Consider the following 115,343-nt stretch of genomic DNA (forward strand, 5'->3'; position numbering starts at 1 on the left):
CCACGACACATGAATTCATCTGTTGTTCTCCCGTTATAAAAATGTGACAACTGTCGCAAAAGCATAAAGGGTTCACCGTGGACGATCTATGACATATAATCTCCACTTATTGATTATTCGTCCGGAGTTGCGCCATGACCGTTCAGTCCCCCGATTTGATCAGCGAACTCTTACGCGGCATGCGCCTGTCGGGCGTGAAATACCGACGGATTGAAGCCAGCGCGCCGTTTGGCGTGGCGTTCCACCAGGCGCCCGGTAAGGCGCAGTTCCATTTTGTGAGCCACGGTAGCGCCCTGCTGCGTATGGAGAGCGGTGCGACCTTCGAACTGAGCGGCGGCGACGCGCTGTTTATTCCTGGCGGGAATGCCCACGCCCTGCTCTCTGACGCGCAGGCAGCCATTACCCCGGTGAACGCTTTTCCGAGCGAACCTATCTGCGGCTCGGTGTGCGCCATTACCTGCGAGCCCTGTCCGGAGAGCGAGAACACCATCATCTTTAGCGGGTGTATGGATTTTGAGCTCGGCGGGATGCAGCCGCTGATCAAAGCAATGCCGGAAGTGATGATGGTCAGCCGGCTGATGTCCACCTGGCCGGAAATTCATCCGCTACTGGCGGCGATGGAGCGAGAATCCATGACCCGTCAGGCCGGGTTCGCCGGGATCCTTGCCCGGCTGGCTGACGTGGTGGCGGCGTTAATTGTGCGCGGCTGGGTTGAGGGCGGCTGCGGTAAAGCCACCGGCTGGGTGCAGGTTTTACGCGACCCGCGCCTGAGCCGGGCCATTTACGCCATGCACCAGCAGCCTGGCCTGAACTGGAGCGTGGCGGATCTGGCGAAAGAAGCGGGCACCTCACGCTCCGTGTTTGCCGAACGGTTTCTGGCCGCGACGGGGACGACCCCGGCAAAGTATCTCAGCGAACTGAGAATGCGGCTGGCGATTCAGTACATTCGTCACGAAAATCAGCCGATTGAAACGGTCGCCCTGCGGCTGGGTTACGGATCGCTGGCGGCGTTTAGCCGGGCCTTTAAGCGCATCATTGGCCATGCGCCGGGCACGCTGCGGGAAGCCGGCCAGGCCCCGGAAGAGGTCTGACCGGCAGGCTGGCATCAGAAAGAGTATTTAAAGCGCACGCGGCCACCGTAGCGATCGTCGTTTTTCTTATCGCCCGCTTTCGGGGAAGCGTTGACCCAGGACGCATACGCGCCCAGATAGATGTTGAAGTTTTTCATCTTCATGACGTTCGGGATCAGGTACGTCGTATGGATGGTATGAATATCATACTCGCCCGTCGCGTCCAGGTAAGCGGTGTTGAGGTTCATGACCACGCCGTTCTCCGGATCGGTTTTAAGCCCGTCCCAGGTCATAGTAAACCCGTAGCCGTCGCTGTAGAGATCGTCCGACTTTAATTTCCCCGTCGTTCACAGAACCGAAGAAGAATACCGCATCATCGAGATACATTTTCCCGCCGAGAGGCTGAACGGAAAATCCGGCAAAATTGCCGTTATCCATTTTCCGATAACCATCAAAACCTCATAAATTATGCCCGTTAATATCCCAGCGTTCTTTATATCCCGGCGCCCGGTCGCTATTAGTGCTTTGCTTAATGGAGGTCAGACTGCCTGTTTTACTGGCGGCATCTATATTAAACTCCACGTCACCATAAAATTTAATATCACCAAACCCTGAAAGCGTCAGCTTTGGCGGTTCGGCTTTGCTCACCGGCTCTTCTGACTGCACAACAACGGCGGGTGCTGCCTGCGCGGCGGCCGCCTGCTGCTGTCTAAGCGCCGGAATAAAATGCACTTATCAGTTTTACCGTTTTTTTTAATTTCATAAAATCCATCCTGATTATAAAAGTGAATACGCAAATAGAGAGCATCGCCATTTCGACTACATAGCCTTTTGGGTTCTATTATTTTTTTTGTTGCACAACAAATCCTTCCGGACAGGGCGTGCGAAGCGGTAAATTGTCTGGTTCTGCGCAAAATGGGATATTCAACACGCGAAGCGGGCAATATTCGTCTAAGGTTTTCAGGTGATTGATAACAGCGGTCACGCTGTTCAGGAATACAGGAGACGAACCGATGATAAGACCTCGTACTTTACGCCCTGCTCTTTTGCACCTCGCGCTGGGAGGCGCGCTGCTCGGTGTGGCAACGATGGGTTATGCTGAAGAACAGCCAGCCTACCAGAAAAATTCACCCGATATTTTGCTTGGCCCTCTGTTTAACGACGTGCAGAGTGCCAAACTGTTTCCCGATCAGAAAACCTTTGCCGATGCCGTTCCCAAAAGCGACCCGCTGATGATACTGGCGGATTACCGGATGCAGCACACCCAGACAAGCTTTGACCTGCGCCACTTTGTGGAGATGAACTTCATGCTGCCTGCGGAAGGTGAAAAATATGTGCCGCCTGCGGGACAAAGCTTACGTGAGCACATTGACGACCTCTGGCCGGTGCTGACGCGCACCACGGATAAAGCCAGTAACAAATGGGATTCCCTGCTGCCGTTACCGAAACCTTACGTTGTGCCCGGCGGGCGCTTCCGCGAGGTCTACTACTGGGATAGCTATTTCACCATGCTGGGCCTGGCGGAGAGCGAGCACTGGGACAAAATCAGCGATATGGTGGATAACTTTGCGTATGAGATTGATACCTTCGGCCATATCCCCAACGGTAACCGCAGCTACTACCTGAGCCGCTCCCAGCCGCCGTTCTTCTCACTGATGGTTGAGCTGCTGGCAACGCATGACAAAGACGCGCTGAAAAAATACCGTCCACAAATGGAGAAAGAGTACACCTACTGGATGAAGGGTGTAGAAAGCCTTCAGCCTGGGCAGGCTAACCAGCGCGTGGTGAAGCTCGATGACGGTTCCGTACTCAACCGCTACTGGGACGATCGCGATACCCCGCGCCCGGAGTCCTGGCTTGACGATATCACCACGGCGAAGAGCAACCCTAACCGGCCTGCGACGGAGATCTACCGCGATTTGCGCTCCGCAGCGGCCTCGGGCTGGGACTTTAGCTCCCGCTGGATGGACGACCCGCAAAAGCTCGGCACCATCCGCACCACCAGCATTGTGCCCGTCGATCTTAACGCCCTGATGTTTAAAATGGAAAAACTGCTCGCGCGAGCAGGCCAGGAGGCGGGCGACAGCGCGGCGGCGAGTAAATACGAGGCATTAGCAACCGCGCGTCAAAAAGCCATTGAGCGCCACCTGTGGAACGATAAAGAGGCTGGTACGCCGATTACGATCTCAAGAGTAAGAAGGTGCGCAACCAGCTCACGGCGGCGGCCCTCTTCCCGCTCTACGTGAAGGCGGCGGCACAGGATCGCGCCGATAAAGTGGCCGCGGCCACTTCCGCGCGCCTGTTGAAGCCGGGCGGTATTACCACCACCACCATCAACAGCGGCCAGCAGTGGGATGCGCCAAACGGCTGGGCACCGCTGCAGTGGGTGGCAACGGAAGGGTTGCAGAACTATGGGCAGGATAAGGTTGCAATGGACGTGACCTGGCGCTTCCTGAAGAACGTTCAGCACACTTACGACCGCGAGAAGAAGCTGGTGGAGAAATATGATGTCTCTTCTACCGGTACCGGCGGTGGCGGCGGTGAATATCCGCTCCAGGATGGGTTCGGCTGGAGTAACGGCGTGACGCTGAAAATGCTGGATCTGGTTTGTCCGAAAGAGAAACCGTGCGACAGCGTGCCGGAAAATCAGCCTGCGGCGAACGATGAGGCTGCGCCGGTGAAAGCTGCGGCGCAGTAAGGGAGTATTGCCGGGTGATGGCTACGCCTTACCCGGCTTACATTTTGAACTCACAGGGATTGACTCAGAAGCTGTAACTCGCCCCTAGCTGATACGTCCTGTCACGCCCAATCCAGCAGTTAGTCGCATCGTAGCAGGTCAGCGTCTCTTTATTGGTGATGTTCTGCATACTTGCCTTAAGCGTCAGCCCCGCCAGCGAAGGCAGAATTTCGCCCATCCGGTACGACGCCGCCAGATCGTACTGCGTGGTGCCCCCCAGCTTACCCGCATCGTTAGACGGTGAAATCTCCATCGGCCCGGTATAGCGCGCCCCGGCGCCCAGCATCAGCCCCTTCAGCGGCGTGCTCTCGAAGGTGTAGTCCCCCCACAGGTTGAACGCATTTTCCGGCACCTGAGTGGGACGCTTGCCCTGGTATTTATCATCTTCGGTATTAATTACGTGGGTGTAGGCATAGTTGGCAATCAGCGTCAGGTTGTCCGTCGGGCGGCTGATGGCGGAGAGCTCCGCGCCTTTGGATTCCACTTCACCAGTCTGACGGTAGTTCAGGAAGCCCGGGTCGGAGGTGACGACGTTTTTCTGCCGGATGTTAAACACCGAGGCGGTAAACGTCGTGGCGTACTCTGCCAGCAGATATTTTACCCCGCCTTCCACCTGCTTGCTGGTGGTTGGCTTGACGTCTTTCGCCGTGAGCGTCCCCTGCGGCGAGACCGGTGCAAAACCCTCTGAATAGCTGATAAACGGCGAAATACCGTTATCGAAGGCGTAAAGCGCCCCCAGGCGTTTGGTAACGCGATCCTGCGATACCCAGGCCTTATCGCCGTTTTGCAGGTAATCGGTGGTGACGGAGCGGTAATCGTCGTAGCGCAGGCTGCCCAACAGACTTAAGCCGCCAAATTCCACCTGATCCTGCAGGTAGTACCCGTTCTGCTGGTAGCTGAGGCGGTTTTTCTGGGCGGTGTAAAGCCCCAGCGCGCTTTCGTGGATTTGCGAATAGTCCGGATTACGCATATCCATGCCCGGCGTAGTCGACGCGTAGCGGTAGCGGAAATGGGAGTTCAGCCTCTGATAGTCAAACCCGGCCAGCAGATGGTGTTTCCAGTCGCCCAGCGCAACGGTTTTAGTCACCTGGTTGTCGATGTTGAAGCTCTTAAGATCTTCATCGGTGGTATAGGCAAAGCGGTTAAGCTGATAGACCTCACTTCCCGTTCCCGTCGCGTAGACGCTGTTCTGGTGGGTATCGACGTCGAAATAGCGCGCTTTCTGATTAAAGCCCCAGCCGCTGTCAAACTCGTGTTCGAAGCTGTAGCCCAGCATCCACTGGCGCTGCTTAAACCCGCTCCACTCATCTCCGGCGTAATCCCGGCGATCGGCATATTTGGACCGCAGATAAGCGAGCGGCAGCGGGTTAGACGGCGTCAGGCTCGGGGAGTTTTGCGCCAGCGCATCCAGGGTGAGGCGGGTTTTACTGTCGGGTTGCCATGTAACGGACGGGGCGACCAGATAATTTTCATAGCGGCTGGTGTGCGGCTGATCGTCATTCTCCGTCGCTTTACCCAGCAGGCGGTAATTCCAGTCGCTGTCGGCAATTTGTCCGGTCGAATCGAGGTAGCCTTCTTTCAGATTACGGTTCCCGGTGTTAAAACCGACCTCGGTTCGGGCTTCCCGCTGCGGCTTTTTGCTTTGAATATTTACCAGCCCGCCCGGCGAACCGCCGCCGTAAAGCACCGATGAAGGCCCTTTCAGGATATCGACGCTCTCTATTAACAGCGGATCGATGCGCGCCTTGGTGTTGCCGGTGACGTTATAGGGTAGCTGCAGCCCGTTGTAAAACTCCTGATCAACGGTAAAGCCACGAATTTTGTATTCGCTCATATAGGAGGTATTCCCCCGCACCTCGGTTGAGACGCCTGGGGCATAGCGCAGGATTTCATTCACGGAGTTCGCGTGACGCTTTTCGATCTCCGGCGCAGAGAGCGTGTTGATAACCTGCGGCGTTTTACTTTCGGCAACGGCCGATTTGGTGGCGCTGTTGGTCCAGGCCGGCAGCGCGCTGCCCTGCTCTGAGCCCGTGACGACAATGGTTGATTCTTCGGCGAAAGCCTGGACCTGCAATGCCAGCGTGACTGCACCCGCCAGGGTGCATAACGTAAAACGTGAGGAGTTCATAATGTCGTCTTGTTATTACATGCAATACGGAACGACAATTATTATCATTTAGATTAGCAAATCAATATGGCGGCAAAAAAAACGGCCCTCCGCAGAGAGCCGTTCTGTCATTTTATGCTCGTCGCAGTAATCTGAATATGCCCAGCACGACAATGGCTCCCACGACAGCGACCAGGAAACTGTGCATGTCGAAACCACTGATGTCACCACCAAAACCAAACATCGTCGCCAGCCAGCCGCCTACAACCGCACCAACGACCCCGAGTACGCAGGTCAAAATAAAGCCGCCGCCATCGTTTCCCGGCATGATCAGTTTTGCGATAGCGCCGGCAATAAGGCCAAAGATAATCCAGGCGATGATACCCATAGCAATGCCCTCTTGCAGATTAAACGCATGTGCAGAAAACCTTCTGCACAGCTAACTTAAGTATAGGTCATCACCGGAAAACCAGTTTCGTCTCACCGACTTATCCTGCGGACAACGGTAAAAAAATCTCACCGGTTTGTATTAAGTTTGAGGGTGGATTGCCGATAACACTAAGACAGTCTGTCATCAATCAAGGAGCCATCCGGCGTGAGTCATTACAGTGAGCAGTTCCTCAAGCAAAATCCGCTGGCTGTATTAGGGGTATTACGCGACCTGCAAAAAGGCGAAGTGCCGCTGCGCATCAGTTGGTCGAATAATCAGTTTATCAGCAAGATCCTTGACGTCTCGCAGGAGAGGCTGGTTATTGACCTGGGCAGCCTGGAGTATGAAAACCGCGCGGCGCTGAAAGCAGAGAATATCGTGGTCATGGCCGAAACCCATGGGGCCAAAGTGGAATTTGTCCTGCCGCGACTGGAATTGAGCGAATACCAGGGACTTCCGGCTTTTGTTACCCTCCTTCCTGGCAACCTCTGGTTTGTCCAGCGCCGTGAATATTTCCGCATCAGCGCCCCGCTTCATCCTGCCTATTTTTGTAAGGCTAAAATGCCGGACAAAAAAGAGATCCGCTTCCGTCTCTTTGACCTGTCGCTGGGCGGAATGGGCGCGCTGATGGATACCCCGAAGCCGGAGGGTCTGGTAGAAGGCATGCGGTTCACGCAAATTGAACTGGATATGGCGGGCTGGGGCCGCTTTTATTTCGATGCACAGCTGATTGCCATCAGCGAGCGCACGGTGGTGGACAGCAAAAATGAAACGATTACCACGCCGCGTCTGAGCTTCCGTTTTCTGAACGTCGGGCCCGCCGCGGAGCGCGAGCTGCAGCGCATTATCTATTCGCTGGAACGGGAAGCACGGGAACGTGCGAATAAGGTTCTGTAGGAAAAGTCGGGCAGCGAGCGCCGCCCGTTTGCGGCATTACATGGCATCCATCGCTTTCTGTACTTTCCAGATATAGCGAGGTGCCTGCGGTGCCGGATGATTTTTCGCCACATGCTCGACGAACTCATCTTTGTCCATGTCGTTGATCTCCTCAATCGCCTCTTTGCGGTCAGAGGAGAAGGTTCTGAGCAGCGCCCCGGCGCCGTTTACGTACGAGACCACCAGCGCGTATTGCATCACTTCCGGATCCTCAATGCCCTTCAGCACGCCGTGTTCCAGAATGCTCAGGTAAGCGGTCCCCATAGAAATGTTGCGTTCCGGGTTCTTCAGCTCGCTGGTCGACGGCTGGCCGCTCCAGCCCATATAGCGGTAGACCTCTCTCCCCGCCGTAGAGGCTTTCAGCTGCATCAGCCCCACCGCGTTGGATTTGCTGACAAGCGTAGGATTGCCACCGGACTCCACCGCAATAATGGCGGTGATCAGCCGCGGGCTGACGCCCCATGCCTTCCCGGCTTTTTCACTGATCGGCATCCACTGCATGGCCCGTTTCACCGGCACTTCCGGATTCCAGGGCGGGTTTTGATAATCATGTTTTGAACTACAGCCAGCCAGCAAAACAATCAAAAAAGCAAACCATCTCAATTTCACGTCATCTATCCTTATAGCCGGTCATCGCGGTGCGCCGCCCTTGAAGCAGGCGGCGTATACGCGGCATGATATAGACAATTAGTTTCTCATTCAGCAAGGAATTGCCATGTCTCAGTTTCATCTCATCGCGCCATCGGGCTACTGTATTAACCAGGACGCGGCGCAGCGGGGCGTTCAGCGCTTACTGGAATCCGGCCATCAGGTAGAAAATCAGACAATCATCCCCCGCCGCCAGCAGCGTTTTGCCGGAACAGAAGCGCAGAGGCTAAATGATATCAATAGCCTGGTGAACCTGAAGGGCGAAAACCGAATAGTCCTTGCGGTGCGCGGCGGCTATGGTGCGAGCAGGCTGCTTGAGAGCATTGACTGGCAGGGCCTGGCGCAGCGCCAGCAGCAGGATCCGCTGCTGATATGCGGACACAGCGATTTCACCGCCATCCAGCTTGGTCTTCTGGCGCTGCATAACGTCATCACGTTTAGCGGCCCGATGCTGGCCGGTAACTTCGGCGCGCCGGAACTGGACGCGTTCACCGTGGAGCATTTCTGGCGCGCGCTGCGCAATCCCACCTACAGCGTTGAATGGCAAGGCAATGGACCGCACTGGGAATGTGAGGGCCAGCTCTGGGGCGGTAACCTGGCGATGCTGGTCTCGCTCATCGGCACGCCGTGGATGCCGCAAATCAAGGACGGCATTCTGGTGCTGGAGGATATTAACGAACATCCGTTCCGCGTCGAGCGCATGTTATTGCAGCTTTATCATGCAGGTATTCTCGATAGCCAGTCCGCGATCGTGCTGGGCAGCTTCAGCGGCTCTGCCCCGAATGACTATGATGCGGGCTACTCCCTGGAAACCATGGTCGATTTCATCCGCTCGCGGCTGGATATTCCGGTTATCACCGGTCTGGATTTCGGCCATGAGCAGCAGACCGTTACCCTTGCGCTGGGCGCGCAGGCGACGCTTACACATGATGTTTCGGGCAGTCGGTTAACGATCGGTGGTCATCCGGTCATAAAAGCATAAAAAACCCCCTTAATAAAACGCTGTTGCCGTTGTTAATATGTTAGGGTTTTAGTAACAGCGTTAACATTGAGGTGGGAGAAAGAGAACATTGGATGCCGCAGCGATAATCAGCCTTTTCATTTTGGGTTCTGTACTTGTAACCAGCAGTATTTTATTAAGTTCATTTTCATCGCGTCTTGGCATACCCATTCTTGTTATTTTCCTTGCCATCGGCATGCTGGCCGGTGTTGACGGCATCGGCGGTATCCCCTTCGATAACTATCCCTTCGCCTACATGGTGAGTAACCTCGCGCTGGCGGTGATCCTGCTCGACGGCGGGATGCGCACTCAGGCGAGCTCCTTCCGCGTGGCCTTAGGGCCTGCGCTGTCGCTGGCGACCGTCGGCGTGTTGATCACCTCCGGCCTCACCGGGATGATGGCCGCATGGCTTTTCAATCTCAATCTGATGGAAGGCTTGCTGATTGGCGCAATCGTTGGCTCTACCGATGCGGCGGCGGTCTTTTCCCTGCTTGGGGGTAAAGGGCTTAACGAACGCGTTGGCTCAACGCTTGAGATTGAATCCGGCAGTAACGATCCGATGGCGGTGTTCCTGACCATCACGCTGATAGAGATGATCCAGCAGCACGAGACGGGCCTGAGCTGGATGTTTGCCCTGCATATTCTGCAGCAGTTCGGGCTGGGGATTGTCATCGGCCTGGCGGGGGGATACCTGTTACAGCAGACGATCAACCGCATTTCTCTGCCCTCGGGGCTTTACCCTCTGCTGGCGCTGAGCGGCGGCATTCTCATTTTTGCCGTTACCACCGCGCTGGACGGCAGCGGTATTCTCGCCGTCTACCTCTGCGGGTTCCTGATGGGCAACCGCCCTATTCGCAACCGTCATGCTATTTTGCAGAACTTTGACGGCCTGGCGTGGCTGGCGCAAATCGGCATGTTCCTGGTGCTGGGCCTGCTGGTGACCCCGTCGGACCTGCTGCCGATCGCCGTTCCGGCGCTGCTGCTGTCGGCGTGGATGATCTTCTTCGCCCGTCCGCTCTCCGTATTTGCAGGCCTGCTGCCGTTTCGCGGCTTTAACCTGCGCGAGCGCGTCTTTATCAGCTGGGTCGGCCTGCGCGGCGCGGTGCCGATTATCCTTGCGGTGTTCCCGATGATGGCCGGTCTCGACAACGCGCGGCTGTTCTTCAACGTGGCGTTCTTCGTGGTGCTGATTTCCCTGCTGTTCCAGGGCACGTCGCTCGGGTGGGCGGCGAAAAAGGCCAAAGTGGTGGTGCCGCCCGTAGGCTGGCCGGTCTCCCGCGTTGGGCTGGATATTCACCCGGAAAACCCGTGGGAGCAGTTCGTCTATCAGCTGAGCGCCGATAAATGGTGCGTGGGAGCCTCGCTGCGCGATTTGCACATGCCGACTGAAACGCGCATTGCCGCCCTGTTCCGCGATAATGTCCTGCTGCACCCGACCGGCAGCACCCGCCTGCGCGAAGGGGATATTCTGTGCGTCATTGGCCGCGAGCGCGACCTGCCCGCGCTGGGCAAGCTGTTCAGCCAGTCGCCTCCCGTGGCGCTGGACCAGCGTTTCTTCGGCGATTTTATTCTGGAAGCCAGCGCCAAATTTGCGGATGTGGCGCTCATTTATGGCCTGGATGAAGGTGCAGAAGACGGTGATAACCCGCAAACGCTGGGCGAAATCATTCAGCAGCGGCTTGGCGCTGCGCCAGTTGTGGGTGACCAGGTGGAGTTTGCCGGGATGATCTGGACGGTGGCAGAAAAAGAGGATAACGCGGTGCGGAAGGTCGGTTTGAGGCCGATGGAAGAGGACGCGGAGTAGTTTTTTTTACCGGGTGACGGCTTCGCGTCACCCGGCAAAGATACAAGTTACACCGTCACAACCGGCACTCTTGGTGCCAGGGCACACATCAGTTCATACCCTACCGTTCCCGCCGCGGCCGCCACGTCATCAATTTTGATTTCGTTGCCCCACAGCTCGACCGGTGAACCGATGCCCGCCTGCGGGCATGGCGTCAGGTCAACGGCCAGCATATCCATTGAGACGGTCCCCACCGTGCCCGTGCGCACCCCATCCACCCAGACCGGCGTGCCGGTCGGCGCGATACGCGGATAGCCGTCGGCATAACCGCCCGCGACGATGCCAATCCGCTGCTCGCCCTTCGCACGGAAGCGGCTGCCGTAGCCTACCGTGTCGCCCGCCTTCAGCGTCTGCACGCCGATGATCTCGCTGCGCAGGGTCATGACCGGCCTCAGGCCGCTGTTGGCAATATCCTGCCACTGGCCTGAGGGTGATGCACCGTACAGAACGATCCCCGGACGCACCCAGTTATAGTGGGCTTCAGGATGCCAAAGCGTCGCCGCCGAATTCGAAAGGGAGCGCGGACAATCGAGCCCTTCAGCCGCCTGCTCAATGCGGACCATAGCATCAGCAATGCCGTCCGGTTTCTCCGCGTCGGCAAAATGCGCCATCAGCGTCATTTCGCCGACGTTTTTCAGGCCACGCAGCTGCTGCCAGACCGTATGCACCCGCTCAGGCTGGAAGCCCAGGCGGTTCATGCCGCTGTTCACCTTGATATAAATATCCAGCGGAGCGTGGAGCTTCGCATCCTGAATGGCTTTAATCTGCCAGTTGCTGTGAACGCTGGTGGTCAGGCGATACTTATCCAGCAGCGGCAGATCGTCCGCGTGGAAGAACCCCTCCAGCAGCAGAATAGGCCCTTTCCAGCCGCGCTCGCGCAGCAGGATGGCCTCCTCGAGATTGAGTAACGCAAAACCGTCGGTCGCGCCGAGCGCGCTCCATATACGGTCAATACCGTGGCCGTAGGCGTTTGCCTTGACGACTGACCAGACGCGCGAACCAGGTGCTGCCCGGCGAACAATTTGCAGGTTTTCCTTCAGGGCCTGCAGATCCAGCTGAGCCAGAACAGGACGGGACATGACAACTCCTTAATTATGCGCGCCGTGCAGGTGCTGAGGACGCGATGGCGTAAATCCTGATTGATAGCGCGCAGCACTTAAATCGTCAAACGGAATTGCCGGCGTGCGCCCGGAAATCAGGTCGCTCAGCAGCTGGCCCGAGCCGCAGGCCATCGTCCAGCCGAGCGTGCCGTGTCCGGTATTGGTCCACAGGTTTTTGTATGGCGTGCGGCCCACGATTGGCGTGCCGTCCGGGGTCATCGGACGCAGGCCGGTCCAGAACGTCGCCTGTTCCACAAACCCGCCGCGCGGGAAGAGATCGCCCACCACCATCTCCAGCGTTTCACGACGCGGCTGCAGCAGCTCGGTGTTGAAGCCGACAATCTCCGCCATGCCGCCGACGCGAATACGGTTATCGAAGCGGGTAATGGCGATTTTGTAGGTTTCATCCAGGATGGTTGACACGGGCGCCCCGCTCTCCTCTTTCACCGGGATAGTCAATGAGTAGCCCTTGAGCGGGTAGACCGGAATATCGAGGATGCCTTTCAGCATGGCGGTGGAGTAGGAACCAAACGCCATCACGTAGGCATCCGCCTTTATCACCTCGTCGCCGCACTTCACGCCGTAAATTTTTTCGCCTTCCGACAGCAGCTTGTCGACGGAGGTATTAAAGCGGAATTTTACCCCTGCCTGCTCGCACATGTGCGCCAGACGCTGGGTAAAGAGCTGACAGTCGCCGGTTTCGTCATTCGGCAGACGCAGACCGCCGGTCAGCTTGTGGGCCACTTCGGCCAGCGCGGGTTCCACCTGCCCCAGTTGGCTGGCTTCCAGCAGTTGATACGGTACACCGGCATCTTCCAGTACGGCGATATCGCGGGTGGCGTTTTCATACTGTTGCTCGGTGCGGAACAGCTGCAGCGTGCCGCCCTGACGGCCTTCGTACTCGATACCCGTCGACGCGCGCAGGGCTTTGAGGCAGTCACGGCTGTATTCCGCCAGACGCACCATGCGGCCTTTGTTTTCCATGTAGTGCCGGGTGTCGCAATTGCGCAGCATCTGCCACATCCACTTCAGCTGGAACTGCGTGCCGTCAAGGCTGATGGCCAGCGGCGCGTGGCGCTGGAACATCCATTTGATTGCCTTCAGCGGCACGCCGGGCGCCGCCCACGGGGCCGCATAGCCAGGAGAGATTTGACCGGCATTTGCCGCACTGGTTTCAAGCGCCGGGCCGGATTCACGATCGATAACGGTAACCTCATGTCCCGCCTGACTTAAATACCAGGCGCTGGTTACGCCAACGACACCACTTCCCAGTATGACAACACGCATAGCCACTCCATTATGAGCAAAAGAACAATCATCTAATTACAGATTGATAACCTAGTTGAAAATATTATTCAACATACGACTTTTTTATGGTGACTTACCTCACACATCCCCCAGCATCAGGGGACAGGGGTAATTTGGGATCTCCTGCTGAGCTTTATTTTTAACCAGCATAAAATTCTGATGGGTGCGCTTTTTTTGCCGTATCAAAAACGGGAAATCGCAAAGAAAAAATTTCTGCGCCAGCACGCTTTTTAACACGTTGATCTATGCTTGAAAGGAGGCTCTCCAGACAGAGAGAGCACCCACAACGAGGGCGCGCTAATGGCTACTATTGATTCCCTGAACAAGGACAACACACGTCTGAGCGATGGACCCGACTGGACCTTCGAGCTGCTGGATGTCTACCTCGCCGAAATCGACCGGGTGGCAAAACTGTATCGCCTGGATACCTATCCCCATCAGATTGAGGTGATTACCTCCGAGCAGATGATGGACGCTTACTCCAGCGTCGGGATGCCGATCAACTATCCGCACTGGTCGTTTGGTAAAAAATTCATTGAAACGGAGCGGCTGTACAAGCACGGCCAGCAGGGGCTGGCGTATGAGATCGTCATTAACTCCAACCCGTGTATCGCCTATCTGATGGAAGAGAACACCATTACCATGCAGGCGCTGGTGATGGCGCACGCCTGCTATGGCCATAACTCCTTCTTTAAAAATAACTATCTGTTCCGCAGCTGGACGGACGCCAGCTCCATCGTCGATTACCTGATCTTCGCGCGTAAATACATTACCGACTGCGAAGAGCGCTACGGCGTGGACGAGGTAGAGAAGCTGCTAGACTCCTGCCACGCGCTGATGAACTACGGCGTGGACCGCTATAAACGCCCGCAGAAAATCTCACTGCAGGAGGAGAAAGCCCGGCAGAAAAGCCGCGAGGAGTATCTGCAGAGCCAGGTGAACATGCTGTGGCGCACCCTGCCGAAGCGTGAGGAGGAAAAAACGATTGCCGAAGCGCGTCGTTATCCGTCCGAGCCGCAGGAAAACCTGCTCTATTTTATGGAGAAGAACGCCCCGCTGCTGGAGCCGTGGCAGCGCGAGATTTTGCGTATCGTGCGTAAGGTGAGCCAGTATTTCTATCCGCAGAAACAGACCCAGGTGATGAACGAAGGCTGGGCAACATTCTGGCACTACACCATTCTCAACCATCTGTATGACGAGGGGAAAGTCACCGAGCGGTTCATGATGGAATTCCTCCACAGCCATACTAACGTGGTGTTCCAGCCGCCCTACAACAGCCCGTGGTACAGTGGGATTAACCCGTATGCGCTGGGCTTTGCGATGTTCCAGGATATTAAGCGCATCTGCCAGTCGCCAACGGAAGAGGACAAGTACTGGTTCCCGGATATCGCCGGTTCTGACTGGCTGGAAACGCTGCATTTTGCGATGCGCGACTTTAAGGATGAGAGCTTTATCAGCCAGTTCATGTCGCCGAAGATCATGCGCGATTTCCGCTTCTTCACCGTGCTGGACGATGACCGCAACAACTATCTGGAGATCTCCGCGATCCACAACGAGGAAGGGTACCGGGAGATCCGCTCGCGCCTCTCCTCCCAGTACAACCTGAGCAACCTTGAACCCAATATTCAGGTGTGGAACGTGGACCTGCGCGGCGACCGCTCCCTGACGCTGCGCTATATCCCGCACAACCGCGCGCCGCTGGATAAAGGACGTAAAGAGGTGCTGAAGCACGTGCACCGCCTGTGGGGCTTTGACGTGCAGCTGGAGCAGCAAAATGAGGACGGTAGCGTGGAGCTGCTGGAACGCTGCCCGGCGCGGTTGAATACGCTGTAGCGCCACCGGGCGAAAAAAAACCTCTCGATTGAGAGGTTTTTTATTTAGCGACTCTGAATCGCTAAATCGCCCGGCAGCGTTTTCTGCATACGGTGCCAGATTTCACCGGAGTCGTGGCCGTAGCGGCGTACGGTTTCATAAACCTGATCGTGCAGGCCTTCGGTGCACAGCTTGCTCAGCTTATGGTAGAAGCCCAGCGCCAGACTGCGGGCTTCAGGGTTAGCGAAGTAGTGACGACCAATGCGGGTATAGAGCCCTTTCATACCGTTGAGGATCAGGCCGTAAACCGGGTTGCCGGAGGCAAACGCCAGGCCGCGAAACACGTTGTAATCGAGGGTGGCAAAGGCGTCGGCGTGATCTTCAACTTCATTCGCGCTGGCCAGCACCGCAAGCGCATCTTCAGGATGCTGACGGAAAGCGGTACGAATAAAAATAGTCGCGATGTTGGTGCGCACGGAGAGCAGATTATCAATCAGCTGCGGCACGCTTTCGTGGTCGAGGCGCGCCAGCGTTTCAAGAATGTTCAGCCCCGAGGTTTCCCAGAAGTTGTTTACCTTTGTTGGCTTGCCGTGCTGGATCGTCAACCATCCATCACGCGCCAGTCGCTGAAGCACTTCACGCAGCGTGGTGCGAGTGACGCCAATCAGTTCAGAGAGTTCGCGTTCAGCCGGAAGAATGGACCCCGCAGGGAAACGATTATTCCAGATGCTTTCAATGATGTACTCTTCCGCGAAACCCGCCGGGCTCTGCGCCTTAATGACCATAGTGAGATTTCCATTACACAGCTTTTTGCAAATTGGACTCATCATACCAGAGGCGTGCAACGGCAGGTAGCGCGGCAAAGTGAGAAAAGAGGGATCGCCGTTTCATTTTTGTGAAATTTACAATGCGGTCTTATCCGCCTCCGGGCCGCGATTTTTGCGTATACTGATGTTTTGTATTACTTAACGGGAAGGACGTCTGTTGTGGAAATTTCTTTTGGGCGCGCGCTGTGGCGCAATTTTTTAGGTCATTCTCCTGACTGGTACAAACTGATACTGCTGGTTTTCCTGGTCGTTAATCCCATCATTTTTTGCGTGGATCCGTTTATCGCCGGGTGGCTGCTGGTGGCGGAATTTATCTTCACCCTGGCCATGGCGCTGAAGTGTTATCCCCTGCTGCCCGGCGGTTTGCTGGCATTTGAAGCCGTTGTCATCGGCATGACGTCCGCAGAGCATGTAAAAGCAGAGCTGGCCTCCAATCTGGAAGTGCTCCTGCTGCTCATTTTTATGGTGGCCGGTATCTACTTTATGAAACAGCTGCTGCTGTTTATCTTTACCCGCCTGCTGCTGAGCATTACGTCAAAAACGCTCCTCTCGCTGGCGTTTTGCCTTGCCGCCGCCTTTCTGTCGGCCTTCCTGGATGCGCTCACCGTTGTCGCGGTGGTGATCAGCGTCGCCGTCGGATTTTACGGCATTTATCACCGCGTGGCCTCCTCTCGCCCAAGTGAGGATTTACAGGACGATAGCCATGTCGAGGCGCATAACCGCGACGTGCTGGAACAGTTCCGCGCGTTTCTGCGCAGCCTGATGATGCACGCAGGGGTCGGTACGGCGCTGGGCGGCGTGATGACCATGGTGGGCGAGCCGCAAAACCTGATCATCGCGAAAGCGGCTGAATGGCATTTTGGCGAGTTTTTCCTGCGCATGGCCCCCGTCAGCGTGCCTGTGCTGGTCTGCGGGTTAGCGACCTGCATTCTGGTCGAAAAATTCAGGCTGTTCGGCTACGGCGCACAGCTGCCTGAACCGGTCCGCAATGAACTGCATAAATTTGACGAGCAGAGCCGCAAACAGCGTACGCGCCAGGAGACGCTGCGTCTGATTGCGCAGGGGATCATCGGCATCTGGCTTATCGCCGCGCTGGCGTTGCATCTTGCCGAAGTCGGGTTGATTGGCCTCTCCGTCATTATTCTTGCCACCACCTTTAGCGGGGTAACGGACGAACATGCTATTGGTAAAGCCTTTACCGAAGCCCTGCCGTTTACCGCGCTGCTGGCGGTCTTTTTTGCGGTCGTGGCGGTGATTATTGACCAACACCTTTTCGCACCGATTATCGCGTTTGTGCTTCAGGCCTCACCGGACTCGCAGCTTACGCTGTTCTATCTATTTAACGGTCTGTTGTCCTCTATTTCCGATAACGTCTTTGTCGGGACGGTGTATATCAATGAGGCCAAAGCGGCGATGGAGCAAGGGATCGTCAGTACCGGGCAGTTCGACCTGCTGGCGGTGGCCATCAACACCGGAACAAACCTGCCCTCCGTTGCAACACCGAACGGCCAGGCGGCATTTCTCTTCCTCCTGACCTCGGCGCTGGCGCCGCTCATACGACTTTCTTATGGAAGAATGGTCTGGATGGCGCTGCCGTACACGCTGGTGCTCACCGTTGTTGGTTTGCTGTGCATCAAAATTACTCTCGTTCCCTGTACGCAATGGCTGCTACAAGCGGGTATACTTGCGGCGCATTAAAATTCGTTTACACTGCGCTTTCTAAGCATGTTCCAGGGAAATGATTATGTTGAGATTTTTAAACCAGTGCTCCCGCGGTCGCGGAGCGTGGTTGTTGATGGCCCTGACCGCCTTTGCGCTGGAAATGGTTGCGCTGTGGTTCCAGCACGTGATGGGACTCAAGCCCTGCGTGCTGTGCATCTATGAGCGCTGCGCGCTGTTCGGCATTATGGGTGCAGGCCTGGTGGGCGCAATTGCCCCAAAAACGCCGTTGCGCTATGTGGGTATTGCCATCTGGCTGTACAGCGCCTGGAAAGGGATTGAGCTTTCCTGGCAGCACACCATGATGCAGTTGCATCCGTCACCGTTTATGACCTGTGATTTCGCCGCCCGCTTCCCGAGCTGGCTGCCGCTGGATAAGTGGCTTCCGCAGGTGTTTGTCGCATCCGGTGACTGCTCCGTACGTCAGTGGGAATTCCTGACGCTGGAGATGCCGCAGTGGCTGGTGGGCATTTTTGTGGCCTACTTCGTCGTGGCGCTGCTGGTGCTGATTGCTCAGCCGTTCAAACCGAAGAAACGCGATTTGTTTGGAAGGTAAAAGCAAAAACCCGCCCCGGCGGGTTTTTTATTATCACCGATTAGGGTGATTCATGATGTGATCTTCCCAGTCCCGTACCTCGGACTCCTTCACCGCAATGTGGCGTACCGAGATACGCTCGCCGTGCATCGCCGCTTTTGAACCGGTCAGCAGAGGATGCCAGGCCGGTAGATCTTTCCCTTCCGCCAGCAGGCGATACGCGCAGGTGTGCGGCAGCCACTCAAAAGTCGGCAGATTTTCACGGGTGAGTTTGATGCAGTCCGGCTCGAACTCGAAGCGGCGTTCGTAGTTGCGGCACTGGCAGGTTTTAATGTTCAGCTGCCTGCAGGCGACGTTGGTGAAATAGATCTCATCGGAGTCTTCATCCATCAGCTTGTGCAGGCAGCACTGCCCGCAGCCGTCGCACAACGATTCCCACTCCGCGTCGGTCATTTGGTCAAGAGTTTTGCTTTGCCAGAAAGGAATGTCGTTCATCAGGATGTCCACACGTCAAAAGAAAGCGCACCTTATAACGAGTCTGGCACGTGGTTGCAAGTTTTGCCGCCCTTTGCAGGCGGCAAGATGCGGTTACAGCACGCGGGTTTTTAGCGACAGGCCGTTAAAACCGACCTCAAGCTCATCGCCGCTGGCGAGCGGGCCCACACCTTCCGGCGTGCCGGTGAGGATCACATCGCCCGGCTTCAGGGTGAAGAAACGGCTCATGTAGGCGATCAGCGGCACAATCTTGTGGATCATATCTGCCGTGGTGCCCTGCTGGCGGATTTCGCCGTTAACCTTCATGCTGAGCGGAGTGTCCTGCGGATCGTTGGTAAATTCATTCACCGGAACAAACCCTGAAATCGGACATGCGTTATCAAAGCCTTTGGCTTTTTCCCACGGCTGCCCTGCCTTCTTCATTTTGCCCTGCACGTCGCGCAGGGTCAGATCCAGCGCCACGCCGTAGCCGGCAATCGCTTTCTCGACATGCTCTTCGGAAGCCTGGCGCAGCGTGGCGCCGATCAGCACGGCAAGCTCTACTTCGTGATGTACCGACCCCAGCCCCTGCGGCAGCGCCAGCGGCTGGCGGATGTCGCATAGCGCCGTCTCGGGCTTAATAAACAGGACCGGCTCTTCTGGGGTTGCGCTGCCCATCTCCTGAATATGCTTCGCATAGTTGCTGCCCACGCAGACCACTTTGCTGACGGGATAATCCAGTAATGCACCTTGCCAGTTATGATGTTGATACATGCTCGACCCCTAATCGGTTGATGTGTTATGCCCGAAAACAGCTGAGGCTATTTTTTCCCGGACGCCTCGAGGTGCTGTTTTAATAAATTCTCAGGCGGCGGTGGAAGCTGTAAATAATAGCCCTGCTCGGCTAATGCCGTTTTCACTTTTTCCAGATCGGCATTCACCAGTTTCTTACGGCCGTCCAGCGGCAGCAGCATCGCCAGCTGTGGTCGGCCAAAGTTCTTCATTAATTCTTCCGGCACGCGTGAAAAATCGTCTTTCTTTTCGACATAAAGATAGGTCTGGTCACGGCTTGTACTTCTGTAGATCACACAAAACATGTTTTTACTCTGAATTAATGGGTGGTTGCTTGCCTCAATATACTCCTGACTATAACATGCCTGATACTCTTCGGAATATCGCAGCGAATGGTTGCGGTTAATAGCAAATTGAGTAAGGCCAGGATGTCAAACACGCCCATCGAGCTTAAAGGCAGTAGCTTCACCTTATCAGTGGTTCATTTGCATGATGCAAAACCCGAGGTTATTCGTCAGGCGTTAGAAGACAAAATCGCCCAGGCTCCCGCCTTTCTGAAGCACGCCCCCGTCGTCATCAACGTCAGCGGTCTTGAGGCACCGGTTAACTGGACACGTCTCCAGCAGGCGGTCTCCTCTACCGGGCTGCGTATTGTCGGCATCAGCGGCTGCAAAGATCCCGAGTTGAAAGCGGAAATCGACCGTGCGGGGCTGCCTCTTCTTAATGAAGGCAAAGAAAAAACCCCACGTGCAGCACCCGCTGCCGTACAAACGCCCCCTCCTGCGGCGCAAAACGTTACCGCTCTCACAAAAACGCGAATGATTGATGTGCCGGTTCGTTCCGGTCAGCGCATTTATGCGCCAAACTGTGATCTAATTGTTACAAGCCACGTCAGCGCTGGCGCAGAGCTTATTGCAGATGGCAATATTCACGTTTACGGTATGATGCGTGGACGTGCGCTCGCGGGCGCAAGTGGCGATCGGGACGCGCAAATATTTTGTACTCACCTGACGGCGGAACTGGTGTCCATCGCAGGTGAATATTGGCTGAGCGACAAGATCCCAGCCGAATTTTATGGCAAAGCGGCTCGCCTGCTTCTGGCAGACGACGCGTTGACCGTTCAACCGTTGAATTAATCCCTTTTTAACAAGGAATTTCTATGGCACGCATTATTGTTGTTACTTCGGGTAAAGGAGGCGTTGGCAAGACCACCTCCAGCGCGGCCATCGCTACTGGTTTGGCCCAGAAGGGAAAGAAAACCGTCGTTATCGACTTCGATATCGGTCTGCGTAACCTCGACCTCATCATGGGATGTGAGCGTCGCGTCGTATATGACTTCGTGAACGTCATTCAGGGCGATGCCACGCTGAACCAGGCGCTGATTAAAGACAAGCGCACCGAGAACCTCTTCATTCTTCCGGCTTCTCAGACGCGTGATAAAGATGCCCTGACCCGTGAAGGCGTGGAAAAGGTGCTCGACGAGCTGAAAAAAATGGAGTTCGACTTCATCGTCTGTGACTCCCCTGCCGGCATCGAAACCGGTGCCCTGATGGCGCTCTACTTTGCTGATGAAGCGATCATCACCACCAACCCGGAAGTCTCCTCCGTGCGTGACTCCGACCGTATTCTCGGTATTCTGGCCTCCAAATCCCGCCGTGCGGAAAATGGCCAGGATCCGATCAAAGAGCACCTGCTGCTGACCCGCTATAACCCGGGTCGCGTAAACAAAGGTGACATGCTGAGCATGGAAGACGTGCTGGAGATCCTGCGCATTAAACTGGTTGGCGTTATCCCGGAAGACCAGTCCGTGTTACGCGCCTCTAACCAGGGCGAGCCCGTGATCCTTGATACAACGGCAGATGCAGGTAAAGCTTACGCCGATACCGTTGACCGTCTGCTGGGAGAAGAACGTCCTTTCCGCTTCATTGAAGAAGAGAAGAAAGGTTTCCTCAAACGCCTGTTCGGAGGATAAGTTATGGCATTACTGGACTTTTTTCTCTCGCGGAAAAAAAGCACCGCCAACATCGCAAAAGAACGCCTGCAAATTATCGTTGCGGAGCGTCGTCGTAGCGACGCCGAGCCTCACTACCTGCCGCAGCTGCGCAAGGACATCCTGGAAGTGATCTGTAAGTATGTGCAGATTGACCCGGAGATGGTCACCGTACAGCTGGAGCAAAAAGACGGGGATATTTCGATTCTGGAGCTGAACGTAACGCTTCCGGAAGCGGAAGAGTCGCGTCCGTAGGTTCCTGGTGTCGTAGCCCCTGTAAGCGCAGCGCTACCGGGGAGAATATGCCGGGTATATCGCCCGGCATATTTTTTATCGCGGATAACCTTCCAGCAAGGTATTCAGGCGATCGGCCATCAATACCCCGCGCCAGCCAGCCATCAGTTCCGGCACGCCATTCTGCGGTTTCAGCTTCCAGTGCCAGTTCAGCAGCTGGTTAATCTGTCTGCGTGACGCCAGCAGTTCAGCGCTCAGCTTGCTTTCCGTTGCGACATCCTGCACCAGCGCTTTGATATCCTTAAATGCTTTACGATAGCCCGGCATATCCATGAGATTCAGCAGCGTCTCAGGCAGTGCATCCTCCGGCAGCGCCTGCGCTTTGGCGACCAGCGCCAGCAGGGTTTTACCATGGAAACGGATCTCGCTGCCGGAAAGGCCAATGCTGTCCAGCTCGCCCAGGCTGCCCGGCATATAGCGCGCGACCGCCCAGAGATGCTCTTCACGCACCACAAAATTCACGGCCAAATCGCGCTCACGCGCTTTACGCAAACGCCAGTCCGCTAACAGCTGCAGGCAGGCCAGCTGACGCGTGCGAAGCTGCCAGGCGTTGGTGATATCACGCCAGGCCTCTTTCGGGTCAACCACTTCCTGGCGACGCTGCTGCGTCATACGGCACTCGTCCAGCGCGGCAGAGAGCCAGCCGGAGGCTTCCGCCTCTTTCATCAGCTGTCCAGCAATCGGCAACAGGTAAAACACGTCTGCCGCCGCATATTCCAGCTGACGCTCGGTAAGCGGACGGGCCAGCCAGTCGGTACGGGATTCACTTTTATCCAGCGTCAGGCCCGTGTACTCCTCCACCATGGCGGCAAAGCCCCACGATAGCGGACGACCGCTGAACGCCGCGAGGATCTGCGTATCAATCAGCGGCTCAGGCATGATGCCAAAGGTGTTAAGAAAGACTTCCAGATCTTCACTGCCCGCGTGCAGATATTTCGTTACCGCAGTATCCAGCAGCAGGTCACGCATCGGCGCCCAGTCGGTAATGCCGAGCGGGTCGATCAGCGAGACGTGCTTACCGTCGTACATCTGTATCAAACCCAGCTGTGGATAATAGGTGCGAGTACGGACAAACTCGGTATCCAGAGCGATGGCAGGAAAGTCGCGCGTCACTTCGCACAGCGAAGCCAGCTCGTCGTTGGTCGTGATCATCTGGTAATTCAAATCGGATTCTCTTTTGTTTGCGCCCATAAAAAACGCCGGCTTAACCGGCGTCTGGGCGATTAACGTGAAGCTCAGGCCTTATTGTCTACTTTGGCACGGGCTTCGTCACGTAATTCTCGTCGTAATATCTTCCCGACGTTGGATTTCGGCAACTCATCGCGGAATTCCACCAGCTTCGGCACTTTATAGCCCGTCAGCTGACGGCGACAAAACGTTATCAGCGCTTCCTCGGTAAGAGAAGGATCTTTCTTGACCACAAATATCTTCACAGCTTCACCGCTGCTGCCGGAAGGAACGCCCACCGCCGCCACTTCCAGCACGCCGCTGTGCTGCATCACCACGTCTTCGATTTCGTTCGGATAGACGTTGAAGCCGGAGACCAGGATCATATCTTTTTTGCGATCGACGATGCGCAGGAAGCCTTCGTCATCCATCACCGCAATATCGCCGGTGTGAAGCCAGCCGTCTTTAATGATTTCGTCGGTCGCATCAGGACGCTGCCAGTAACCCAGCATCACCTGCGGCCCTCTGACGCACAGCTCGCCCGGCTCGCCGTGAGGCACTTCGTTATCCTCATCATCCACCAGCTTTGCTTCCGTCGACGGGACCGGCAGGCCGATGCTGCCGCTGTGGTAGTCGATATCGTGCGGGTTGACGCTCACCAGCGGGGCACATTCCGTCAGGCCGTAGCCTTCCAGCAGATATTGCCCGGTTAGCTTCACCCAGCGCTCGGCCACCGCCTGCTGAACCGGCATGCCGCCGCCCGCGGAGAGATGCAGCGTGGAGAAATCAAGCTGCTGGAACTCTTTGTTGTTGAGCAGCGCGTTAAACAGGGTGTTCACCCCGGTCATGGCGGTAAACGGGTATTTTGCCAGCTCTTTCACCAGACCCGGGATATCGCGCGGGTTGGTGATCAATACGTTTTGCCCGCCCAGCTCGATAAACAGCAGGCAGTTCATGGTCAGCGCGAAGATGTGATACAGCGGCAGCGCGGTGATTACCAGCTCTTTACCCGGATGCAGCAGCGGCCCGTAGGTGGCATTGACCTGCTCAAGGTTCGCCAGCATGTTGCGGTGGGTCAGCATCGCCCCTTTGGCCACGCCGGTGGTGCCGCCCGTGTATTGCAGGAAGGCCAGGTCTTCGGAGACGACTTCAGGCTTGACGTACTGCATGCGATAGCCCGCATGCAGCGCGCGGCGGAAGGAGATAGCATCCGGCAGGTGGTATTTTGGTACCAGACGTTTGACGTATTTAACGACAAAGTTGACCAGCGTCCCTTTGGCGGTGGAAAGCTGATCGCCCATGCGCGTCAGGATGACGTGCTTCACCTGGGTTTTGTCGACCACTTTTTCCAGGGTATGGGCAAAGTTAGAAACAATGACAATCGCCACCGCCCCGCTGTCGTTCAGCTGATGTTCCAGCTCGCGCGGCGTGTAAAGCGGGTTAACGTTGACCACAATCATCCCGGCACGCAGGATGCCAAACAGCGCCACCGGGTATTGCAGCAGGTTCGGCATCATCAGCGCGACGCGATCCCCTTTTTGCAGCCCAAGTCCTTCCTGCAGATAAGCCGCAAACGCCCGGCTACGCTCCTCAAGCTTACGGAACGTCATCACCTCGCCCATATTCACAAAAGCGGGCTGGTCTGCGTAACGTCTTACCGAGTGCTCAAATAATTCCACCAGGGATTGATAACGGTCAGGATTGATCTCCGCAGGCACATCTGCGGGATAACGGTTAAGCCAAACCTTTTGCAATGCATCACCTCTGAAATGAGTGTTCGTCGTCATCACAGCCCCGATAATAAACAGTTTGTTAACATTATATTAACTCAGCGTACCAGTTTATTAATTGTTCAGATTGCAGGTTGCGAAGCGCGTCACTCTTTTTTTTCGTTTTATCCGTAAAAAAACAGAGACAGCGGCTGAGCCGCTGTCTCTTTCTTAACAATAACAGTAAGTTACTCAGTTACGATCGTTTGCACCTGTGCAGGGCCCGGGTTATACCAGCCCCATCCCGGATAACCGTAACGATAAGGATGTGGACCCCACATCCATGGGTCGATTGGCTGAGGCGGCATCACCACCTGCTGGGCGATACGCCAGCGCTTATAGCCGTTCACCTGCATGGTCATAAATTTATACGGCGTGTTGCCGATTTTGCCCTGCACCGAACCGGTAATCGGCCCGACAACGGTTACCAGCTGTCCGCGAAAATCGACCGGGTCGAGGAAACCACTAACGTCGGCATAGATACGCCCGCGAGAGGCTTCACCGAGTACGGGACGCGCGCCGCTGTCGAGCGGTACCGTGGCTATTTCCAGACGGGTTTTCCCCTGCAGGTTCTGCACGTCGATCACTTTCCCACCGAAGCGGGCTTCCTGGCCGACGTAAAGCTCGGGCGCATTCATTACCCGAACCAGATCCTGCTGTGGCGTCGGGCTGCTGCCCTTGATCGCATCAGGTACGGTTACGCAACCGCTCAGTGCTATGGCAACCGCGCCTGCCATAAAAAGGCGTACTACTTTAGTCTGAACCGCCATGATGCGACTCCTTTTTCTCAGTTCCTGTTACTGAGATTCATTCGCGGCCCGGAAGTTTCTTCCACGCGACGGTGTTTCGCAAATAAACCGGCTCCGCATGCTCAACGGCAACGGTTTTTCCTGCTGCAAGCAGTTGACGGGCAATCGGGAGCATATCTTCTGCCGCAGGCAGGAGAATGTTGCCGTCCACCAGCGTCACGCCGGTGCCGCTCGCCATCTCTGGCCACGCCGGCCAGCCCGTGCCGACCGTCGCCCACTCGCCGGACAGCTGCTTCAGGCGCTCAGTAACGGCTTCAGGCTTAAGCACTGCTTCCGTCTCTTCGCCGTGCCAGACGCCGTTTTCATCGCGGGTATATTCCGCCCAGTAAACTTCACCCATGCGAGCGTCAATAGCGGCGAGCACGCGGGTCGCGCCCGTCATGCGCCAGGCTCCCTCCGCCATCGTCGCAAGCGTAGAGACGCCGATCATCGGCAGGTCAGCGCCCAGCGCCAGCCCCTGCGCGATGCCAATCCCAATGCGCACGCCCGTAAAGCTGCCGGGGCCGCGGCCAAAGGCCAGCGCGTCGAGGTCGGTTAAGGTGGTGTTGCCCTGGGTTAAAATGGCTTTTACCAGGGGCAGAATACGCTGGGTGTGTTCCCGAGGGCACTCTTCGAAATGAGCAGAAACAGCACCGTCGTTTAACAGAGCAACAGAGCAAGCCTCTGTCGCGGTATCAATAGCCAGAATTCGCATCAGTCGTCGCGCTCTCGCAAGGGTCAGTCACAAAATGGCGCGCATCTTAGCATACTCCGGAGCGAATTACTCCGCCGTTGGGTTTGCCAGGAAACGCACCGCGCGTTTAATGTCCCGCGTACGCGGGGCGGGCGGCAGGCTGGCGAGGAAGGTTGCGCCGTAAGGACGCATCACCAGGCGGTTATCGCAGATCACCAGCACGCCGCGGTCGGTGACGTCACGGATCAGGCGTCCTACCCCCTGCTTAAGCGTGATGACCGCGTCCGGTAGTTGGACGTCGTCGAACGGATCGCCGCCGCGCAGGCGGCAGTCTTCCATCCGCGCCTTGAGCAGCGGATCGTCCGGCGACGTGAACGGCAGCTTATCGATGATCACCAGCGAGAGCGTGTCGCCGCGCACGTCCACCCCTTCCCAGAAGCTGCTGGTTGCCACCAGCAGGGCGTTACCGGCGCTGACAAACTGCTGGAGCAGCTGGCCTTTACTGGTTTCCCCCTGCAGCAGCACCGGGAGGGTCATGGTGGCGCGAAACTGCTCGGCGAGATCGCGCATCATGGCGTGTGAGGTGCAGAGCATAAAGCAGCGCCCGTTGTTGGCCTCTATCATCGGCTTGAGCATCGCTGCGAGATGCCGCGCCGCCCCCGGCTGGTTCGGCAGCGGGAGATTGCGTGGCACGCAGAGCAGCGCCTGCTTTTCGTAATCAAACGGGCTGGGCAGCAGCAGTGATTCCGCCTGCTCAATACCGAGGCGCTCGGTGAAGTGGTGCAGATCGTCATTTACAGACAGGGTTGCGGAAGTGAAGATCCAGCTTCCCGGCTTCTGCGCCATCACCTCTTTGAATTTATCGGCCACCGTCAGCGGCGTGAGCGCGAGGGTAAAGTGGCGTGAGGTGCATTCATACCAGTAGCTGTACCCCGGCTGGTTGATCTCTTTTAGCCGTTTCAGCCGCCCGCGATAAAGCGTGGCGCGCTCGAAGGCGGCGTCAAGCAGCGCGGAGCGTCCGAGGGACAGCTTCGCCACGTCGTAGCAGAGCTCAAGTGCATCATCGAGCAGCAGCAGCGCGCGCTGGATATTTTTGTCCGCCAGCAGTTCGCGCAGGTTGCCGCGATAGCCCGGCTCGCCAAGCTGTAAGCGGAAATCCTGCGCGCTTTGCGCCAGACGGTCGGCACACTTCTGCAGCTGCTGGGTATCTTTGAGTTCGGTCCGGTAGGCAATGGTAAAATCTTTCGCCAGATCCTGTAGCTGGCGGCTGGAGAGCGACTGGCCGAAATACTGGCTGGCGATATCCGGCAACTGATGGGCTTCATCGAAGATCATCACGTCCGCCTCCGGGATAAGCTCGCCGAAACCGCTGTCCTTAACCACCATGTCCGCGAGGAACAGGTGGTGGTTCACCACCACCACGTCTGCGTCCATCGCTGTTTTGCGCGCTTTCACCACAAAACAGTCTTTATACAGCGGGCAGTCGCTACCGAGGCAGTTATCGTTGGTGCTGGTCACCAGCGGCCAGGCCGGGGAATCTTCCGGCACGCTCGCGCAGGTGCTGATATCGCCCTCTTCGGTCTGGTTCGCCCAGGCGCGCAGGATAATGACGTCGCTCAGGGTTTGTACCGGCAGATCGCCGCCCGCCAGCGCCTGCTGTTCAAGACGTTCCAGGCAGAGATAGTTGGAGCGCCCCTTCAGCAGGGCCAGACGGCCTTTATATTTCAGCGCTTTTGCTACGGTAGGCAGATCGCGGCTGTAGAGCTGATCCTGCAGCGCTTTCGATCCGGTGGAAATTATCACTTTCTTTTTCGCCCGCAGCGCCGGCGCAAGGTAAGCATAGGTCTTACCCGTGCCGGTTCCGGCTTCAACCACCAGCGGCTGGGCCTTATCAATGGCGCGGGCAACGGCGTGCGCCATCTGTCGCTGAGGCTCACGGGGCTTGAAGCCGGGGATCGCCTGCGCTAATTGACCTTCAGGGGAAAAATCGTCTGCCACGTTGCTCTCTCACTGTATTTTTGCACAGGGATTATGTCAGCCCATCTTCTCCTGTGCCACCCCAAATAGTGACGACGGCAGAACAATATGGCAGTCTTGCCGCCTGACGACGAAAAATAACGAGGAAACGTTTATGACAATTGTGCGCATTGATGCCGAAGCCCGCTGGTCTGATGTGGTGATCCATAACCAGACGCTGTATTACACCGGTGTACCGTCAAATCTGGACGCGGATGCGTTCGAACAGACGGCGAATACCCTGGCGCAGATTGACGCGGTGCTGGAAAAACAGGGCAGCGATAAATCCCGCATTCTGGATGCGACCATTTTCCTGGCAAATAAAGACGATTTCGCGGCGATGAACAAAGCCTGGGATGCGTGGGTGGTAGCGGGTCACGCGCCTGTACGCTGCACCGTACAGGCCACGCTGATGAAACCGGAATACAAGGTTGAGATCAAGATTATCGCGGCGGTTTAAGCCCGATTACTCTTCATCTTCATCCTCAAAACGCGCCACGATCCGCTCGCCGGTATGGGTGGCGCGCAGCTCCTCCGCCACCTGGGAAATCGCCTGTCCGCTGCTCATCCCCTGGGACATCAGTTCCTGAATTCGCTCAACCGCTTTCTGCTGCTGTTCATGGCTCAGAGAAGGTAAACCTGCAAACATCGTCAACTCCTGCTAAATTATTCGCGCTAATTATTTCACGCTGCCCGGTAGTATGCCATACATGAACATGCGCTTCCCCACTGTTGTTACCTTACCCTGGCGCGCTGACGCCGCTGAGTTCTGGTTTGCCCGTCTGAGCCATCTTCCTTTTGCTATGCTGCTGCACTCCGGCCATGCGGATCACCCGTACAGCCGCTTCGATATTCTGGTGGCCGATCCCCTGAAAACGCTGACGACCGACGATCTGTCGACGACGGACGATCCGCTGATGCAGCTTCAGCAGGAAATCAACGCGCTGGGCTTATCCGCTACCCCTAACCTGGACCTGCCCTTCCAGGGCGGCGCGCTGGGCCTGTTTGGCTACGATTTGGGTCGCCGCTTCGAGATGCTGCCCGAGCATGCGCAGGCGGATATTGCCCTGCCGGACATGGCCGTGGGGCTGTATGACTGGGCGTTGATTGTGGACCACCAGAAAAAAAGGGTCTCCCTGCTGAGCCATGATGACGTGCAGGCGCGTCTGGCCTGGCTTGAGGCACAGCAGCCTGCTCCAGCTGAGGCGTTCACCCTGACCTCCGGCTGGCGCTCGAACATGACCGCGCCGGAATACGCGGAAAAATTCTCCCGCGTGCAGGCCTATCTGCAAAGCGGCGACTGCTATCAGGTTAACCTTGCCCAGCGTTTCCAGGCAGCATACCAGGGGGACGAGTGGCAGGCGTTTACCCGTCTCAATGCCAGCAACAGGGCTCCGTTCAGCGCGTTCGTACGTCTGGAACAGGGGGCCATCCTCAGCCTGTCGCCGGAGCGTTTTATCCATCTGGCGGAAGGGACGATTCAGACCCGCCCGATTAAAGGCACGCTGCCGCGCCTTGCCGATCCGGACGCCGATCGCCAGCAGGCGGAGAAACTCGCCGGGTCACCGAAGGATCGCGCCGAAAACCTGATGATTGTCGACCTGATGCGTAACGATATTGGCCGGGTCGCCGAACCAGGCAGCGTGCGCGTGCCGGAGCTGTTCGTCGTCGAGCCTTTCCCGGCAGTGCATCATCTGGTCAGCACCATCACCGCGCGTCTGCCCGCCTCTCGCACCGCCTGCGATCTGCTCCGGGCCGCGTTCCCGGGCGGCTCCATCACCGGTGCGCCAAAAATTCGCGCCATGGAAATCATCGACGAACTGGAACCGCACCGCCGCAACGCCTGGTGCGGCAGCATCGGCTATATCAGCCTGTGCGGCACCATGGATACCAGCATTACCATTCGCACGCTGACGGCCTGCGGCGGCAATCTGTACTGTTCTGCGGGCGGCGGCATTGTGGCGGACAGCCAGGTCGAGGCGGAATATCAGGAAACCTTTGATAAGGTGAACCGCATCCTGAAGCAACTGGAGAACTAACGGTGGAGAAAGAGAACCTGACGCTGGATGATTTTCTGTCGCGCTTTCAGCTGCTACGGCCGCAGGTCAACCGCGCCACGCTGAATAAGCGTCAGGCGGCGGTGCTGATCCCAGTGGTGCGCCGGGAACAGCCGGGCCTGCTGCTTACGCAGCGTTCGCCGCATATGCGCAAACACGCCGGTCAGGTGGCCTTTCCGGGAGGGGCGGTGGACAGCACCGATGCGTCGCTGATTGCCGCCGCGCTGCGGGAAGCGCAGGAGGAGGTGGCGATCCCGCCTGACGCGGTGGAAGTCATCGGCGTGCTGCCGCCCGTCGACAGCGTGACCGGCTTTCAGGTCACCCCGGTAGTAGGCATTATCCCCCCCAATCTTCAGTATCATGCCAGCGTCGACGAAGTCTCTGCGGTGTTTGAGATGCCGCTTGAAGAGGCGCTCCGGCTAAGCCGCTACCATCCGCTGGATATCCATCGTCGGGGGCATGACCATCGGGTCTGGTTGTCCTGGTATCAGCATTATTTTGTCTGGGGCATGACGGCGGGCATCATTCGTGAACTGGCGCTACAAATCGGCCTGAAGCCTTGACTATACTTTACATTCCAGCCTTTTTTGCAGGTTTGCGATCCGCGTCGCGCTATTAGCAAAACCCATCGTTAACCATTAGTTTAATTCATGTGAATAGTTAAGCCGAGGTTGGTGTTCCCTCTTACACTATGCGCAGTTATAACATCGTTACTGGAACCCCGGTAACCCTGTCAGGAGTGTGAAAGTGATTAGTATATTCGACATGTTCAAAGTGGGGATTGGTCCTTCTTCTTCCCACACTGTAGGGCCGATGAAGGCCGGTAAACAGTTCGTCGATGATCTGGTCGAAAAAGGATTACTGGAAAGCGTTACCCGTGTCGCCGTAGACGTTTACGGTTCATTGTCATTAACGGGTAAAGGCCACCACACCGATATCGCCATTATTATGGGTCTGGCGGGCAATATGCCGGACACTGTTGATATTGATGCCATCCCGGCATTCATCCGCGACGTGGAAGCGCGCGGTCGCCTGCTGCTGGCTAACGGTCAGCACGAAGTGGATTTCCCGCAGGATGACGGCATGCGTTTTCGCAGCGACAACCTGCCGCTGCATGAAAACGGCATGACTATCCACGCCTGGAGCGGCGAAAAAGAGATCTACAGCAAAACCTACTACTCCATCGGCGGTGGCTTCATCGTTGACGAAGAGCATTTCGGTAAAGAGAGCGCGGGCGACGTGAACGTGCCCTATCCGTTCAAATCGGCCACCGAGATGCTGGGCTACTGCAAAGAGACCGGTTTGTCGCTGTCCGGCATGGTGATGCAGAACGAGCTGGCGCTGCACAGCAAAAAAGAGATCGAAGACTATTTTGCCAACGTGTGGCAAACCATGCGCGCCTGTATCGATCGCGGGATGAACACCGAAGGCGTACTGCCAGGGCCACTGCGCGTGCCGCGTCGTGCCTCTGCCCTGCGCCGTATGCTGGTGACCACGGACAAATTCTCTAACGACCCGATGAACGTAGTTGACTGGGTGAACATGTTTGCTCTGGCGGTGAACGAAGAGAACGCCGCGGGGGGGCGCGTGGTGACCGCGCCAACCAACGGCGCGTGCGGGATCGTTCCGGCGGTGCTGGCCTACTACGATCACTTTATCGAGCCTGTGACGCCGGATATTTATATCCGTTATTTTCTCGCGGCAGGCGCTATCGGTGCGCTGTACAAGATGAACGCGTCCATTTCAGGCGCTGAAGTGGGCTGTCAGGGTGAAGTAGGCGTGGCCTGCTCTATGGCGGCGGCTGGTCTGGCCGAGCTGCTGGGCGCAAGCCCTGAACAGGTTTGCGTGGCGGCTGAAATTGGCATGGAGCATAACCTCGGTCTGACCTGTGACCCGGTCGCAGGCCAGGTGCAGGTGCCGTGCATTGAGCGTAACGCGATTGCCTCCGTCAAAGCGATTAACGCCTCACGCATGGCGATGCGCCGTACCAGCGAACCACGCGTGTCGCTGGATAAGGTTATCGAAACCATGTACGAAACCGGCAAAGACATGAACGCGAAGTACCGTGAAACGTCGCGCGGCGGTCTGGCCATTAAGGTGCAGTGCGACTAATCCTCTCTTTCGCCCATCCGCAACGGATGGGCGAATTTCTCCCTTCATTCTCGTCTCCTTCTTCTTTCCCCACTACACTTTTACGGTCGCGGCTGCTCGCGCTCGGCCTGGCATCAGGCAGCGGCTAAATAGCGAACGGGTTGAGAGAGAAGCAGGCGCGGTAGTAACGCCACAATGGCTGGCGGGAAAATCTTCCCCGCCAGAAGATCGTAACGGGCACATCGTACCCGTTAAGCAGACTTATTCGTCTTCGTCGTGTGCAGACTGTTCTTTAACAATGCGGACCAGATCGACGCGGTAGTCGTTAGCTTCAACGATAGTGATGTGCAATGGAGGAAGCTCGATCACATCCCCGACGCGCGGGATCTGACCGTTTACGGCGATAACCAGCCCCGCCACGGTTGCGATGTCTTCTTCATCGTTAACCACGTTTTCCAACCCCAGCGTATGCGAGAGCGCGTGCAGGTCGGTCGCACCTTTGACCAGCCAGCCTTCGCCGTCGGCCACAATCTCAGGCGTTTCGTCTTCATCCGGGAATTCACCGGCAATCGCTTCAAGCACGTCCAGCGGCGTCACCAGCCCCTGTACCACACCAAACTCGTTGGTGACGATAACAAAGCTACCGCGCGCGCGACGCAATACGCCCAGCAGGTTGATCGGATCCAGCGTTTCCGGTACGACAATCGCCGGCGACGAAGCTGCAATGGCCTCCACGTTGACACCCTCTTCCAGCGCCACCAGCATCTCTTTCGCCCGAACCACGCCGATGATCTCATCCAGCTCACCGCGGCATACCGGGAACAGGCTGTGCGGAGATGAGAGCAATTGCTGACGAATTTCATCAACGCTCAGGTTCGCATCGACCCAGCTAATTTCCCCGCGCGGCGTCATGATGCCGCGCAACGAGCGGGAGGCCAGGGAGAGCACGCCGTTAATCATGTAGCGTTCTTCTTCCACAAACGCCCCTTCCGGAACCGGCACCGGGTTACGGTTTTCAGGGTCAGACTGGACGTTCACCTGACGTCGTCCGCCCATCAGGCGCAGAATGGCGTCCGCCGTACGGGCGCGCAGCGGCTGATTTGACTGCTGCTTAATAAAGTTACGGCGCGCAATCTGGTTGAACAGTTCGATCAGGATCGAGAAGCCAATCGCGGCGTACAGGTAGCCTTTCGGAATATGGAAGCCGAAACCTTCCGCCACCAGGCTCAAACCAATCATCAGCAGGAAGCTCAGACAGAGCACGACCACCGTCGGATGCTGGTTGACGAAGCGCGTCAGCGGTTTCGAGGCCAGCAGCATCACCGCCATCGCAATCACGACGGCCGCCATCATCACCGGCAGGTGGTTCACCATACCGACCGCGGTAATCACCGCATCCAGCGAGAAGACTGCATCCAGCACCACAATTTGCAGCACCACGACCCAGAAGCTGGCGTAGCCCTTACCGTGACCATCATCATGCTGCCGGTTCTCCAGCCGTTCATGCAGCTCTGTTGTCGCTTTGAAGAGCAGGAATATCCCCCCGATTAGCATGATCAAATCACGGCCGGAGAAGGTGTAATCCATGACGGAGAACAGCGGTTTGGTCAGCGTGACCATCCACGAGATCACGGAGAGCAGCCCCAGTCGCATGACCAGCGCCAGCGAGAGTCCAATCAGACGCGCTTTATCACGCTGTTTTGGCGGCAGCTTGTCCGCAAGGATGGCGATAAACACCAGGTTATCAATACCGAGAACGATCTCCAGTACGACCAGCGTGAGCAGTCCCACCCAGATTGACGGGTCCATTAAGAATTCCATGACAAGCTCCTGCTAAAGGAATGACAAAACGGTGCCCCACTCAACGTGGGCAAATAAAAGGCAGACAGAGTTGATACGTGGCGTGGTTCGCCGGTGAAAAAGGCGCGGAATGGCCTGGTAGATGACTGACGTCGGTGACGGTCCATATAGTGGGCTGTAGCCCTATACTCCTGAACAAGTAAACGGAGGCTAAACATATCAGAGAGACTGTGTTTTTAGCAAAGATTTACGTTCCTTTGCAAAGTTCTGTAACACAGCGGCTATACGCTACAGATAATTCTGTAACGCGTGGCTAAATTACGGATCTTCATCACATAAATTATTTTTTCACTATCTAAAATAATTCGCGGAAGTCTTAGTTTTTTGAACTCTAACCCTTATCTGAATCGATTCGGTTCGCCAATACGATTCTCAGTACGTCTGCCCGGCAGGCGTATTAATGATAATAAAAGGAGGTAGCAAGTGACCATTGCTATTGTCATAGGCACACATGGTTGGGCTGCTGAGCAGCTACTCAAAACGGCAGAGATGCTGTTGGGCGAGCAGGAAAACGTCGGCTGGATCGATTTCGTTCCCGGTGAAAATGCCGAGACGCTGATTGAGAAGTACAACGCTCAACTCGCGAAGCTGGATACCAGCAAAGGCGTGCTGTTTCTCGTCGATACATGGGGCGGCAGTCCGTTTAATGCTGCCAGCCGCATTGTCGTCGATAAAGAGCATTATGAAGTCGTCGCCGGGGTAAACATTCCCATGCTGGTGGAAACCTTTATGGCGCGCGACGACAACCCAGGCTTCGATGAGCTGGTCGCGCTGGCCGTTGAAACCGGCCGCGAAGGGGTGAAAGCCCTGAAGGCTCAGCCGGTTGAAAAACCCGCCCCTGCCCCGGCTGCGGCGGCACCGAAAGCAGCGGCACCGGCAAAACCGATGGGACCGAACGATTACATGGTTATCGGCCTGGCGCGTATTGATGACCGTCTGATTCACGGACAGGTTGCGACTCGCTGGACCAAAGAGACCAACGTACAGCGTATCATCGTGGTCAGTGACGAAGTGGCCGCCGACACTGTCCGTAAAACCCTTCTGACTCAGGTTGCACCACCGGGCGTTACCGCGCACGTGGTGGATGTCGCCAAGATGATCCGCGTTTACAACAACCCGAAATATGCGGGTGAACGCGTGATGCTCCTGTTTACTAACCCGACAGACGTTGAGCGCATTGTTGAAGGCGGCGTGAAAATCACCTCCGTGAACATCGGCGGTATGGCTTTCCGTCAGGGCAAAACGCAGGTCAACAACGCGATTTCAGTTGATGCGAAAGATATCGAGGCGTTCAACAAGCTGAATGCCCGCGGTATTGAGCTGGAAGCCCGTAAGGTTTCCACTGACCAGAAACTGAAAATGATGGATTTGATCGGTAAAGTTGGGAAATAAGCCCGCGCCGGTTTTTCACATAAAGCTTATGTTATAGGAGAAGTACAATGGAGATTACCACTCTTCAGATTGTGCTGGTGTTCATCGTCGCGTGTATTGCGGGTATGGAATCCGTACTTGATGAATTTCAGTTCCACCGCCCTCTGGTGGCCTGTACGTTGATCGGTGCCGTTCTGGGTGATATGAAAACCGGTATCATCATCGGTGGTACGCTGGAAATGATCGCCCTGGGCTGGATGAACATCGGTGCCGCCGTTGCGCCTGATGCCGCACTGGCCTCAATCATCTCAACCGTTCTGGTTATTGCCGGTCATCAGAGTATTGGTGCAGGTATTGCCCTTGCCATTCCTCTGGCCGCAGCAGGCCAGGTGCTGACCATCATCGTTCGTACCATCACCGTGGCCTTCCAGCACGCGGCGGATAAGGCGGCGGAGAACGGCAACCTCACGGCACTCTCCTGGATCCACGTGTCGTCCCTGTTCCTGCAGGCGATGCGTATCGCAATCCCGGCGGTTATCGTTGCGATCTCTGTCGGCACCAGTGAAGTTCAGGGCATGCTGAACGCGATTCCTGAAGTGGTCACCAGCGGTCTGAACATCGCGGGCGGTATGATCGTCGTGGTAGGTTACGCGATGGTCATCAACATGATGCGCGCGGGCTACCTGATGCCGTTCTTCTACCTCGGCTTCGTCACCGCAGCATTCACCAACTTCAACCTGGTTGCGCTGGGCGTGATTGGTGCCGTGATGGCGATTCTCTACATCCAGCTCAGCCCGAAATACAACCGTGTTGCGGGTGCCCCAGCGCAGGCTGCTGGTAACAACGATCTCGATAACGAACTGGACTAACAGGTGAGCGAAATGGTTGATATGACAAAAACTACCACCGAGAAAAAACTCACTCCGGGTGATATTCGTGGCGTGTTCATCCGTTCTAACCTGTTTCAGGGTTCATGGAACTTCGAACGTATGCAGGCGCTGGGCTTCTGCTTCTCTATGGTGCCGGCGATAAAACGCCTCTACCCTGAGAACAACGAAGCACGCCGTCAGGCGATTAAGCGTCACCTGGAATTCTTCAACACCCATCCTTACGTCGCGGCTCCGGTTCTGGGCGTGACGCTGGCGATGGAAGAGCAGCGTGCGAACGGCGCGGAGATTGACGATGGTGCCATCAACGGTATCAAAGTCGGTCTGATGGGTCCACTGGCCGGCGTGGGCGACCCTATCTTCTGGGGTACTGTTCGTCCGGTCTTCGCGGCGCTGGGTGCCGGGATCGCGATGAGCGGCAGCCTGCTCGGTCCTCTGCTGTTCTTTATCCTGTTCAACGCGGTACGTCTGCTGACCCGTTACTACGGCGTGGCCTACGGCTACCGTAAGGGCGTGGACATCGTTAAGGATATGGGCGGCGGCTTCCTGCAGAAACTGACCGAGGGGGCGTCAATTCTCGGCCTGTTTGTGATGGGGGCGCTGGTTAACAAGTGGACGCACGTGAACATCCCGCTGGTGGTTTCGACCATCACCGGTCAGGATGGTCAAACCCGCGTCACCACCGTGCAGACGATTCTGGACCAGCTGATGCCTGGCCTGGTGCCGCTGCTGTTGACCTTCGCCTGTATGTGGCTGCTGCGTAAGAAAGTGAACCCGCTGTGGATCATCGTTGGCTTCTTCGTCATCGGTATCGCGGGCTACGCTGTCGGCCTGCTGGGCCTGTAAAACATTGCGTTATCGACCGGGGGCTTGCCCCCGGTCTTTTTATCTGGAGGATGAATGACTGTTACGGACATCGTACTGGTGTTGTTTATTGTTGCCCTTCTGGCTTACGCGATCTATGACGAATTCATTATGCCTCGCCGTAACGGCGAGACGCTGCTGACCCTTCCCCTCTTACGCCGTGGACGCATTGATGCATTTATCTTCGCCGGCCTGGTGGTCATTCTGATTTACAATAACGTGACCAGCCACGGTGCAATATTAACCACATGGTTATTATGTGCGCTGGCATTAATGGCGATTTACCTGTTCTGGATCCGCTCGCCGAAACTCATTTTTAAAAAACAGGGATTCTTCTTCGCCAACGTATGGATAGAATATAACCGCATTAAAGAGATGAATTTATCCGAAGACGGCGTGTTAGTGATGCAATTAGAACAGCGCCGCCTGCTCATTCGGGTCAAAAATATTGATGACCTTGAGAAAATCTACACATTACTCGTTAAAACTCAATAAGTTAACATTATAACCTCGGCTATATATTGTGATATTCTTTCGCAAACAATATAGCCGTTGCTATATCTTCTCTCGTCTTTGACTTATATTTATTAACGATATTTTCACGCATAAACCTAAATGAAAATCGTTATCAAAGACGCAGATAAATTAAGCCTTGCTCGTTGTTGTTTTATATTCTCAAAATATGTTAAGGTTGCGCCCGTCGTTGGGGAGTAGCCGATTTCCTGCACGCAGGAAATGTACGCGTCAACATACTCGTTGAAAAACGTGGCGCGTACGGATCGCTTTCAGCACGCTTACAGTGCAAAAGAGATCAGGCGAGACCATAGATACATCAACTGCTGTTTACTGGGGGCAGTGATGTGTCATATGGATATCCCCGGTCTGGACGCTCTTATGAACATCTCCGCTACGATCCTTCTCGCTTTTGGCATGTCTATGGATGCATTTGCCGCCTCCATCGGCAAAGGCGCCACGCTCCACAAACCTAAATTCACAGAAGCTCTGCGCACCGGTCTGATCTTTGGTGCCATCGAAACGCTGACGCCGCTCATCGGCTGGGGTTTGGGCATGCTCGCCAGCCAGTTCGTGCTGGAGTGGAACCACTGGATTGCGTTCGTCCTGCTGGTGTTTCTCGGAGGCCGAATGATGATTGAAGGTTTTCGCGGGAATGATGATGAAGATGAAGCACCGCTGCACCGCCACGGTTTCTGGCTGCTGGTCACCACGGCAATTGCCACCAGCCTGGACGCCATGGCCGTCGGGGTGGGTCTGGCATTCCTGCAGGTCAATATTATCGCCACCGCGCTGGCCATTGGCTGTGCAACGCTGATTATGTCCACGCTGGGCATGATGGTCGGGCGGTTTATCGGCCCGCTGCTGGGTAAACGCGCCGAGATCTTAGGCGGTATTGTGCTGATCGGCATTGGTGCCCAGATCCTCTGGGCACACTTCGCGCCTTAAGCGTCGCGCTGCCAGACGTGGATACTGAAATCCGTCTGGCAGCCAAACGTCGTCCGAGCCGCTAACGCATCCCATACTTCCGGCTTTGCCCGCCACGCGAACGGCGTCATCTGCAGCAGGGCTACCGCTTCTTCCCCGTTCAAATTCATTTCATACGCCACTGAATGCTCCTGCTTCAGCGTAAAGCCTGTCAGCTGTTCAGAGTGTGGGGCATGCAGACGCACCTCGTCGTAAATGAGTCCCTTCAGCTCCATCAGGTGACGCGGACCCGGCGTGACGGTTATCACCCAGCCTCCGGGCTTCACCACGCGCGCCAGCTCATCTGCTTTACACGGCGCGTAGATGCGGATAATGGCATCCATACTGGCATTATCAAACGGCAGCCGGTGGCTGGATGCCACGCAAAACGTCACGCCAGCGTAACGTTTAGCCGCCGCGCGGATCGCCACTTTCGACACGTCGAGACCGAATGTCACGGCCCCCTTCTCCCGCACCACATCCGCAAACCGTGCGGTGTAGTACCCTTCCCCGCAGCCGATATCAAGCATGGCGGACGCCGAATCAGGCAATAAGTCACCCAACATCTGCGCCACCGTCTCCCGCAGCGGCAGATAGTGCCCGGCATCGAGAAACGCCCTGCGCGCCTGCATCATCTCTGCGCTATCGCCCGGATCGCGGGAGCGCTTGTGCTGCACCGGAAGAAGATTCACATACCCTTCTTTCGCCATATCAAACTGATGTCCCTGCGGACAGGCATAACTTTTATCTGAGCGCGTCAGTGGCGCGTGGCAAAGGGGACAGCTGAAGGACATGGAAACTCCGGGAGATAAACCAAAGGGCGAAGTGTACCGCTATTCGCCCTGCTATAAAACGGCTGGATTACCGCATGACGATAAGGTGGTCTGAACCGGCCGGCAGGCCATCGGGTTTGATATTCTCCAGGCGCAGCACGTTGCCCATGATTTCGCTGAAGACCGGCGCGGAAACCGCCCCGCCATAGTAGGCCCCGTTTTGTGGATCGTTAATCACCACCACCAGGGCGAAACGCGGGTCGCTGGCAGGCGCAACGCCTGCGGTATAGGCGACGTATTTATCGACATATTTGCCGCTATCATCAATTTTCTTCGCCGTCCCGGTCTTAACCGCCACGCGATAATCGCGAACGGCGGCCTTAACGCCCCCGCCGCCGGGCAGCGCGACGCTTTCCATCATGTGCTCCACTTCATGCGCGATCTCCTCCGGCATGACGCGGTGGCCGATAACCGGGGGATCGATGCGGGTGATGGAGAGTGGACGCTCAAGTCCGAAGCCGCCAATCGTCGCGTAGACGTGGGCAAGCTGGAGCGGTGTGACCATCAGGCCGTAGCCAAAGGCAAAAGTCGCGCGGTCTAGCTGACTCCAGTATTTACGCTGTGGCAACAGCCCGGCGCTTTCGCCCGTTAACCCCAGCCCCGTGTTGGTGCCAAACCCAAAGTTTCGATAGGTATCAATAAGATGCTGGACAGGCATCGCCAGCGAGAGCCGGGATACGCCGGTGTCGCTCGATTTTTGCAGGATCCCGGTCATGGTCAGCTCAGGATAATAACCCACGTCGCGGATACGATGCCCGTCAAGGGTATACGGGTGGGTATCAATGACACTGTCCGGCTGGACCAGCCCCTGCTGCAGAGCCGTCATCAACACCAGCGGCTTAACGGTCGAACCGGGCTCGAACGTATCGCTGATTGCCCGGTTGCGAAAATCGTTTATCGTCGCGCCTTCACGGTTATTGGGATTGAAATCCGGATAGCTCGCCATGGCGAGTATTTCCCCGGTGGGGATATTAATGAGCACCGACGCCCCTGACTCGGCCTTATTCCAGGCGACGGCATTGTCCAGCGCGTCTTCGGTAATGGTTTGCAGCCGCTCGTCAATACTCAACTGGATGTTATGTGCCGGCGTGGGCGCCACTTCCGTCAGGTTTTCAACCACGCGCCCGTAGCGATCCTCCCGGACCTGTCGGACACCCGCTTTACCGGTCAGCTGAGTGTTAAAGCTTTTCTCCACCCCTTCAATGCCCTGCCCGTCAATATTGGTGAAGCCAATCAGGTTCGCCGCCACGTGGCCTGCCGGGTAAAAGCGGCGGGATTCATCGCGCAAATTAATGCCGGGTAAATTGAGCTTATCAATCCACTTCGCCTGAGCAGGATCGACCTGACGCGCCAGGTAGATGAAGCGTCCCTGGGGGTTGGCGTTAATTCGTGATGAAAGGGTGCTCAACGAGAGGTGCAGCGCGCTCGCCAGCGCCTGCCAGCGTTCATCAAACCCAACGCCACCTTTTGCCAGCACCGTTTTAGGATCGGCCCATACGGCCCTGACGGGCACGCTGACCGCCAGAGGACGTCCTTCACGATCCATAATCATCCCACGCGGCGCATCAATCGCCAGCTGACGGAGGGATCGCATATCTTCTTGCTTCACCAGATTGTCAGGTTTGATGATTTGTAGCCAGGCAACGCGGCCAAGTAAAAAGGCCAGACTGCAGAAAATAGCGAAACAGAGCAGCGCAAAACGCGCCGGCGTGAAATTGCCAGCGGTTAATATCATTTTTTTCTTCACCTGAACCCCAGAGCTGTTAAACAACGCTCTGATTTAACGAGAAAAGATGCGCTTAGGGAGGCGAAACTGTGATACTAACCTCGCAGCTTTGCAACAAGTTGCTAACAAGACCGTAGATAGTAATATTTTGAAAGATAGGGAATAAAAAAGCCCCGCATGATGCGAGGCTTTATGTCTGAGAGTGAAGCGCTATGCGCCCCAGTCAGCAGCGGTTCGATCAGATAGCAGTTACGTTAACTGCAGCTGGGCCTTTCTGGCCGTCCTGAATTTCGAACTCAACGTTCTGGCCTTCGGCCAGAGTTTTGAAGCCGTTACCCTGGATTGCAGAGAAGTGTACGAACACGTCTTTGCTGCCATCAGCAGGAGTAATGAAACCAAAACCTTTAGACTCGTTGAACCACTTAACTTGACCTTTAATCTTTGCCATTTTGCAAAATTCCTTAGAGTGTTTTCTTAGCCCGCAGGCATTAACTGAGATAAAACTGAGACATTACTGCATGAGGCACTAATATAAGGTTCGGCAGAGAAGCGGTATTCAACGACAACGTGTTTACTCAGGACTTCTTTACTGAAAATGCCACACATAAACAGAACTGTACCTCGTTTGACCCAAAACGTGTTATCACACACTATGTTTAATATGGCAAGCCATTTTTAAACATGTCTCGATCCGCCGCACAAATTCGAACTCTGTCTGTAAGGAATTGCACAATTATGCGCTTCTCAAACAGACGGCTATACTCCCTTACACAGACTCAACGCTGCTTGCACAACCGCTGTAATCTAAGACTTTTTTAACATAGCTCAATCATTACAATGCGTCCAGCAGTCGGGAAAAGAAATCTTTGGCGTTGATTGAGTTAGAACAAATTGTGAAAACTTATGCTTAAATCATTGTAACGTGACCGTATTGTTTCAGCCAAAAACGATGTTAATAATCCGCACCCTTCTGTATTAAAATCCATCAGGTAATTAGCAGTGTTATGCACCAAAATAATGAAATTTTTATGACTCTGCATCAAAACAAGGCAAGCAAAACGTTTCGATAAAATTAAAATTTTCCTGACGACGAATACATACACAATATACGCAACAATTCATCGCTTCGTTTATAAGGGTAAATACTCGCCAACTTTCAGTATCCTGAAAGTACTATTAACTGGTGCTACATTATCCAGCGCGTCAGTTAATTCTTTTATGGGGTCATCCAGCGCTTCATCCGCCAGCTCAAACACGCCCCAGTGAACAGGGAACGCCAGCGGGCAACCTAACTGTTGCCACAGCGCAACGGCAGACTGGGGATCCATATGGTGTACGGCCATAAACCATCGTGGAGCATAGGCTCCAACGGGCAATGCTGCAGCATCAATTTTCCCCAAACGTTCCGGTATCATCAGCAGCTCAGGCGAATAGCCGGTATCGCCACTAAACCAGAACCGGTGATGCCGCCCTTCAAAGACCCAGCCGCACCACAATGAGCGATTGCGGTTCCAGAGCGTGCGCATACTCCAGTGCTGCGCCGGTACGGCGGATAATGTTATCCCCTGCCAGGTAAAACTCTGCCACCAGTCGAGCTCAACCACCTGTTTTGCGCCCCGGCGGCGAAACCAGCCGCCCAGGCCTAAAGGAACAAACACACTGACGTCGGGAAAGCGTTTGAGAATGTGGCGAACAGTGAGTTCATCAAGATGATCGTAATGGTTATGCGAGATAACGACCGCGTCAAGCTGGTGCAGTTGATCGACAGAGAGTGCCGGAGGCGTTCTACGCTGCGGCCCTAAGAAAGGAAGTGGAGAAGCGCGCCTTGAAAAAACGGGATCGGTAAGAAGGATATTGCCGTCCAGCTGCAGCAGTATGCTCGCATGTCCGAGCCACCACGCCCCATCCTGCTGCGGCTGCTGAAGATCGGCCGGTTGCCACCACCGCCGGATAAAATCATCGTAGCCGAACGCGGGCGGCTTCGGTAAGCCAGCTGCTTTGCGTTCTTTGCGCCAGCGGTCAAGGTCGCCAGGCTGGTGTCCTGCAGAAGTAGTATTACGAAAACCGTTTGGGGTGTGATGTTTCAGGGAGGGGTCATACCAGGGATTTTTCCAGACCACTGCCACCTCCCGGAATAATACGATTAACGCTCAGCCACCAGGCGGATAAAATCGTCTTGATCGTTGTTCTCGTCAGCGACCGCTTCTTTTTGTGCTTCTTTCTCTTCCGGCTCGTTAGCCTCGCACAGACGACGCAACAGTGCATTCTGCCGTTTTTGCTGCTCAAGCAGCGCTTCCAGCAGTTCGATCTGCTCATTGGTACGTGAACTGGCACGGTTTACGAAAAACCAAATGACCAGCCCCACCAGCAGAACAACCAAAGAGATCGTCAGGGATGCCATATTTAGCAGCCCTGAATTCAGTAACTCACCCATTTCACCACCTCAATAAAAACGTCTATTTTACCACTGGCGCGAAGGAAGGAAATCACCTGAAGAAAAAATGCGTGCTACCACGGAATAAACTTATTGATTGCGCAAACGCCGCTAAAAAACTGTACATCCTGATCGCACATCACGTTGATAGTCTGCGTCCACAACACCACGCACGCTATCAGCACGATAATCAGAATCACCCAGCGTATTTTTTTCACTCCACACTCCGTTTACAGACCTGATATGACCAGGTTATCACGGTTATCTTAAACAAGGACTAACTGTAGCGCCATCAGGCTCTTTTCAGAATCCTGCACTTGTTTCATTACGTAAACCGGTTAGGCTAGCATCATGATAACAATGATAAAGAGGTAATAATGCGCTTAATTATTCGTACAATTGTTGCACTGGCGATACTCTGGATTGGCCTTCTTTTAACGGGTTATGGCGTGCTGGTGGGAAGCACCGAAAACGCCGCAGGGTTAGGCATTCAATGTAAGTATTTAACAGCACAGGGAGTCAGCACGGCGCAGTATCTCCATTCTGATAGCGGGATCATTGGGTTAACCAACTGCCCGGTACTGCGTAAGACCTCCGTCGTGATTGATAATGGCTGAGTCACAGCGTTAACGACGAATAAAAAACGCCGCAAAGATGCGGCGTTTTTTTATGCTAACCGGGGTTAGAACGGATAGTCGTGGTAACCCATCTGTTCAGAAATCTTACGCGCGGCGGTATGCAGAATAGCCACGTACTCGTGCAGGCGCTCTTCCGAGAAGCGAAGCGTTGGGAAAGAGATGCTCAACCCCGCGATCACGACGCCAAAACGGTCAAACACCGGAACGCCAATACAGCGCAGTCCTTCTTCCTGCTCTTCGTTATCTTCGCCGTACCCTTGCTCACGCACCTTGTCGAGCACCGTTAATAACTCATCGGTGTTAGTAATGGTGCGTTCTGTGCTGCGTTTGTACTCCACGCCATCGAGGATCTGTTTAACTTCTTCACGATCGCGCCACGCCAGCAGAACCTTACCGATTGCCGTGCTGTAAAGCGGGTTGCGGCGACCAATGCGCGAATACATACGCAGGTTATACATGGAGTCTATTTTATGGATGTAAACAATACTGTCTTCATCCAGCGCGCCCAGGTGGATAGTCTCTTTGGTCAGGCGGGAGATCTCGCGCATCTGAATATCCGCGCTACGGATCAGATCCACATTTTGCAAGGCCCGGGCACCCAGTTCAAACAGTTTCAGCGTCAGAGAATATTTTTCAGATTCGCCTTCCTGAGCAACGTAACCCAGTGATTTCATGGTTTGCAAAAAGCGGTAAACGGTGCTTTTCGACATCATCACGCGCTGTGACAACTCTGTGATACCAATTTCACGCTCTTCCCCGAGCGCCTGTAAGATGCCAAACACCTTCAGCACGGAAGAAACTGAATCTGGCTGTTTATCCAAATCCGCAATTGCCATTTACCACCTCATAGAGAGTGTTTTATAAAAATCAGAACCGGTTTTTATTATAAATTCCCGTCATGTTACCTGCAATCAATCCGCGTTTACTTCGTTACAAATCTGCGACATAAAACGGTGTTAACGATGCTAAAATAGTTACCCTGAGAATAATTTCACTCTGAGCTATTTATCCCCAATGGAAAAGAACCTTTCCGATGGCCTGCCTTTGCCCCAGCGGTATGGCGCTATCGCTACGATTATTATTGGTATCTCAATGGCCGTTCTTGACGGCGCGATTGCGAACGTTGCCCTTCCCACCATTGCCACCGATCTGCATGCTTCCCCGGCCAGTTCGATATGGATTGTTAACGCCTATCAGATTGCGATTGTGGTTTCCCTGCTCTCTTTTTCTTTTCTGGGCGATATGTTCGGCTACCGTCGGGTATATCAGTGCGGGCTGGTGGTATTTACCTTTACATCACTGCTGTGCGCCCTTTCGGACTCCCTGCATACGCTGACGCTGGCGCGCATCGCGCAAGGTTTTGGCGGCGCGGCGCTGATGAGCGTCAATACGGCGCTAATCCGCTTAATCTATCCGCACCGCCATCTGGGCCGCGGCATGGGGATAAATTCGTTTATTGTCGCGGTCTCTTCTGCCGCCGGGCCAACGATTGCAGCGGCCATTCTTTCTGTCGCCTCGTGGCAGTGGCTGTTCGCCATAAACGTGCCGCTGGGTATCGTGGCCATCTTCTTTGCCCTGCGATTTCTCCCCGCTAACGGCCCGAAAAGCACCATGCCGCGCTTTGACGTAGCAAGCGCGGTGATGAATGCGCTCACCTTTGGTCTGCTGATTACCGCCCTGAGCGGTTTTGCGCAGGGTCAATCCCTGATGCTAACCACCGTGGAGCTTGTTGCCCTGCTGGTGACGGGCTTCTTCTTTGTTCGCCGCCAGCTTTCCCTGCCGGTGCCCTTACTGCCGATCGATCTGCTGCGTATTCCCCTCTTTTCGCTTTCCATCTGCACCTCCGTCTGCTCATTCTGCGCCCAGATGCTGGCTCTGGTTTCTCTGCCCTTCTTCCTGCAAAGCGTGATAGGACGTTCCGAAGTGGAGACCGGGCTGCTGTTAACCCCCTGGCCGCTGGCGACGATGGTGATGGCCCCCCTGGCAGGTTATTTAATAGAACGTGTACATGCCGGTTTGTTGGGCGCGGTGGGGCTGGCCGTGATGGCAACAGGTCTTTTCGCGCTGGCGCTGCTTCCATCATCGCCAGGGGATCTGGACATCATCTGGCGCATGATTCTGTGCGGAGCCGGGTTTGGCCTGTTTCAGTCCCCCAACAACCACACCATTATTACCTCTGCGCCGCGCCACCGCAGCGGAGGGGCCAGCGGCATGTTGGGGACCGCGCGTCTGCTGGGGCAAAGCACCGGTGCGGCGCTGGTTGCCCTGATGTTTAACCTTGCCGGGCAAAACGGCAACCACGTTGCGCTTCTCACCGCAGGCGCCCTTGCCACCCTTGCAGCCATCGTCAGCGGGTTGCGCGTGACCCAATCCGGCGTTCAGGCATAAAAAAAGCCGGGCGGAGTCTTCTCCTGCCCGGCTTATTTAAGCACTTAGCGTTACTTCAGGTATTCCCCACTGCGCAGCGCTTCAATACGTTTATCCAGCGGCGGGTGAGACATAAACAGCTCGCTCAGCGACTTTGATTTGCCGTTGATGCAGAAGGCCATCATGCTGTTCGCTTCCTGCGGCTCATAGCTGGTTTTCAGACGCTGCAGGGCGGCAATCATCTTCTCACGCCCTACCAGCTTCGCTGAACCGGCATCCGCATTGAACTCACGGTGACGGGAGAACCACATGGTGATAATGCTCGCCAGAATACCGAACACCAGTTCCAGCACCATCGATACGGCGAAGTAGATCAGCGGATTACCGTTGCTCTCTTCACCTTCATCACGGTTGCCGCCCATGAAGCCAGCCGCAATCTGCGCCAGGATACGGGAGATGAAGATAACGAAGGTGTTCACCACGCCCTGAATCAGGGTCATGGTCACCATGTCACCGTTGGCGATATGGCTGATTTCGTGCGCGATAACCGCTTCGGCTTCGTCACGGCTCATGTTCTGCAACAACCCGGTGCTCACGGCAACCAGCGACGCATCACGACGGGCACCCGTAGCAAACGCGTTAATATCCGGGGCATGGTAAATAGCAACCTGCGGCATCGCAATGCCTGCCTGCTTAGACTGCTGTGCCACCGTATTCATCAGCCACTGTTCCATGTCGTTACGCGGCTGTTCAATCACTTCACCGCCTACGGATTTCAGCGCCATCCACTTTGACATCAGCAGGGAAATGAAAGAGCCACCAAAACCAAACAGCAGCGCCATAATCAACAGACCCTGAACGCTGCTCGACTGAATTCCCGTCAGGCTTAGCACTAGCCCGAAAACCACCATCACCGCCAGGTTGGTGAGCAGGAAGAGCGCGATTCGCATCATAATTTTCTTTTAACCTCAGTTTAACAAAACGCACTATGCGATTACCCACATCGTATGGGTATTACGGCTATTTTCAAGCATCCGGTGGGCGTAAGTCACCAGAAAGACACAACTTTACACAATTGGAAATCAGCCTGACGGAAGGATGCAGAACAAAAAGAAACAGGCACAATTTCTTGTGCCTGTTGGGAGATTATTTTGCCGGAGCGGGCTGTACGGCAGGCTTCTCTTTTTCCAGATTCGCCAGGTCGAGCGCGATATGCACCGTCTCGTCCAGGTACGGATCCGGCTCCTGGTAATCTTTTGGCAGATCGTCCAGTTTCTTGAGCAGAGGCTTACCTTCTCGCTTGAAGCGATCGTTGATACGCGCCAGACGCGTTGCGTCGTCCTCGTTGTTCTCTTTTTCACGCTGAGCGTAGTTCAGAGAAACAATATTCCGCTTATCTTTCAGGGCATTGAAACGCGCAATGTCCTTCATGATGTACTGGAATTCCGGGTCTTTCGCGATGCGTTCATTATGCGCTTTCAGCAGCTCAGGGCCAAACTGCGTCATATCACCTGCCTTCACGAATGTCGCAGCATTGATGCTGTCCCACGGCAACGCGTTATCTTCAAACTTCTCGCCGGTTTCGGTCTCTTCCGTGCCGGTCGGCATCATGATATCCGGCGTTACGCCTTTACGCTGCGTACTGCCGCCGTTAACGCGGTAGAACTTCTGAATGGTGTACTGAACGGAGCCCAGCGCAGGCCATTCCGGACGCAGCATCTGATCGTAAATACGGTTCAGCGAGCGATACTGCTGAACAGTACCTTTGCCGAAGGTGGGCTCACCCACGATTAGCGCGCGGCCATAGTCCTGCATTGCAGCGGCAAAGATTTCAGATGCGGACGCGCTGAAGCGGTCAACCAGGACCACCAGCGGGCCTTTGTAATAGACCACACCGTCGTTATCAGCATCTTCACGAACTTTACCGTTGTTATCACGCACCTGTACAACCGGGCCAGACGGGATAAACAAGCCTGAGAGCGACACCGCTTCGGTCAGCGCACCGCCACCGTTCGTGCGCAGGTCGATAATGACGCTGCTCACGTTCTGCTTCTCAAGTTTCTGCAGCTGAACTTTTACATCGTCTGTCAGCCCCACGTAGAAGCCAGGGATATCCAGGACACCCACCTTCTCTTTACCCACGGTTTTCACCGACATTTTCACCGCGCGGTCTTCCAGACGGATACGCTCGCGGGTCAGGGTCACGATACGGGTTTTGGTGCCTTTACCGGCAGGCAGAATCTCCAGACGAACTTTGCTGCCTTTCGGACCTTTGATCAGCGCAACCACATCGTCCAGACGCCAGCCAATGACATCAACCATGCTCTGACCGGTTTGTCCTACCCCCACAATGCGATCGCCTACGCTTATCGCTTTGCTTTTGGATGCCGGGCCGCCCGCGACCATGGAGTTGATCACCGTGTAGTCATCATCCATTTGCAGTACCGCGCCAATACCTTCCAGAGACAGGCTCATCTCAGTATTGAACTGTTCGGTATTGCGTGGAGAGAGATAGTTGGTGTGCGGATCGATTTCGTGCGCAAAGGCGGTCATCGCCAGTGAGAAAACATCTTCACTGTTGGTCTGCGCCAGACGGCGAATGGCAAATTTGTAACGACGCGTCAGCGTGTCGCGGATCTCTTTTTCATCTTTGCCGGTCAGCTTGAGGCTTAGCTCGTCGTATTTGACCTTTCCATCCCACAGCGCGTTCAGCTCGGCTTCGTCTTTCGGCCAGGGCGCTTTGCTGCGATCGAGATTAAAGGTGTCGTTGCCGGTGAAGTCCATTGGACGTTCCAGCACTTTCAGCGCGTACTGATAGCGTTCAAAGCGGCGCTTCTGCGACAGGTTGTAGAGATCGTAGAACAGATCCAGCTTGCCTGACCGCAGCTCATCACCCACCTCGGATTTGCGCTTAGCGAACTGCTCGACATCGCTGGCGAGCAAAACGTTATGGCTGTAATCCAGCAAGTTCAGATAGCGGTCAAAGATTTTGGCCGAAAAGGCCTGATCGAGATCGAACTGACGATAGTGCGAGCGGGTAAAGCGAGAGGTTACACGCTCGCTTACCGTCGCGTGCTGCGTCTCTTCCTTGAGTACCGGAATTTGATCAACACGCGTGATATCGTCCACTGCGAAAGCGTGACCTGTTATGGCAAACAGGCCCGCCAGCGCGGTGAGCTTAAAAAAAGTGTTCATGCCAGGCTTGGCCTCCGTTTCAGAACAACAAGTGTTCTGCGCGTACAATCATTGACATACCAGAAGTCAGCTGTACACGAACGCCATCTTTGGTGATTTCCAGTACTGTGGCGTCCATTGCGTTGTTGCCCGCTTTTACCTTCAGAGCCTGACCCACGCTCAGGGCGTTAATGTCAGAAACCGGAGTATGGCGCTGCTCTTCACGAGGCGCACGAGGGGCTTTCGCTGCTGGTTTGTCTGCACGCGGTTTGCGATCGTTATTGTCGTGACGACGAGGCGCAGGACGTGGTTTACGCTCACGACGAGGCGCTTCTTCCTGGCCGTTTGCCGCTGCGGCTTCGCGTTTTTTCGCCTGCTGTTCTGCACGTTGTGCCTGAACGCGTGCTTTGGCTTCTTCCAGCTGCTTGCGCGCGTGTTCTACGTGCTGCTCGTCCAGCTCGCCGCAAGGGTTGCCGTCGAGATCCACGCGGGTCGCGCCCGGTTTGATACCGTACAGGTAACGCCAGCTCGAAGTATAAAGACGTAAGGCAGAACGCAGCTGAGTTTTGCTGAGGTTCATTTCCCCTTCAACACGCGCTACCAGATCCTGAAAAATACCGACTTTCAGGGGACGTGCTTCACCTTCCGCGCTGAAGCACTGCGGGAAACGCTCGGCCAGAAATGCGATAACTTCTTTACTGCTATTCAACTTAGGTTGATTTTCCATGAAATTTCCTGATTACAACGGACGTTGCCAACAAGCGCAGGCATGAACAGGCGTCATTATAATGACGCTATCAGTAAATGCTACGTTATCCGTTGATTATCCTGCGACGCTCGCAAAGAATTTTTGATAATCGGTTGCAGCGAGGACGTTTTCCAGATTCGCCACCAGCTCGCGCAGCCCCTGTTCGTCCTCGGTTGTAAAGCGACTGAAGACCGTACTGTCGATATCCAGAACGCCAATAATCTGATTTTTTACCACCAGCGGCAGAACGATCTCTGAATTGCTGGCAGCATCACAGGCGATATGCCCGTCAAACGCATGAACATCTTCCACGCGCTGAACCTGATTCTCGGCCACCGCGGTACCGCATACGCCGCGTCCTACCGGAATACGCACGCAGGCCAGTTTGCCCTGAAACGGACCCAGCACCAGCGTTTCACCTTCCAGAAGATAAAAGCCAGCCCAGTTCACATCGGATAGCCGTTCGAACAGCAATGCGCTAGTATTTGCCAGAGTGGCTAAGAAGCTGGTTTCACCTGCCATCAATGCCTTAAAATCGCGGTTCAGATCCGCGTAGAATTCTGTTTTGTTCATTATTCAATCACTTAGTTGTCTTACAAAATTACCGCATAGCCTATTAAAATAAGCAATAAATGCGCTCATGCTCAAGATGAATCCGTTCATGAGTTAATATAACGTTCAACAATACTTATTTGCGCGCAGCTGATGGCCTTAAAAACAACCAAAATTACGCCGACAAAAAAGATAACTGTCCATACGGTAAGCGACGCTTTGCCTCGTGCACATTATCAGCGTTGCCCCCAGTGCGATACGCTTTTTATGTTGCCGAAGATGAAATCGCACCAAAGCGCCTTTTGTCCCCGCTGCGACGCTAAAATTCGTGACGGCCGCGACTGGTCGTTAACCCGTCTTGCCGCTATGGCCGTTACCATGCTGCTGCTGATGCCTTTCGCCTGGACCGAACCGCTTCTGAAGCTTTACCTGCTTGGTGTGCGCATTGACGCTAACGTGCTGCAGGGTATCTGGCAGATGACGAGCCAGGGCGATCCTCTCACCGCCGCCATGGTACTGTTCTGCGTTGTCGGCGCGCCGCTGGTGCTGGTTGCAGCCATTGCCTACCTGTGGTTTGGTAACATCCTGGGAATGAACCTGCGTCCGGTATTGCTGATGCTGGAAAAGCTTAAAGAGTGGGTCATGCTGGATATCTATCTGGTGGGCGTGGGCGTGGCATCAATCAAGGTGCAGGACTATGCCTTTCTGCAGCCGGGCGTCGGGCTTTTTGCCTTTATCTGCCTGGTATTGCTCAGCATCCTGACACTGATCCACCTGAACGTTGAGCAGCTTTGGGAGCGTTTTTACCCGCAGCGCCCTGCCACCCGCCCGGATGAAAACCTCCGCGTCTGTCTGGGATGCCATTACACCGGGTTGCCCGACAAGCGTGGACGCTGCCCGCGCTGCCACATACCGTTGAGGTTACGACGCAACAACAGCCTGCAAAAATGCTGGGCGGCGCTGATTGCCTCCCTGGTGTTTCTGTTCCCAGCCAATATGCTGCCGATATCCATTATTTACGTGAACGGTGGCCGTCAGGAGGATACTATCCTCTCCGGTATTATCTCTCTTGCACACAGTAACGTTGGGGTGGCGGCCATCGTCTTTATTGCCAGTATCCTGGTTCCCTTTACCAAAGTGGTGGTGATGTTTACCCTGCTCGTCAGCATTCACTTTAAGTGTGAACAAGGTTTACGTACCCGTATTCTGCTTCTGCGATTCGTCACCTGGATTGGCCGCTGGTCAATGCTGGATCTGTTTGTGATTTCGCTGATGATGTCGCTGATCAATCGCGACCAGCTTCTTGCTTTTACTATGGGACCCGCGGCTTTTTATTTCGGCTCTGCGGTGATATTGACTATTCTTGCTGTGGAATGGCTGGATAGCCGCTTACTTTGGGATGCACATGAGTCAGGAAACCCCCGCTTCGCCGACTGAAGCGAGAATTAAAACTAAACGCCGCATTTCGCCATTCTGGTTGCTGCCCGTCATCGCCCTGATGATTGCAGGCTGGCTTATCTGGACGAGCTATGAAGATCGCGGCAGTACCGTCACCATTGATTTTCAGACCGCCGACGGCATCGTCGCCGGACGAACCCCCGTTCGTTTTCAGGGGGTCGAAGTCGGTACGGTTCAGGACATCTCCCTTGGAAAAGGGCTTAACAAGATTCAGGTGCGGGTCAGTATTAAATCTGACATGCAGGATGCTCTTCGCAGCGAAACGCAGTTCTGGCTGGTGACGCCGAAAGCCTCCCTGGCCGGCGTGTCCGGGCTGGATGCGCTGGTTGGCGGCAACTACATCGGCATGATGCCGGGCAAGGGTGAACCGCAGGATCACTTTGTTGCGCTGGATACGCAGCCGAAATACCGCCTCAATAACGGCGATCTGATGATCCATCTTCAGGCACCGGATTTGGGCTCGCTGAACAGCGGCTCGCTGGTCTACTTCCGCAAGATTCCGGTTGGCCGCGTGTACGATTACAGCATCAACCCGAATAAACAGGGCGTCACCATTGATGTGCTGATCGAGCGTCGCTTCACCAATCTGGTGAAAAAAGGCAGCCGCTTCTGGAACGTGTCCGGCGTCGATGCCGACCTCAGTCTGAGCGGTGCAAAAGTGAAGCTTGAGAGTCTGGCCGCCCTGGTTAACGGTGCCATTGCCTTTGACTCCCCGGAAAACTCAAGCCCTGCCACGGCCGATGACACGTTCGGTTTATACCCGGATCTGGCGCACAGCCAGCGTGGCGTGATCGTTAAGCTCGTTCTGCCTGATGCCAAAGGGCTGAAAGCGGGGTCAACGCCGCTGATGTACCAGGGACTGCAGGTCGGCCAGCTCACCAAAATGACGCTCAATCCGGGCGGCTCGGTCACAGGCGAAATGACGGTCGATCCGAGCGTGGTCGATCTCCTGCGCGAGAAAACGCGCATCGAGATGCGCAGCCCTAAACTCTCTCTGAACGATGCCAGCCTCAGCACGCTGCTGACCGGAAATACCTTTGAACTGATCCCCGGTGAAGGTCAGCCCAGCAATAGCTTCGTCATTGCCCCGGCGGATAAAGCGCTGCTGCAAAAACCGGGCGTCGTGACGGTTACGCTCAATGCGCCTGAAAGTTACGGCATTGAGGCCGGTCAGCCGCTGATTCTGCACGGCGTACAGGTGGGTCAGGTGCTGGAGCGAAAGCTCTCCGAAAATGGCGTGAGCTTCTCGGTAGCTATCGATCCGCAATACAGCAACCTCGTCCATGGCGACAGTAAGTTCGTGGTGAACAGCCGCGTCGACGTGAAGGTGGGTCTGGACGGCGTGGAGTTCCTCGGCGCCAGCGCCAGCGAATGGGTTAACGGCGGCATTCGCATTTTGCCGGGCAATAAAGGCCCCGTTCGCGACAGCTACCCGCTGTACGCCAACCTGGACAAAGCGATTGAAAACAGCCTGAGCGATATGCCAACCACGACCCTGACCTTAAGCGCCGAGACGCTGCCTGACGTTCAGGCGGGCTCCGTGGTGCTCTACCGCAAGTTTGAGGTTGGGGAGGTGATCGCCGTTCGCCCGCGTGCGGACGCGTTTGATATCGAACTGCATATCAAGCCCGAGTACCGCAAGCTGCTGACCCCAAACAGCGTCTTCTGGGCCGAGGGCGGCGCGAAGGTGCAGCTTAACGGCAACGGCCTGACCGTGCAGGCCTCCCCGCTCTCGCGTGCGCTGCGCGGGGCGATCAGCTTTGATAACCTCAGCGGCGCGGGCGCGAACCTGCGTAAAGGCGATAAGCGAATTCTCTTCCCATCCGAAACCGCCGCGCGTGCCGTGGGTGGGCAGATTACCCTGCATGCGTTCGATGCTGGCAAGCTGGCGGAAGGCATGCCAATTCGCTACCTGGGCATTGATATCGGGCAGATCCAGAAGCTGACGCTCATCACCTCGCGCAACGAGGTGCAGGCCACCGCCGTGCTTTATCCGGAATATGTGCAGACCTTCGCCCGCTCGGGTTCCCGCTTCTCGGTGGTAACGCCGCAGATTTCGGCCGCGGGCGTTGAGCATCTCGACACCATTCTGCAGCCTTACATCAACGTCGAACCCGGTCAGGGCAAAGCCCGTCGTGATTTCGAGCTGCAGGAAGCTACCATTACCGACTCGCGCTACCTTGGCGGCCTGAGCATTGTAGTGGAAGTGCCGGAAGCGGGCTCGCTTGGCATCGGTACGCCGGTGCTGTTCCGCGGCATTGAGGTGGGTACGGTAACGGGCCTCACGCTCGGCACACTCTCCGACCGCGTGATGGTGGCGCTACGCATCAGCGAGCGTTACCAGCATCTGGTGCGTAATAACTCGGTGTTCTGGCTGGCATCCGGCTATTCGCTGGACTTCGGCCTGACGGGTGGCGTGGTGAAAACCGGTACCTTCAACCAGTTCATCCGCGGCGGTATTGCCTTTGCCACCCCGCCGGGAACGCCGCTGGCGCCGAAAGCGCAGCCGGGTAAACACTTCCTGCTGCTGGAAAGCGAACCGAAAGAGTGGCGCGAATGGGGAACGGCCCTGCCGCGTTAATCTGACAGGCTCCGGTGTCAACGCACCGGAGCCTTTATGTTACACTGCGCACCTGAACTTTTCCCTGTGGTGTGCTCGTGGCTCAAAACTCCGTATTTCTTCCCGATCAATTCCTGGCGCAGATGCGCGAGGCGCTTCCCTCTCATCTGTCGCTGGACGATTTTATCGCCGCCTGTCAGCGTCCGTTACGCCGGAGCATCCGCGTTAATACGCTGAAAATCAGCGTCGAGGATTTTCTGGCGCTGGTTTCTCCGTACGGCTGGCAACTTACGCCGGTTCCGTGGTGTGAAGAGGGATTCTGGATCGACCGCGATGACGAAGACGCGGTGCCGCTGGGAAGTACCGCAGAACATCTGAGCGGTCTGTTTTATATTCAGGAAGCGAGCTCGATGCTACCGGTTGCCGCCCTGTTCGCCGACGGCAACGCGCCTGAACGCGTGATGGATGTCGCCGCCGCGCCCGGTTCGAAAACCACGCAGATTGCCGCGCGCATGGGCAATCGCGGAGCAATCCTCGCCAACGAATTTTCCGCCAGCCGCGTGAAGGTGTTGCATGCCAATATCAGCCGCTGCGGTATTCATAATGTCGCTCTTACGCACTTCGACGGTCGCGTCTTTGGCGCCGCCCTGCCGGAAATGTTTGATGCCATCCTGCTGGATGCCCCCTGCTCCGGTGAAGGGGTAGTGCGTAAAGATCCCGATGCGTTAAAGAACTGGTCCGTGGAGAGCAATCTTGAGATCGCCGCCACGCAGCGCGAGCTGATCGACAGCGCTTTCCACGCCCTGCGCCCCGGCGGCACGCTGGTCTATTCAACATGCACCTTAAACCGCGATGAAAACGAAGACGTCTGTCTGTGGCTGAAAGCGCAATACCCTGATGCGGTCGAGTTCCTGCCGCTTAACGATCTGTTTTCCTCGGCACAGGAGGCGGTCACGCCGGAAGGTTTCCTCCACGTGTTCCCGCAGATTTACGACTGCGAAGGGTTCTTTGTGGCGCGCCTGCGTAAAACGCAGGCGGTTGCTCCCCTGCCCGCCCCCAAATTTAAGGTCGGCAATTTCCCGTTTGCGCCCCTCAAAGGGCGCGATGCAGCACAGCTTGTCGCCGCCGCCGAAAAGGTTGGCCTGGTCTGGGATGAGAGCCTGCGACTCTGGGTGCGTGATAAAGAGGTATGGTTGTTCCCGGCAGAGATCGCACCGCTCATCGGAAAGGTCCGTTTTTCCCGAATCGGGATCCGCCTGGCGGAAGTGCATAATAAAGGCTATCGCTGGCAGCATGAGGCCGTCATCGCGCTTGCCGGACACGAGAATACCTTTGCCCTGACGCATCAGGAAGCCGAAGAGTGGTACCGTGGCCGCGATGTTTATCCTGACAGCTCGCCTTCCGCAGATGAAGTGGTGGTGACCTATCAGGGATTCCCGCTGGGGCTGGCCAAAAAGGTCGGTTCAAGGCTTAAAAACAGCTATCCACGCGAACTGGTCCGGGATGGCCGACTGTTTACCGGTAACGATCGCACCGCCTGAAAAAATCGCATTTTTTTACTGGCGATTTTGCTCTCCTTGTCTACGATCAAAAATGGATGCCCATACTGGTCATACCAGATTTTGACAACCGACCCGGAGAGCACTATGACGAAAACCAGCGTGCGTATTGGCGCTTTTGAGATCGACGACGCAGAACTGCGCGGCGAAGCACAAGGCGATCGAACGTTAAGTATTCCCTGCAAATCCGACCCGGATTTGTGCATGCAGCTCGATGCATGGGATGCAGACACCAGCGTCCCGGCAATACTTGATGGCGAACACTCTGTCCTTTACCGTGAGCATTACGATAGTAAAACCGATGCCTGGGTCATGCGTCTTGCCTGACCTAAAGAGAACCCGCCCGAAGGCGGGTTATTTATTACTGCAGTTGAGCCAGCGTAAAGTAACCGTCAAATACGGCCCCCGTATCAATGTAGTGCAGATTGTCAAAATCATACCTTCTGTCGACGGGCGTATGTCCGAACCAGAAGTGATCCGCCCCGCTAATTCCCTGCCCTTTGCCCACCATAAACCCCATCAGGCGGTCGCGATCCCATAACACGCGCTGGGCGCTTACCGGTTTTTCCCAGCGGTATTCCTCCGCCGGGTAATCAGCATGAGCAATAACGTTCAACCCGTTCGCGCAGGTAATTTCGATAATATGCGGTAACGCACGACATGCGTTAAGTAACGAGCGCGCCCGCTGCTGCTCTTCATGCTCAAGCCGCGAAAACCACATTCCGCCATTCATTGTCCAGAGCGCAAAATCATTATTATCCAGGCTATCTATTGCCATTTGCTCATGATTGCCCCGCACTGCTCGAAACCATTTCTCATTGATGAGCTGCAATGATTTCACGCTGTCCGGACCACGATCGATCAGATCGCCAACGGAAATAAGTAAATCCTCATAAGGATTGAAATGACGGCGTTTCAGTTCCTCCATGAGCCTCTGGTAACAGCCGTGTATGTCGCTGACAACCCATACGTGACGCCACTCTCCACCTTCTATTCGCTGATACATAAGGCCTCCCTTTAACAGTATAGCCGCCGTCAAAAGCGCAAGAAGATCAGCGCAGCCCTTACAAAGTAAAACAAACGGTAAACCAAAGAGAAATAAAGATCCGCGCGCTCTTAATCCCTTTTTACTGGCTCCTTAGAATAAGGGGAGATAAAAACGAGAGGTCTTCACGTGTCTAATACACAGCTACATAACGATGTTTTCTATCCGCATCGCACGAATATTATTTCCGAGCTGGTGAACGGCAAACGCGTCCCGGGGCCAATCTGGCGGAAACGCGACTACCGACTGAAGTTCCTTTTACGTTCCCTGCTCTTTTGGTCTTCCACCCACCGTATGCTGGAAGCCCTCTCTGGCCGTGACGATTTCGACAAACTGCTGACATCGCAAATTACGTTGCCCAGCAAGACCCATCGGCAGTACCTGATGCGCGGCTTAACGGCTAACGATCGCGCCGACGCTATCGTTAACCATTACTACTGGATCGATCGCCTGAAGGAGAGCCGTCTTGCCCAGGCTATGACCGGCGCGCAGGAACAACCTATTGCGGAGTTCCACGTCAAAGACGGCGTGACCTACACGGTTAATGCGTCTTCAGCTGGCAAAGCCGAGCGTGAAGGTGAGAGTACGCTCTGGCTGCGCGACAACGAGGATACGCTTCTTGCCAGCCTGACCTTTAGCGTCGCCCGCAGCAATGGCCAGCCCGTTGTGGTCATTGGCGGACTTCAGGGCCCCCGTCGCTGCGTGTCACGAGATGCCATTAAACTGGCAACTCGCGCCTGCCATGGCCTGTTTCCCAAGCGCGTGCTGATGGAGGTACTTTTCCAGCTGGCAGCGCAGTCATCTGTTCGGGCCATTTTTGCCGTCAGCGATGAGGGACACGTTTTCCGCGCGCTGCGCTATCGCCTCAGCAAAGGCCGTCATTTCCACGCCAGCTATGACGAATTCTGGGATTCTTTGGGTGGGAAAAAACTTTCCGCCTTCTGCTGGCAGCTGCCGCTGCAGATGGAGCGCAAATCCCTCGACGAGATAGCCAGTAAAAAACGCGCTGAATACCGTCGTCGCTTTGAACTGCTTGATGAAATTGAGGCGTCAGTTAAGTCCCATTTCTAATCGCGACAAGCGTTTTCGCTCTCAGCACAGAGAATGCGCTCGGTTTGAAAAAGGAATGATAAAGCAGAGCACTCTTGCATATGCCAGGGGTGCTCAGTTAGCATTGCGCGAAATGAAAATAGCGAATGCGTTGGAAAAGCGCAGTGTAGACGCAAATTTAAGGACTTTAATGATGATTTACGACTGCTTCTTGTATTACGATGAAGATATGCTTCTTGATATCAGGCTGAATACGCTAGCAGGCGTTGTTGATCGCTTCGTTATTGTTGAGTCAACGCATACCTTTACCGGCAAAAAGCGGCAGCTTCACTTTGACATAAATAAATACGGTCCTTTTAAAGATAAAATTATTTATGTTGTGCATGATGAAACACCTATCATGAAAGCCTCTGACGGCGGCGATCAGCATCAGGACGGTCTGGTGGTGGATGCATGGGCGAATGAAGCCGCGCAGAGAAATGCCATCATGCAGGGCCTCAAAAGTGCTAAAGATGATGATTTGATTTTAATTTCCGATGTGGACGAGATTTTTTCACCACAGGTTATCGGCTCTATCAACGCGAATAAACTCTGCACAACGCTTTATCAGAATTTTTATAATTATCAGTTTAATCTGCAGGTTTTTAATACAGATAACACCCCACGAAAATGTAAACTGCCGAGAGCGACAAAATATAAAAACCTCGTTCATTTTTTTGGCGGCGAGCCTGAGTCGTTCAGAAATCTTAAACGCACCAGAAGCGTCAAAAACTGGTCCTGGCTTAAATGGAACTGGTTCAAACTTAACAATCGCATCATTGAAAATAGTGGCTGGCATTTCTCATGGGTTATGACCCCTGAACGCATATCAGAAAAAATGTCCACCATCTCCCACACGGAATACGATCTGCCTGAGTTCAACAACCCGGAACATATCATGAAGGTGATAAAAAACGCCGAAGATATCTGGGGACGAGACAGGAAGTTAATCAGGCAAGAGCTGTCGGCAGACAGTTTCCCCGAGTATATCGTTAACAACAAAGATAAATTCAGGGAATTCATTATTTAACTATCAGGCCGGGCCTTTACTTCACCGACGAAGATTCCACAGCGATCGCCAGGACACAATTTTTTAACAAAGATGCCAAAAAACCCTGGACGTACGCGGTCCTGAGTATGTTATGGTTTAGTCAGGATAGGGAACTGTCCAGCCATTCTCGGGGTTTTCGGTCCATAACCGAAGAAACCTTTTGAGAAACATAGAGATAAAAAGAGACCGAATACGATTCCTGTATTCGGTCCAGGGAAATGGCTCTTGGGAGAGAGCCGTGCGCTAAAAGTTGGCATTAATGCAGGCTAAGTCGCCTTGCCTTTTAAGAATAGATGACGACGCCAGGTTTTCCAGTCCACAGCAAAAGTGGCCTGAAAAAAAGCGTCAGAGCATCATTAAAAGTGAAAAACCGCAGTGCTTTGGCGAGCATCTGCGGTTTTTTTATTGGAAATCTGAACGTCAGCAGAGCTTATCAGCGCGCTCGATAAACGGTGCCAGGCTCATCTTCTGCCCCGGGTTGGCCGGGTCATCAATCTGAATCACACTGACTGGCTGACCGCTGCTCTTGCCGCTGGCGACCTGCTGCTCAGCGGTATCGTTGAGCGGGTACTGGACCAGCGTGCTCGGGTTGATCGCATACAGCGCATGGCCCGGGCGGCAGGTCAGCATCACCTCTTCGCGATTAAAGGCCCATTTGTCTTTGCCCACTTCAAAGCGGCTTACGGTGATTACCTGCGGTGCCGCCAGAGCGCTTCCCGCGCAGGCCAGCAGTAAGAGAGAAAGTACTGTCTTTTTCATTTAATAGTTAACCTTGTCAGAAGGGTTCCCAGGTAGCAAACAGACTGACCGTTGCCAGAACCAGCGCGCCCAGCACCACCTCTGCCTGTGTCATCCTGATAAACATCTGTTGTGCGCGCCCGGAATCCGGACGGAACCGTGGCACCAGAAAATACCGATTTGCCAGCGCAATTGCCACCATCAACGCCACGAGAGCACATTTGAACAACAAAAACTGCACGTAGCCAGCCTGCCAGGGAATATGGATGCCCAGAATCAACAGCGCATTCACTGCGCCGGTAAGCAGCACGCCTGCGACGGCATAATGCCCCACGCGCGAGAAACGCATCATGGTATAGATGGCCGCGTTCTGCCAGCGTCCTTTCGCCAGGCGCATGCAAAACAGCAGCGGCAGCAATCCACCCACCCAGGTTGCGGCACACAGCAGGTGAATAGCATGATTGAGTCGCTGTATCGCCCCCATCGGGCCGTCGCTCATCGCCGCGTGCCCTACCCCTGCCAGCAGGATAAGCTGGCCCATGGCGAGCAGCAGCAGGCGCGAGCCTTTCAGCGGCGCGAGCCACGCGACGACAACGGTGATGGCAGCGAGGATAATTTGCCACAACCAGACGCCACCAAAACGCGTTCCCAGTACGCTGTACCAGATTTGCGGGTTAAACACATCGCCCCAGCCGTTGCCCATTAAGCCGCCCTGAAGCATAAACATCAGGATCGCAGCGGCCAGGCTGACGATGGACGCCACTCTCTGCTGGAGCTGGAAACGCCGGGCCATCAGGCGGTGCAGCCCGGAAGGCGCAAACCAGACGCTGTAAAGCGCGTTGCCAAAAACGAGCATTAGCGCCGCAAAATGGATAAAGCGCAATCCTACGTATAACAGTCCCAGCATGCTATTTCACGCTGAAGCGATAACTGCCTTTGGTTTTATGGCCGTCGACGGAAACCACGTGCCAGTCCACCCGGTAAGCCCCCGGGGCCAGCGTCTGTTCCAGCGGAACGGTCAGCTGTGCTTTGTTCTTTTCGTCTCGCGTGGCGGTACCGGTTTTGATCACCTGCTTTTGCGCATCCGTCACCACGACGCCGCTAAATCCGGGCTCGATACCTTCGGAGAAATTCAGCGTCAGCACCTGCGGTGACGCCACCTGGCTGTCCGCTGCCGGGCTCTGCTGCTCAAGATGCGCATGCGCCAGCACGGAGGGTGAGATTACCGTTGAGGCCAAAAAAACCAGTGCGCATACCGCGCGGGAAGCGGATAAACCCATCACAATCATTCCTTTTTGTTATGTCTGTATGCTAAAGAATAACGCTGTATAATAAACGAGTCGAGGATCATCCCGCTCTGCTTGTCATCGTCGCGCAATCGCGGTAACGTTGCCGCCGCAAAATAAGGAGAAGGTAATGAAGATCAATCTGGCCGCCCTTCCTCAGGACGAGATGGATAAAGTGAATGTCGATCTCGCTGCCGCTGGCGTCGCCTTTAAAGAGCGTTACAACATGCCCGTCGTGGCTGAAGTGGTGGAGCGAGAACAGCCCGCCCATCTTCGTGACTGGTTTCGCGAAAGGTTAATTGCCCACCGTCTCGCCTCGGTCAACCTCTCCCGCTTGCCGTACGAGCCGAAAGTTAAATAAGCTTAACGACTCGTTACACTTCCTTACGCGGAATCTGGCAGGATAAGAAAACCCTGATTAAATTAGGTGTACTCTTTAATCCCTGCGACTCTGTGTATAAGGAAGTCACGATGTCACATTGGAATATTGCGGCAGCCCAGTATGGCGGGCAGCATCACAGCGTAGATGACCATATTGCGCACCATCTCCACTTTATTGCCGAAGCAGCACAGCATCAGTGCGATTTGCTGGTTTTCCCGGAACTCTCATTAACCGGCCCGGGCGCGACGGCATTACCGCTTCCGCCCGAAGACGATCGACTACAGCCATTGCTTGATGCCGCGCATTTTTACCGCATTACCCTCATTGCAGGGCTTCCCGTTGAACGAAACGGTCAACGCCAGAAAGGCCTTGCGCTTTTTATCCCCTCCCGCGATCGTATTCTGCGTTACCCTCAGGGGAGCGGCGCCAGCCTGGTGCCGGGTGATAAACAACTCACGATTATCGATGGGCAAAGCGATTCACCGAATCTTGATCCGCAGGCAACACTTTTCACCAGCTGCCAGTCGGTGAGGGATTACCGCTGGCGACAGTCCATCAATACCCTGCAGCGCTTTGCGCACAGGTATGCCATCGCGGTGTTAATGGCAAATGCCGGCGCGGGCAGCGCGTTATGGGATGAAAAAGGCCAGCTGATCGTTCGGGCAGATAAGGGTGAGCTCCTGTTGACCGGCACGCGCAACGGACAGGGTTGGCAAGGCGATATCATTCCTTTAGGCTAAGCGTTTTAAGCTCAGGAGATTTTCATGCTGCGCGTCATTGATACCGAAACTTGCGATCTTCAGGGCGGAATTGTGGAAGTGGCCTCGGTCGACGTGGTTGATGGAAAAATCGTCAACCCGATGAGCCATCTGGTGCGTCCCGATCGTCCTATTAGCCCACAGGCCATGGCTATCCATCGCATTACAGAATCAATGGTGGCGGATAAACCCTGGATAGAAGACGTTATCCCGCACTACTACGGCAGCCCATGGTACGTTGCCCACAACGCCAGCTTTGACCGTCGGGTACTCCCCGAAATGCCCGGGGAGTGGATTTGTACCATGAAGCTGGCGCGTCGCCTCTGGCCAGGGATCAAATACAGCAATATGGCGCTGTATAAATCCCGCAAGCTCAGCGTCAGAACCCCTGAAGGGCTGCACCATCACCGCGCCCTGTATGACTGCTATATCACCGCTGCGCTACTCATAGATATTATGAACACATCGGGCTGGACGCCGGATGATATGGCAACGATCACCGGACGCCCTGCGCTGCTGACGACGTTCACCTTCGGCAAATACCGCGGGAGAGCGGTATCGGATATTGCGGATAAAGATCCGGGCTATCTGCGCTGGCTGTATAACAACCTCGACAAAATGAGCCCGGAGCTGCGCTTAACCCTGAAACATTATCTGGGTGAAGCTTAACGCTGCACACGGCCTGGCAACGTATCCTGCGCCAGGCCTATCAAAAAGGCATACTCCAGGGCCACCCCTTCGTAGGATTTGAATCGACCCGATTTCCCCCCGTGCCCGGAGTCCATATCAGTACAGAGCAGCAGCAGGTTGTCATCGGTTTTCAGCTCCCGCAGCTTTGCTACCCATTTTGCCGGTTCCCAGTATTGCACCTGTGAATCGTGCAAACCGGTCGTCACCAGCATGTGCGGGTACGCTTTCGCTTCTACGTTGTCATACGGGCTGTACTCTTTCATATAGCGATAATAGGTTTCATCCTGCGGGTTGCCCCACTCCTCAAACTCCCCGGTCGTCAAAGGGATGGACTCATCGAGCATGGTGGTAACCACATCGACAAACGGGACCTGCGCAACAATGCCCTTAAAGCGTTCGGGCCGCTGATTGATGACCGCCCCCATCAGCATCCCCCCCGCGCTGCCGCCCATGCCGAAGCAAAGCTGAGGATCGCCATAGCCTTGCTCAATCAGCGCATCGCAGACGTCGAGATAGTCGTTGAAGGTGTTTTTCTTTTTCAGGAATTTCCCGTCTTCATACCAGTGCTGCCCCAGCTCGCCGCCGCCGCGAATATGGGCAATGGCGAAAACAAAGCCGCGGTCGAGCAGGCTTAATCTGCTGCTGCTGAAGTCGGCATCCATGCTGGAGCCATAAGAGCCGTAGCCGTAGACCAGGATCGGATTTTTACCCTTCTGGAAATGCGCCTTGTGATAAACGAGCGAAACCGGCACCTCCACGCCATCGCGCGCGGTGACCCACAGGTGTTCGCTGCGGTAATTGTCGGAATCAAAGCCCTTCACTTCGGTTTGCTTAAGTACCTGGCGCTGTCCGGTATCCATATCCAGCTCGAAGAGCGTATCCGGCGTGGTCATGGACGAGTAGCCGTAGCGCAGCCGGGACGATTCAGGTTCCGGGTTAAAGCCGATCCACGTGACGTAGGCCGGATCGTCGAACGCAATCCCTATCACCTCACGCGTTTTACGGTTGATCTGCCGGATACTGGTCAGCCCACGCTGGCGCTCCTCCACCACCAGCCAGTCGGTAAACAGCGTGAACCCTTCCAGCATCACCTGATCCCGCGCGGGAATGAGCACCTCCCACTTGCGCTCGTCGCGCACCTTGGTTTTGTACAGACCAAAGTTCTTGCCTTCACGATTCGAACGCAGATAAAAGCTGTGCTGGAAGTGATCCAGGCTGTACTCGTGGTCCTTGCGGCGCGGCAGGAAACAGAGCGGCTGGGCGTCAGGCAGTTCGGCATCCAGGAGCAGCACTTCCGAGGTGGTGGCGCTGGCGAGGAAGATAATCACATAGTGGCGCGAGGAGGTTTTATGCAGGCTGACATAAAACGTTTCGTCTTTCTCTTCATAGACCAGCTCGTCATCGGCTGAGTCCGTGCCTACGGTATGGCGCCACACCTGATAAGGCAGCAGCGTGGAGGCGTGCTTTTTAACGTAGTAGACCGTCTCGGAATCGTTCGCCCAGACAAAATCCGGGGAGACGTTTTCCAGCATTTCCGGATACCAGTTGCCGGTTTCCAGATTGCGAAAACGCAGGCCGTACTGGCGCCGGGAGAGATAATCCTCCGCCAGCGCCATGATGGTGTTGTCCGGGGAGATGGACATACCGCCCAGGGTATAAAACTCGCTGTGGGCGGCACGCTGGTTCGCATCCAGCAAAATGTCCCATTCATCCCACTCGGCGCTTAATACCGACTGTCGTTGATAGATGGGATACTCGTTGCCCGGCTCATAGATATGGCGATAGCGATAGCCGTTTTTGGTCCAGGGCGCGGAGATGTCGCGCTGGGGAATACGCTGCACCATTTCGTTCAGCAGCTGGTCCTGCAGCGCCTGCTGGCTGGCCATGACCCTGCGGCCATAGTCGTTTTCCTCGTGCAGGTAGTCGAGCACCTCTGGCCGGGAACGCGAATCGTCCCGCAGCCAGTAGTAGTTGTCTATGCGCGTATCGCCATGCGTGACGATCGCATAAGGAGTACGTCGGGCTTTCGGTGGCATGTCATCATTCTTTTAAGTTTTACACCCTATAAGGTTGGCAAAACCCGCGCATGATGCAAGCGAAACATGACCCCGGGAGCGCGAGTTAGCCCTGTAGCGCCTGTTTTTGTTCCCCGATATCTTTTTCTATCCCCTCGCGCACGTCCTGAGGGATCTTCAGCGCGTCGCCGAGGGCGTTAAGGTAGCTACGCTCCATAAAGTGATCGATATCTATGGCGGCACAGCTGAGAAAATAGAGTTCCAGCGCTTCTTCCTCATTTTTCACGCTCAGTGCCAGACGCTGCGGATCGAGCGGCTGTTCAATGGCCTGCGCCACCAGCGTTCTGCCCTGTTCTTCAACACCCGCCTCGCGCAGCTGCTGTTCGATAGCCGCTCTTTCATTATCATCAATATGCCCGTCGCTTTTGGCGGCAAACACCAGCGCAAGGATGAGCCGCTCCGTGCGCAGATCCAGCGGAGAAGTATGCTCCCCATAGTGAGGTTCATCGCGGTGCGCCGCTCGCACCCTGTCCTTATATTTGTTCCACAGCACGGTGCCGGCGATAGCGCCGCCCCCGGCCAGCAGCGCGCCGGTACCGTACTTCGCCAGCAGCTTGCGTGAGGATTTATTGGCAACCAGCAGCCCTGCCAGCCCACCGAGCGCCCCCGGTACCAGCAGTTTGCTTAGCCCCTGTTCGCCGGAACCAGACGTTTTCTGCCCTAACATGGATTGCAGTTGATTTAACCAGCCTGACATGGTTTCCCTCGCTTAACGGTTAACATGTTCTCCAGCGTAAGCGAGCAGGCGTCAGGAAATGTCCATCAAGCCTAAAGAAGCGCAAATTTCTGGTCTGCCCTTTTGCCGTGCGCAAGACAGACGCAAACGTTTTCGTTTATACTGCGCGCATCTTTTTCAGGGGGAATGTTATGACTCGTTTAGGAACCGCGCTGCGACCTGCGGCGACGCGCGTAATGCTGTTGGGATCGGGCGAACTGGGTAAAGAAGTCGCCATTGAGTGTCAGCGTTTAGGGGTGGAGGTGATTGCCGTAGACCGCTACGCCGACGCGCCCGCCATGCACGTCGCCCATCGTTCTTATGTGATTAACATGCTGGACGGTGATGCTCTGCATACGCTCATTGCACGGGAGAAACCGGATTTTGTCGTGCCGGAAATTGAAGCTATCGCAACCGATACGCTGATCGCCCTTGAGCAGGAAGGCCAGCGCGTGGTGCCCTGCGCGAAAGCCGCAAAGCTGACCATGAACCGTGAAGGCATTCGCCGCCTGGCGGCGGAGGAGCTGGGGCTGCCTACTTCAAGCTACCGTTTTGCGGGTGACAAAGCCGCATTCCTGCAGGCCGTTGAAGAGATTGGCTACCCGTGCATCATTAAGCCGGTGATGAGTTCTTCCGGGAAAGGTCAGAGCTTTATTCGCGACAGCAGCGCGCTGGACAGCGCGTGGGATTATGCGCAACAGGGTGGCCGTGCCGGTGCCGGTCGCGTGATCGTCGAAGGCGTGGTGAAGTTTGATTCCGAAATCACTCTGCTCACCGTCAGTGCCGTTGACGGCGTCCATTTCTGCGACCCGATTGGCCACCGCCAGGAAGATGGCGATTATCGAGAATCCTGGCAGCCGCAGCAGATGAGCGACCTGGCGCTGGAGCGTGCCCGGGAGATTGCCCGTAAGACCGTTCTGGCCCTGGGCGGTTATGGCCTGTTCGGCGTGGAGCTGTTCGTCTGCGGTGACGAAGTGATCTTCAGCGAAGTCTCCCCTCGCCCGCACGACACCGGTATGGTCACGCTCATTTCGCAGGATCTCTCGGAGTTCGCCCTGCACGTGCGCGCCTTCCTCGGCCTGCCGGTTGGCGGCATCCGCCAGTACGGCCCGGCGGCGTCGGCGGTGATCCTACCGCAGCTTACCAGCCAGAATGTGACGTTTGATAACGTCGAAGGCGCGGTGGGCGCAGGCCTGCAGGTCCGTCTGTTCGGCAAGCCGGAGATCGACGGTACGCGTCGTCTGGGCGTGGCGTTAGCCACCGGGGATAACGTTGACGAGGCCGTAGTAAGAGCAAAAGCAGCGGCTGCGAACGTTCAGGTAACAGGATAAAAAAAACGGGCCGAAAGGCCCGTTTTTCATGCTGCATATGGCTTACTGCTTCGCGCCTTCAACCGCTTCACGAGCCAGTTTCGTGATGCGATCCCAGTCGCCCGCTTCCAGCGCATCCGCCGGAACCAGCCATGAGCCGCCGATGCACAGCACGCTTTTCAGCGCCAGGTAGTCGCGGTAGTTAGCCGGGGAGATACCGCCCGTCGGGCAGAAGCGTACCTGAGAGAAAGGACCGGCAATCGCCTGCAGCGCTTTGGTGCCGCCGTTCGCTTCCGCCGGGAAGAATTTGAACTCTTTCAGACCGTAGTCCATGCCCAGCATCAGTTCAGAAACGGTGCTGATGCCCGGGATCAAGGGAATCGTGCCTTCGGTCGCGGCCTTCAGCAGCGGCTCGGTCAGGCCCGGGCTGATGGCAAACTGTGCGCCGGCTTCGGTCACTTCCGCCAGCTGCTGCGCGTTGAGAACGGTACCCGCACCGATGATGGCGTCCGGCACTTCTTTAGCGATGGCGCGGATGGCATCCATCGCGCAGGCGGTACGCAGGGTCACTTCCAGAACGCGAACGCCGCCCGCAACCAGCGCTTTCGCCATTGGCACAGCCTGCTCCAGCTTGTTTACCACGATAACCGGCACGACAGGGCCAGTGGTCAGGATTGCTTCTGCACTTGTTTTCCAGTTTTTCATCAGAGTTCTCTCTCGCCAGATCGTTAAAATCAAGTCGTCTTAAAACGTAATACAGGTTGCGCCCTGCTCCGCACCGGAGAGCTTCTCACGCAGCGCGCTGAACATTTCGCGTCCGGTCCCCACGCGCGATGCGCTCAGGTCAGGAATATGAGGCTGACGTGCCGCCAGCTCCGCGTCATCCACCAGCAGGGTTAACTCGCCAGTCTGGCCGTTCACGCGGATCATGTCGCCGTCGCGCACTTTCGCCAGCAAGCCGCCGTCGTAGGCTTCAGGCGTGACGTGGATGGCGGAAGGCACTTTGCCGGATGCGCCTGACAGGCGGCCATCGGTCACTAACGCAATTTTGAAACGGCGGTCCAATAATACACCAAGTGGTGGCATAAGTTTATGTAATTCTGGCATGCCGTTCGCTTTTGGCCCCTGATGACGCACGACCACCACGCAGTCTTTATCCAGCAGACCGGCGTCGAAGGCAGGCAACACGTCGTGCTGGCTTTCAAACACTACCGCCGGGGCCTCGATAACCTGGTTCTCTTCCGGCACGGCAGAGGTTTTCATCACCGCGCGGCCAAGGTTGCCGCTCAGCACTTTGGTACCGCCGTGGTGGGAGAACGGTTTGTCGATAGTGGCAATCACCTGCGGATCAAGAGACGCGGTTGCCCCGTCGCGCCAGTCCAGCTCGCCGTTGTTCAGCCACGGCTCCTGGGTGTAGCGCTGCAGACCAAATCCGGCTACGGTGTTCACGTCTTCATGCAGCAGACCGCCTTTCAGCAGCTCGCGCATCAGCAGCGGCACGCCGCCCGCGGCCTGGAAGTGGTTGATGTCCGCCGGACCGTTCGGGTACAGACGCGCCATCAGCGGTACCACGGAGGAGATGTCGGAGAAGTCATCCCAGTTAATCAGGATACCCGCCGCGCGCGCCATGGCCACCAGGTGCATGGTGTGGTTAGTTGAACCGCCGGTTGCCAGCAGGGCGACGATACCGTTGACGATCACTTTTTCGTCGACCATTTTGCCCATCGGCATCCATTCATTGCCGTTTCCTGTCAGGCGCGTCACCTGACGGGCCGCGGCCTCGGTCAGCGCCTGGCGCAGCGGCGCGTCCGGCTGGATAAAGGACGAGCCCGGAAGCTGCATCCCCATAAACTCCACCACCATCTGGTTGGTGTTGGCCGTGCCGTAGAACGTACAGGTGCCCGGCGCATGGTAGGAGGCGGCTTCGGCTTCCAGCAGCGCCTGACGATCGGCTTTGCCTTCCGCATACAGCTGGCGGATACGCACTTTTTCTTTATTCGGCAGACCGCTGGCCATCGGGCCGGACGGCACGAAAATCGCAGGCAGATGACCAAACGACAGCGCTGCCATCACCAGGCCCGGGACGATTTTGTCGCACACGCCGAGATACAGCGCACCATCAAACATGTTGTGTGACAGGCCCACAGCCGCAGACATCGCAATCACTTCGCGGCTCAGCAGCGACAGCTCCATACCATCCTGCCCCTGCGTCACGCCGTCGCACATGGCCGGGACACCCCCCGCCACCTGCCCGACCGCGTTCACGCTGTGCAGCGCTTTACGAATGATGTTGGGATAGACCTCATACGGCTGGTGCGCGGAGAGCATATCGTTATAAGACGTGATAATAGCGATATTGTTACGCAACATGCTTTTCAGGGAGGCTTTGTCATCGGGCTGGCAGGCGGCGAAGCCGTGGGCCAGGTTACCGCAGGCCAGCTGGGAGCGGTGAACGGTGTTGCTTTTCGCCTGTTCAATGCGGGCGAGGTAGGCCGAACGGGTCTCTTTCGAGCGCTCGATAATGCGCTGTGTTACGCGTAACAATACAGGATTCATAAAAGCTCCTTTAATTTATCTGTCCGGGCTCGGGAGTTTACAAAGTCGCTGGCGGTTGTTAACAACGCTGAAACGCTTGCTGTCCGGAGCTCAGGGGCAAAATCACTTCCGGCAGTGTAATAAAAAAAGCCCCGCGGGTGAATCCACGCGGAGCTTAAAAGTATAAAAATTGTGCCACTAGCTGTGTTAGATCATGTTACCGGTAAAATAACACTTTCGGGCTAGTGGATTATCCTACTCAAACTCGTTCCAGGAGCGGCCATCGCGGGTGATCATCGCCACCGACGCCACAGGCCCCCAGGTACCCGCCTGATACGGTTTTGGCGCATCCTGATCGGCAGCCCAGGCTTCGGTGATGGAATCGACCCATTTCCACGCCTCTTCCACTTCGTCGCGACGCACGAACAGCGCCTGGATACCGCGCATGGTTTCCAGCAGCAGACGCTCGTAAGCATCCGCAAGGTGCGTCTGGTTGAAGGTTTCGGAGTAGCTCAGATCCAGCTTGGTGGTCTGCAGGTTATGCTTATGATCCAGGCCCGGCACTTTGTTGAGGATCTGGATATCCACCCCTTCGTCCGGCTGCAGACGGATGGTCAGTTTGTTCTGCGGCAGCTCCTGCCAGGACTCTTTGAACAGGTTCAGTTCCGGGTTCTTAAAGTAGACAACCACTTCGGAGCACTTCGTCGGCAGACGCTTACCGGTACGCAGGTAGAACGGCACGCCCGCCCAGCGCCAGTCGTCGATATCCACGCGGATCGCCACAAACGTCTCGGTATTGCTGGACTTGTTCGCGCCCTCTTCTTCCAGGTAGCCTGGCACTTTTTTACCTTGCGCAAACCCGGCGGTGTACTGGCCGCGAACGGTTTTCTCGCGCACGTTGGAGCGGTCGATGCGGCGCAGCGACTTCAGCACTTTCACTTTGGCATCGCGGATGCTGTCAGCCGTCAGGTCAGACGGTGGAGACATGGCAATCATGCACAGAATTTGCAGCAGGTGGTTCTGGATCATGTCGCGCATCTGGCCGGCCTGGTCAAAGTAACCCCAGCGACCTTCAATCCCCACCTCTTCCGCCACGGTAATTTCAACGTGGTCAATGGTACGGTTGTCCCAGTTATTCACAAACAGGGAGTTAGCGAAACGCAGCGCCAGCAGGTTCAGTACCGTCTCTTTACCGAGATAGTGGTCGATACGGTAGACCTGGCACTCTTCAAAGAACTCGCCCACCTGGTCGTTAATTTCACGGGAGGTAGCCAGCGACGTCCCCAGCGGTTTTTCCATCACCACGCGCGCCGGCTTGGCGTTCAGTTTGGCTTCGCCCAGGCCTTTGCAGATGGCGCCAAAGGTGCTTGGCGGCATGGCGAAATAGTTAATGGTGACACGGTTTTTCTGATCCAGCATGGCACCCAGACGGGAAAACGCGCTGACGTCATTAACGTCCAGGTTGCAGAAATCGAGACGACCGCTGAGGGTATCCCACAAACTTTCATCAATTTTTTCCTTCATGAAAGTTTCGAGCGCCTCGCGGACAACTTTGGTATAAGCGTCCTTGTCCCAGTCGGCGCGCCCAACCCCCAGGATACGCGTATCCGGATGAATTTGGCCCGCTTTCTCCAGTTGATACAGGGAAGGCAGCAATTTTCGGCGTGCAAGATCGCCTTTCGCGCCGAAAATGACCAGGTCACATGCCTGGGCTGTTTGCGTTACCGCCATGTCATTCTCCTCAGTTGGATCACCTGGTGCTTCTGCCAGGTATCGTTGTAATTTTATTACAATGCACTGTACTGCTTTTACGTCATTCCCGAAACCATTAGCGCTTATCGTCTCGTGCGATACGGCGATTTTTCGCCATTCAGCCGATTATGGCGACGTAATGACGCAACAGCCGTCGATAATTTGCGCAACAGGGTCATAGCAAAACCCGACATCGATCAAGTAATGAAAAAAAACAACAACATTATCTCGTCGACTGTTACCCTTTAGGGAAGCCACAGGGGTAATATCGGCTAATCGAATCAAGATTTCATCAATGAGTGAAATCGTTTCCACCCCCATGAGCGCCTTGTTAACAATGAACATGCTTGAAAAAATCCAGTATCAACTGGAACACCTTAGCAAATCCGAGCGAAAAGTGGCTGAAGTCATTCTGGCCGCGCCCGCTCAGGCGATTCATTCAAGCATCGCCGCTCTGGCTCAGGAAGCGGGCGTCAGTGAACCGACGGTCAACCGCTTCTGCCGCAGCCTGGAAACGCGCGGCTTTCCTGATTTTAAACTGCATCTGGCACAAAGTCTGGCAAACGGCACCCCCTATGTTAATCGTAATGTGGATGAAGACGACAGCGTAGATGCCTATACGGCAAAAATATTTGAGTCGGCCATGGCCACGCTCGATCACGTTCGTCAAAGTCTGGATATGAGTTCAGTAAACCGCGCGGTGGATTTACTCACCCAGGCCAAACGCATTGCGTTCTTCGGTCTTGGCTCGTCAGCCGCCGTGGCGCACGACGCCATGAATAAATTCTTCCGCTTTAACGTGCCGGTTATTTATTCCGATGACATTGTGCTGCAACGCATGAGCTGTATGAATTGCAGTGAGGATGACGTCGTGGTACTGATTTCGCACACTGGCCGCACCAAAAGCCAGGTTGAGCTGGCGCAGCTGGCCCGTGAAAACGATGCCATGGTAATCGCCCTCACCACCGCCGGCACGCCGCTGGCGCGGGAGGCGACTCTCGCCATTACCCTGGACGTGCCTGAGGATACCGACATGTATATGCCAATGGTGTCCCGTCTGGCGCAACTCACGGTAATCGACGTGCTGGCGACCGGATTTACCTTACGCCGGGGCGCAAAATTCCGAGATAACTTGAAGCGAGTCAAGGAAGCGCTGAAGGAATCGCGTTTTGATAAAGAATTGCTTATAAAGAGCGATGTTCCCTGAAAGTAGATAACGAAGACGTAACCCATAATTAGATGTAACGATTTTCGGCATTCGGCCCCCTCTTTGCTGCCTTGCAGTAGATGAAGGCCGATTCAATGTTCACGCAACACCAAAGTTGTTTCAGTCAACGGAGTATTACATGTCCAGAAGGCTTCGCAGAACCAAGATCGTCACCACCTTAGGCCCGGCCACCGATCGCGATAATAACCTCGAAAAGATTATCGCCGCTGGCGCCAACGTGGTGCGTATGAACTTCTCTCACGGTACGCCAGAAGACCATAAATTGCGTGCCGATAAAGTGCGTGAGATCGCCGCTAAGCTGGGCCGCCACGTCGCTATCCTCGGCGACCTGCAGGGTCCAAAAATTCGTGTATCAACCTTTAAAGAAGGTAAAGTTTTCCTCAATATCGGCGACAAATTCCTGCTGGATGCCAACCTCGGCAAAGGCGAAGGCGATAAAGAGAAAGTCGGGATCGACTATAAAGGCCTGCCGGCTGATGTGGTCCCTGGCGATATCCTGCTGCTCGACGACGGTCGCGTCCAGCTGAAGGTGCTGGAAGTTCAGGGGATGAAGGTGTTCACTGAAGTCACCGTCGGCGGTCCGCTCTCCAACAATAAAGGCATCAACAAACTGGGCGGCGGCCTCTCTGCGGAAGCCCTGACCGACAAAGACAAAGCGGATATCGTAACGGCGGCCCAGATCGGTGTTGACTACCTGGCAGTCTCCTTCCCACGCTGTGGCGAAGATCTGAACTATGCGCGCCGTCTGGCCCGTGACGCAGGCTGTGATGCCAAAATCGTCGCTAAGGTTGAACGCGCGGAAGCCGTGTGCGATCAGGATGCGATGGACGATGTGATCCTCGCCTCTGACGTGGTGATGGTTGCCCGTGGCGATCTGGGCGTGGAAATCGGCGACCCTGAACTGGTCGGTATCCAGAAAGCGCTGATTCGTCGCGCACGTCAGCTGAACCGCGCGGTGATCACCGCCACCCAGATGATGGAATCCATGATCACTAACCCAATGCCAACCCGTGCGGAAGTCATGGACGTCGCTAACGCCGTGCTGGACGGTACCGATGCGGTGATGCTGTCAGCGGAAACCGCGGCAGGCCAGTATCCGGCAGAAACCGTGGCCGCAATGGCGCGCGTCTGCCTGGGCGCGGAGAAGATCCCAAGCATTAACGTCTCCAAGCACCGCCTGGATATCCAGTTCGACAATGTGGAAGAAGCGATTGCGATGTCCGCCATGTACGCGGCCAACCATCTGAAAGGCGTTACGGCGATCATCACCATGACCGAATCTGGCCGCACCGCGCTGATGACCTCTCGCATCAGCTCCGGCCTGCCGATTTTCGCCATGTCACGCCACGAGCGTACGCTGAACCTGACGGCGCTGTACCGCGGTGTTACCCCGGTACACTTCGACAGCACCAATGATGGCGTAGCCGCGGCGCACGATGCCGTAAACCTGCTGCGCGATAAAGGTTACCTGGTGTCTGGTGATATCGTCATCGTGACGCAGGGTGACGTGATGAGCACCATCGGCTCAACCAATACCACGCGCGTACTGACTGTAGAGTAAGATCCGATCCCCTCTCCCCTAAGGGGAGAGGGCAAGGTGAAGGTTTTCTATTTCCTCGGGTAAAGCTCTTTACGCTTATAGGGCTCCGTCTCTCCCGGCTTCCGCGTTTTCAGCAGCTTCAGTATCCACGTGTACTGTTCGGTATGCGGCCCCACCAGCAGCTCCACCTCTTCGTTCATGCGGCGCGCGATGGTGCGATCGTCCGCGGTCAGCAGGTCGTCCATCGGCGGACGGACTTCAATGCTCAGACGATGCGTTTTACCGTCGTAAACCGGAAAGAGCGGGATCACGCGGGCGCGGCAAACCTTCATCAGGCGCCCAATGGCGGGGAGCGTGGCTTTGTAGGTTGCAAAGAAGTCGACAAACTCGCTGTGCTCAGGTCCGTGGTCCTGGTCCGGCAGATAGTAGCCCCAGTACCCCTGACGTACCGACTGAATAAACGGCTTGATGCCGTCGTTACGCGCATGCAAGCGTCCGCCAAAACGACGACGTACCGTATTCCAGACGAAATCGTAGATTTTATTGCCCTGGTTATGGAACATCGCCGCCATTTTCTGCCCCTGGGAAGCCATCAGCATTGCCGGGATATCCACGCCCCAGCCGTGCGGCACGAGGAAAATGACCTTCTCATCATTGCGACGCATTTCGTCGATGATTTCCAGCCCTTTCCAGTCAACGCGGTCGATGATTTTTTCCGGTCCTTTCAGCGCCAGCTCCGCCATCATCGCCATGGCCTGCGGTGCGGTGGTATACATCGCGTCGATGATGGCCTCGCGCTCGGCATCGCTTTTTTCAGGAAAACAGTAATAGAGGTTGATCTGCGCACGACGACGCGCGCTTTTACCTAAGCGTCCGGCCAGACGGCCAATTTTTCCCAGTACGGGATCGCGCAGCGCGGCAGGCAGCATAGCGATGCCCGCAAAGGTGTAAACCCCCAGCCAGGCGCCCCAGTTGCGCGGGTGTCGAAAGGATTTTTCAAACTCAGGAATGTATTCAATATTATTTTTTTTTGTTTCCATGCTGGATCCAGGGTCTGGTGACGCAAAAAATTATTCAGATAGTGTAGCGAGGCAGTCGCCCACGCACAAAAGAAAAAGCCGGCGCATGCTGACACCGGCTTTTTTCACTAAACAGAGAGCTTAGTTTAAGCTCAGCTGCGGTATCACCTCTCTCGCCTGCGCCAGGTAATCGGAACGATCTTTACCTGTCAGGCCTTCGGTGCGCGGCAGTTTGGCCGTCAGCGGGTTCACTGCCTGCTGGTTGATCCACACTTCATAGTGCAGGTGCGGGCCAGTAGAGCGTCCGGTGTTGCCGGAGAGCGCGATACGGTCACCGCGTTTCACTTTCTGCCCCGGTTTGACCAACAGCTTACGCAGGTGCATATAGCGGGTGGTATAGGTACGACCGTGACGGATAGCCACGTAATAGCCCGCTGCACCGCTGCGTTTTGCCATCACCACTTCGCCATCGCCAACGGCCAGCACCGGCGTGCCCTGCGGCATCGCGAAGTCTACCCCGCGGTGAGGCGCAACGCGCCCGGTAACCGGGTTCAGACGACGCGGGTTAAAGTTAGAGGATACGCGGAACTGTTTCGCCGTCGGGAAACGCAGGAAGCCTTTCGCAAGGCCCGTACCGCTGCGGTCATAGAACTTGCCGTCTTCAGCGCGAATGGCGTAGTAATCTTTTCCCTCGGAGCGCAGACGCACCCCCAGCAGCTGGCTCTGCTCGCGCTTGCCGTCCAGCATTTCGCGGGACATCAGGACGGAAAACTCATCGCCTTTCTTCAGCTTACGGAAATCCATCTGCCACTGCATGGCTTTGATCACCGCGCTGATTTCACCGCTGGTCAGGCCCGCATCACGGGCGCTGGAAACAAAGCTTCCGCCCACGGTACCTTTCATCACGCTGTTAACCCAGTCGCCTTTCTGCATTTCACTGGTCATTTTGAAACCGTTTGCAGTGCGGTCATAGGTGCGGGTTTCGCGGCGGGACATTTCCCAGGTCAAACGCTGAAGATCGCCATCCGCCGTTAATGTCCAGGAGAGCTGTTGCCCGATTTTCAGGTTACGCAGGTCTTTATCCGCAGCGGCCAGCTGGCTGATATTGCCCATGTCGATACCGTACTGGTTGAGCACGCTGCTCAGCGTGTCACCGGTAGAGACAACGTATTCGTGGATCCCCGCTTCGTTCTCGGTTTTATCGTCCAGTTCATCCTGAGGGATAGCTTCATCTTCCTGAGCGGCCTGGTCGATAGGCTCGCTGGCTTCAGGCAGCAAAGAGCGGATCTCGCTCTTTTCAAGCTCGATGGTTTTAATGATAGGGGCAGAACTCGGGTGGTAAACATAGGGCCGCCAGACGGCGACCGCTAAGGTGAGAACTGTAAGCGACCCCAGCATAACGCGGTGGGGTCGAGGCAGATTGTTAAATGCCAGGGCGACAGAGCGGGCTATCTGTTGCACGTATTCACTTCCTCGTTAATCTCCTTTCAGGCAGCTCGCATACTGGTTCGCCAGTTGGCTGAGGAACTGCGAATAGCTCGCTTTGCTCAACTGGATATTCGTACCTAGCGGGTCAAGGGTTCCCATGCGCACGGATGTTCCCCTGGCCACGGCTTCTACGACCGCTGGCCTGAACTGTGGCTCAGCAAAAACGCATGTCGCTTTCTGCTCAACCAACTGTGTTCTGATTTCATGTAAACGCTGCGCACCAGGTTGAATTTCAGGGTTGACGGTAAAGTGCCCAAGCGGGGTCAGGCCATAGTGTTTTTCGTAGTAGCCGTAGGCGTCATGAAAAACGAAATACCCTTTTCCTTTCAACGGTGCGAGCTCATTACCTACCTGCTTATCGGTTGCGGCTAATTGTGCCTCAAAATCCTTCAGGTTGGCGTCTAGTTTGGCTCGACTTTGCGGCATAAGTTCCACTAATTTGTCATGGATTGCAACCGCTGAAAGCCGCGCTATCTCTGGGGATAGCCAGAGATGCATGTTGTACTCGCCGTGATGGTGATCTCCATCACCTTTTTCACCCTCTGCAGCGTGATGGTCATGTTCGTCACCGTCATCATCCGCCCCTTTCATGAGCAACGGTTTCACGCCGGAAAGCCCGGCAATCGCGACCTGTTTTTCATCAGCAATCTGTTTGGCGGATTTCTGCATGAATGCTTCCATCTCCGGACCAATCCAGACAACTAAGTCTGCGTTTTGTAAGCGTTTTACATCAGACGGACGCAGAGAATAGTCATGCTCTGAGGCCCCGTCAGGGAGCAGAACCTGGGTTTCCGTTACCCCATCGGCAATGGCCGACGCGATGAATCCAAGCGGTTTAAGCGAAGCAACAACGGCAGCGTTAACATCTTGTGCGGTTGTTCCCCAAAGGGCAGCGGATAATGCTGCGAAAAGAAGCGTATTTTTATGTAACATAATGCGACTAATCATCGTAGTGAATGCGTGGAATGTGATATTATAACATTCGTTGACTTCTTCAAGCTTAAATTGACATGACGACTCTGGTTTCTCTCGACAATATTTCGGTCTCCTTTGGCCAGCGCCGCGTCCTCTCTGACGTATCGCTGGATCTCAAGCCCGGAAAAATCCTGACGCTGCTCGGCCCCAATGGCGCAGGTAAATCCACTCTGGTGCGCGTGGTGCTGGGTCTGGTTACACCGGATGAAGGTGTAATCACGCGCGAGGAAAAATTGCGGATCGGCTATGTGCCGCAAAAATTACATCTGGACGCCACCCTGCCGCTGACGGTAAATCGTTTTCTGCGTCTGCGTCCCGGCACGCGAAAAGCCGATATTCTCCCGGCGCTGAAGCGCGTGCAGGCGGGCCACCTTATCGATGCGCCGTTGCAGAAGCTGTCCGGCGGTGAGACGCAGCGCGTTTTGCTGGCCCGTGCGCTGCTGAGCAGCCCGCAGCTGCTGGTGCTGGATGAGCCAACCCAGGGCGTGGACGTCAATGGTCAGGTCGCGCTTTATGATTTGATCGACCAGCTGCGCCGCGAACTGAACTGCGCCGTGCTGATGGTCTCCCATGACCTGCATCTGGTGATGGCGAAAACCGACGAAGTGCTGTGTCTCAACCATCACATTTGCTGTTCCGGCACGCCTGAAGTGGTCTCAATGCACCCGGAATTTATCTCCATGTTCGGCCCTCGCGGCGCTGAACAGCTTGGCATTTATCGCCATCATCATAATCACCGCCATGATTTGCAGGGACGAATCGTTCTGCGTCGGGGAAATGGACACTCATGATTGAACTGTTACTGCCCGGCTGGCTGGCCGGGGTTATGCTTGCCTGCGCCGCAGGCCCACTCGGCTCGTTTGTGGTGTGGCGCAGAATGTCTTACTTCGGTGATACCCTGGCGCATGCGTCGCTGCTGGGCGTTGCCTTTGGTTTGCTGCTGGATGTGAATCCCTTTTACGCGGTGATTGTGGTCACGCTGCTGCTGGCGGCCGGTCTGGTCTGGCTGGAGAAGCGCCCTCACCTCGCGATTGATACGCTGCTTGGCATCATGGCGCACAGCGCGCTGTCGCTGGGTCTGGTCGTTGTTAGCCTGATGTCAAATATCCGCGTTGACCTGATGGCCTACCTGTTTGGCGATCTGCTGGCCGTGACGCCTGACGATCTCATCGCGATCGCCATTGGCGTGGTGGTGGTACTGGGTATTCTGCTGTGGCAGTGGCGGAATTTACTGGCAATGACCGTCAGCCCGGATCTGGCGTTTGTCGACGGCGTGAAGCTGCAGCGCGTCAAGCTGCTGCTGATGCTGGTGACGGCGTTAACGATTGGTGTCGCAATGAAGTTTGTCGGGGCACTGATCATCACATCGCTGCTGATCATCCCTGCCGCCACGGCGCGCCGTTTTGCACGTACGCCAGAGCAAATGGCCGGTATCGCGGTGGTTATCGGGATGATCGCCGTCACGGGCGGGTTAACCTTTTCGGCGTTTTATGACACGCCGGCCGGACCGTCGGTGGTCTTGAGTGCGGCGGTGTTGTTTGTTTTCAGTATGATGAAAAAGACCGCGCAGTAGTGAGCATTTCCCCGGTGGCGTTTCGCTTACCGGGGCTACAATTTATCGCTACTTACGGCATCGCGGGCGGCGTAATACCGAAATGATTCCACGCCCGCACCGTCGCCATACGACCACGTGGGGTACGCTGTAAGAAGCCCTGCTGGATCAGATACGGCTCCAGCACATCTTCAATCGTCTCACGCTCTTCGCCAATTGCCGCCGCCAGGTTATCCAGCCCAACCGGGCCACCGAAGAACTTGTCCAGCACCGCCAGCAGCAGTTTGCGGTCCATGTAGTCAAAGCCTTCAGCATCGACGTTCAGCATATCCAGCGCCTGGGCGGCGATCTCGGCGGAAATCGAACCATCGTGCTTCACTTCAGCAAAGTCACGCACGCGGCGCAGCAGGCGGTTAGCAATACGCGGCGTACCGCGGGAACGTTTCGCCACTTCATATGCCCCCTCTTCGCTCATATCCAGCCCCATGTAGCGCGCGCTGCGCCCCACGATATGCTGAAGATCGGGCACCTGATAAAACTCCAGACGCTGAACGATGCCAAAGCGGTCGCGCAGCGGAGAGGTTAGCGACCCGGCGCGCGTCGTGGCGCCAATCAGGGTAAACGGCGGCAGATCGATTTTGATGGAGCGCGCGGCCGGGCCTTCGCCGATCATGATATCCAGCTGGTAATCTTCCATCGCAGGATAGAGCACTTCCTCCACCACCGGTGACAGGCGGTGGATCTCATCGATAAACAGCACGTCATGCGGTTCAAGGTTGGTCAGCATCGCCGCCAGATCGCCCGCTTTCTCCAGCACCGGGCCGGAGGTGGTACGCAGGTTGACGCCCATTTCATTGGCGACGATATTCGCCAGGGTAGTTTTACCTAACCCCGGCGGGCCAAAAATCAGCAGGTGATCGAGCGCATCGCCGCGCAGCTTTGCCGCCTGGATGAAAATCTCCATCTGGGAACGTACCTGCGGCTGGCCGATGTACTCATCAAGCAGCTTCGGGCGGATCGCACGATCCACCACGTCTTCTGCCTGAAGGGTGCCTGCCGATACCAGGCGGTCTGCTTCAATCATCCTTTACCTCACAATGCAGCGCGCAGCGCTTCACGAATCAGAGTTTCACTGCTGGCGTCCGGTTTGGCAATTTTGCTCACCATCCGGCTGGCCTCCTGAGGTTTATAGCCCAGCGCCACCAGCGCGGCAACCGCTTCCTGCTCGGCGTCATCATCAGAGGCAGGCGCACCCGGAGCAGTCAGAACCAAATCGGCAGCCGGAGTGAACAGATCGCCGTGCAGACCTTTAAAGCGGTCTTTCATCTCAACAATCAGACGCTCTGCGGTTTTCTTACCAATGCCCGGAAGCTTAACCAGCGCCGCGGGATCTTCGCGCTCAACGGCATTCACAAACTGCGGAGCGGACATGCCGGACAAAATCGCCAGCGCCAGCTTAGGCCCCACACCGTTGGTTTTAATCAGCTCGCGGAACAGGGTACGTTCCTGCTTGTTGTTAAAGCCGTACAGCAGCTGGGCATCTTCACGCACCACAAACTGGGTAAAGACAATCGCCTCTTTGCCCGCGTCCGGCAGCTCGTAGAAACAGGTCATCGGCATATGGACTTCATAGCCCACGCCACCCACTTCCAGCAGCACTAACGGGGGTTGTTTTTCAATGATGATGCCTCTGAGTCTGCCTATCACGTGACGCTCCTGCGTTCTGGGAGAAATTAACTGCCGACATAATAAAAAAAGGCTGGATGTTTATCCAGCCTGATTTCTGATTATCGTAACCTGCCTCGCGCCAGATTGAGCCGCGACTCGCTCATTTGCATCGCGTTCTGGCTGACGTGGCAGTGGGTAATCGCAATCGCCAGCGCATCGGCGGCGTCGGCCTGCGGGTTCGCGGGAAGCTTCAGCAGGGTGCGCACCATGTGCTGCACCTGGCTCTTCTCCGCGCTACCGATGCCCACCACCGTCTGCTTGACCTGCCTTGCCGCGTATTCGAATACCGGCAAATCCTGGTTCACCGCAGCCACGATGGCCACCCCACGCGCCTGACCGAGCTTCAGCGCCGAATCCGCGTTCTTCGCCATAAAGACCTGCTCAATGGCGAAATAGTCTGGCTGAAACTGGGTGATGATCTCCGATACGCCCGCATAAATAAGCTTGAGGCGCGACGGCAGATCGTCCACTTTGGTGCGAATGCATCCACTGCCGAGGTAGGTTAGCTGGCGTCCCACCTGACGGATAACGCCATACCCGGTGACGCGTGAGCCGGGGTCAATCCCGAGGATAATCGACATCACGCGTCTCCCGTAAACGGTTTACAGGCTCTCATCAGAGAGTCGCTGCAACCTCATCAGAGATTTCACCGTTGTGGTACACTTCCTGCACGTCGTCGCAGTCTTCGAGCATGTCGATCAGACGCAGCAGTTTCGGTGCGGTTTCTGCATCCATATCCGCTTTGGTGGACGGGATCATGGAGACTTCTGCGTTGTCCGCTTTCAGGCCCGCCGCTTCCAGCGCATCGCGCACGGCACCCATCTCTTCCCACGCGGTGTAGACGTCAATGGCACCATCATCGTAGGTCACCACGTCTTCCGCACCCGCTTCTAACGCCGCTTCCATGATCGCATCTTCGTCGCCTTTCTCGAAAGAGATGACGCCTTTTTTGCTGAACAGGTAAGCTACGGAGCCGTCAGTGCCCAGGTTACCACCGGTTTTGGTGAACGCGTGGCGCACTTCCGCAACGGTACGGTTACGGTTGTCAGACAGGCATTCAACCATCACCGCAGTACCGCCAGGGCCGTAACCTTCATAAATGATGGTTTCCATGTTCGCGTCTTCATCACCGCCCACGCCGCGTGCGATAGCACGGTTCAGGGTGTCACGCGTCATGTTGTTAGACAGCGCTTTATCTACCGCCGCGCGCAGACGTGGGTTAGAAGCCGGGTCGCCGCCGCCCAGACGCGCTGCTGTCACCAGCTCGCGAATGATTTTGGTAAAGATCTTACCGCGCTTGGCATCCTGTGCCGCTTTACGGTGTTTGGTGTTGGCCCACTTACTATGACCTGCCATAAAAAGTTCTCCAAAAATCGCGCCTTCTCAGGCCGCGTTAATTACAAATTCTTCAATCGCCTGCCGGTTGCTCCACGACTTGGTCAGTGCGGCGGCATCCGCCGCGTTCACCCAGCGGTAGTTCAGGTGTTCGGTAAACACGATCTCCCGCTCATGGGGGAGCGCGAGACAGAACCACGACTCCGTGTTGCGCTCAATGCCCGGCGCATAGCGATGACGTAAATGGCTAAAAATTTCAAACTCCACCGTGCGCTGACAGTCCTTCAGGGTCAGTTGCTCATGAGCAACGTCAATGGTGACCTCTTCCTTTACTTCACGCGCGGCGGCCTGCGCCGCGGTCTCCCCCTCTTCCAGGCTGCCGGTAACCGACTGCCAGAAATCAGGATCGTCGCGCCGCTGCAACATCAGCACCCGCTTCGTGTCTTCTGCATAAATGACCACCAGGACAGAAACGGGAAGCTTATATGCCATATCAGTTTTTCTCTTCCTTCTTCACCACTTCAATGCCCAGCTCGGCCAGCGCTGCCGGGTTGGCAAAGCTTGGCGCTTCGGTCATCAGACACGCTGCGGCAGTGGTTTTCGGGAAGGCGATAACGTCACGAATGTTATCGGTGCCGGTCAGCAGCATGGTCAGACGGTCGAGACCGAAGGCCAGACCCGCGTGCGGCGGTGTGCCGTACTTCAGGGCGTCCAGCAGGAAGCCAAACTTCTCGCGCTGCTCCTGCTCGTTAATACCCAGAATGCCGAACACGGTCTGCTGCATTTCACCGCTGTGAATACGCACGGAGCCGCCGCCCACTTCATAGCCGTTGATAACCATGTCATAAGCGTTTGCCACTGCCTCTTCCGGCGCCGCTTTCAGCTCTGCCGCCGTCATCTCTTTTGGCGAGGTGAACGGGTGGTGCATCGCGGTCAGGCCGCCTTCACCGTCGTCTTCAAACATCGGGAAGTCGATAACCCACAGTGGCGCCCATTTGCTTTCATCGGTCAGGTTCAGGTCTTTGCCGAGCTTCAGACGCAGCGCGCCCATCGCATCCGCAACGACTTTCTTGTTGTCTGCGCCGAAGAAGATCATGTCGCCGTCCTGCGCACCGGTGCGCTCAAGGATCGCTTCCACGATGTCCGCGTTCAGGAATTTCGCCACCGGGCTGGTGATCCCTTCCAGACCTTTCGCACGCTCGGTCACTTTAATATAGGCCAGACCTTTCGCGCCGTAGATCTTAATAAAGTTGCCGTAGTCATCAATCTGCTTACGGCTCAGCGCCGCGCCGCCCGGTACGCGCAGGGCAGCCACGCGGCCTTTCGGATCGTTAGCCGGTCCCGCGAATACCGCGAACTCAACGGATTTCACCAGGTCTGCTACGTCCACCAGCTCCATCGGGTTACGCAGGTCTGGTTTGTCGGAGCCGTAGCGACGTTCCGCTTCGGCGAAGGTCATGATCGGGAAATCGCCCAGCTCAACGCCCTTCACGTCGTTCCACAGGCTACGCACCAGCGCTTCCATCACTTCACGCACCTGTTCGGCGGTCATGAAGGAAGTTTCAACATCGATCTGGGTAAATTCTGGCTGACGGTCAGCGCGCAGGTCTTCGTCGCGGAAGCACTTAACGATTTGATAATAGCGGTCGAAGCCGGACATCATCAGCAGCTGTTTGAACAGCTGCGGTGACTGCGGCAGCGCGTAGAACTTGCCTTTATGAACGCGGGATGGCACCAGGTAATCGCGCGCGCCTTCCGGCGTGGCTTTGGTCAGCATCGGGGTTTCAATATCGAGGAAACCGTGGTCATCCATAAAGCGACGCACCAGGCTGGTGATTTTCGCACGGGTTTTCAGGCGCTGAGCCATTTCCGGACGACGCAGATCCAGGTAGCGGTATTTCAGACGCGCTTCTTCAGTGTTGACGTGGTTGGAGTCCAGCGGCAGCGCTTCGGCACGGTTGATGATAACCAGATCGGACGCCAGCACTTCGATAGCGCCCGTCGCCATGTCTGCGTTAACGTTTTTCTCGTCACGCGCACGCACGGTGCCGGTGACCTGAATGCAGAACTCATTACGCAGCTCAGAGGCCAGCTTCAGCGCATCTGCGCGATCCGGGTCGAAGAACACCTGAACGATACCTTCACGGTCGCGCATATCGATGAAGATAAGGCTACCAAGATCACGACGACGGTTGACCCAACCACACAGGGTGACCTGCTGTCCGACGTGGGACTGACGCAGCTGCCCGCAATATTCTGTACGCATGAGATATCCCTTAATTAGCCGCAGGCTAAATGTCGCCTGGTATGCAGGCTACTATGTCGCAGCTTTCTGTATGTCACAACTGGATGAAAAAAGGCGGCTATTATACTGGAAATTCCGCCGGACGATAAGAGCGAACCACCGCCAGACGGTCGTTTGCTGCACTCTTATTGCGCATTCTCACAAAAATTAACAAAATTATCCGACCGATAACAGGTCATCACGTCGTAAGGTGTTACGGAAGTGATTAATTTACCTGGAGTGACGATGTTAACACTTGATGCCCGCAAAACCGCGCTTGTTGTGATTGATTTACAGGAAGGGATCCTGCCCTTCGCCGGTGGCCCACACGCAGCGGATGAAGTCGTCAGTCGCGCCGCTCGCCTGGCCGAGAAGTGCCGCGCCATCGGTGCCCCTGTGGTCATGGTGCGCGTCGGCTGGTCCGCTGATTTCGCCGAAGCGTTAAAACAGCCCGTTGATGCCCAGGCACCCGCACATGCCCTGCCGGAAAACTGGTGGACGTACCCGGTGTCGCTGGGCAAACGCGACAGCGATATCGAAGTGACTAAACGCCAGTGGGGCGCGTTCTACGGGACCGACCTTGAGCTGCAGCTTCGCCGCCGGGGTATCGACACCATTATTCTGTGCGGCATATCCACCAACATCGGCGTGGAATCGACAGCCCGTAACGCCTGGGAGCTGGGCTTTAATCTGGTGATTGCTGAAGATGCCTGCAGCGCGGCTTCCGCGGAGCAGCATCAGGGCAGCATGACCCATATCTTCCCGCGCATCGGACGCGTGCGCAGCACGGATGAGATTTTAAGCGCGCTATGATGTACGTGGGCCTGCCCCAGTGGTCGCACCCGAAATGGGTGCGCCTGGGCATTACCAGCCTTGAAGAGTATGCCCGACACTTTAACTGCGTCGAGGGTAACACCACGCTGTATGCGCTGCCCAAAGCCGAGATAGTCGAACGCTGGCGGGAGCAAACAACGGACGATTTCCGTTTCTGCTTTAAGTTTCCGGCGACCATTTCCCACCAGGCCGCGCTGCGCAACTGCGGGGACTTAACGGAAGAATTTTTCACGCGCATGTCGCCGCTGGCGAACCGAATTGGACAATACTGGCTCCAGCTTCCCGCCACGTTTGGCCCGCGCGATCTGCCCGCCCTGTGGCAGTTTCTGGATGCCCTGCCCCGCGAATTCACCTACGGCGTGGAAGTCCGACACCAGGACTTCTTTGCGAAAGGCGAAGCCGAAAAAGCGCTCAACCGGGGCCTGCTGGATCGTTCCGTTAACCGGGTGATCCTCGACAGTCGTCCGGTGCACAGCGCGGTACCGCATAACGAGGCCATCGTTGATGCTCAGCGTAAAAAACCGAAAGTGCCGGTCCACGCCATCGTGACCGCACAGAACCCGATGGTCAGGTTCATCGGCAGCGACAATATGCAGCAAAATCAGGCGATGTTCGCCGTCTGGCTGCAAAAACTCGCGAGCTGGGAGCACACCACCACGCCGTACCTCTTTTTGCACACGCCGGATATTGCTCAGGCGCCCGAACTGGTCGATGCTCTGTGGCAGGCCTTGCAGGCCGCGGTGTCGTCCGTGGGCAGCGTCCCTTCCATCCCACAACAATCTTCTCTTTTCTGATATCACCCCCTATCATAGTGAAGTGCCATCTGCCAAAAAACAGGGAGTTAGTATGGTCAGCGCGCTGTATGCGGTGTTAGGTGCATTACTGCTGATTAAATTTTCATTTGATGTTGTGCGCCTCAGGATGCAGTACCGCGTCTCTTACGGCGACGGCGGTTTCTCCGAACTGCAAAGCGCTATTCGCATTCACGGTAATGCGGTGGAATACATTCCCGTTGCTCTCATCCTGCTGCTGTTTATGGAGATGAATGGCGCGGAAACCTGGATGGTGCATATTTGTGGCCTGATGCTTATTGCTGGCCGGTTAATGCATTATTACGGCTTTCACCACCGTTTATTCCGCTGGCGTCGTTCCGGCATGAGCGCGACCTGGTGTTCGCTTTTGCTGATGGTGCTGGCTAACCTGTGGTATATGCCGTGGGAGTTGGTTTTCTCCCTCCATTAGCGCACAATACGCCACTTTATTTTTCCCGGATTTTTACGTTATGTCAGATCGCGACACGCTTTTTTCCGCGCCTATCGCCAGCCTGGGCGACTGGACCTTCGATGAACGGGTAGCCGAAGTCTTCCCGGATATGATCCAGCGCTCTGTTCCCGGTTATTCCAATATTATCTCTATGATCGGTATGCTGGCTGAGCGCTTCGTTCAACCCGGTACGCAGGTCTATGACCTGGGCTGCTCGCTCGGCGCGGCAACGCTGTCGGTACGTCGTAACATTCATCACGATGGCTGCCGAATCATTGCCGTCGATAACTCCCCGGCCATGGTGGAACGCTGCCGTCGCCATATTGACGCGTACAAAGCCCCCGTTCCGGTGGACGTGGTGGAAGGCGATATCCGCGAGATCGAGATTAACAACGCCTCGATGGTAGTGCTGAATTTTACCCTGCAGTTCCTGGTGCCTGAAGACCGCCAGCTGCTGCTGGACAAAATTTACCAGGGGCTGAATCCCGGCGGCGCGCTGGTGCTTTCTGAAAAATTCAGCTTTGAGGATGCCAAAGTAGGCGAGCTGCTGTTCAACATGCACCACGATTTCAAACGGGCGAACGGCTACAGCGAGCTGGAGATCAGCCAGAAGCGCAGCATGCTGGAAAACGTGATGCTGACGGACTCCGTGGAAACCCATAAAGCGCGCCTGCACAAAGCCGGTTTTGAGCACAGCGAACTGTGGTTCCAGTGCTTTAACTTTGGCTCTCTGGTGGCGCTAAAAGCCGGGGATGCCGCATGATTGAATTCAGCAACTTTTATCAGCTGATTGCTAAAAACCATCTTTCCCACTGGCTGGAGACCCTGCCGGCGCAGATTGCCGCCTGGCAGCGCGATCAGCAGCACGGCCTGTTAAAGCAGTGGTCAAATGCCGTGGAGTATCTGCCGGAGCTGACGCCGCATCGTCTGGATTTACTGCACAGCGTGACGGCGGAAAGCGCAGAGCCGCTCCCTGCCGGGCAGATCAACCGCATCGAAACGCTGATGCGTAATTTAATGCCGTGGCGCAAAGGGCCGTTCTCGCTGTACGGCGTGAACATCAATACCGAGTGGCGCTCAGACTGGAAGTGGGATCGCGTACTGCCGCACCTTTCCGACCTGACCGGGCGCACCATTCTGGACGTAGGCTGCGGCAGCGGTTACCACATGTGGCGCATGATTGGCGCGGGAGCCCATCTGGCGGTCGGCATCGACCCGATGCAGCTCTTCCTGTGCCAGTTTGAGGCAGTGCGAAAACTGCTCGGCAACGACCAGCGCGCGCACCTGCTGCCGCTGGGCATAGAGCAGCTCCCTGCCCTGAAAGCGTTCGATACCGTCTTCTCAATGGGCGTGCTGTATCATCGTCGTTCCCCGCTTGAACACCTGTGGCAGCTCAAAGATCAGCTGGTCAGCGGCGGCGAGCTGGTGCTGGAAACGCTGGTGATTGAAGGCGATGAGCATGCGGTTCTGGTGCCGGGCGATCGCTACGCGCAGATGCGCAACGTTTACTTCATCCCGTCCGCGCTGGCGCTGAAAAACTGGCTGGAGAAATGCGGATTTGTGGATGTTCGCATTGCCGATGTTTGCGTAACGTCTATCGAAGAGCAGCGCCGCACCGACTGGATGATCACCGAATCGCTGGAGCAGTTCCTCGACCCGGCCGACCACAGCAAAACCGTTGAAGGCTATCCTGCACCGATGCGTGCGGTGTTGATTGCGACCAAGCCGTAGTTTTTCCCTCTGCCCCGTGGGGTGAGGGGATAAAAAAAGGCCCCTGTTGAAATTGCAGGGGCCTGGTACAAGCAAGCATCATATTGGGCGACATGATGCGCGGTAAAAATCGGTACGTTGCTACACGTGATGACGCTCAATCAGCGACTTCATTTCCGCAACCGACTCTCCCTCTACGCCGTAGCGAGAATATTCATCCGCTTCAGCATCCGTCGACATTGACAGCCCTGTATTGCGATAACGCATGGGTGAAGGTATCCATTTCCCCGCAGAGCTGTGAAGCTCTTCCACCCCGGCGTTTAAAAACCGTTCCAGATTGCTGGCACGGACTCCCGCACCCGCCATTATTATTGGAACACCGGAATGTGCTTTTAGTTCCGTAATTAATTGCAGACCTTTTTCCGCCGAAGACTGCTGTCCCGATGTCAGGACGCGCGCCACGCCAAGTTCGGCAAGCGTATCAAATGCTTGCAGGGGATCTTTGCACATATCAAACGCACGATGAAAGGTGACGGCCATTCCTTTCGCGGCGTCCATCACCTTACGCATCCGCGGCAGATCGACGTGACCATCCTCATCAAGCAGGCCGGTCACCAGCCCCGGGAAGCCCAGGTCACGAACCAGCGCGATATCTTCAAGCATGGCACTGAACTCGCCCGCCGTGTAACAAAAATCGCCGCCGCGAGGGCGAATAATCGGGTGGACCGGGATGGTGACGGCCTGGCGGGCAGACTTCAACACGCCGTATGAAGGCGTTAACCCCCCTTCTTTCGGGGCGGCGCATAGCTCAATACGGTCAGCTCCCATCTGTTGCGCCGTTACGGCACACGCCACGCTGTAACAACAAATCTCCAGCAGCGCCATCTGCTTCTCCTTAAAATCAGCTTAACGCGCCATCATGGCACGCCTCTCGTTTCGTGTCTCAGCGACGAATCACAACTCTCAGGCTTCGCTGGCAACGATCTGCTCAATGGTCCAGGGATGAAATTTCACGGTCACCTGCCCGTCCGTCACGGCCAGCGTCGGGTTAGGCAGACGCTCGCGCTCGCCTTTGGGTGAACTCGTCTTCACAAAAATCCCCGGCTTGCTTAACCCGTCGTCTGACAGCAGGGCCAGGGCGCGCGCGTTCAACGTTTCCGGCTCACCCGGCAGTACGATTTCGATATGCTCCCAGCCTTCGTGCGGATAGCGTTTCTCGCCCGGCCACGGCAGTTCAACCACGGTGAACTGCCAGTGCGCCACGTTCACCGGCTCATGCAGTTTGAACAGACAAATGGGGCGTCCATTGATGATGTTCTCAGAGAGCAACTCGCCGCACTGTTCAAACCCGCGACGCCAGCGCTCGGCGGTGGCATTCTGGTGGCAGCGCAAGGAAATGTGATCCGCCGCAAGCGGCACGATATCCAGACCAAGACGGGTGGCAAGTTCTGTGAACGCCTTTGTGAAGCGCGGTAAATCTGCGGAAATATCATGCAGTTCGTCAATGGATTGCCAGTTCGCCATAAGTCAGTCTCTTTTCGTGTCGCAAAGCCGCTAATTTACTCCGTTGCCCCGTTTTGACCAACCGCAGAATCCGGCTTTTTATGACTGCATGGTTATGCACGCTTTCTTAGCCTGGATTCTGAGCAATCTTCGGGCCCCGCAATGCTGACGCCAGAAGGCATTTGCAGTATACTCCCGCCCTAAATTCTTTAACTGGCGCGGGCGGTTGTAAGCCCGCATCAAAAACGTAAGGTATCCAGGTGAATATTCAGGCTCTTCTCTCCGAAAAAGTCAGTCAGGCACTGATTGCCGCAGGCGCACCTGCGGATTGCGAACCGCAGGTTCGTCAGTCAGCAAAAGTACAGTTTGGCGACTATCAGGCTAATGGCGTGATGGCAGTGGCTAAAAAACTGGGCATGCCGCCGCGACAGCTCGCTGAGCAGGTACTGACGCATCTGGATCTTTCCGGCATTGCCAGCAAAACCGAAATTGCTGGTCCGGGCTTTATCAATATTTTCCTTGAGCCTGCGTTCCTGGCGAGCCACGTTGACGCGGCGCTGAAGTCTGACCGTCTGGGCGTTTCCCAGCCGGAAGCGCAGACCGTGGTGGTCGACTACTCTGCCCCGAACGTGGCGAAGGAGATGCACGTAGGCCACCTGCGCTCCACCATCATCGGTGACGCCGCGGTACGCACCCTTGAATTCCTCGGTCACAAGGTGATCCGCGCGAACCACGTGGGCGACTGGGGCACCCAGTTCGGCATGCTGATTGCTTACCTGGAAAAACAGCAGCAGGAAAACGCGGGTGAAATGGCGCTGGCGGACCTGGAAGGGTTCTACCGCGAAGCCAAAAAGCACTATGACGAAGACGAAGCCTTTGCCGAGCGCGCACGCAGCTACGTGGTGAAGCTGCAGGGCGGGGATCAATACTTCCTCGAGATGTGGCGCAAGCTGGTTGACATCACCATGTCCCAGAACCAGCTTACCTATAACCGTCTGAACGTGACCCTGACTCGCGACGACGTGATGGGTGAAAGCCTGTACAACCCGATGCTGCCAGGCATTGTGGCGGACCTGAAGGCCAAAAACCTGGCGGTGGAGAGCGAAGGCGCAACGGTAGTGTTCCTTGATGAGTACAAAAACAAGGAAGGCGAACCGATGGGCGTGATTATCCAGAAAAAGGATGGCGGCTACCTCTACACCACCACGGACATCGCGTGTGCGAAATACCGTTACGAAACCCTGCACGCCGACCGTGTGCTGTACTACATCGACTCCCGTCAGCATCAGCACCTGATGCAGGCGTGGACCATCGTGCGTAAAGCCGGTTACGTGCCGGACTGCGTGCCGCTGGAACACCACATGTTCGGCATGATGCTGGGTAAAGACGGCAAGCCGTTCAAAACCCGCGCGGGCGGTACCGTGAAGCTTTCCGATCTGCTGGACGAAGCGCTGGAGCGCGCCCGTCGCCTGGTGGCAGAGAAGAACCCGGACATGCCTGCTGACGAACTGGAAAAACTGGCCAACGCCGTCGGTATCGGCGCGGTGAAATACGCGGATCTTTCCAAGAACCGCACCACCGACTACATCTTCGACTGGGACAACATGCTGGCGTTTGAAGGCAACACGGCACCGTACATGCAGTACGCCTATACCCGCGTGCTCTCCGTGTTCCGCAAGGCGAACATTGATGAAAGCGTGCTGGCGAATGCGACAGTGACCATCACGGAAGATCGTGAAGCACAGCTGGCGGCGCGTCTGCTGCAGTTCGAAGAGACGCTGACGGTTGTCGCGCGTGACGGCACGCCGCACGTGATGTGTGCTTACCTGTACGATCTGGCGGGTCTGTTCTCCGGCTTCTACGAGCACTGCCCTATTCTGTCTGCAGAAAATGAATCGGTGCGTAACAGCCGCCTGAAGCTGGCTCAGCTGACGGCGAAGACCCTGAAGCTGGGTCTGGATACCCTGGGTATCGAAACCGTAGAACGTATGTAAAAAAGAAACCCGGCAAACGCCGGGTTTTTTATTATCAGAAGTATTTCCTCAAATACTCTGTCAGACAGAGAATCGCCATCGCCTGGCCATACGGCATCGACGTCAGCGGGATCTGGCGATAAAAATCAAGATCGCTGCCCATGCCCGTACCGAACGACGTTTGCAGCAACTCCCCTTCCGGCGAGATATTTTTCACGATGCCGCGAATCGCTTTTTCAGCAACGTCAGCATATTCAGGCTCAACATAGCGCTTCCGCACCGCTTTCAGGATCCCGTAGGCAAACCCTGCCGTGGCGGATGCCTCCAGGTACGAGTTCGGATCGTCCAGCAGCGTATGCCACAACCCGCTTTCGTCCTGACATTTTGCCAGCGCGGCGACCTGCGCCTTCAGCACCTGCACCAGATAACGGCGCACGGCGTTGTTTTCAGGCAGATCAATCAGTTCGAGGAAGTCGGGGATCACGATGGTGAGCCAGCTGTTGCCGCGCGCCCAGCGGGCCCGGGCAAAGTTATGATTGCCGTCGTAGCTCCAGCCGTGGAACCACAGCCCCGTCTCCCGGTCCATCAGGTTCTGCACGTGGAGCAGGAACTGATAGATCGCCTCCTCTACGTACTCCGGCTTATTCAGCAGCCTGCCGATTTTCGCCAGCGGCAGCACCGTCATCATCAGCGTGTCGTCCCACATCTGTTGATGATTCTCTTCCGCCAGCGTGATGTGCTGCATGCCCCCATGTTCGGTGCGTGGCATCTCATTCATCGCCCACTCCGCCCAGCTTTCCAGCCACGGCAGCCAGGCCGGGTTTTTGCTCTCTTCGTAGCGATAGGCCAGCGTCAGGAACGGCGACATCGTATTGACATTTTTGGTGGTGGCGCCTTCCGCAAAGCGGTCGGCAAACCAGCTGTCGATAATGTTGCGCATCCCTTCGTCGCCTGTCTGGCAGTAATACTGCCAGATGCCATACAGGCCGACGCCGTGCGTCCACTCCCATCCGGCCCAGCCTTTGGTGTCGATCACGCGCCCGTCGTCCAGCCGCAGCAAAAATTCACCCGTTTTGTCGTGGATATTGACCAGGTTGTGCGTCACTTTTTGAATCAGCGATTTCAGCTCGTCCCGGGCGATAAAACGCTCTGGCTGACGCAATAGCGGGCTATGTTTGACAGGCCAAACTTTCATCATCTTAACCTCTGTTGTATGTCGAATTGAGTACCGCGCGATCCTTCAGCGAAGATGCCGCTGGCTTATTGCGATTCAGATAACCGATGTTGTTATTGCCCCACAGTGACTCATAAGGCATACCGGCCAGCATCTCGACGGTGGCGCGGGCGTGTGGCGTCGCTGACTCCGGCATCGCATGACCACACTCACGCATTTTCGCGGTCTCCTCGCGCAGCGTGCTGTGGGTCTGCAAATTAAGCCTGAAGCGCAGGGAAACGAGGAAACCGCAGAACAGCACCAGGATGGTGCCCACGCTCAGGATCAGCAGAATGGTGTGGCTCACTTCCGCAGGCTGTACCTTCTGACCGCTGACAAAGCCGGACATTTGCATCACGATGCCCACCAGCATCACCGCACCGGCCTGTGACGCCTTACGGGTCAGGGTCATGATGCCGGCGAAAATCCCTTCCCGGCGCTGGCCGGTGATCGCTTCATCCACGTCAGCAATGTAGGTATAGGTATTCCATGGCACGTAGTTAATACCGCCGCGACCCAGCCCAGCCACCGCTGAGATCAGCAACAGCAGAGCGTAGACGTCGCTCAGACCGGCGTAATAGAGCATGGCGTAAGAGAGAGACGCCAGGCCAAACAGCACCACCACCATGCGGTAGGACGGCGCAGGTCCGAAGCGAATACACAGCGGGATCATCCCGATCACGGCGAGGAACTGGAAGATAGCCATCGTGCCCAGCAGGTTGGACGCCATTGACGCTTCCTGCATCAGCACAAACACCACGTAGTAGGTGAAGACTGCGTTAAATACGTCCTGTGCGATGTAGCCGCCGAGGTACATGCCAAGATGCTGGCGGAAAATCTTGATGCGCAGCGTAGAGCTTAATTCGACAAACAGACGATTGATGCTTTGCCCCAGCGTCAGTTTCTTCTTCTCTTCTTCGGCACGCAGCGCCGCTTCAGACCACTCCTCACGCGGGCGCTCCCAGGTAAAGAACCAGACAAAGGTCAGCATCAGGGCGCACAGCACGGAGAAAACCAGGCTTGCGAAAAAGAATGAGACGGCATTGTCTTTACCGAAGTGGGTGAGCAGGATCCCCGGCAGGAAGGAGGCCAGAATCGCTGACATCTGCGCCATAGAAATACGCGCCCCGGAGAACTTGGTTTTCTGTTTGAAGTCGTCGGTCATTTCCGGCACCAGCGTCTCGTAAGGCACCAGAATCATGGTGTAGACAATATCAAACACCAGATAGGTCAGCAGGTAGTACCAGAAATTCATGTCCCCCACCCACATCAACGAGTAGCTGAACACGCACGGAATGCCTAGCAGGATAAAGAACTTACGGCGACCAAAGCGCTTTCCAGCCCAGGTCGTACCGAAGTTATCCGTCAAAAAGCCCATTAACGGGCTGACAACAGCATCCAGCACCCTCGCAGCGGCAAAGATGAAGGTTGCTTCAATCGGTGTGAGTCCACAGAAGGTGGTATAAAAATACAAAAGCCAGGCCGCCGTCAGGGCGGTCGTACCGGCCCCGAGAAAATCGCCTGCCCCGTAAGCAAGATAATTTGCGAGTCCAATTTTACGTGTTTTCATTGCCGTCAACCCTAAGCAAATTTGGGAGACTCCCTGCAAGTAAGGCTCATCGGGGAGTTTTTACACGGCTACAGTAAATGCAACGACGTCCTGATACCTTTCTGTTTCTGCCATCACGGGCAGGGTAAATGGCAAAAATGCAAAGAGTCGCGTCACGCGTGTCACTAATTTATAAAACAGCGTTTCTGTTGCATCAAAAGGCGAGGTCAATTTTGCGAGGCAGCCATCAGAATTGACTGATGGCTGGTGAAAAAGGCAGGCAGCTAGCGGTAGTTAACGATGACAGAATTACTCTGCACCTTTAGCGCCGGGATCAAACGTCCTCCGCCCGGCACTTCCCAGATAAAACGTAAAGGTTCAATGGCCGGCACGCCGTTGAACGCCTGCGTTGTGCCATTTTCGCCGTCGATTTCCGTGCAGCGGGTCTGTGAGCAGAGGCGCACCCGCAGTCCGGCTGGCGTTGGGCCAATCAGCCTGTAGTTCCACACCACCATCCCCATCTGACCAGAAACCGTTTCAGAGGGCGACAGCGGATTAGAAGACATGGCGACACCCCGGTTGCTGAGGGTCACGCCCATGCTGCTTGCCTGCCAGGTCCCTTCCCCGGCAGCCTGAGCCGCCAGCGGGAAGAGCAAAATCCATAGCCATTTCATTATTTTCCTCCAATCGTTGCCGTCATGCGGATATGGCGGTTATCCGACAGCTCCAGATTCGACAGCACAACAAGCTGATTCAGGCTGCGGCGCAGGAAGCGCGACAGCAGCGGACGCAGCGCGTGGTTGACCAGCAGCACCGGCGGCGCGCCCAGCATCTCCTGACGCGCCAGCGCCTCCTGAGTTTGCTCCAGCAGGCGATCCGCCAGGCCAGGCTCGAGGCCGCCACCACCCTGCAGGGCCTGCAGCAGCAGGCGTTCAAGCGGCGTATCGAGGCCAATCACCTGGACTTCGCCGGTCCCCGGGAACCACTGCTGGGTGATCGCACGCCCCAGCGCCACTCGCACCACCGCCGTCAGCTCGTGCGGATCGCTCTGCAGCGGCGCATGCTCGGCAAGGGTTTCCAGGATGGTACGCATATCGCGGATCGGCACTTTTTCCTCAAGCAGGTTTTGCAGCACCTTGTGCAGCGTAGTTAACGTCAGCACGCCCGGCACCAGGTCTTCCGTCAGCTTCGGCATCTCCTGCGTCACGCGATCGAGAAGCTGCTGCGCTTCCTGACGGCCAAACAGCTCGGCCGAGAATTGCCCAATCAGGTGATTAAGGTGGGTTGCCACCACGGTACTGGCTTCGACAACCGTATAACCCTGAATTTGCGCCTGCTCTTTCAGCGCGCTTTCAATCCAGATTGCCGCCAGGCCAAAGGCCGGATCGACGGTCTGCTCGCCCGGCAGCGTGCCTGCTGCAGTGCCAGGGTTAATCGCCAGCCAGCGTCCCGGGTAAGCATCGCCGCTGCCAATTTCAACACCCTTCATCAGAATACGATAGCGCGCAGGCGGCAGGTCCATATTGTCCTTGATATGCACCACCGGCGGCAGGAAGCCCATGTCCTGGGCGAATTTTTTACGGATGCTGCGGATGCGGCCGAGCAGCTCGCCATCCTGCTGGAAATCCACCATCGGGATCAGGCGATACCCCACTTCCATTCCCAGGGAATCTTCCAGTTGAACGTCGTTCCAGGTCGCTTCTACGGCCTGGGTGTTCTCCGGCATTTTCACCGGAACCGGATCCGCAGCTGGCCTGGTCTCACGACCACGCATCCACCAGGCCAGCCCCAGCAGCCCCGCCGTAAACAGCAGGAACACGAGGTTTGGCATCCCCGGCACCAGGCCGAGCAGCCCGAGCACTGCAGCCGCCAGCAGCATCACGCGCGGGTTACTGAAGAGCTGGCCCACCATCTGCTCGCCAACATCCTGATCGGTACTGACGCGGGTCACGATAACGCCTGCCGCAGTGGAGATAACCAGCGCCGGGATCTGTGCGACCAGACCGTCACCAATGGTCAGCAGCGTATAGCTTTCCGCCGCGTGGCCCATGTCCATCCCGTGCTGCAGTACCCCCACCAGCAGGCCGCCGACCACGTTAATCACCATGATCAGGATGCCCGCGATGGCATCCCCGCGCACAAACTTACTTGCACCGTCCATGGAGCCGTAGAAGTCCGCTTCCTGGGTCACTTCCGCGCGGCGCTTTTTCGCTTCATCTTCGGCGATAAGCCCGGCGTTCAGATCGGCGTCGATCGCCATCTGCTTGCCCGGCATCCCGTCCAGCACAAAACGCGCGCCCACTTCCGCAATACGCCCTGCACCTTTGGTGATAACCATAAAGTTGATGATCACGAGGATAACGAACACCACGATACCGATAGCGAAGTTCCCGCCCACCAGGAAGTGGCCGAAGGCCTCGACCACCTTACCCGCCGCTGCCGCGCCGGTGTGGCCCTCCATCAGGATGATACGCGTGGAGGCCACGTTCAGCGCCAGCCGCAGCAAGGTGGTAAACAGCAGAATGGTCGGGAACGCGGCGAACTCCAGCGTGCGCTGGGTGAACATCGCCACCAGCAGCACCATAATGGACAGCGCAATATTGAAGGTGAAAAGCAGATCGAGGATGAACGCCGGGAGCGGCAGTACCATCATCGACAGAATTAACAGGATGAGGATCGGCCCGGCGAGGATCTGCCATTGGGTCGATTTCAGGTTGCCGGGCAGGCGCAACATTGCCACCAGATTAGCCATCAGTGTCCTTCTCGTTCATAAAATCCAGCGCGGCAGGCACCGGAAGGTTCTCAGGTTTGACAGGCCGTTGACCGCCGGCCAGACGCCAGCGCTTCAACTGCCATACCCAGGCCAGCACTTCCGCCACCGCGGCGTAGAGTTGACCAGGGATCTGTTGTCCGATATCCGCGTGGCGGTAAAGAGCTCGCGCCAGCGGAGGCGCTTCCAGGATCGGCACGCGGTTTTCGGTACCAATTTCCCTGATGCGCAATGCAATCAGCCCCGCCCCTTTTGCCACCACTTTCGGCGCGCTCATTTTGTTTTCGTCATAGCGCAGCGCCACGGAATAGTGCGTCGGGTTGGTAACGATGACGTCCGCCTTCGGCACATCTTCCATCATGCGGCGACGGGCGGCGGCACGCTGCATCTGCCGGATGCGCCCCTTCACGTGCGGGTCACCTTCCATCTGCTTATATTCGTCGCGGATGTCCTGACGTGACATTCGCAGTTTCTTGAAGTGGGAATAGAGCTGGAAGATAACGTCAAAACCCACCATCGGAATAATGCTGAGCACCACCAGCAGCGCGCAAAGCCCAACCAGGTTCAGCGCATTGCTCATCGCGGTGAGGGGCGACTCGCTGATAAGGCGCATCATTTCGGGCCAGTGGTACCAGAGGAAAAACCCTGCGGAACTGCCCATCAGCACCGATTTGAGAATAGCCTTGAGCAGCTCGGCCCCGGTCTGCGCAGAGAACATTTTCGCAATGCCCGGCAGCGGGTTCAGTTTTGAAAATTTAGGTTGCAGCGATTTTCCGCTAAAGACCAGCCCGCCCAGCATCACCGGGGAGACCAGCGCCACCAGCACCACGCCGGTAATCAGGGGCAGTAGCGCAACCATGGCCCCTTTTATCAGTTGAATAATCTGGCTGAGGATCAGATTCGGGTCGTTGACCATGCTGTGGTCAAAACGTAAGCCGGTGGAGAGCATCCCCGCCAGCTTGCGGGCGAGCGACTCCCCGCCCCACCAGATAATGCACACCCCAACGATCAGGATCAGCAGGGAGGTCAATTCTCGGGATCGGGGGATCTGCCCTTCCTCACGCGCCTTTTCTAGTCGGTGGGGTGTGGGGGCTTCCGTTTTGTCGTCGTTCTCTTCTGCCACAGTGCATGCTCAGCCCATTACGTCACGGGTATCATGCCAGCGCAGCGGAAATCCAATGGCGGGAAAAGCCCGTTTATTCGGGCTCTTTTCGGTGATTTTGTCGTAAACCGCCTCAGGCGGCGTAACCCCCCTGAGGCGGAATGGATAATCAGAAGCCGAGGCTGTCCAGCAGGTCGTCCACCTGATCCTGGCTTGCCACGACGCCCGCCTTGCTGGCGTCGAGCTGTGGGCCATTGAGCAGGCTTTCGTTCTCGCGTTTTGGACGGGCAGCCGGTTCCGGGATGTTCTCCAGCAGCACCATCAGCAGCTGGCGCTCAATCTCCTGAATCACATCCATCATGCGCTTGATCACCTGACCGGTCAGATCCTGGAAATCCTGCGCCATCATAATGTCCAGCAGCTGGGCGTTGGTGAAGCTGGTGTGGCCCGGCACATCCCCCAGGAACTGACGGGTGTCGGTCACCAGTTCGCGGGCATCCGCCAGCTCGATGGGGTTCTCAAACCACTCATCCCAGCGTTGGGTCAGGGCTTTCGCGCCCTTTTCCATCGCATCCTGATGCGGCTGTGAGGCTTCAACGCTGTTCAGCGCACGCTCAGCTGCCTGAGCGGTCATCTGCACAACGTAGTCCAGACGGTCGCGGGCGTCCGGGATCGCTTCCGCCGCTTCGGCAATGGCCTGATCCAGCCCCAGTTCACGCAGGCTGTCACGCAGCATGCGCGTCAGGCTGCCGATGCGGACGATGATGTCGCTCGGCGAGTGTTCTTCAACGGGTTTCATTGCAGGTTGCATCATCACCAACACCTCACATGCCGAGTTTCTCGAAGATCTTACCGAGCTTCTCTTCCAGGGTCGCTGCGGTGAATGGCTTCACCACGTAGCCGCTTGCGCCCGCCTGTGCAGCGGCAATGATGTTCTCTTTTTTCGCTTCTGCAGTGACCATCAGCACCGGCATAGACGCCATGCCCGCGTCCGCACGAATGGTTTTCAGTAGCTCCAGACCGTCCATATTCGGCATGTTCCAGTCGGAGATGACAAAACCAAACCCGCCAGCCTGCAGTTTGTTCAGCGCATCCACGCCGTCTTCTGCTTCTTCAACGTTGTTGAAGCCCAGCTCTTTCAGCAGGTTGCGCACAATGCGACGCATGGTGGAAAAGTCATCCACAACCAAAAACTTAAGCTCTTTATCCGCCATAAAATAATACTCCTGAGTCAAATACGTATTGCCTGTCCGGCACTGATTTTCGCCAGCATCTGCTGGCTTACCTGGCTAAGATCGACCACTTCGCTCACGCCACCCATATTGATGGCCTCGCGCGGCATGCCGAACACCACACAACTTGCTTCATTCTGCGCAATCGTCCAGGCGCCAGCCTGGTGCATTGCAAGCATTCCGGCGGCACCGTCGTTGCCCATCCCCGTCAGGATCACCCCAACGGCGTTGCGCCCCGCATGTTTCGCCACCGAATGAAACAGCACATCCACCGACGGACGGTGCCGGTTAACCGGCGGTCCGTCATGAATTTTGATTTGATAGTTAGCGCCGCTGCGCGCCAGCTCCATATGCTTGTCCCCCGGCGCGATATACGCATGTCCCGGCAGCACGCGCTCGCCGTCTTCCGCCTCTTTCACGCTGATCTGGCACAGCTTGTTCAGACGTTCGGCGAAGGAGCGGGTAAAGCCAGGCGGCATATGCTGCGTGATCAGAATACCCGGACTTGAAAGCGGCAATGGCTGGAGTACATGGCGAATTGCCTCTGTTCCTCCGGTTGACGCCCCAATAACCAGCAGTTTTTCCGAGCTGAGTAACGGTCCGGCCTTCAGGGTTGCCGGCGCGGCCATCGGCTTGTGGGCCGCGAGCTTCGCGCGCGAGGCGGTGCGAATTTTCTCGGCGATCATCTCGCTGTACGCCAGCATCCCCTCGCGAATGCCGAGCTGCGGTTTGGTGACAAAATCCACCGCCCCCAGCTCCAGCGCGCGCAGGGTGATTTCCGATCCTTTCCCGGTCAGGGAGGAGACCATCACCACCGGCATGGGACGCAGGCGCATCAATTTCTCAAGGAAATCTATGCCATCCATGCGCGGCATCTCGACATCCAGCGTTAGCACGTCGGGGTTATATTTTTTAATTAAATCCCGCGCTACCAGCGGATCCGGCGCAGTGGCCACCATCTCCATGTCGCTGTGGCTATTGATGATTTCAGTCATGATCTGACGCATCAGCGCTGAATCATCGACAGACAATACCCTGATTTTACTCATGCTTTTTCCTTACTCAGCGCATATACCGTTTGCCCACGCAGGCTAAACTCACGCGCGAGGTTGCTGAAGTTTTCCGAGTGCCCGGCAAACAGTAAACCGTCAGGCTTGAGCAACGGAACAAACCGACGCAGAATGTCCTGTTGCGTCGTTTTATCAAAATAGATCATGACGTTACGGCAAAAAATGGCGTCGAAAGGCCCCGGCACGTTGTACTGCTTATCGAGCAGGTTAACGGGCGCGAATTCGACGCAGTTCGCCAGCTCCTGGCGTACGCGAACCAGGCCTTCATGCGGCCCCGTACCGCGCATGAAGTAACGCTGCAGCTGCTGCGGCGACAGCGTTTTCAGCTCGTCCTGGCGATACACGCCGTTGCGCGCTTTCTCCAGCACCTCGGTGTCGATATCGCTGGCGTAGACTTTCCAGCGTCCCGGCGCCATCCCCAGCGTGTCTGCAAGGGTGATCGCCAGCGAGTACGGCTCTTCGCCCGTTGAGGCGGCCGCACTCCATACGCGATACTCCCCGGTGCGACGGCGCGCATGCTCGGCCAGAACCGGAAAGTGGTGGGCTTCACGGAAAAAGGCCGTCAGGTTGGTCGTGAGTGAGTTAATAAAAGCCTGCCACTCCGCGCTGTTCTGGTTCGCTTCGAGCATGCTCAGATAGCGGCCAAAATCATCCAGCCCCAGCGTACGCAAGCGCCGCACCAGTCGGTTGTAGACCATGTCCCGCTTATGATCCGCAAGCACGATCCCCGCACGCTGGTAGATTAACTGACATATCCGACGAAAATGCGCGTCGGACAGCGCGAGGCGCTGTGTCATCTGCAACAATAATGACGTTTGCCCAGGGGGCATTGGTGATGTCATAGCGCCTTCTTAATTACATTCAGGATACAACTGGCACGGCCTGTGACCGCCCGACTTCTGTTACTGCTTCAACGTGCTCTTTCACATTAAATACCGCGACCAGCCCGGTGAGACGATCCGCCTGGCTGGCCAGCTGATCGGTTGCCGCTGCCGCTTCCTCAACTAACGAGGCATTCTGTTGCGTCACCTGATCCATCTGGCTGACGGCCTGAGCAACCTGCTCTATCCCGCGACGCTGTTCGTCCGACGCCGAGGCAATTTCGCCCATGATGTCGTTAACCCGCGTCACGGAGGTGACGATCTCGTGCATGGTATGCGCCGCCGTATCCACCAGGGCAGACCCCTGCTGGACGCGAGAGACAGACTCTTCAATGAGGGACTTAATCTCTTTCGCCGCGTTGGCGCTGCGGCTCGCCAGGTTTCGCACTTCACCTGCCACCACCGCAAACCCACGTCCCTGCTCGCCGGCGCGCGCCGCTTCCACGGCGGCGTTCAGCGCCAGGATGTTGGTCTGAAACGCAATACCGTCAATCACGCTGATGATGTCGCCGATCTTCTGCGAGCTGGCGGCAATCTCCTGCATGGTGCTGGCCACGTGAGAGGCCTGATCGCCCCCTCTCTTCGCCGTCAGCGCCGCCTGTTTTGACAGGTCAGACGCCTGGCGCGCGTTATCGGCGTTCTGGCTTACCGTCGCGGTCAGCTGTTCCATACTGGCCGCCGTCTGCGCCAGCGACGCCGCCTGCTGCTCGGTGCGGGACGAGAGGTCGTTATTCCCCGCCGCAATCTCTGAGATCCCCGTATGCATGGCGTAACTGCCCTGACGCACGTCGGATACCGTTTCCCGCAGCGACCCCTGCATGGCCTTCAGGCTGGCAAAGATCGCCGAAATTTCGTTTTTGCCAAACACCGCCACCGGACGCGCCAGATCCCCCTTCGCAATACTGTCGAAGTGGCTGCTGATAATCGCCAGCGGCTGCACAATCATTCTGCGCGCCCAGAGCAGCGCCCCGCCGGTCAGCAGCCCCGCCAGAATCACAACGACGGCAAAGATAACGCCGGACATGTGATAGCTGGTGCGGCTTGCTTCACCGGCGCGCAGAACAGACTGATTGATATCCTGCTGCCATGCGTCAAAGCTGCCGTCAAACGCCGCCTGAGACGCCTGGACCGGAGCGGTCATGAAGTCCGAAAGCTGGTTGTTCTCAAGCCAGGTCGCCTGGTGGTCCAGATCGCTGTACCACTGCTCAAAGTTCTTTTTCATGGCCGCCTTCAGCGCTTTCTCTTTCTCGCCGTCGGCCGCCTGCGCCGTGAAGGCCTTAAACTGTGCGTCTGCCTGCTTCAGGCTGTCGCGCGCCATTGCCATCAGCGCCTTAATGTCATCCGGCGGATAGCTGAGCGCGGTTAAGGTTCCTGCCTTGTTCAGCGCAGTGCTTGCCTGCAACAGCACGGCACGCGTTTGTGCCAGTGCGGAGCGCTGTTGATTACTCGCCTCAACGTCCTGCAAATTCTGATAGCCATCGCGAAACGCCCAAAAAGACAACCCGTTACTGCCAACCTGCAACACACCGCAAAGGATCAGAATCAAAAACAGTGTGGTCGAGATACGAATACGATTTAACATCCACGCTCCCATCAAGCGGCAAGCAGCCGCGGTTTAATTGTCAGTCAAAATGTTTCCCAGTTTTCATCTTGTCCGGTCGTTGCAGCACGCGTGCGGGTGACCGCCGTGTCGGCGGCTGGCGCGCGGTACGTAGCTTGCGCAGTGACCGTATTTCCAGCGAGTGAAGCGAGACGAAACGCCGAGACGGCCATCTTCAGACGGCTCGCCTGGTCTTCCAGCGCAGCGGCCGCCGCAGCGGACTCCTGCACCAGCGCGGCGTTTTGCTGTGTCACGCGGTCCATTTCCGATACCGCCAGGGCAACCTGGTCGATACCACGACTCTGCTCATCGGACGCAGAGGCGATTTCCCCCATGATGTCCGTCACGCGGGTAACGGCATTCACGATGTCATTCATGGTCTCCCCGGCACTCTCCACCAGCACGGAGCCGGTATCCACGCGGGAGACGGAGTCTTCAATCAGGGATTTAATCTCTTTTGCCGCGTTGGCGCTGCGGCTGGCAAGGTTGCGCACTTCCCCGGCCACCACCGCAAACCCGCGACCCTGTTCGCCCGCGCGCGCTGCTTCCACGGCGGCGTTGAGCGCGAGGATGTTGGTCTGGAAGGCAATGCCGTCGATGACGCTGATGATGTCGGCGATTTTCTTCGAGCTGTCGGCGATTTCGTGCATGGTTTTCACCACGCCATCCACCACGCGACCGCCGCGCTGCGCGGTTTCGGAGGCGCTTTCCGCCAGCTGAGACGCCTGGCGGGCGTTATCGGCGTTCTGCTTCACGGTTGCGGTGAGCTGCTCCATGCTGGCGGCCGTCTCTTCCAGCGCCGACGCCTGCTGCTCGGTACGAGATGAGAGATCGTTATTCCCCATCGCGATTTCGCTGGTGCCGGTATAGATCGCCTCGGATCCGTTACGCACGTTGGCGACGGTCTCGATCAATGAACGCTGCATGTGGTCGACGCTGTTGGCCAGCTCGGTGATCTCGTTACGTCCGGAAACGGTCAGCGTTTTGGTCAGATCGCCAGAGGCAATCTCGCGAATATGGGCAATCACGCGGCCGAGAGGGTTCAGCAGGATGTGGCGAATGCCGTACCACACAGCGAACAGCACAATGACCAGCGCCAGGGCCAATACCGCCATCTGCCATTTCGCAAAGCGGTAGTCATTCTGGCTTTCAGTAAAGGCCGAGTGATACAGATCGCCGCTGGCCTTCGCGTATTCCCCCAGCGCCGCGCCGAGTGCGTTTTGCATCCCCTGCGTCGGCTGTGCGAAGTAGGCATCCATGTTGCCGCTCTCAAGGAACTGGATCAGCTCCGTCAGCCCGGCATAGTAGGCGCTGTATTTTTCATCAATGTTCTGGCTCACCTGCGCCATAGCAGGCTGCGGTGCGATTTGCCTGAAGGCGGCGTAGTGTTTAGCCGCGTCGGCCAGCGTGGCCCGGGCATTTTTTAGCAGATCGGTTTTCGCGCTGCTCTGCTGATTGTTCGGATCCATCATCATGCGCGCGGACGAGCGGCTCAGGTTGATGCGCGTTTGCAGCATCAGATCCCACGTCGACGTGAGCTCACTCTGCTGCAGGCGGAGATCGTTCGAGGCGGCGAAGCTGTCCTGGTTCTGTTTTAACGACGAGAAAAAAAGCCCGCCGGAGATAAGCTGAAGTAGTGCGAAAATGACCAGCACCATCATTAGCATTGTGACAACGCGGATACGGTTCAACATACAACACCTTCTCATAGATTTATTAACGGTGTTATCGGCACAGGCCACAGGAACTTTACATTTGCGAAAGGGAAAAGCGCGGGGTTAAAACGCGACGTCAACAATCAGCGTATCGGTGTAGGTACCGGCGGGTGGCGTGGCCTGATTCGTCAGGACTTTGGCGGTGTAGTTATAGGTACGCAGCAGGCCGTCGGCGCTGACCAGCGAGGAGGTCGCGCTGGTCCAGCGTTCGCTGCCGCTGCTGCCCCAGCGGTTAGTGGTGGCTTCTTTATAGATGTCATAACTCAGGTAGTTACTGCCGCTCACCATCCGGCGCACGTTATTCAGCGCGTTGGCACCATTGTTAATCCCGATGGTATAGGTACTGCCTTTGGTACAGGTGACGGCAATCGCCTGCGAGACCGTGGGGAAATTTTGCACCAGCGGCGCACTGCTAAAGTTGACGTCCGGCGTGGTCATGGCGCTGCAGTCGTTGGTGACGGTCAGGTTAAGCAGAATACTGGTCGTCGCGGTTCCCGTTTGATTGATGGTGCAAATACCGAGCGCCCCCACGGAACAGACGCTGTAGTTAACGCTGAAGGTTAACTGCACCTGATACGGCCCGGCAGAGACGTTTTGTCCGGCGACGGTGCGGAAATAGAGCGGAATGTTGTACTGCTTTGACCCGAGCAATCCCAGCAAGGTATTTCCGCTCCAGGTATACGATTTACTTATCTGTACCTCACTGCTGCTCGCGCAACCCGAAAGTCCACACAGCCGGGTGGGGATCACGTCCGTGATGGCGGCATTATCGGTGCGTTTCAGGGTCGCACGACTGTTGGCCGATATCGTTGCTGCGGTGTAGTTCAGCGTCACCGAGTCGTTCGTCAGCAGGTTGAGTATCGCATCACACGCTACCACCAGCGTGCCGGTGGTCTCCACCTCCCCGGAGCCGCTCAGCGCAAACGACGTGACGCTGCCGAACGACGCATTGACCGTGCTGACGGTACAGGCCGCCCAGCTGCCGCCGGAGAGCAGCAGCAGGAGCAACATCACCCAGCGCTTCATGGCCCCTCCCGGCAGACCAGCGGGCCGTAGGTTTGCAGCCTGTGGTCCGGGTTCGCGCCGATGGTCAGCGTTGCCCTGCAGCGTTTGCCTGTCGGCGTCGTGACGTCGAGCAGATTGACGTCGCTGAGGTTTTCCAGCCAGGCAATCCCGTCATATCCCACCACCGCATTGCTGCGCGAGGCGCGTCGAACCTGGCTTCCCACCGGAATGGCCTCCCCCTGCGCGTCGTGCAGGATGACGCTCGCTACCCGCTCCTGTTCCATCGGGAAATCCACCAGATAACCGCTGTGGCGGCGGATCGCCACCCGCCGCTCGGTCTCTTTCAGCCGGGTGTCGGCAGGCAGGTTCAGGGTATTAATACTGTAGCTTGCCGGGTAATAGGCCGAGACGCCGCTCACCAGCAGATACCCGTTGCGGTTGGTTTTACCAACCGGCTGGTTTTCATAGCTGACGGGGACATCCGGCTGGCCATCGGTGCTGATGACCACAAACGCATCGTTGATTTTGTTTGCCGCAAACAGTTCGCCGTCCATCAGCACCAGGGAGCCCATCGCTTCGCTCCACCAGGTCATCATGCCCTTCTCGCCGTACCCGCCCCCCTGCAGCTCGATATTGTTATTGCGCCAGCCCACCGTTCCCTGCTGGTAGTTATTCGATCGCGACTGGTTCGCCCACGCCATATTCCAGCTGAAGCCGCCGTCGGAGGGCATCGAGTGGTTGTAGTTGATGCGCTGCGTGCTGCCTGCATCCGGGGTATTTTCCACGGTGAGCGCCGCGCTGTCGCGTTCGCCCAGCGGCACCTGGAATGACATCGCGACCGTCCAGTCGCCCCGCTGCTGGTCCCGGCTGGCGGCGAGGTAAATGCTGCTGGAGCCCCACAGATTTCGGCTCCAGGAGAGGTTAAGCAGCTCGGTTTTCTGGCTGTCAAAGCTCTCCACGCCGATCCAGGCCGCCCCGATGTTGCCGTATTCCCCCAGGTTGAAGGTCAGGGAATATTGATCGGTATTGCGGCTAAAGCTGGCGATGGGGCGGTCATTTTCGTCGTACACCGTCGGCTGGTCATACAGGACCAGGTTACCAAAGCCGCGATCGCGGCGGGTATGCTGGGTGGCGAGGCTGAACTCGCTGGTGCTGTACTGGTAGCCCCAGTTGATTTGCCCGCCGTCATCTCCGCGCATCCGGCTCTGGCTGTACGAGGTATTCACCACGCCAAAACGCCCCAGCTTGACCACCGTCCCCGCACCGGCGAGTGTCAGTTCCTCCGCGCCTTCGGCGTGCCCCTCCAGCGTCAGCCAGTCCGTCAGGCCGTAGCGATACGATCCGCTCCCCGCCGCCGGGCCGTAGTCAAAATTCTTAATGCCGTAGTTGCGCCGCAGGCTCCCCAGGGTAACGGCCCCATCGCTCAGCCCTTCTTTCAGCAGATCGCTGGTGACGTAAAACGGCAGCGTGGTACTCACCTGGCGCCCCAGCGCATCGGTGGTGACCAGCACCGCATCCCCGGCGCCGTTAATGTAGGGCAGGTTCGTCAGGGTGAACGGCCCGGGCTGCAGCTGCGTGGACCCGGAGCGGTAGCCGTTGATGAAGAGGTCGACCGAGGTCGGCACCGCCGCTTCACCTGAAAATTCCGGCAGCGGCCAGGTCACCAGGTCCGGACGCAGGGAGAAATCACGCCCATAGCTGATCCCGCCCATGCGGACGCTGCTGCTCCAGCTCAGGGCATCGCTGATGACATCCCCGGCGGTCCAGGTGGTGGCGTCCTCCTCGTTGGTCACCAGCAGGGTGGTGTCATAGCGGACATAGCCCTCCTGCTGACCGTCGTTGCCGGTGAAATTTTCGCGGGCGTAGCCGGTGGAGGAGAATGAACCGTTTTCATTGAAGTAGCGGAATTCATGCCAGAGCGAGGCCTGCCCGCCGACGTGCTCGGTATGGTTGGTATAAAAATCGTAATTGAGCAGCGCGCCTCTGCCATAGTGAGGCTTACTCTGCGTCGGCTGGCCGCCAAACGGGGTGACGCGGGAGGTTATCCACTCACGGGGCACGGTCAGCAGCAGACGCTGGGCGGGACTGTCGTACTCCACCCGCACCGCCGGAAGCGTGCTGAGATTGACGTCGCCGTTGGGCACATGTTCAGGCGGAAGCCCGGCGCGCAGCAAATCGGCGCTGGAGATATAGTAAGCGCCGTCGCGTTGCGTCACGGGAACCACCAGCCCGGTGTCGTAGTGGTTCAGTACCAGGGCGAGCTGGAAAACCGCCTCCCCGTTTATCGCCTGCGCTTGCGGCGGCGGCGGTAAGCTGTCATCACCCGGTTCGGCCCAGGTACTGGTACTCACGCAAAGCAGGATCATCATTGCGGGCTTCAGTTGACGGGCGTCGACTGCCATTGTGCATCCCTGGCATTAATCTGCGCGCTGATCTGGCTGGGCTGGCGGATCCCGGCCGGAATCGGCCAGCTGCGGGTGCTGCCCGGCAGCACATAGCCCAGCAGGCCATCCGCAATCATGCGCTTTTGTCCCCCCTGCTCCAGCGCCACCTGGCTGAGCCTGACGTGAACATCGCCCTGATTGCGGACTTCAATGGCAGGCTGGCCCGCCACCTGCGTGACGCGCCAGCTCAGGTTACGGGTATCCACGAGGGCATGATGCGCCCCCTCTTTTATTGTCGGTATCCCCTGTCCGTAAACGAACAAGGGTATGGAATAGCGCATCTGCAGTTTAAGGCCGATGGCGGGGTCGGCCTTCGCGTCCGGCTGGGGAATTTCATCCACGATAATGCGATAGGCTTGTTCAACGCCCATCGGAACGGTACCCTGTTTGATCAGGCGGATCAGCTGTTTACTGCCTTTGCCGATGGTGACGATGGGCGGGCTGGCGACCACGTCCTGCTGGGCGGTATAGCGCTCAAAGCCCCCCTCCTGCTTCCAGCGCACAATGCGCACCTGCATCGTTGTGGCACTGTTTCCCTGATTCTGGATCCACAGTTCAGTCGCTTTGCTGTCGGCCGACAGCCACGGATCGATGGGCCATAACAGAATGGTCGCCGCCGCCTGCGCCTGTCCTCCCGCCATGGCGGTCACGCCCAACATACTCACCAGGTACCAATGCCTGAATAGTGGCTTCATCGAATGTTCTCCCTTTTTCACCATGACAAGGTCACGGTGAGCTGATCGGAATAGGTGCCTGCCGGGCTAAATCCCGTCAGCAGCGCTACGCCAAAAAGTGGTAGTGCAATATTGTTGCTGTTGGTGTAGGTCACCGGGATGGCCTGGTTGACCCCAATCTCACTGTTCGCCGCCAGTGAACTGCTGCTGTAAAGCCGGTAGCCCACCACGTCGGTGCCGCCTGAACGCGTCATGCGGCGCACCGAGGCGTAGTTTTGCCCGCCGTTGATACTCATGCTCAGCGCCACGCCCGGCGTGCAGGCGATGGACAGCGCCCCGTTGGGCACAAAGCTGGTGCTGACCGGGGCACTCTCCACGCCGGTATGGGTTCCAAAATCCAGCGTCCCGAAGATCCCGCCGGTCCCCGTCGTGACAGAACATCCCGGCACGACGGTCGCGCTCACCTTAAACGACTGCGACGTCACAGCGCCGGCCCCGGAAACCAGGGTCAGCCCCAGCGCCAGCGCAAAAAAAGGCTGCACGATCCCCTCTGCGCAAGCGCGCAGACTTAAAAAGGAGGCCTTCATGGCTGGAGCTAGTAGGTGACGCTGACGTTGATCGTGTCGGTATAAGTGCCCGGCACCACCGTGACGCTGTTACCGCCGCCGGTGATGCGCCCGTAAAGGGTGTAGCTGTTGACCCCGCCCGCCGTCGACGCGACCGGCAGCGCCGCGTTGTTGGCGATGACGTTGTTAAATCCGCTGTCGCTGTACAGACTGTAAGCCACGCCCTGCGCCGCATTGGCGGTATTGATCAGATAGCGCGCAGGCGTGCCCGGCGTGCCGACCACGGTACCGGGTGCGGTGGAGTTAGTGTTGCCGGTGATCGCCACCGTATAGCTGGCGGTGGTGCACTGAATGGTGAACGTATTCCCGCCGCTGGCGCCGGTGAGCTGGGTGGTCAGCGTGGAAAACGTGGCGGGATGGGTACCAAAATCGAGTGTCCCGAAGTTAATACCGTTTTGCGTGGGCGATCCGTTAATCAGACACCCGTTTGTGAGGGTCAGCGTCGCACCGATGGTGCCGCTGCTGGTCACGGCCAGCGCAGGATGTACCGTTGTCGCCGCCAGTAACGCGCCAGCGCAGATTAAAAGGCGTTTTCTTTTCATTTTCCACCCTCCGGAAGTCAAACGCGTTCCCTTGCCACATTTTATTTATGCTGTTCAAGATGTTAGCCCCGCTTAAGGTTCCTCTGAGAGGGGTTAATGAGAATTTAGTTTACGGATATCGCTTCCACCACCCGCCCCAAAACGCATAATCCTTGTGTCCTATTGACTTAATATTCTTATAAATAACAATGAATTAAAATTATTTTGGCCGCATTTTTATTTTTTCAGAAGAGAATATATCCCTTATAGTGTGATCACCATCACAATATATCGTTATGCCACCAACAACAAAATCAATAAAACTTAAAAACTTGTTGTAACCCCCTACGCTTTGCGTCAATTTATGTGCCGAATATTTTCCCGCGCAGTAATAAAAAATTTATATGTATCGGCGCGGGCGACATCTGATAGCGCATAGAGGGTCTTTTTTCGTGGCAAGTGCAAACAAACTTACACTCTTCATCGTGATATTCATGCTGGCGGGTATTCTTTCAGGGGCGGCAATTCACGAGTACGCATCTGCGGATGCCATCAAAGCCTGGTCGGATAATATTACCCTTCTGACCGATATTTTCCTCCGTCTGATCAAAATGGTTATTGCGCCGCTGGTCTTCAGCACGCTGACCGTGGGCATTATGAAGCTGGGAGAAACCTCCACCATAGGCCGGGTGGGCGGCAAAGCGATGGTATGGTTCATCAGTTCATCCGTGCTTTCTATTCTGGTCGGACTGTTTATCGTCACGCTGGAGCGTCCGGGAAGCGGCCTGAACCTGACTATTCCAACCGAGGCGGTGGATACCGGTCTGGCCGTGGGCGGGATGACGCTGAAAGCGTTCCTGTCTCACACCATTCCCACCAGCATCGCGGGGGCGATGTCGAACAATGAGATCCTGCAGATAGTGGTGTTCTCGATGTTCTTCGGCATCGGCGGCGCGTCGCTGGGGCAGAAATTCAACGCGCCGCTGGTGGCCGCACTGGATGTGGTTTCCCATATCATGCTGAAGGTAACGGGTTACGTGATGTACGTTGCGCCACTGGCCATCTTCGCGGCGATCTCCTCCGTCATTGCCACGCAGGGTCTGGGCATCCTGTTGAACTACGCCTCCTTTATTGGCGGCTACTACGTTGCCATTCTTCTCACCTGCATGGTGCTGCTGGCCGTGGGTTACATGGTGCTGAAAAAAGAGGTGTTTCGCCTGGTCAGCATGCTGAAAGATCCGGTGCTGGTCGCATTCACCACCAGCAGTTCTGAAGCGGCCTACCCTAAAACGCTGGAGCAGCTGGAGCGCTTTGGCTGCTCGCGCAATATCGCCTCTTTCGTTCTGCCGATTGGCTACTCCTTCAACCTCGTGGGGTCAATGGTGTACTGCTCGTTTGCCTCGATGTTTATTGCGCAGGCGTACAACATTCACCTGAGCTTCTCTGAGGTGACGGTGCTGATGTTAACCCTGATGCTGGCGTCAAAAGGCATTGCGGGCGTGCCGCGTTCTTCGCTGGTGGTGCTGGCCGCAACGATCCCGAGCTTTAACATTCCGGTGGCGGGGATCCTGCTGCTGATGGGGATCGACCACTTCCTGGATATGGGGCGTTCCGCGATTAACGTGCTGGGGAACGGGATTGCGACGGCGATGCTTTCGCAGAATGAAGGTGCGCGGGAAGCTGAAGCTGAACTGGTAAAGCAGGAAGCGTAATGGCATGAAAAAGGGTGAGGCCTGATGCCCTCACCCCAGCCCTCACCCACAGGGAGAGGGAGCAAACACTAAAAACGGCAACCTGGGTTGCCGTTTTGCATTTACCTACGCTACATGATTCGCCGCGATATCCAGCAGCGCCATCTCTTCGCTGTTCAGCAGCTTTTCGATGTTCACCAGAATCAGCATACGCTCGCCGAGCGCCCCCAGGCCGGTCAGGTATTCGGTCGACAGCGTGACCGCAAACTCCGGCGCAGGACGAATCTGGTCAGAGGTCAGGGAAAGCACGTCAGATACGCCATCCACCACGATACCCACCACGCGCTGTCCCAGGTTCAGGACGATCACGACGGTATTGTCGTTGTAGTCAACGTCGCCCTGGCTGAACTTCACGCGCAGATCCACGATTGGCACAATCACGCCGCGCAGATTGGTGACACCTTTAATAAACGCTGGCGTGTTAGCGATGCGGGTAACCTGGTCGTAACCACGAATTTCCTGCACTTTCAGGATATCGATGCCGTACTCCTCATCGCCCAAAGTGAATACCAGGAACTCCTGCCCTGATGGCTCGCCCGCCAGTTTCGTTACATTACTCATACCGGTCATGTTATTACCTTCTACTTAATCAGGCGGCTGTGTACGCCACACGTTGTTCACGATTTAATCCCTGAAGCGCCGACACGTCGACGATCAGCGCCACGCTACCATCCCCCAGAATGGTGGCAGCAGAAATACCCGGCACCTTGCGGTAGTTGCTTTCGAGATTCTTCACCACCACCTGGTGCTGACCAATCAGCTGATCGACCAGCAGCGCGTAGCGACGGCCCGCGCTTTGCAGGATCACCACGATACCCTGCGTGGCCTCGGTCTTCGCCCCGTCCACTTCGAACACTTTCCACAGCTCGACCAGCGGCAGGTACTCACCGCGCACTTCGAGAACGCGCTCGCCGCCCGCCAGCGGATGCAGATCTTCTTCACGCGGCTGGAGGGATTCCATCACCGCGTTCAGCGGCAGAATGAAGACTTCGTCCGCGACTTTGACCGACATGCCGTCGAGGATCGCCAGCGTCAGCGGGAGCAGGATGCGGATGGTGGTGCCGGAGCCCTGTTTAGACTGGATCTCAACGTGGCCGCCCATCTCCTGAATGTTACGTTTCACCACGTCCATGCCGACGCCGCGTCCGGAAACGTCCGTCACCTGCTCGGCGGTCGAGAAGCCCGGCGCGAAGATCAGCATGCCCACTTCTTCGTCGGTCATGTTTTCATTCACCGCCATCCCCTGTGAAATGGCTTTCGCCAGGATGCGCTCGCGGTTAAGGCCCGCGCCGTCGTCGGTCACTTCGATGCAGATGTTCCCGCCCTGATGTTCCGCAGAGAGGATCAGATTCCCGACCGGAGATTTCCCGGCGGCAATGCGGTTTTCCGGCAGTTCAATACCGTGGTCGAGGCTGTTACGCACCAGGTGCGTTAACGGGTCGATGATGCGCTCGATCAGGCTCTTATCCAGCTCCGTTGAGCTGCCCATCAGGGTCAGTTCAATCTGCTTATTCAGCTTGCTGGCAAGGTCGCGCACCAGGCGCGGGAAGCGGCTGAAGACATATTCCATCGGCATCATGCGGATGGACATCACCGATTCCTGCAGGTCGCGGGCATTACGCTGAAGCTGGCCCATGCTGGTGATCAGATCGCCGTGCGTGACCGGGTCGAGTTCGTTAGAACGCTGCGCCAGCATGGACTGGGTGATCACCAGTTCGCCAACCAGGTTAATCAGCTGGTCAACCTTCTCAACGGCAACGCGAATGCTGGTGGACTCACTGGAGCGCGCGGCCGGTTTTTCACCACGGCCAGGCGCCGCGGCCTCTTTTGGCACCGCCTTCAGCACCGGGGCCGCTGGGGCCACAGCCGGTGCGGCGGCTTGGGCAACGACGGCAACCTCTTCTTCTGCAGCCGGAGCTGCTACCGCGGCGGCTTCCGTTTCGAAGGCGATCTGGTCGGCTTCAATGACAAAGCACAGCACCGCCACGATATCGTCCTGACTGATACCGTCATCGAGGGTCGCCGCGAGGCTGTCTTTGCCTTTCACTACGTTACTTAATTTCGCCAGGTTACCCAGCTCTTCTTCCAGCAGGTTAACTTCGCTCTCTTTCAGGCGTGACAGCACAACGCGCAGCTTGCCCGCTTGCGCGGCGGCTGGCGCGGCCTCTTCAGCAGCAACCGCATCGACAACGCTCAGCTTTGCCGCAGGGACAACGGCTGCAGCGACCTCACCTTTTGCTTCCAGGGCGAGCTGGCGCAGCGCATTGCAGATGTATTCAAAGCTGGCGGCATCAGGCTCTGCCGAACTTTTATAGGCGTCGAGCTGTTCCTGCATAATATCTTTGGTTTCCAAAAACAGGTTGATAATGTCGGTATTGAGCTGCATCTCACCGCGTCGTGCTTCATCAAGCAGGTTTTCCATTAAATGGGTCGTTTCCTGCAGGATGGTAAATCCAAACGTTCCGGCTCCGCCTTTAATAGAATGCGCCGCGCGGAAGATGGCATTGAGCTGCTCAGAGTCGGGTGCTTCGGGCACCAGATCGAGCAAATGTTGCTCCATATCCGCCAACAGTTCGTCGGCTTCATCAAAGAATGTCTGGTAAAAATCGCTAATATCC

Annotated in this window: 108 protein-coding genes, 4 pseudogenes and 1 riboswitch (2 of these 113 only partly in view); of the genes and pseudogenes, 43 read left to right on the top strand and 69 right to left on the bottom strand. The window is 56.4% G+C overall.

From position 1 onward, the window contains the following. Window positions 1–19, bottom strand: the 5' end (the start) of a protein-coding gene (locus DG357_RS13645) for an MFS transporter (protein ID WP_045260284.1). It extends 1,169 nt beyond the left edge of the window; 19 of the gene's 1,188 nt are visible here — the first part of the coding sequence; it begins with the start codon at window positions 17–19; its stop codon lies off the left edge, out of view. Between the two features lie 115 nt (window positions 20–134). On the opposite strand from DG357_RS13645, the gene DG357_RS13650 reads away from it, so the two are divergent. Next, window positions 135–1,091, top strand: a complete 957-nt coding sequence (locus tag DG357_RS13650; RefSeq protein WP_028013503.1) for an AraC family transcriptional regulator — start codon at window positions 135–137, stop codon at window positions 1,089–1,091. 14 nt (window positions 1,092–1,105) lie between these two features. Here the strand turns inward: DG357_RS13650 and DG357_RS13655 are convergent. After that, window positions 1,106–1,802 (bottom strand): annotated as a pseudogene (locus DG357_RS13655) (carbohydrate porin). Between the two features lie 281 nt (window positions 1,803–2,083). On the opposite strand from DG357_RS13655, the pseudogene DG357_RS13660 reads away from it, so the two are divergent. Continuing rightward, window positions 2,084–3,768 (top strand): annotated as a pseudogene (locus tag DG357_RS13660) (alpha,alpha-trehalase). A 64-nt stretch (window positions 3,769–3,832) separates the two neighbouring features. Here DG357_RS13660 and DG357_RS13665 read toward each other — a convergent pair. Further along, a complete protein-coding gene (locus DG357_RS13665; RefSeq protein WP_088205042.1) occupies window positions 3,833–5,935 on the bottom strand; it encodes a TonB-dependent siderophore receptor in 2,103 nt (700 codons plus the stop codon). A 112-nt stretch (window positions 5,936–6,047) separates the two neighbouring features. Beyond that, window positions 6,048–6,302, bottom strand: a complete 255-nt coding sequence (locus DG357_RS13670; protein WP_028013508.1) for a GlsB/YeaQ/YmgE family stress response membrane protein — start codon at window positions 6,300–6,302, stop codon at window positions 6,048–6,050. Window positions 6,303–6,509: 207 nt separating this feature from the next. Here DG357_RS13670 and ycgR point away from each other — a divergent pair, with 207 nt between their 5' ends. After that, window positions 6,510–7,241 carry a flagellar brake protein YcgR gene (gene ycgR, locus DG357_RS13675; RefSeq protein ID WP_088205043.1) on the top strand — a complete coding sequence of 244 codons (732 nt, stop codon included), beginning with the start codon at window positions 6,510–6,512 and terminating at the stop codon, window positions 7,239–7,241. A 36-nt stretch (window positions 7,242–7,277) separates the two neighbouring features. Here the strand turns inward: ycgR and emtA are convergent, their stop codons facing one another. Beyond that, entirely contained in the window at window positions 7,278–7,889 is a 612-nt protein-coding gene (emtA, locus tag DG357_RS13680) for a membrane-bound lytic murein transglycosylase EmtA (protein WP_028013510.1), read from the bottom strand. A gap of 106 nt (window positions 7,890–7,995) precedes the next feature. Here emtA and ldcA point away from each other — a divergent pair, with 106 nt between their 5' ends. Together ldcA and DG357_RS13690 are read left to right on the top strand one after the other, a co-directional pair. Beyond that, complete coding sequence (gene ldcA, locus DG357_RS13685; protein ID WP_047367797.1) at window positions 7,996–8,910, top strand: muramoyltetrapeptide carboxypeptidase; 915 nt, start codon at window positions 7,996–7,998, stop codon at window positions 8,908–8,910. A gap of 121 nt (window positions 8,911–9,031) precedes the next feature. Then, window positions 9,032–10,666: pseudogene (locus tag DG357_RS13690) on the top strand (potassium/proton antiporter); the annotation flags it as partial. A 113-nt stretch (window positions 10,667–10,779) separates the two neighbouring features. Here the strand turns inward: DG357_RS13690 and dadX are convergent. Together dadX and DG357_RS13700 are read right to left on the bottom strand one after the other, a co-directional pair. After that, window positions 10,780–11,850 (bottom strand): catabolic alanine racemase DadX, encoded by a 1,071-nt coding sequence (dadX, locus tag DG357_RS13695; RefSeq protein ID WP_088205044.1) that lies wholly within the window; start codon window positions 11,848–11,850, stop codon window positions 10,780–10,782. A gap of 9 nt (window positions 11,851–11,859) precedes the next feature. After that, the gene (locus DG357_RS13700) at window positions 11,860–13,158 is read right to left on the bottom strand and encodes a D-amino acid dehydrogenase (RefSeq protein ID WP_049138818.1); all 1,299 of its coding nucleotides are present in this window, start codon (window positions 13,156–13,158) and stop codon (window positions 11,860–11,862) included. A 321-nt stretch (window positions 13,159–13,479) separates the two neighbouring features. Between DG357_RS13700 and DG357_RS13705 the strand changes: the two genes are divergently transcribed. Next, entirely contained in the window at window positions 13,480–15,012 is a 1,533-nt protein-coding gene (locus tag DG357_RS13705) for a SpoVR family protein (protein WP_023293929.1), read from the top strand. Window positions 15,013–15,056: 44 nt separating this feature from the next. On the opposite strand, the gene fadR is transcribed toward DG357_RS13705, so the two are convergent. Beyond that, a complete protein-coding gene (fadR, locus tag DG357_RS13710) occupies window positions 15,057–15,776 on the bottom strand; it encodes a fatty acid metabolism transcriptional regulator FadR (RefSeq protein WP_028013515.1) in 720 nt (239 codons plus the stop codon). 201 nt (window positions 15,777–15,977) lie between these two features. On the opposite strand from fadR, the gene nhaB reads away from it, so the two are divergent. Next, window positions 15,978–17,516, top strand: a complete 1,539-nt coding sequence (nhaB, locus tag DG357_RS13715) for a Na(+)/H(+) antiporter NhaB (protein WP_088205045.1) — start codon at window positions 15,978–15,980, stop codon at window positions 17,514–17,516. A 46-nt stretch (window positions 17,517–17,562) separates the two neighbouring features. Then, complete coding sequence (gene dsbB / locus DG357_RS13720) at window positions 17,563–18,093, top strand: disulfide bond formation protein DsbB (RefSeq protein ID WP_028013517.1); 531 nt, start codon at window positions 17,563–17,565, stop codon at window positions 18,091–18,093. A 33-nt stretch (window positions 18,094–18,126) separates the two neighbouring features. Here dsbB and DG357_RS13725 read toward each other — a convergent pair whose 3' ends face one another. The 3 genes from DG357_RS13725 to DG357_RS13735 form a co-directional block, all read right to left on the bottom strand. Beyond that, window positions 18,127–18,567 (bottom strand): YcgN family cysteine cluster protein, encoded by a 441-nt coding sequence (locus DG357_RS13725; RefSeq protein WP_028013518.1) that lies wholly within the window; start codon window positions 18,565–18,567, stop codon window positions 18,127–18,129. Window positions 18,568–18,660: 93 nt separating this feature from the next. Continuing rightward, the gene (locus tag DG357_RS13730) at window positions 18,661–19,320 is read right to left on the bottom strand and encodes a fumarylacetoacetate hydrolase family protein (RefSeq protein WP_088205046.1); all 660 of its coding nucleotides are present in this window, start codon (window positions 19,318–19,320) and stop codon (window positions 18,661–18,663) included. Between the two features lie 47 nt (window positions 19,321–19,367). After that, on the bottom strand, window positions 19,368–19,643 hold the full coding sequence (locus DG357_RS13735) for a YcgL domain-containing protein (protein WP_041909499.1): 276 nt from the start codon (window positions 19,641–19,643) through the stop codon (window positions 19,368–19,370). A 123-nt stretch (window positions 19,644–19,766) separates the two neighbouring features. Here DG357_RS13735 and minC point away from each other — a divergent pair, with 123 nt between their 5' ends. The 3 genes from minC to minE are packed head-to-tail and all read left to right on the top strand — an operon-like array spanning window position 19,767 to window position 21,583. Continuing rightward, on the top strand, window positions 19,767–20,474 hold the full coding sequence (gene minC / locus DG357_RS13740; protein ID WP_028013521.1) for a septum site-determining protein MinC: 708 nt from the start codon (window positions 19,767–19,769) through the stop codon (window positions 20,472–20,474). A 23-nt stretch (window positions 20,475–20,497) separates the two neighbouring features. Further along, a complete protein-coding gene (gene minD / locus DG357_RS13745) occupies window positions 20,498–21,310 on the top strand; it encodes a septum site-determining protein MinD (RefSeq protein ID WP_028013522.1) in 813 nt (270 codons plus the stop codon). 3 nt (window positions 21,311–21,313) lie between these two features. Then, entirely contained in the window at window positions 21,314–21,583 is a 270-nt protein-coding gene (minE, locus tag DG357_RS13750; protein WP_010432714.1) for a cell division topological specificity factor MinE, read from the top strand. A 75-nt stretch (window positions 21,584–21,658) separates the two neighbouring features. Here the strand turns inward: minE and rnd are convergent, their stop codons facing one another. The 5 genes from rnd to DG357_RS13775 all read right to left on the bottom strand — a co-directional run bounded on the left by rnd (window position 21,659) and on the right by DG357_RS13775 (window position 28,038). Beyond that, window positions 21,659–22,786 (bottom strand): ribonuclease D, encoded by a 1,128-nt coding sequence (gene rnd, locus DG357_RS13755; protein WP_088205093.1) that lies wholly within the window; start codon window positions 22,784–22,786, stop codon window positions 21,659–21,661. A 71-nt stretch (window positions 22,787–22,857) separates the two neighbouring features. Continuing rightward, window positions 22,858–24,543: a long-chain-fatty-acid--CoA ligase FadD gene (gene fadD / locus DG357_RS13760; protein ID WP_072252102.1), complete on the bottom strand. Its 1,686-nt coding sequence runs from the start codon at window positions 24,541–24,543 to the stop codon at window positions 22,858–22,860. Window positions 24,544–24,746: 203 nt separating this feature from the next. Then, complete coding sequence (locus DG357_RS13765) at window positions 24,747–25,328, bottom strand: Slp family lipoprotein (RefSeq protein ID WP_088205047.1); 582 nt, start codon at window positions 25,326–25,328, stop codon at window positions 24,747–24,749. Between the two features lie 37 nt (window positions 25,329–25,365). Continuing rightward, window positions 25,366–26,061: a tRNA (adenosine(37)-N6)-threonylcarbamoyltransferase complex dimerization subunit type 1 TsaB gene (tsaB, locus tag DG357_RS13770; RefSeq protein ID WP_088205048.1), complete on the bottom strand. Its 696-nt coding sequence runs from the start codon at window positions 26,059–26,061 to the stop codon at window positions 25,366–25,368. A 66-nt stretch (window positions 26,062–26,127) separates the two neighbouring features. Continuing rightward, complete coding sequence (locus DG357_RS13775) at window positions 26,128–28,038, bottom strand: ATP-dependent DNA helicase (protein WP_045630788.1); 1,911 nt, start codon at window positions 28,036–28,038, stop codon at window positions 26,128–26,130. Between the two features lie 133 nt (window positions 28,039–28,171). On the opposite strand from DG357_RS13775, the gene DG357_RS13780 reads away from it, so the two are divergent. Then, window positions 28,172–28,516 (top strand): RidA family protein, encoded by a 345-nt coding sequence (locus DG357_RS13780; RefSeq protein ID WP_028013528.1) that lies wholly within the window; start codon window positions 28,172–28,174, stop codon window positions 28,514–28,516. Window positions 28,517–28,522: 6 nt separating this feature from the next. On the opposite strand, the gene DG357_RS13785 is transcribed toward DG357_RS13780, so the two are convergent. Further along, window positions 28,523–28,705: a YoaH family protein gene (locus DG357_RS13785; protein WP_008500497.1), complete on the bottom strand. Its 183-nt coding sequence runs from the start codon at window positions 28,703–28,705 to the stop codon at window positions 28,523–28,525. A gap of 61 nt (window positions 28,706–28,766) precedes the next feature. Here DG357_RS13785 and pabB point away from each other — a divergent pair, with 61 nt between their 5' ends. The 3 genes from pabB to sdaA all read left to right on the top strand — a co-directional run bounded on the left by pabB (window position 28,767) and on the right by sdaA (window position 32,225). Then, window positions 28,767–30,095 (top strand): aminodeoxychorismate synthase component 1, encoded by a 1,329-nt coding sequence (pabB, locus tag DG357_RS13790; protein ID WP_088205049.1) that lies wholly within the window; start codon window positions 28,767–28,769, stop codon window positions 30,093–30,095. A 2-nt stretch (window positions 30,096–30,097) separates the two neighbouring features. Beyond that, window positions 30,098–30,676 (top strand): CoA pyrophosphatase, encoded by a 579-nt coding sequence (locus tag DG357_RS13795; protein ID WP_088205050.1) that lies wholly within the window; start codon window positions 30,098–30,100, stop codon window positions 30,674–30,676. Window positions 30,677–30,860: 184 nt separating this feature from the next. Further along, window positions 30,861–32,225, top strand: a complete 1,365-nt coding sequence (gene sdaA / locus DG357_RS13800) for an L-serine ammonia-lyase (protein ID WP_028013531.1) — start codon at window positions 30,861–30,863, stop codon at window positions 32,223–32,225. Window positions 32,226–32,465: 240 nt separating this feature from the next. Here sdaA and yoaE read toward each other — a convergent pair whose 3' ends face one another. Together yoaE and DG357_RS23350 are read right to left on the bottom strand one after the other, a co-directional pair. Then, on the bottom strand, window positions 32,466–34,025 hold the full coding sequence (gene yoaE, locus DG357_RS13805) for a CNNM family cation transport protein YoaE (RefSeq protein WP_028013532.1): 1,560 nt from the start codon (window positions 34,023–34,025) through the stop codon (window positions 32,466–32,468). Continuing rightward, window positions 34,013–34,222 (bottom strand): protein YoaL, encoded by a 210-nt coding sequence (locus DG357_RS23350; RefSeq protein ID WP_408608531.1) that lies wholly within the window; start codon window positions 34,220–34,222, stop codon window positions 34,013–34,015. Before DG357_RS23350 ends, yoaE begins: the two co-directional genes overlap by 13 nt. Window positions 34,223–34,487: 265 nt before the next feature. Here DG357_RS23350 and manX point away from each other — a divergent pair, with 265 nt between their 5' ends. The 5 genes from manX (at window position 34,488) to mntP (ending at window position 38,647) form a co-directional block, all read left to right on the top strand. Next, window positions 34,488–35,456 (top strand): PTS mannose transporter subunit IIAB, encoded by a 969-nt coding sequence (gene manX / locus DG357_RS13815; protein ID WP_028013533.1) that lies wholly within the window; start codon window positions 34,488–34,490, stop codon window positions 35,454–35,456. 47 nt (window positions 35,457–35,503) lie between these two features. Then, window positions 35,504–36,304: a PTS mannose transporter subunit IIC gene (gene manY, locus DG357_RS13820; RefSeq protein ID WP_003859914.1), complete on the top strand. Its 801-nt coding sequence runs from the start codon at window positions 35,504–35,506 to the stop codon at window positions 36,302–36,304. Window positions 36,305–36,316: 12 nt separating this feature from the next. Further along, a complete protein-coding gene (locus DG357_RS13825) occupies window positions 36,317–37,168 on the top strand; it encodes a PTS mannose transporter subunit IID (protein ID WP_006810994.1) in 852 nt (283 codons plus the stop codon). Window positions 37,169–37,222: 54 nt separating this feature from the next. Beyond that, window positions 37,223–37,681, top strand: coding sequence for a DUF986 family protein (locus tag DG357_RS13830; protein ID WP_047367801.1), 459 nt, complete (start codon window positions 37,223–37,225; stop codon window positions 37,679–37,681). A gap of 198 nt (window positions 37,682–37,879) precedes the next feature. Continuing rightward, window positions 37,880–38,079: riboswitch (yybP-ykoY riboswitch) on the top strand. A gap of 1 nt (window position 38,080) precedes the next feature. Then, entirely contained in the window at window positions 38,081–38,647 is a 567-nt protein-coding gene (mntP, locus tag DG357_RS13840; protein ID WP_041911997.1) for a manganese efflux pump MntP, read from the top strand. Here mntP and rlmA read toward each other — a convergent pair. From rlmA to mgrB, 7 genes and pseudogenes are all read right to left on the bottom strand, one after another. Then, window positions 38,644–39,459, bottom strand: a complete 816-nt coding sequence (gene rlmA / locus DG357_RS13845) for a 23S rRNA (guanine(745)-N(1))-methyltransferase (RefSeq protein ID WP_088205051.1) — start codon at window positions 39,457–39,459, stop codon at window positions 38,644–38,646. The genes mntP and rlmA overlap by 4 nt on opposite strands. Before the next feature lie 67 nt (window positions 39,460–39,526). Continuing rightward, window positions 39,527–41,233 carry a peptidoglycan glycosyltransferase FtsI gene (ftsI, locus tag DG357_RS13850; protein ID WP_072201678.1) on the bottom strand — a complete coding sequence of 569 codons (1,707 nt, stop codon included), beginning with the start codon at window positions 41,231–41,233 and terminating at the stop codon, window positions 39,527–39,529. Between the two features lie 229 nt (window positions 41,234–41,462). Then, the gene (gene cspE / locus DG357_RS13855) at window positions 41,463–41,672 is read right to left on the bottom strand and encodes a transcription antiterminator/RNA stability regulator CspE (RefSeq protein ID WP_001062678.1); all 210 of its coding nucleotides are present in this window, start codon (window positions 41,670–41,672) and stop codon (window positions 41,463–41,465) included. Between the two features lie 13 nt (window positions 41,673–41,685). After that, window positions 41,686–41,830 (bottom strand): annotated as a pseudogene (locus DG357_RS13860) (DUF2627 domain-containing protein). A 524-nt stretch (window positions 41,831–42,354) separates the two neighbouring features. After that, window positions 42,355–43,344, bottom strand: coding sequence for an MBL fold metallo-hydrolase (locus DG357_RS13865; RefSeq protein ID WP_088205052.1), 990 nt, complete (start codon window positions 43,342–43,344; stop codon window positions 42,355–42,357). Between the two features lie 23 nt (window positions 43,345–43,367). After that, complete coding sequence (locus tag DG357_RS13870; RefSeq protein WP_047364849.1) at window positions 43,368–43,658, bottom strand: YebO family protein; 291 nt, start codon at window positions 43,656–43,658, stop codon at window positions 43,368–43,370. A 74-nt stretch (window positions 43,659–43,732) separates the two neighbouring features. After that, a complete protein-coding gene (gene mgrB / locus DG357_RS13875; RefSeq protein WP_006175995.1) occupies window positions 43,733–43,876 on the bottom strand; it encodes a PhoP/PhoQ regulator MgrB in 144 nt (47 codons plus the stop codon). A gap of 159 nt (window positions 43,877–44,035) precedes the next feature. On the opposite strand from mgrB, the gene DG357_RS13880 reads away from it, so the two are divergent. Continuing rightward, window positions 44,036–44,275 carry a YobH family protein gene (locus DG357_RS13880; RefSeq protein ID WP_041909477.1) on the top strand — a complete coding sequence of 80 codons (240 nt, stop codon included), beginning with the start codon at window positions 44,036–44,038 and terminating at the stop codon, window positions 44,273–44,275. 65 nt (window positions 44,276–44,340) lie between these two features. On the opposite strand, the gene kdgR is transcribed toward DG357_RS13880, so the two are convergent. Next, window positions 44,341–45,132: a DNA-binding transcriptional regulator KdgR gene (kdgR, locus tag DG357_RS13885; RefSeq protein ID WP_014884288.1), complete on the bottom strand. Its 792-nt coding sequence runs from the start codon at window positions 45,130–45,132 to the stop codon at window positions 44,341–44,343. A gap of 178 nt (window positions 45,133–45,310) precedes the next feature. On the opposite strand from kdgR, the gene DG357_RS13890 reads away from it, so the two are divergent. Further along, window positions 45,311–46,684, top strand: a complete 1,374-nt coding sequence (locus tag DG357_RS13890; protein WP_088205053.1) for an MFS transporter — start codon at window positions 45,311–45,313, stop codon at window positions 46,682–46,684. 50 nt (window positions 46,685–46,734) lie between these two features. Here DG357_RS13890 and htpX read toward each other — a convergent pair whose 3' ends face one another. From htpX to DG357_RS13910, 4 genes are all read right to left on the bottom strand, one after another. Continuing rightward, window positions 46,735–47,616, bottom strand: coding sequence for a protease HtpX (gene htpX / locus DG357_RS13895; RefSeq protein ID WP_088205054.1), 882 nt, complete (start codon window positions 47,614–47,616; stop codon window positions 46,735–46,737). 193 nt (window positions 47,617–47,809) lie between these two features. Then, window positions 47,810–49,858, bottom strand: a complete 2,049-nt coding sequence (prc, locus tag DG357_RS13900; RefSeq protein WP_028013542.1) for a carboxy terminal-processing peptidase — start codon at window positions 49,856–49,858, stop codon at window positions 47,810–47,812. 19 nt (window positions 49,859–49,877) lie between these two features. Continuing rightward, window positions 49,878–50,564, bottom strand: a complete 687-nt coding sequence (gene proQ / locus DG357_RS13905; protein WP_028013543.1) for an RNA chaperone ProQ — start codon at window positions 50,562–50,564, stop codon at window positions 49,878–49,880. A 96-nt stretch (window positions 50,565–50,660) separates the two neighbouring features. Further along, on the bottom strand, window positions 50,661–51,158 hold the full coding sequence (locus DG357_RS13910) for a GAF domain-containing protein (protein WP_008500476.1): 498 nt from the start codon (window positions 51,156–51,158) through the stop codon (window positions 50,661–50,663). A gap of 132 nt (window positions 51,159–51,290) precedes the next feature. On the opposite strand from DG357_RS13910, the gene yebS reads away from it, so the two are divergent. From yebS to DG357_RS13930, 4 genes are all read left to right on the top strand, one after another. Then, window positions 51,291–52,574 carry a membrane integrity lipid transport subunit YebS gene (gene yebS / locus DG357_RS13915; protein WP_041909475.1) on the top strand — a complete coding sequence of 428 codons (1,284 nt, stop codon included), beginning with the start codon at window positions 51,291–51,293 and terminating at the stop codon, window positions 52,572–52,574. Further along, complete coding sequence (locus tag DG357_RS13920; protein ID WP_159087782.1) at window positions 52,543–55,176, top strand: PqiB family protein; 2,634 nt, start codon at window positions 52,543–52,545, stop codon at window positions 55,174–55,176. Before yebS ends, DG357_RS13920 begins: the two co-directional genes overlap by 32 nt. A 71-nt stretch (window positions 55,177–55,247) precedes the next feature. Further along, window positions 55,248–56,696 carry a 16S rRNA (cytosine(1407)-C(5))-methyltransferase RsmF gene (rsmF, locus tag DG357_RS13925; protein WP_197710704.1) on the top strand — a complete coding sequence of 483 codons (1,449 nt, stop codon included), beginning with the start codon at window positions 55,248–55,250 and terminating at the stop codon, window positions 56,694–56,696. Window positions 56,697–56,801: 105 nt separating this feature from the next. Continuing rightward, window positions 56,802–57,041, top strand: a complete 240-nt coding sequence (locus DG357_RS13930; RefSeq protein WP_008500472.1) for a YebV family protein — start codon at window positions 56,802–56,804, stop codon at window positions 57,039–57,041. A 34-nt stretch (window positions 57,042–57,075) separates the two neighbouring features. Here DG357_RS13930 and pphA read toward each other — a convergent pair whose 3' ends face one another. After that, window positions 57,076–57,720 carry a protein-serine/threonine phosphatase gene (gene pphA / locus DG357_RS13935; RefSeq protein WP_041909471.1) on the bottom strand — a complete coding sequence of 215 codons (645 nt, stop codon included), beginning with the start codon at window positions 57,718–57,720 and terminating at the stop codon, window positions 57,076–57,078. 168 nt (window positions 57,721–57,888) lie between these two features. Between pphA and DG357_RS13940 the strand changes: the two genes are divergently transcribed. Both DG357_RS13940 and DG357_RS13945 read left to right on the top strand, forming a co-directional pair. Further along, the gene (locus tag DG357_RS13940) at window positions 57,889–58,830 is read left to right on the top strand and encodes a VirK/YbjX family protein (RefSeq protein WP_028013548.1); all 942 of its coding nucleotides are present in this window, start codon (window positions 57,889–57,891) and stop codon (window positions 58,828–58,830) included. Between the two features lie 172 nt (window positions 58,831–59,002). Beyond that, window positions 59,003–59,878 carry a glycosyltransferase family 17 protein gene (locus tag DG357_RS13945; RefSeq protein ID WP_088205094.1) on the top strand — a complete coding sequence of 292 codons (876 nt, stop codon included), beginning with the start codon at window positions 59,003–59,005 and terminating at the stop codon, window positions 59,876–59,878. Window positions 59,879–60,319: 441 nt separating this feature from the next. Here the strand turns inward: DG357_RS13945 and DG357_RS13950 are convergent, their stop codons facing one another. Genes DG357_RS13950 through yobA form a run of 3 tightly spaced genes read right to left on the bottom strand, consistent with a single transcriptional unit; the run spans window position 60,320 to window position 61,917 of the window. Next, window positions 60,320–60,658 (bottom strand): YebY family protein, encoded by a 339-nt coding sequence (locus DG357_RS13950; protein WP_028013604.1) that lies wholly within the window; start codon window positions 60,656–60,658, stop codon window positions 60,320–60,322. Window positions 60,659–60,674: 16 nt separating this feature from the next. Next, entirely contained in the window at window positions 60,675–61,544 is an 870-nt protein-coding gene (gene copD / locus DG357_RS13955) for a copper homeostasis membrane protein CopD (protein ID WP_088205057.1), read from the bottom strand. A gap of 1 nt (window position 61,545) precedes the next feature. Further along, entirely contained in the window at window positions 61,546–61,917 is a 372-nt protein-coding gene (yobA, locus tag DG357_RS13960) for a CopC domain-containing protein YobA (RefSeq protein WP_045260311.1), read from the bottom strand. 136 nt (window positions 61,918–62,053) lie between these two features. Between yobA and DG357_RS13965 the strand changes: the two genes are divergently transcribed. The 3 genes from DG357_RS13965 to exoX all read left to right on the top strand — a co-directional run bounded on the left by DG357_RS13965 (window position 62,054) and on the right by exoX (window position 63,732). After that, entirely contained in the window at window positions 62,054–62,284 is a 231-nt protein-coding gene (locus tag DG357_RS13965; protein ID WP_008500465.1) for a DNA polymerase III subunit theta, read from the top strand. A gap of 110 nt (window positions 62,285–62,394) precedes the next feature. Then, window positions 62,395–63,045, top strand: coding sequence for a nitrilase-related carbon-nitrogen hydrolase (locus DG357_RS13970; protein ID WP_045260312.1), 651 nt, complete (start codon window positions 62,395–62,397; stop codon window positions 63,043–63,045). Between the two features lie 24 nt (window positions 63,046–63,069). Then, the gene (exoX, locus tag DG357_RS13975; RefSeq protein WP_025756911.1) at window positions 63,070–63,732 is read left to right on the top strand and encodes an exodeoxyribonuclease X; all 663 of its coding nucleotides are present in this window, start codon (window positions 63,070–63,072) and stop codon (window positions 63,730–63,732) included. On the opposite strand, the gene ptrB is transcribed toward exoX, so the two are convergent. Together ptrB and DG357_RS13985 are read right to left on the bottom strand one after the other, a co-directional pair. Further along, window positions 63,729–65,789 (bottom strand): oligopeptidase B, encoded by a 2,061-nt coding sequence (gene ptrB / locus DG357_RS13980; protein WP_041909462.1) that lies wholly within the window; start codon window positions 65,787–65,789, stop codon window positions 63,729–63,731. The genes exoX and ptrB overlap by 4 nt on opposite strands. An 85-nt stretch (window positions 65,790–65,874) precedes the next feature. Continuing rightward, the gene (locus DG357_RS13985) at window positions 65,875–66,525 is read right to left on the bottom strand and encodes a tellurite resistance TerB family protein (RefSeq protein ID WP_045260314.1); all 651 of its coding nucleotides are present in this window, start codon (window positions 66,523–66,525) and stop codon (window positions 65,875–65,877) included. A 170-nt stretch (window positions 66,526–66,695) separates the two neighbouring features. Between DG357_RS13985 and purT the strand changes: the two genes are divergently transcribed. Next, window positions 66,696–67,874 carry a formate-dependent phosphoribosylglycinamide formyltransferase gene (purT, locus tag DG357_RS13990; protein ID WP_088205058.1) on the top strand — a complete coding sequence of 393 codons (1,179 nt, stop codon included), beginning with the start codon at window positions 66,696–66,698 and terminating at the stop codon, window positions 67,872–67,874. Between the two features lie 42 nt (window positions 67,875–67,916). Here purT and kdgA read toward each other — a convergent pair whose 3' ends face one another. The 3 genes from kdgA to zwf all read right to left on the bottom strand — a co-directional run bounded on the left by kdgA (window position 67,917) and on the right by zwf (window position 72,119). Then, window positions 67,917–68,558 carry a bifunctional 4-hydroxy-2-oxoglutarate aldolase/2-dehydro-3-deoxy-phosphogluconate aldolase gene (gene kdgA, locus DG357_RS13995; protein ID WP_088205059.1) on the bottom strand — a complete coding sequence of 214 codons (642 nt, stop codon included), beginning with the start codon at window positions 68,556–68,558 and terminating at the stop codon, window positions 67,917–67,919. 39 nt (window positions 68,559–68,597) lie between these two features. Further along, entirely contained in the window at window positions 68,598–70,409 is a 1,812-nt protein-coding gene (gene edd / locus DG357_RS14000) for a phosphogluconate dehydratase (protein WP_041909456.1), read from the bottom strand. 234 nt (window positions 70,410–70,643) lie between these two features. Beyond that, window positions 70,644–72,119 (bottom strand): glucose-6-phosphate dehydrogenase, encoded by a 1,476-nt coding sequence (gene zwf / locus DG357_RS14005; RefSeq protein WP_028013613.1) that lies wholly within the window; start codon window positions 72,117–72,119, stop codon window positions 70,644–70,646. Window positions 72,120–72,477: 358 nt separating this feature from the next. On the opposite strand from zwf, the gene DG357_RS14015 reads away from it, so the two are divergent. Together DG357_RS14015 and pyk are read left to right on the top strand one after the other, a co-directional pair. Further along, window positions 72,478–73,347, top strand: coding sequence for a MurR/RpiR family transcriptional regulator (locus DG357_RS14015; protein WP_028013615.1), 870 nt, complete (start codon window positions 72,478–72,480; stop codon window positions 73,345–73,347). 139 nt (window positions 73,348–73,486) lie between these two features. Next, a complete protein-coding gene (gene pyk, locus DG357_RS14020; RefSeq protein WP_028013616.1) occupies window positions 73,487–74,929 on the top strand; it encodes a pyruvate kinase in 1,443 nt (480 codons plus the stop codon). Window positions 74,930–74,976: 47 nt separating this feature from the next. Here pyk and lpxM read toward each other — a convergent pair whose 3' ends face one another. From lpxM to znuA, 3 genes are all read right to left on the bottom strand, one after another. After that, window positions 74,977–75,948, bottom strand: a complete 972-nt coding sequence (gene lpxM / locus DG357_RS14025) for a lauroyl-Kdo(2)-lipid IV(A) myristoyltransferase (protein WP_028013618.1) — start codon at window positions 75,946–75,948, stop codon at window positions 74,977–74,979. Window positions 75,949–76,068: 120 nt separating this feature from the next. Next, window positions 76,069–77,388 (bottom strand): murein DD-endopeptidase MepM, encoded by a 1,320-nt coding sequence (mepM, locus tag DG357_RS14030; RefSeq protein ID WP_088205060.1) that lies wholly within the window; start codon window positions 77,386–77,388, stop codon window positions 76,069–76,071. 15 nt (window positions 77,389–77,403) lie between these two features. After that, on the bottom strand, window positions 77,404–78,348 hold the full coding sequence (znuA, locus tag DG357_RS14035; protein WP_028013620.1) for a zinc ABC transporter substrate-binding protein ZnuA: 945 nt from the start codon (window positions 78,346–78,348) through the stop codon (window positions 77,404–77,406). A 77-nt stretch (window positions 78,349–78,425) separates the two neighbouring features. Between znuA and znuC the strand changes: the two genes are divergently transcribed. After that, the gene (gene znuC / locus DG357_RS14040; protein ID WP_028013621.1) at window positions 78,426–79,181 is read left to right on the top strand and encodes a zinc ABC transporter ATP-binding protein ZnuC; all 756 of its coding nucleotides are present in this window, start codon (window positions 78,426–78,428) and stop codon (window positions 79,179–79,181) included. Further along, a complete protein-coding gene (znuB, locus tag DG357_RS14045; RefSeq protein WP_041909449.1) occupies window positions 79,178–79,963 on the top strand; it encodes a zinc ABC transporter permease subunit ZnuB in 786 nt (261 codons plus the stop codon). Before znuC ends, znuB begins: the two co-directional genes overlap by 4 nt. A 52-nt stretch (window positions 79,964–80,015) precedes the next feature. Here the strand turns inward: znuB and ruvB are convergent, their stop codons facing one another. The 6 genes from ruvB to aspS form a co-directional block, all read right to left on the bottom strand. After that, window positions 80,016–81,026, bottom strand: coding sequence for a Holliday junction branch migration DNA helicase RuvB (gene ruvB / locus DG357_RS14050; protein WP_028013623.1), 1,011 nt, complete (start codon window positions 81,024–81,026; stop codon window positions 80,016–80,018). 8 nt (window positions 81,027–81,034) lie between these two features. Beyond that, complete coding sequence (gene ruvA, locus DG357_RS14055) at window positions 81,035–81,649, bottom strand: Holliday junction branch migration protein RuvA (RefSeq protein WP_028013624.1); 615 nt, start codon at window positions 81,647–81,649, stop codon at window positions 81,035–81,037. Between the two features lie 80 nt (window positions 81,650–81,729). Further along, window positions 81,730–82,251: a crossover junction endodeoxyribonuclease RuvC gene (gene ruvC, locus DG357_RS14060; protein ID WP_003859749.1), complete on the bottom strand. Its 522-nt coding sequence runs from the start codon at window positions 82,249–82,251 to the stop codon at window positions 81,730–81,732. 34 nt (window positions 82,252–82,285) lie between these two features. Further along, window positions 82,286–83,026: a YebC/PmpR family DNA-binding transcriptional regulator gene (locus DG357_RS14065; RefSeq protein WP_003859747.1), complete on the bottom strand. Its 741-nt coding sequence runs from the start codon at window positions 83,024–83,026 to the stop codon at window positions 82,286–82,288. A 27-nt stretch (window positions 83,027–83,053) separates the two neighbouring features. Continuing rightward, window positions 83,054–83,497 carry a dihydroneopterin triphosphate diphosphatase gene (nudB, locus tag DG357_RS14070; protein ID WP_045260316.1) on the bottom strand — a complete coding sequence of 148 codons (444 nt, stop codon included), beginning with the start codon at window positions 83,495–83,497 and terminating at the stop codon, window positions 83,054–83,056. Between the two features lies 1 nt (window position 83,498). Beyond that, entirely contained in the window at window positions 83,499–85,271 is a 1,773-nt protein-coding gene (gene aspS / locus DG357_RS14075; protein ID WP_028013627.1) for an aspartate--tRNA ligase, read from the bottom strand. A gap of 264 nt (window positions 85,272–85,535) precedes the next feature. Between aspS and DG357_RS14085 the strand changes: the two genes are divergently transcribed. From DG357_RS14085 to cmoB, 5 genes are read left to right on the top strand one after another with little or no spacing between them, the layout of a single operon-like run. After that, window positions 85,536–86,102 (top strand): hydrolase, encoded by a 567-nt coding sequence (locus tag DG357_RS14085; RefSeq protein ID WP_088205062.1) that lies wholly within the window; start codon window positions 85,536–85,538, stop codon window positions 86,100–86,102. Further along, window positions 86,099–86,917, top strand: a complete 819-nt coding sequence (locus DG357_RS14090) for a DUF72 domain-containing protein (protein WP_088205063.1) — start codon at window positions 86,099–86,101, stop codon at window positions 86,915–86,917. The genes DG357_RS14085 and DG357_RS14090 overlap by 4 nt, the downstream gene beginning before the upstream one ends. A 52-nt stretch (window positions 86,918–86,969) precedes the next feature. Continuing rightward, window positions 86,970–87,365 carry an MAPEG family protein gene (locus DG357_RS14095; RefSeq protein WP_028013630.1) on the top strand — a complete coding sequence of 132 codons (396 nt, stop codon included), beginning with the start codon at window positions 86,970–86,972 and terminating at the stop codon, window positions 87,363–87,365. Between the two features lie 40 nt (window positions 87,366–87,405). Further along, window positions 87,406–88,149, top strand: a complete 744-nt coding sequence (gene cmoA, locus DG357_RS14100) for a carboxy-S-adenosyl-L-methionine synthase CmoA (protein WP_045260318.1) — start codon at window positions 87,406–87,408, stop codon at window positions 88,147–88,149. After that, window positions 88,146–89,117: a tRNA 5-methoxyuridine(34)/uridine 5-oxyacetic acid(34) synthase CmoB gene (gene cmoB / locus DG357_RS14105; protein ID WP_028013632.1), complete on the top strand. Its 972-nt coding sequence runs from the start codon at window positions 88,146–88,148 to the stop codon at window positions 89,115–89,117. Before cmoA ends, cmoB begins: the two co-directional genes overlap by 4 nt. 120 nt (window positions 89,118–89,237) lie before the next feature. Here the strand turns inward: cmoB and cutC are convergent, their stop codons facing one another. Both cutC and DG357_RS14115 read right to left on the bottom strand, forming a co-directional pair. Then, window positions 89,238–89,981, bottom strand: a complete 744-nt coding sequence (cutC, locus tag DG357_RS14110; protein ID WP_028013633.1) for a copper homeostasis protein CutC — start codon at window positions 89,979–89,981, stop codon at window positions 89,238–89,240. 78 nt (window positions 89,982–90,059) lie between these two features. Further along, window positions 90,060–90,620 carry a VOC family protein gene (locus tag DG357_RS14115; protein WP_045631220.1) on the bottom strand — a complete coding sequence of 187 codons (561 nt, stop codon included), beginning with the start codon at window positions 90,618–90,620 and terminating at the stop codon, window positions 90,060–90,062. Window positions 90,621–90,859: 239 nt separating this feature from the next. On the opposite strand from DG357_RS14115, the gene argS reads away from it, so the two are divergent. Next, a complete protein-coding gene (gene argS, locus DG357_RS14125; RefSeq protein WP_028013635.1) occupies window positions 90,860–92,593 on the top strand; it encodes an arginine--tRNA ligase in 1,734 nt (577 codons plus the stop codon). 34 nt (window positions 92,594–92,627) lie between these two features. Here argS and bglB read toward each other — a convergent pair whose 3' ends face one another. The 16 genes from bglB to DG357_RS14205 all read right to left on the bottom strand — a co-directional run bounded on the left by bglB (window position 92,628) and on the right by DG357_RS14205 (window position 110,995). Next, a complete protein-coding gene (bglB, locus tag DG357_RS14130; protein ID WP_088205095.1) occupies window positions 92,628–93,767 on the bottom strand; it encodes a beta-galactosidase BglB in 1,140 nt (379 codons plus the stop codon). Between the two features lie 4 nt (window positions 93,768–93,771). Next, complete coding sequence (locus DG357_RS14135) at window positions 93,772–95,355, bottom strand: MFS transporter (RefSeq protein ID WP_088205064.1); 1,584 nt, start codon at window positions 95,353–95,355, stop codon at window positions 93,772–93,774. A 263-nt stretch (window positions 95,356–95,618) separates the two neighbouring features. Next, window positions 95,619–96,011: a flagellar protein FlhE gene (flhE, locus tag DG357_RS14140; RefSeq protein WP_028013640.1), complete on the bottom strand. Its 393-nt coding sequence runs from the start codon at window positions 96,009–96,011 to the stop codon at window positions 95,619–95,621. After that, complete coding sequence (flhA, locus tag DG357_RS14145) at window positions 96,008–98,086, bottom strand: flagellar biosynthesis protein FlhA (protein ID WP_028013641.1); 2,079 nt, start codon at window positions 98,084–98,086, stop codon at window positions 96,008–96,010. The genes flhE and flhA overlap by 4 nt, the downstream gene beginning before the upstream one ends. Further along, window positions 98,079–99,227, bottom strand: a complete 1,149-nt coding sequence (gene flhB, locus DG357_RS14150) for a flagellar biosynthesis protein FlhB (RefSeq protein ID WP_041909432.1) — start codon at window positions 99,225–99,227, stop codon at window positions 98,079–98,081. The genes flhA and flhB overlap by 8 nt, the downstream gene beginning before the upstream one ends. Before the next feature lie 148 nt (window positions 99,228–99,375). Further along, window positions 99,376–100,020, bottom strand: coding sequence for a protein phosphatase CheZ (gene cheZ / locus DG357_RS14155; RefSeq protein WP_028013643.1), 645 nt, complete (start codon window positions 100,018–100,020; stop codon window positions 99,376–99,378). A gap of 10 nt (window positions 100,021–100,030) precedes the next feature. Continuing rightward, entirely contained in the window at window positions 100,031–100,420 is a 390-nt protein-coding gene (cheY, locus tag DG357_RS14160; RefSeq protein ID WP_008500431.1) for a chemotaxis response regulator CheY, read from the bottom strand. A gap of 17 nt (window positions 100,421–100,437) precedes the next feature. Next, window positions 100,438–101,487 (bottom strand): protein-glutamate methylesterase/protein-glutamine glutaminase, encoded by a 1,050-nt coding sequence (locus tag DG357_RS14165; protein WP_014884341.1) that lies wholly within the window; start codon window positions 101,485–101,487, stop codon window positions 100,438–100,440. After that, on the bottom strand, window positions 101,484–102,350 hold the full coding sequence (gene cheR, locus DG357_RS14170; RefSeq protein WP_014884342.1) for a protein-glutamate O-methyltransferase CheR: 867 nt from the start codon (window positions 102,348–102,350) through the stop codon (window positions 101,484–101,486). Before cheR ends, DG357_RS14165 begins: the two co-directional genes overlap by 4 nt. Before the next feature lie 19 nt (window positions 102,351–102,369). After that, on the bottom strand, window positions 102,370–103,971 hold the full coding sequence (tap, locus tag DG357_RS14175) for a methyl-accepting chemotaxis protein IV (protein ID WP_088205066.1): 1,602 nt from the start codon (window positions 103,969–103,971) through the stop codon (window positions 102,370–102,372). Between the two features lie 44 nt (window positions 103,972–104,015). Continuing rightward, complete coding sequence (tar, locus tag DG357_RS14180) at window positions 104,016–105,683, bottom strand: methyl-accepting chemotaxis protein II (RefSeq protein WP_047367823.1); 1,668 nt, start codon at window positions 105,681–105,683, stop codon at window positions 104,016–104,018. A gap of 84 nt (window positions 105,684–105,767) precedes the next feature. Beyond that, on the bottom strand, window positions 105,768–106,730 hold the full coding sequence (locus tag DG357_RS14185; RefSeq protein ID WP_045260325.1) for a Csu type fimbrial protein: 963 nt from the start codon (window positions 106,728–106,730) through the stop codon (window positions 105,768–105,770). Beyond that, entirely contained in the window at window positions 106,727–109,111 is a 2,385-nt protein-coding gene (locus tag DG357_RS14190; RefSeq protein WP_088205067.1) for a fimbria/pilus outer membrane usher protein, read from the bottom strand. The genes DG357_RS14185 and DG357_RS14190 overlap by 4 nt, the downstream gene beginning before the upstream one ends. Continuing rightward, window positions 109,087–109,848, bottom strand: coding sequence for a fimbrial biogenesis chaperone (locus DG357_RS14195; RefSeq protein WP_088205096.1), 762 nt, complete (start codon window positions 109,846–109,848; stop codon window positions 109,087–109,089). The genes DG357_RS14190 and DG357_RS14195 overlap by 25 nt, the downstream gene beginning before the upstream one ends. Before the next feature lie 17 nt (window positions 109,849–109,865). Beyond that, window positions 109,866–110,414, bottom strand: coding sequence for a Csu type fimbrial protein (locus tag DG357_RS14200; RefSeq protein WP_028013649.1), 549 nt, complete (start codon window positions 110,412–110,414; stop codon window positions 109,866–109,868). Window positions 110,415–110,422: 8 nt separating this feature from the next. After that, window positions 110,423–110,995 (bottom strand): Csu type fimbrial protein, encoded by a 573-nt coding sequence (locus tag DG357_RS14205; RefSeq protein WP_028013650.1) that lies wholly within the window; start codon window positions 110,993–110,995, stop codon window positions 110,423–110,425. A gap of 431 nt (window positions 110,996–111,426) precedes the next feature. On the opposite strand from DG357_RS14205, the gene DG357_RS14210 reads away from it, so the two are divergent. Further along, on the top strand, window positions 111,427–112,686 hold the full coding sequence (locus tag DG357_RS14210) for a dicarboxylate/amino acid:cation symporter (RefSeq protein ID WP_028013651.1): 1,260 nt from the start codon (window positions 111,427–111,429) through the stop codon (window positions 112,684–112,686). Window positions 112,687–112,791: 105 nt separating this feature from the next. On the opposite strand, the gene cheW is transcribed toward DG357_RS14210, so the two are convergent. Then, window positions 112,792–113,295, bottom strand: a complete 504-nt coding sequence (gene cheW, locus DG357_RS14215) for a chemotaxis protein CheW (RefSeq protein WP_014884351.1) — start codon at window positions 113,293–113,295, stop codon at window positions 112,792–112,794. A gap of 19 nt (window positions 113,296–113,314) precedes the next feature. Beyond that, window positions 113,315–115,343, bottom strand: partial view of a chemotaxis protein CheA gene (cheA, locus tag DG357_RS14220; RefSeq protein ID WP_028013652.1) — the 3' portion only. The gene runs 8 nt beyond the window's last position; the window shows 2,029 of its 2,037 coding nt (coding positions 9–2,037); its start codon lies off the right edge, out of view; its stop codon occupies window positions 113,315–113,317.

The organism is Enterobacter bugandensis, assembly GCF_900324475.1.
Lineage (GTDB): Bacteria > Pseudomonadota > Gammaproteobacteria > Enterobacterales > Enterobacteriaceae > Enterobacter > Enterobacter bugandensis.

Bases quoted from the DNA above. Each gene is read 5' to 3' on its own strand.
- DG357_RS13650 (WP_028013503.1), top strand. From the start codon at position 135: ATGACCGTTCAGTCCCCCGATTTGATCAGCGAACTCTTACGCGGCATG.
- DG357_RS13665 (WP_088205042.1), bottom strand. From the start codon at position 5,935: ATGAACTCCTCACGTTTTACGTTATGCACCCTGGCGGGTGCAGTCACG.
- DG357_RS13670 (WP_028013508.1), bottom strand. From the start codon at position 6,302: ATGGGTATCATCGCCTGGATTATCTTTGGCCTTATTGCCGGCGCTATC.
- ldcA (WP_047367797.1), top strand. From the start codon at position 7,996: ATGTCTCAGTTTCATCTCATCGCGCCATCGGGCTACTGTATTAACCAG.
- dadX (WP_088205044.1), bottom strand. From the start codon at position 11,850: ATGTCCCGTCCTGTTCTGGCTCAGCTGGATCTGCAGGCCCTGAAGGAA.
- DG357_RS13700 (WP_049138818.1), bottom strand. From the start codon at position 13,158: ATGCGTGTTGTCATACTGGGAAGTGGTGTCGTTGGCGTAACCAGCGCC.
- DG357_RS13705 (WP_023293929.1), top strand. From the start codon at position 13,480: ATGGCTACTATTGATTCCCTGAACAAGGACAACACACGTCTGAGCGAT.
- fadR (WP_028013515.1), bottom strand. From the start codon at position 15,776: ATGGTCATTAAGGCGCAGAGCCCGGCGGGTTTCGCGGAAGAGTACATC.
- dsbB (WP_028013517.1), top strand. From the start codon at position 17,563: ATGTTGAGATTTTTAAACCAGTGCTCCCGCGGTCGCGGAGCGTGGTTG.
- DG357_RS13725 (WP_028013518.1), bottom strand. From the start codon at position 18,567: ATGAACGACATTCCTTTCTGGCAAAGCAAAACTCTTGACCAAATGACC.
- DG357_RS13730 (WP_088205046.1), bottom strand. From the start codon at position 19,320: ATGTATCAACATCATAACTGGCAAGGTGCATTACTGGATTATCCCGTC.
- DG357_RS13735 (WP_041909499.1), bottom strand. From the start codon at position 19,643: ATGTTTTGTGTGATCTACAGAAGTACAAGCCGTGACCAGACCTATCTT.
- minC (WP_028013521.1), top strand. From the start codon at position 19,767: ATGTCAAACACGCCCATCGAGCTTAAAGGCAGTAGCTTCACCTTATCA.
- minD (WP_028013522.1), top strand. From the start codon at position 20,498: ATGGCACGCATTATTGTTGTTACTTCGGGTAAAGGAGGCGTTGGCAAG.
- minE (WP_010432714.1), top strand. From the start codon at position 21,314: ATGGCATTACTGGACTTTTTTCTCTCGCGGAAAAAAAGCACCGCCAAC.
- DG357_RS13765 (WP_088205047.1), bottom strand. From the start codon at position 25,328: ATGGCGGTTCAGACTAAAGTAGTACGCCTTTTTATGGCAGGCGCGGTT.
- tsaB (WP_088205048.1), bottom strand. From the start codon at position 26,061: ATGCGAATTCTGGCTATTGATACCGCGACAGAGGCTTGCTCTGTTGCT.
- DG357_RS13780 (WP_028013528.1), top strand. From the start codon at position 28,172: ATGACAATTGTGCGCATTGATGCCGAAGCCCGCTGGTCTGATGTGGTG.
- DG357_RS13785 (WP_008500497.1), bottom strand. From the start codon at position 28,705: ATGTTTGCAGGTTTACCTTCTCTGAGCCATGAACAGCAGCAGAAAGCG.
- pabB (WP_088205049.1), top strand. From the start codon at position 28,767: ATGAACATGCGCTTCCCCACTGTTGTTACCTTACCCTGGCGCGCTGAC.
- yoaE (WP_028013532.1), bottom strand. From the start codon at position 34,025: ATGGAATTCTTAATGGACCCGTCAATCTGGGTGGGACTGCTCACGCTG.
- DG357_RS23350 (WP_408608531.1), bottom strand. From the start codon at position 34,222: ATGTTTAGCCTCCGTTTACTTGTTCAGGAGTATAGGGCTACAGCCCAC.
- manY (WP_003859914.1), top strand. From the start codon at position 35,504: ATGGAGATTACCACTCTTCAGATTGTGCTGGTGTTCATCGTCGCGTGT.
- DG357_RS13825 (WP_006810994.1), top strand. From the start codon at position 36,317: ATGGTTGATATGACAAAAACTACCACCGAGAAAAAACTCACTCCGGGT.
- DG357_RS13830 (WP_047367801.1), top strand. From the start codon at position 37,223: ATGACTGTTACGGACATCGTACTGGTGTTGTTTATTGTTGCCCTTCTG.
- mntP (WP_041911997.1), top strand. From the start codon at position 38,081: ATGAACATCTCCGCTACGATCCTTCTCGCTTTTGGCATGTCTATGGAT.
- rlmA (WP_088205051.1), bottom strand. From the start codon at position 39,459: ATGTCCTTCAGCTGTCCCCTTTGCCACGCGCCACTGACGCGCTCAGAT.
- ftsI (WP_072201678.1), bottom strand. From the start codon at position 41,233: ATGATATTAACCGCTGGCAATTTCACGCCGGCGCGTTTTGCGCTGCTC.
- cspE (WP_001062678.1), bottom strand. From the start codon at position 41,672: ATGGCAAAGATTAAAGGTCAAGTTAAGTGGTTCAACGAGTCTAAAGGT.
- DG357_RS13870 (WP_047364849.1), bottom strand. From the start codon at position 43,658: ATGGGTGAGTTACTGAATTCAGGGCTGCTAAATATGGCATCCCTGACG.
- DG357_RS13880 (WP_041909477.1), top strand. From the start codon at position 44,036: ATGCGCTTAATTATTCGTACAATTGTTGCACTGGCGATACTCTGGATT.
- kdgR (WP_014884288.1), bottom strand. From the start codon at position 45,132: ATGGCAATTGCGGATTTGGATAAACAGCCAGATTCAGTTTCTTCCGTG.
- DG357_RS13890 (WP_088205053.1), top strand. From the start codon at position 45,311: ATGGAAAAGAACCTTTCCGATGGCCTGCCTTTGCCCCAGCGGTATGGC.
- htpX (WP_088205054.1), bottom strand. From the start codon at position 47,616: ATGATGCGAATCGCGCTCTTCCTGCTCACCAACCTGGCGGTGATGGTG.
- prc (WP_028013542.1), bottom strand. From the start codon at position 49,858: ATGAACACTTTTTTTAAGCTCACCGCGCTGGCGGGCCTGTTTGCCATA.
- proQ (WP_028013543.1), bottom strand. From the start codon at position 50,564: ATGGAAAATCAACCTAAGTTGAATAGCAGTAAAGAAGTTATCGCATTT.
- DG357_RS13910 (WP_008500476.1), bottom strand. From the start codon at position 51,158: ATGAACAAAACAGAATTCTACGCGGATCTGAACCGCGATTTTAAGGCA.
- yebS (WP_041909475.1), top strand. From the start codon at position 51,291: ATGGCCTTAAAAACAACCAAAATTACGCCGACAAAAAAGATAACTGTC.
- DG357_RS13920 (WP_159087782.1), top strand. From the start codon at position 52,543: ATGAGTCAGGAAACCCCCGCTTCGCCGACTGAAGCGAGAATTAAAACT.
- DG357_RS13930 (WP_008500472.1), top strand. From the start codon at position 56,802: ATGACGAAAACCAGCGTGCGTATTGGCGCTTTTGAGATCGACGACGCA.
- pphA (WP_041909471.1), bottom strand. From the start codon at position 57,720: ATGTATCAGCGAATAGAAGGTGGAGAGTGGCGTCACGTATGGGTTGTC.
- DG357_RS13945 (WP_088205094.1), top strand. From the start codon at position 59,003: ATGATTTACGACTGCTTCTTGTATTACGATGAAGATATGCTTCTTGAT.
- DG357_RS13950 (WP_028013604.1), bottom strand. From the start codon at position 60,658: ATGAAAAAGACAGTACTTTCTCTCTTACTGCTGGCCTGCGCGGGAAGC.
- copD (WP_088205057.1), bottom strand. From the start codon at position 61,544: ATGCTGGGACTGTTATACGTAGGATTGCGCTTTATCCATTTTGCGGCG.
- yobA (WP_045260311.1), bottom strand. From the start codon at position 61,917: ATGGGTTTATCCGCTTCCCGCGCGGTATGCGCACTGGTTTTTTTGGCC.
- DG357_RS13965 (WP_008500465.1), top strand. From the start codon at position 62,054: ATGAAGATCAATCTGGCCGCCCTTCCTCAGGACGAGATGGATAAAGTG.
- DG357_RS13970 (WP_045260312.1), top strand. From the start codon at position 62,395: ATGTCACATTGGAATATTGCGGCAGCCCAGTATGGCGGGCAGCATCAC.
- exoX (WP_025756911.1), top strand. From the start codon at position 63,070: ATGCTGCGCGTCATTGATACCGAAACTTGCGATCTTCAGGGCGGAATT.
- ptrB (WP_041909462.1), bottom strand. From the start codon at position 65,789: ATGCCACCGAAAGCCCGACGTACTCCTTATGCGATCGTCACGCATGGC.
- DG357_RS13985 (WP_045260314.1), bottom strand. From the start codon at position 66,525: ATGTCAGGCTGGTTAAATCAACTGCAATCCATGTTAGGGCAGAAAACG.
- purT (WP_088205058.1), top strand. From the start codon at position 66,696: ATGACTCGTTTAGGAACCGCGCTGCGACCTGCGGCGACGCGCGTAATG.
- kdgA (WP_088205059.1), bottom strand. From the start codon at position 68,558: ATGAAAAACTGGAAAACAAGTGCAGAAGCAATCCTGACCACTGGCCCT.
- edd (WP_041909456.1), bottom strand. From the start codon at position 70,409: ATGAATCCTGTATTGTTACGCGTAACACAGCGCATTATCGAGCGCTCG.
- zwf (WP_028013613.1), bottom strand. From the start codon at position 72,119: ATGGCGGTAACGCAAACAGCCCAGGCATGTGACCTGGTCATTTTCGGC.
- DG357_RS14015 (WP_028013615.1), top strand. From the start codon at position 72,478: ATGAACATGCTTGAAAAAATCCAGTATCAACTGGAACACCTTAGCAAA.
- pyk (WP_028013616.1), top strand. From the start codon at position 73,487: ATGTCCAGAAGGCTTCGCAGAACCAAGATCGTCACCACCTTAGGCCCG.
- lpxM (WP_028013618.1), bottom strand. From the start codon at position 75,948: ATGGAAACAAAAAAAAATAATATTGAATACATTCCTGAGTTTGAAAAA.
- znuA (WP_028013620.1), bottom strand. From the start codon at position 78,348: ATGTTACATAAAAATACGCTTCTTTTCGCAGCATTATCCGCTGCCCTT.
- znuC (WP_028013621.1), top strand. From the start codon at position 78,426: ATGACGACTCTGGTTTCTCTCGACAATATTTCGGTCTCCTTTGGCCAG.
- znuB (WP_041909449.1), top strand. From the start codon at position 79,178: ATGATTGAACTGTTACTGCCCGGCTGGCTGGCCGGGGTTATGCTTGCC.
- ruvB (WP_028013623.1), bottom strand. From the start codon at position 81,026: ATGATTGAAGCAGACCGCCTGGTATCGGCAGGCACCCTTCAGGCAGAA.
- ruvC (WP_003859749.1), bottom strand. From the start codon at position 82,251: ATGTCGATTATCCTCGGGATTGACCCCGGCTCACGCGTCACCGGGTAT.
- DG357_RS14065 (WP_003859747.1), bottom strand. From the start codon at position 83,026: ATGGCAGGTCATAGTAAGTGGGCCAACACCAAACACCGTAAAGCGGCA.
- nudB (WP_045260316.1), bottom strand. From the start codon at position 83,497: ATGGCATATAAGCTTCCCGTTTCTGTCCTGGTGGTCATTTATGCAGAA.
- aspS (WP_028013627.1), bottom strand. From the start codon at position 85,271: ATGCGTACAGAATATTGCGGGCAGCTGCGTCAGTCCCACGTCGGACAG.
- DG357_RS14085 (WP_088205062.1), top strand. From the start codon at position 85,536: ATGTTAACACTTGATGCCCGCAAAACCGCGCTTGTTGTGATTGATTTA.
- DG357_RS14090 (WP_088205063.1), top strand. From the start codon at position 86,099: ATGATGTACGTGGGCCTGCCCCAGTGGTCGCACCCGAAATGGGTGCGC.
- DG357_RS14095 (WP_028013630.1), top strand. From the start codon at position 86,970: ATGGTCAGCGCGCTGTATGCGGTGTTAGGTGCATTACTGCTGATTAAA.
- cmoA (WP_045260318.1), top strand. From the start codon at position 87,406: ATGTCAGATCGCGACACGCTTTTTTCCGCGCCTATCGCCAGCCTGGGC.
- cmoB (WP_028013632.1), top strand. From the start codon at position 88,146: ATGATTGAATTCAGCAACTTTTATCAGCTGATTGCTAAAAACCATCTT.
- cutC (WP_028013633.1), bottom strand. From the start codon at position 89,981: ATGGCGCTGCTGGAGATTTGTTGTTACAGCGTGGCGTGTGCCGTAACG.
- DG357_RS14115 (WP_045631220.1), bottom strand. From the start codon at position 90,620: ATGGCGAACTGGCAATCCATTGACGAACTGCATGATATTTCCGCAGAT.
- bglB (WP_088205095.1), bottom strand. From the start codon at position 93,767: ATGAAAGTTTGGCCTGTCAAACATAGCCCGCTATTGCGTCAGCCAGAG.
- DG357_RS14135 (WP_088205064.1), bottom strand. From the start codon at position 95,355: ATGAAAACACGTAAAATTGGACTCGCAAATTATCTTGCTTACGGGGCA.
- flhA (WP_028013641.1), bottom strand. From the start codon at position 98,086: ATGGCTAATCTGGTGGCAATGTTGCGCCTGCCCGGCAACCTGAAATCG.
- cheZ (WP_028013643.1), bottom strand. From the start codon at position 100,020: ATGATGCAACCTGCAATGAAACCCGTTGAAGAACACTCGCCGAGCGAC.
- cheY (WP_008500431.1), bottom strand. From the start codon at position 100,420: ATGGCGGATAAAGAGCTTAAGTTTTTGGTTGTGGATGACTTTTCCACC.
- DG357_RS14165 (WP_014884341.1), bottom strand. From the start codon at position 101,487: ATGAGTAAAATCAGGGTATTGTCTGTCGATGATTCAGCGCTGATGCGT.
- cheR (WP_014884342.1), bottom strand. From the start codon at position 102,350: ATGACATCACCAATGCCCCCTGGGCAAACGTCATTATTGTTGCAGATG.
- tap (WP_088205066.1), bottom strand. From the start codon at position 103,971: ATGTTAAATCGTATTCGTATCTCGACCACACTGTTTTTGATTCTGATC.
- tar (WP_047367823.1), bottom strand. From the start codon at position 105,683: ATGTTGAACCGTATCCGCGTTGTCACAATGCTAATGATGGTGCTGGTC.
- DG357_RS14185 (WP_045260325.1), bottom strand. From the start codon at position 106,730: ATGAAGCGCTGGGTGATGTTGCTCCTGCTGCTGCTCTCCGGCGGCAGC.
- DG357_RS14190 (WP_088205067.1), bottom strand. From the start codon at position 109,111: ATGGCAGTCGACGCCCGTCAACTGAAGCCCGCAATGATGATCCTGCTT.
- DG357_RS14195 (WP_088205096.1), bottom strand. From the start codon at position 109,848: ATGAAGCCACTATTCAGGCATTGGTACCTGGTGAGTATGTTGGGCGTG.
- DG357_RS14200 (WP_028013649.1), bottom strand. From the start codon at position 110,414: ATGAAGGCCTCCTTTTTAAGTCTGCGCGCTTGCGCAGAGGGGATCGTG.
- DG357_RS14205 (WP_028013650.1), bottom strand. From the start codon at position 110,995: ATGAAAAGAAAACGCCTTTTAATCTGCGCTGGCGCGTTACTGGCGGCG.
- cheW (WP_014884351.1), bottom strand. From the start codon at position 113,295: ATGACCGGTATGAGTAATGTAACGAAACTGGCGGGCGAGCCATCAGGG.